Source organism: Paenarthrobacter histidinolovorans (genome assembly GCF_014647595.1).
Classification (GTDB): domain Bacteria; phylum Actinomycetota; class Actinomycetes; order Actinomycetales; family Micrococcaceae; genus Arthrobacter; species Arthrobacter histidinolovorans.
Genome location: NZ_BMPM01000005.1, coordinates 169,781 through 281,376 on the forward strand (window position 1 = coordinate 169,781; position 111,596 = coordinate 281,376).

A 111,596-nucleotide genomic window follows, 5' to 3' on the forward strand; every position below is an offset into this window, starting at 1 on the left:
GGGCGGTTGGCGTGGCCGTGTAGATTGGGGCGCAATTGAAAGTGACGAAGAATCCGAGCGCCTGCCTATTCCCGCGACTGAGCACATGTTTCACGTGAAACGTGATCGAAGCGTCATCCGATTTGGCGTCTTCTTCCAATGCGAGCAATCAAGCTGCCGACTGTAGTTGGGGTGGTCACGTCGCCCAGCAGATCAGCGGCGTTCGCGACAACCATGCCAAGCGTCGGAGGCTGCGCAGCGCGTAATTCAAGTGCTGCCTATGATCTCCCCCGCGGCCCCTTACGGCACTATGTGGCAGCGGGACCGGTATCGCGTAGCGGTGTGAACGGTGGAAACTGTTCGGCGGGTCCGTACGTGGGCAATGACGTCTGGGGCGGAGTCCCGGGCTTACAGTCGCGGAATCCGGACGGTCTGACGGGGAGCCGCTGTGAGAGGTGGCCTTAGAGTGAGCCGTGAGAGGCCGAGTGGCACCCTAGGTAGCGTAGTGAGAGCCCGTGTGGCACCCTGGGCGGCGTCGTGAGGGGCCGAGTGGCACCCTAGGTAGCTTAGTGAGAGCCCGTGTGGCACCCCCCAGGGGGCGTACTAGTCAGTGTGGCACAGGCGGTGCCGGGAAAGCCCCCTTGGCGCCCAAGCGATGCCGTGAGAGGCCGTGTGCCACCCTAGGGAGGCGTCGTGAGAGGCCCGTGTGACGCCCAGAGCGGCAGCAGGACATCTAGGCAGGGTTGTCGGCAACGACCGCGCGGCGGCTTCGAGATCTTTCAAGGTCGCCAACCCACGATTGAGGTCGAAACTCGTCTGTTGCTTACCCCAGGAGGTGCTGCCGTGCATCTACTTTGGTCGTTGCTGCCTATCGGTGTTGGTGATGCTTAGGAGTAAAGCTGAACGCGACCCCCAACTCAAGCTGTTCTCTCTCGATTGCATGTGTACAGCCGTATCGACATATGTTCCGTTTCACGTGAAACATCGCTGGTTGAACAGCAGGAATAAGGTGGCTCGGCACTCAACTGTTTCACGTGAAACAGCCGTAGCCTTCGACAATCCTGGTCTTGGCATCGGCGTATCCGATTTCCTCACAATCGGCCTCCCATCCCCTGGAGCCTCGACGCGGCCCAAAAAGTGTATTCAGACACCGGAAAGCACTGAAACTGAGCCTACTGAGGGAGGCCCATGACCGCTGCAACTGCCCTATTTTCCGAACCGCTGTGTTGTCGGCTTCGTATCACGCGTTCCGAGACGTACAGGCAACGTGAGTTGGCCAATTTCTGAGCCAAGTCGGGAGCTAGTTGCATTCCTGTGCTCGATTGATGGCTTCATCCCCCCCCTTGATCAGAACAGGACGTTTCAGGGCAAAGTCACTGCTTGGGGCTGAATCGGCTGGTAGGAGCATCGGTACTCCTCGTGTCTTGGGAGTTCAGCTCAGTGCGCACTCTTGCACCACAATTCAGAATCTTCATAGAGCAGGCTTGGGTTTTAGGCCGCCCACCCTAAGCATGCCGAGGGGGCGATCAAAGAAGCAGACCGGGACGTGGAGGAGGGTGGGGTGGGAAGGACCCCGGACATCGAAGCAGACCGGGACGTGGAAGAGGGTCGGATGTGGAGGACGACCGGGCCACTTCGCCCTACCCCAGATAGGGAAGAGCGGAAATCCATCATCCTGGGCAACAGAATGCTTCCACATGACGTCACGTAGCTAATGAGCCTGATAGAGGCTGATTTACGGAAATAACAGAAAAGCCGACGGTCCTGCTCCCTAAGGAACAGAACCGCCGGCTTCAACTATCCGATTAAGGCAGAAACCTTAGGACAGGACGTCCGCAAATTCCTTTTCGAAGAACTGCTTCGGCTTAGCACCGATGACCGTGCTCTTCACTTCTCCCCCGCTGAACAGGTATACAGCCGGGATGGACGTGATGCCGTACTCGGCTGCGATTGCCGGGTTGTCGTCGACGTTGAGTTTCACGACGTCAACCTTCTCGCTGTACTCGACGGAGATCTCGTCGAGGATGGGGCCGAGCTTGCGGCAAGGGCCGCACCACTCTGCCCAGAAGTCCACGATGACCGGCTTCTCGGAAGCCAGGACATCCGTGCTGAAGCTTGCGTCAGTTACGTCTTTTGCGTTGCTCATAACTTTTCCCTTCGTATGGTTGCTTGGATGCAGCTTAGGAGTTCAGGTCTGAGATGTAGTGCTCAACATCGAGGGCGGCGACACAACCGGAACCCGAAGCCGTAATGGCCTGGCGGTAGGTCGGATCGATGACGTCGCCCGCGGCGAACACACCCTTGACGTTGGTCCGTGAACTACGTCCCTCAACGGCGATGGTTCCCTCGGGAGTCAGATCGACTTTGCCCTTGACCAGGTCCGTGCGGGGATCGTTGCCGATAGCCACGAAAACACCCGTGACTGCGAGTTCGGACTCGGTCCCGTCCACCAGGTTCTTCAGCTTCAGGCCAGTGACCTTGTCCTCACCGAGGACGTCTTCGACAGCCGTGTTCCAGACGAACTTGATCTTCTCGTGGGCCTGCGCGCGGTCGCCCATGATCTTGGAAGCCTTCAGGGTGTCGCGGCGGTGCACCACGGTGACCGACTTCGCAAACTTGGTGAGGAACAGTGCTTCCTCCATGGCGGAGTCGCCACCACCGATCACGGCGATGTCCTGATCCTTGAAGAAGAAACCGTCGCAGGTTGCACACCAGCTAACACCGTGGCCGGAGAGGCGTTTTTCGTTGGCCAGTCCGAGCTCACGGTACGCCGAACCGGTGGACAGGATGATGGCCTTCGCCTGGAAGGTCTCTCCCGAGCCGATGGTTACGGTCTTGATGTCGCCGTCGAGGTTCAGTTCGGTGACATCCTCGAACTGGATTTCGGTACCGAAACGCGCCGCCTGCTTCTCGAAGTTCTCCATGAGGTCCGGGCCCATGATTCCTTCGGGAAAGCCGGGGTAGTTTTCCACGTCCGTGGTGTTCATCAGTTCGCCACCCGCGGTGACGGAACCGGCAATAAGAAGAGGTTTCATGTTGGCGCGGGCCGTGTAAACAGCGGCTGTGTAGCCGGCAGGGCCTGAACCTACGATGATGACGTCACGCACCTGCGATGCGGTATTTTCTCCAATGCTCACGTGCGTGAACCTCTTTCTTAGTCGATGCTGCGGCTTTCGGGGGCAGTCATCTGACTCAACCCCTGTTGGATTCCAAATATTCCGTTGGAGTTGGCGACCCCAAAAAGCCATCAACATTCAGGGTACCGTCTGTACGCCTGCCGAATCGAAGCGGTGACGCCGGCGCGGGTAGCAGTAAGGGCCGCTCTGACGAATCAGAACGGCCCCTACGGTCAATTGCCCAAGTGTGGTTACTGGACGGAGACTTCAGCGAGCCGGAGGCCAAAGTTGTACTGGGTCTTGGGTGCGGCCAGCTTGGGCAGCGCCTTGATGACAACAATGACGTACTGGGCCTTCGTGGGGCTGGCCAGTGGAATGGTCAGTTCCGGGGAGGTGAAGCTGTTGGTACCTACGAGCTTGGCGCCGTCCATGGCGGGTCGATCGTTGGTGAAGACACTGATGCTTCCACCGGATCCGCCCAGCTGGTTGAGGACTACGGACTTGATATCGGCCGGTTCCTTCAGTTTGATCATGAGCGGAACTTCTTCCGACAGGCCACCCCAGTTGGCAGAAGCGAATTCCATGTCAGACCAGTAGCTGGCCGCGTTGCCATCGAAAGCTTTGCCGAGGTCCTTATCAAACGTCGCTGCGAACGGGAAGTTGCCCAGGCGGGTGATCTCCTCGATGGCCGGTGGAACCGCCGGTGGAGCAGTCTCCGTGGGCGGGGGCTCCTCGCTGGTGGACTCAGAAGGCTGCGGCGTGGATGTGCTCTGCGTGGCAGCAGGTTTGCCGCTGGGCAGGAGACTTCCCAAATTGGTGACGGCCAGGACAAGACCCACGATCAAGACGGCGGCCAGGAGGCCTCCAACGAGCCAACGAAGTGAACGTGGCTCCTTTTCGGGAGCCTCTTCCTCGTAAACGTCGTCTCCGTCCGAGTAATCCTCCGTAACAGCTGACGACGCCGGGAAGCTGCTTGCCGCCCGGTCGTAACCTGATTCGCCGCTCCGGTTGGAAGTCGCAGCGGACGCGCCACCAGCTGCGGCGCCACTCTCGGTGTAGCCGTAGTCTTCCTCTGACCAGAGGGAAACCTTGGGCTCGCGCGCCGGTTCGCGGCTGGGAGCGGCCTGAGAGGAAACGGCCTCGGACGACACTGCCTGCGTGGGTGTTTCAGTAGCGGGAGCAGATGTGGCAGCGGGCGACGCATCGGCAGCACCGGCGTCGTTGTTCTTTGTACCGGCGTTCTTCAGCGCGGAAGCGGCGGCAACACCAGCTGCTCCCGCTCCAGCGGCAGCAGCTGCCAGCTTGCCGGCGATGCCGCTCCTGGAGGACGAGGGATTGGACGCCGGCATGGGCGGCACGTGCGGCGCGCTGCGGCCGGGTGAGGCGGGTTCGGGCTCTTCATCCGACTCGGGAGTGATGGCGTAGCCGTTTTCGTCGTACTGGATGTACTCAGCCTCGTGCTCGTCATCCTCGTAAAGGCCGTCGTAGGTTTCGGGCTCATAGGTGCGTGCCTGGCCGAAGATCTCACTGCCGAGCGTCTCCGTAAAGAACGGCTCGATGTACGGCGGGTTGGTGGCCACTACCAAGTCCAGCAGGTCCGGAGCGGAGCTGTGGTTGGTGATCAGGTACGTGGTGTTGTCGCTGATGCCGAGGTCCAGGATCTGGACGTGCCCGGGGCGCTCCCCCGTGGCTACTTCGCGGGCGCTCTGGGCGACCTGCTCGGCGTTTCCGGGGCCCGCAACAAGGATGCTCACAGGACGGTTGAGGACCTGGTCCACGCCGTCGAGCACCTGATCTTGGTCATGCGAGGTCAACACATTGGCCGTGACCTTGTAGCGGCCGCCAAGTACTGATCCGACGTCGATCGGGTGGGACACGTGTTCCTCCTAGGCTGTCCGGGAGCTGCGGGTCCTGCAAACGGATGGCCCGGCGAGCCAGTTCAACCGCTTTTGCAACTACCTATATTCGTTTCTAGCCTAGCGGATTGAGGCCCGCCGCCCATGTTGGCGGCACCGGCTCACTTCCTGCGGTTTCGCGGAACGGGGAAGTAAGGATTCTGTCCGGCGTCGCCCTGGTAGGTCCGCCTGCCCGGAAGCGGGACCGATGGACGGAACCTGCCGCCCTGGGCAGTACTGGGTTCGTCTTCCTCTGGCAGATAGCTCTTGGGAGCATCCGGTTCGTTCCTGGCCGGTTCAGGAGAACGCTGCGGTGCCACAGCCGGTCCCGCGCGGAACGACGCGGCGTCGAACTCGCCGGAGATGCGCGGGATCAAGCCGGTATCGTCCGAAACCGTGGCGCGTGCCGCCGTCGTGGGTTCGGTGACGCCGTCGGACACTGGCGCCGCACCGCCGCGGCCCAGCCGGCTCATCAGCGGACGCAGGAGGTCGCGAAGTTCGGTGACATGGAAGACGCGAAGCAGGACAAGGTAGGCGAGCAGCATGACGGGCCCGACGACGACCACGGTCACCAAGGCTGCCGGGCGGCTGCTCCACGCGAATCCGTCGGCCCGGTAGGAGCCAAGCAGCCATAGGGCCGCAGCGCCGGCCAAGGCGGATCCCAGTCCGGCGTAGCCCATGCGGATGTACGAATTGGCGATGCGCGGACCGTCGAGGTGACCCAGCAAGCGGCGCAGGAAGGCAACACTGATCACGACGGACAGGATGTTGCCCAACGTGTAGAGGATGGCGATCGCGTAGATGATCTGGCCGACGGGAAGGAACTGGATGAAGAAGGCACCCACAACGTAAATCACGGCCAGCCACAACTGGACGTACAGCGGGGTGCGAGCGTCCTCATTGGCGTAGAACACGCGGGACATCATGAAGTTTGCACTGAGGAACGGAGTGCTGAGCGCCAGGATGGTGAGCGTTTGGGCCAGCATGACGCCGTCCTGCGGTTCACCTCCGGAGAAAAACATCCCGAGCGGACCAGCCAACGCGAACAACGCCAGGGCGCCGAAGACCGTAGCAACGGCCATGGTGCGAAGACCGTGCGACAGTGCGTCGCGAAGGTCATCCTTGTTTCCGTCCTGAGACGCGCGTGTCATGCGGTTAAAGAGGACAGTGGCCAGGGACAAGGCGATGATCGAGTGCGGCAACAGATACAGCTGGCTCGCAACTTCCAGGACGGCGTTACCGGGCAGGACGGCGGCCGCGGCTGTGTCCCCGGCGTTGTTCAGGCGGAGGCGCTCAGCGCCGGGAATCGTTGCAATCCTCATGATGTACAGGAACGCCAACTGGCCGACGGCGGCGGTCGCCAGGGTCCAGACGCTCAGCTTGGCGGCCTGGCCCAGTCCAACGCCGCGCCATCCGAACCGTGGACGCAGACCCAGGCGCAGCCGGAACACGGGAATGAGCAGGATGGCCGTTTGCGCCACCACGCCGAACGTGGAGAAGCCGGCAAGCAGAAACGTTTGGGTGGGTCCCCAGTTGTCCAGCGTGTGCGGGTTGGTGATGTTGGCGCCGAGAATCCAGATGAACAACCCCAAGCCGGCAATGGCCACGATGTTGTTAAGGATGGGCGCCCACATCGCGGGTCCGAACGCGCCGTGGGCATTCAGCACCTGGGTCAGCAGGGCGTAGAGCCCGTAGAAGAAGATCTGGGGCAGGCACCAGAGGGCAAAAGTGACAGCCAGGGCTTTTTGTTGTTCGGAGTAGCCCTGGGTAGTGAGGTCGATGACGAGCGGTGCCGCCAGGGTCACCAGTGCCGTGAGTGCCAGAAGCACCAGCACAGCCAACGTCAGGAGCCTGCTGAGGTAGTCCGCCCCCCGGTCAGGAGCCTTGCTGGCCTTGATGATCTGTGGAACCAGGACGGCGTTGAACACGCCGCCGGCCACCAGGAGGAAGATCAGGTTGGGCAGGTTGTTCGCGTTAATGAACGTGTCATTGACCGTGGAACCCAGGCCGAGTGCGGCACCGAGCATCCAGGTTTTGGCGAAGCCAAGGAACCGGGAAACGAGCGTCCCTGCGGCCATGATGGCGCTGGAACGTGCTTCTCCGGATTGAACGGACTGGGTTGTTTTGGCTTCAGACATCGCCTTTATCGTCCCATGTACCCGGGTCAGAGGTGTTCCGGCAGCACTTCCCGTGCCAGATCAGCGATGCGTCGTTCGTTCGGGAAGGACAGCTTGCGGGCCAATTCCTGGATGGGAACCCATGCTGCATCCACGGCTTCCTGGTCCGGATCATTCTCGATGGTCAGCTCGCCACCAGTGGCCCGGAGCAGGAAGTGATGCACTGTTTTGTGGACGCGGTGGCCGCTTACAGTGAACCAGTAGTCGATGCTGCCAAGCGGTGCCAGGATGTCGCCTTCGATGCCGGTTTCCTCAGCGATCTCGCGGACAGCAGCTTCCTCGTTGTTCTCCCGGCCTTCGGGGTGGCCCTTCGGCAGGCACCACTCGAGCCGGCCACCCCTGTTAAGGCGGGCGATGATCGCAACCCGGAGTTCGCCGTCGGACGTATCAACCACAACGCCGCCGGCCGAAACTTCCTCAACCGTGGGCAGCGAGGCCTGCACCGGGTGCTGCGGAGCAGGCGCGACGTGGGCACCGATTGCCGAAGGCAACGGTGCGTTTGTCCTCCTGCCGGGAGCGCTCGGTATCGGGTTGGCCATGTGGTCCACTCTAACGACTCTTGCCCCGGAGTGATGACCGGGACATGGCCACAAGATGGACTGCAGGAGACGCCTGCCGGACGCATGCCTGATTTCGCATGGAACAGTGGCCCAATGCAGCGCAAAAATCTGCCAAGCTTAAGGAACTATGGCGCACGTATTGGACAGCTCTTCTGTTAACTTCACCATCGATCCGGTGGTGCTCGACCTCGGGCAGCGCTTTGTCGATGCCGGATTCGAGCTGTCCTTGGTGGGTGGCCCCGTGCGTGATCTCTTTCTGGGCCGGACCTCCCCGGACCTCGACTTCACCACCGACGCCACTCCGGACCAGACCATCACCGTCATCAAGAAGTGGGCGGACAACTTCTGGGAAATCGGACGCGCCTTCGGCACCATCGGGATGCGGAAGAGCGGCTTCCAAATTGAAATCACCACCTACCGGGCCGAGGCGTACGACCCCGATTCCCGCAAGCCGGTAGTCGCGTTCGGCAACTCCCTGACCGACGACCTGCTGCGCCGCGACTTCACCATCAACGCCATGGCACTGCGCCTGCCGAGCCTGGAGTTGGTAGACCCATTCGGCGGCGTACGCGATCTCCACGCCTCTGAGCTCGCCACGCCCGGTGCGCCTGAGGCGTCCTTCTCGGACGATCCCCTGCGCATGATGCGCGCCGCCCGGTTCGCATCCCAGCTCGGCGTGTCGGTTCACGACGACGTCCGGCTCGCCATGACGCAGATGGCCGACCGCATCAAGATCATTTCCGCGGAGCGTGTGCGGGAAGAATTGGTCAAGCTTATTAACGGCGCACACCCACGCGTTGGGATCGACCTTTTGGTGGACACAGGACTCGCCGAGTTCGTGCTCCCCGAAGTCTCCGCCCTCCGCCTGGAATCCGACGAACACCACCGGCACAAGGATGTGTACCAGCACTCCCTGCAGGTCCTGGAACAGGCTGCTGCGTTGGAAACCGGTCCTGACGGTCCGGTGCCCGGCCCCGACTTCGTGCTGAGGTTCGCTGCGTTGATGCACGACGTCGGGAAGCCGGCGACGCGCCGATTCGAACCGGGCGGCGCGGTGAGCTTCCGCCACCACGACGTCGTGGGTGCCAAACTGACAGCCAAGCGGATGAAGGCCCTCCGGTTCGACAACGAGTCGATCAAAGCTGTTTCGCGCCTGGTTGAACTGCACATGCGCTTCTACGGCTATGGTGACGCAGGCTGGAGCGACTCCGCGGTCCGCCGTTACGTGACCGACGCCGGGCCCCTGCTGGAACGCCTGCACCGGCTCACCCGTTCAGATGTCACCACGCGTAACCAGCGCAAGGCCGACCGTTTGTCCTTCGCTTACGATGACCTTGAGCACCGCATCACGGCGTTGTTGGAGCAGGAATCGCTGGCCGCCGTCCGGCCCGACCTGGATGGAGCGCAGATCATGGCACTGCTGGGATTGAAGCCCGGACCTGTCGTGGGACGCGCCTACAAGTTCCTCCTCGAAGAGCGGATGGAACACGGTCCGCTCTCGCCGGAGGAAGCTGAGCGCAAGCTCCTGGCATGGTGGGAAGAACAACCCGAGTCCGTCGTCGTCGAGCCTTTGACCGAAACTGAGGAGCCCTCATGAACGCTGTGACTTCCCCGCGTCCGCAACTCTGGATCCTTCGCCACGGCGAAACCGAATGGTCAAAGAGCGGCCAGTACACAGGCCTGACGGACCTCCCCCTCACTGTTGAGGGCGAGCAGCAGGCCGTGGAGGCGCGCAAGGTGCTGGAAGGCATCGACTTTGACCTGGTGCTGACCTCGCCGCTGCGACGTGCCCGGCGGACGGCGGAACTCGCCGGCTACCCGGACGCCGTACACGAGCCACTCGCCGTGGAATGGAACTATGGCGACTATGAGGGCATCAGCTCCGACCTCATCCGCAAGGACAACCCGGATTACCTCATCTGGACGGACGGAGTGCCCAACGGTGAAACGCTGGACGAGGTAGCTGCCCGGGCCGACAAGATCATTGGCAGGGTCCTGGAATCGGGCATGGACAATGTGCTGGTGGTTGCCCACGGACACTTCTCGCGGATTCTCACGGCGCGGTGGCTGGAAATGGACGCACGGGAAGGCCGTCACTTCATTCTCGGAACCGCGAAGGTTTGCACCCTCGGATGGGACAAGCGAACGCCGGCAATTGTCCGTTGGGGCCTCTAAGACATTAATTTAGAAAAACTTTTGGCAAATTAGCCAATTGTGCTGGTCAAACTCCATGTTCATGGGGTAGCTTATATCTTGTTCCCAGAGCGACCCGCCGGGAACCAGGCGCGCATTCACCGGTTAGTCATCCGGGACAATGCCACAGCAGGCTGTAACGGCCGGAAAAGGAGGTTGGGAAAATGATTACTTTGACTAGCGGACGGAAGTTGACCGTCACTGCTACCCCGGCCTCTGCTGATGATCGACGCCATTTTTAACTCTCTGACCCACTCCTGATACACCGGACCGGCCCACTGCCGGCGGTGTTCTTGACGGCCATCCTCCCTTGGTTGGCTGAGTAGTCAGTTGTAGGCGCGGACCCACGCAGCATGCCGCGGGTGCGCAGTTTCCCCATAGTTCGGAACCAGCTTCTTGTTGGGTCGACTGCCGGAAGCACGCGCAATTGTGCACGACGATTCGGGTTTTTCCTGATTCGGTCCGCTAACTCCCTTTATTAAACTCGGCTATTTGTGCCCTTTAAGCCTCTGCTTTCTCATGAATTCAATTGGCTCTAATTGTTGTGCCCAAATTCCGGCGATCATTCCAGGAAAGGAGGTGAACCATGCCAAAGCGCCCCGAAGAGATGCGCTTCTACAAGAGCAGCGATGCTCCCAAGGACCGCACACTGTTTAACGGCCAGCTGCTCGACCAGCGCCGTGAAGACGTTTACGTTGTCCTGCACCAGATGGGACTCATCCGTTGATTCCCCTGAGCCGGCCACGAAGGAGTTCAGATGCCAGACATTCATGCTGAACCTCAAGGAGCCCACGCGGCTACGCGTGGGCTCCTCCCCTTTTAACTGGGTCGGCCTCGGCCATGACTGTAAGCTCGATTCATGCAGGAGACGAAGCCGCACCGGCAACAAAAACGTGCCCGCTTTGTTGTTCCCAGCCGCAGTGACTCCCTGCTTCGAAACTTCACCGAGCTCGTGGGCGGACCGCTGGGCAAACATTCGTCTCCCGGAGAGATCTCGCCGCGCCCGTTCACCGTTGAACGGGTACTCATCGTTCTGACGGTGATCGCCGCTCTTGTGGCCGTGCTGGCAAAGGACTACTGCCGGGTCAACGGTTGGGAAACGCCGGGCCAGTTCTACTCCACCTGCTACTCGGACTTCCCCGAGCTGTTCAAAAACCGCGGCCTGGGCGATGGCGTGTTTCCGTTCTTCACCCAAGGCAGCCTGTTTGAATATCCAGTGCTCATGGGGATCATTGCCGGAGTAACAGCGCTCATGGTTCCCGGTCAGGGTGTGGGAAGCGAACGGATCCTGGGGTACTTCGACGTCAATGCCACACTGATTGTGGCAGTGTGGCTGGTCACGGTCATTCTGACCGCCCGGATCAACAAGCGTCGCCCCTGGGATGCCGCCATGGTGGCCGTAGCCCCCGGGATCATCCTTGCAGGCTTCATCAACTGGGACATGTGGGCCGTTGGTTTGCTGGCCCTGGGCATGTACTTTTTCTCGCGGGATAAGTTGATCCTCGCCGGTGTGTTCATCGGCCTTGGCACCGCCACCAAGCTCTATCCAGTCCTGATTCTGGGTGCCATCCTGCTCCTCTCCTTGCGGAGCGGAAAACTGCGTGCATTCCTGGTGACCGCAGGAGCCACCCTTGCGTCCTGGCTCGCCGTGAACCTGCCTCTGGCGGCACTGAACCCTTCCGGATGGCGCTACTTCTTCGAGTTCACGCAATCCCGTCCCGCCGGGTACAGCTCGCCCTGGTTCGCTTACAACCTGGTGGCGGACCGGCTCCAATGGGTGCAGATGAACGCCGCAACCATCAATACGCTGGCCCTCTACCTCTTCATAGCGGCATGTGCGCTGATCGGAGTCCTGGCTCTGTGTGCGCCGCAGCGTCCACGCATCGCCCAACTGGCCTTCCTGATTGTGGCTGCCTTCATCCTCACCAACAAGGTCTACTCCCCGCAATTTGTCATCTGGCTTGTCCCGCTCCTTGCCCTGGCGCGGCCCCGCTGGCGCGACTTCCTCATCTGGCAGGCCGCAGAGGGCCTCCACTGGGCTGCCATCTGGATGTATCTCGGACAGGCCACCAGCGGCGGGTCCGTCCAGCACAACCTGGACATGTCCTACTACGTCCTGGCGGTGGGTCTGCACATGGTGGTCACGGCATATCTGATGGCCCGGATCGTCATGGATATCTGGGATCCCGCACAGGATCCCCTGCGGATGGCCGGCGAAGATGATCCCCATGGCGGGCCCTTCGACGGAGCGCGGGACTGGCTGCGCATCGACCTTTTCCGGCCGTCGCGTTCTGTGTTCCCTTGGGTGCCCAAACATGACACGAAGTCCACGGGAGCCCCAGCAGTCCAGCAATCGGAGGTAAACAGCGATGGTTGACGTCGCCGTCGTCGGGGCCGGTCCGAATGGATTGGCCGCAGCCGTCGTCATGGCCCGCGCCGGACTGGACGTGACGTTGTACGAAGCCGCCGACGATATCGGCGGCGGTTCGCGCACTAAAGAGCTGATCGAGCCCGGATACCTCTATGACGTATGCTCCGCGGTGCATCCGATGGCCTTGGCCTCGCCGTTCTTCCGCGATTTCGAGCTCTCTCAGCGCGTTGACCTGCGGCTGCCTGAGGTTCAGCACGGTACACCGCTGGATCAGGGTGGAGCGGCCTTGGCGTACCAGTCTCTGGAACGGACGGTCCTTGAGCTTGGCGTCGACGGGCCCGCCTACGGTCGTCTCCTGGCGCCATTGCTGGCGCGGGTGGACGGGGTGGTGGACTTTACCGCCAACCAGCTGTTGCGGGTCCCCAAGGATCCTCTGGCCGCGGTGAGGTTCGGTCTAGCCACCCTGGACCAGGGCACGCCGCTGTGGGGTCGTCGCTTCCGTGAAGAGGCCGCCCCTGCGCTGTTGACCGGAGTGATGTCCCATGCTCTGGGATCTCAGCCGTCACTCAGTTCGACCGGGGCCGGCCTACTGCTCAGCATCCTGGCGCATGCAGGCGGGTGGGTGATTCCTGCTGGTGGTTCGTTGTCCATTGCCAGGGCCATGGCAGATGACCTGACATCCCATGGCGGGACCATCCGCGTGGGTGAGCGCGTGGATTCCCTGGATCAGGTACGGCCCGCGAAGGCCATCCTTCTGGACGTTGCGCCGCCTACGTTGGCGCGCTTGGGTGGATCTGAGGTGCCCGAGCGGTATCGACACGCCTTGGAAGCATTCCGCTTTGGGAATGCTGCCTGCAAAGTGGATTTCATCCTGTCAGCTCCCGTGCCATGGCTGTCCTCCGGATTGGCCAAAGCCGGAACAGTGCATGTGGGAGGTTCGCGGAAAGCCATGGCTGAGTCCGAAAACCTCGTGGATATGGGGAGGCATCCCGCCGAGCCCTATGTCCTTGTCTCCCAGCCATCCGTTGTGGACGCGTCCCGGGCCCCCGAAGGACGCCACATCCTGTGGACCTACTGCCACGTCCCCAGGAATTCCACAGTGGACATGGCCGAAGCCGTGACCGCCCGCATAGAGCGGTACGCGCCCGGATTCCGTGACGTGGTGGTGGCATCGAAAACCACGACGGCGGCGGAACTGTCCGCGTACAACGAAAACTATGTGGGTGGGGACTTCAGCGCTGGCCTCCTCGACCTTCGAGGCCTGGTGCAACGGCCCGTGGTGTCTCCCGTGCCGTGGAGGACCCCCATGCCGGGGGTGTACCTGTGTTCCTCTTCCACTCCGCCGGGACCCGGAGTTACAGGAATGTCCGGGTACCATGCAGCGAAATATGCCCTCAAGGACATATTCAGACTGCAGGTACCCGGACTGGGCCTGGGGCTTTAGCCGGGTTAGTTGGCGGCCGTGAAACGGGCGCGGCGGTGTGCCGGGCTTTCGATCTCGTCCAGCATGGCCACGGCGTAGTCCTGGGTGGAGATGGTGTTGCCGGCGGGGGAATCCTTGGCCACGGTGTATTCGCCCGTACGCTCGCCCGGCTGGATGACGGGGGCGGGTGCCAGGACGGTCCAGTCGAGGGATTCGGGGGACTGCTTCACGGTTTCGAGGGCCTTGGCCGCGGTGGTGGCCTCGGCCTTGTAGGCTTCGGGGAAATCCGGGGAGTCGAGGAGGCGGACGCCGTCGACTTCCAGGGTGCCGGCGCCGCCCACGATCATCAAGCGGGTGCCTTCGGCATTGCTGTAAGCAGTAGCCATGGCGTCGAGCCATTCTGCATGATCGCCGCCGGTGCGGCTGGGGCCGGTCGCCAACACAACGACGTCGTGATCCTTTGCAATGGACGCGAACGTCTGGCCGTCGGCCTGGTCTGCTGCCCGGGCGGAAGCGCCGGGAACCTCTGAGCCCTTGCGGGAGATAGCGGTGACCTCGTGGCCACGGGTGATGGATTCGTTGACGATCTGGCTGCCGACCATGCCCGTTGCGCCGTAGACTGCGATTTTCATAGCTCTCCTTGAGGTTGGTATCCTTGCAATAAGACAAAGGTATCTATTGGATACCGATAGCTTCAAAGGAACTCAGTTACCTCATGGATACTAAAGATCTCCCCGCGAACATCCTGGATCCCAATTGCCCGTCCCGCGTGATCTTTCAACGCATCGGAGACAAATGGGCCTCACTGGTGATTCAGGTTCTCGGCGACGGTCCCGTGCGTTTCTCGGAACTGCGCAAGATGGTGAACGTGGTGACGCCCAAGGTCCTGACCCAAACGTTGCGTACCTTGGAGCGCGATGGTCTCATCACCAGGACGGTCTACGCCCAGGTGCCGCCCCGCGTCGACTACCAGCTCACGCCCATGGGTGAGTCCCTGCTGCAGCCGTTGTCCCTCCTGCGTGAATGGGCCGAGAGTCACGTCCCAACCATCATGGAAGCCCGCGACGCTTATGACGATGCCCAGGACCAGGCCCTCCTCGGCTCCACCACCCAGGGGCTGCTCCAATGACGCCCCGTTGAACGTTGCCTGTCACCTAGCTGGTTTGGGCGGACGGAACTGATGCGCGGCTGATTCGTCCGTCCCGCATGGCCGCGACTGCGTCGGTAAGAGGCAGGAACTCGGTGTCGTGCGTGACCATGACCGTTGCTGTCCGGAACTCGTCCGTGACGCGGCGCAGAAGCCGGACGATTGATTCGCTCCGTTCGTGATCCAGCGCCGCCGTGGGTTCATCCACCAGCAGCACCGTGGGGCTCCCCATCAGGGCACGCGCAATATTCACCCGCTGACGCTGCCCTCCGGACAACTGGTGCGGCCTTTTATGCATCGCTGCAGACAGGCCCACCACATCCAGCAGATCCTCCGCCGTGCGGCGGGCCTCCTTCACGGCGTTGCCACGGAGATGCTCGCGGATCAGCAACTGCTCGACGGCGGTCAGCGCAGGCAGCAGGTTCGGTTGCTGGAAGATGATGCCCACCTTGTCGCGGCGGAGCTCTGTGCGCTCTGCCTCCTTGAGCGCGGATACGTCCTGCCCATCGATCACGACCAGCCCGGCTGTGGGGTTGATCAGCGTGGCTGCAACGGCCAGGAGCGAGGATTTTCCGGACCCGGACGGCCCGACCAGGGAGAGGAACTCACCTTGCTTGACCGCCATGTCCACGCCATCCAGGGCCTTGAGGGTGGAGCCGCCGTCGGGGTATTCAAGCGAAACATTGACGAGATTCAGTGCGGAATTCATGATGTATGCCTTTCGAAGAATGTTTTAGTTGCCGCCGAGAGCCAGCAAAGGATCCACGCTGGTGACCTTGCGGACGGCCAGCACGGCGCCGGCGAGGCCGAGGATGACGATCCCCGCCACCGGGAGCAATGTGGTGAGCGGGGTGACAAGGAAAGGTGCTGCCTGGGCGGCCAGGATTCCACCAGCCAGGCCAATTGCGCCCCCGACAGCTGCGCCTGCCAGCAATACGAGCGCTGCCTGCGCCAGGGCATCCCGCAGGACGTAGCCCGAGGACGCGCCCAAGGCCTTGAGCACGGCGATGTCCCGGGTGCGCTGCACGGTCCACACCGTCAGGAAGGCCACGATCACCAGGGCTGAGATGCCGTAGAGGAACGCCTGCATGAGGAGCAGCGAGCCGTTCTCGCTCTTGTATGAGGCCAAGGCCTGGAAGGATCCGGTGGGGTCGGAGCTGACCGTTCGGGCGGCCACATTAGCGGCGTCGACGTTGACGGAAGCGTCGTCGTCGTACGTCACGGTGAGGACAGTTGCCGTCCCTGGTGCCGCATGGGCGACTGCGCGCCAGGTATCGAGCGTGGTCCATACGACCCCGGTGTGTGAATACCACTGGTCCTCCACAATGTCTGAAACCGTCAGGTCGGTGCCGCCCAGACGAAGCCGGCTGCCTTCGGTCAGGCTCAGTTCCTTTGCCAGGGTCCGGCCCACGACTAGGGTCCCGTCCTCCATAGTGGAGGGAGCTTCCGAACCACCGAAGACGGCGACGTTCGCTGTGCCACTGGGGTTGCCGCCGTCGGCCAGGGATTGGGCCCGCGACTGGCTGATGCCCAGCGCCTGTGCGGATTTCACACCCTGCTGGTCGCGCCAGGTCTGAAGTTGGGCGTTGGAAACTTCCGATTCCGTGTAGGACGCTTTCGGCTCGCCGCCCGCGGGAGCGCCGAAGACGATCTGCTGCGCGGGCAGTGCCGCTATGGCTGACGTGGACTGGTTGCCCAACCCCGCCGTCAGCCCCGAAAGCATGACGAGCAGCAGCGTGATGAGCGCGACCACGCTGCCCATGAGGGCAAATCGGCCTTTGGCGAAACGGATGTCGCGGATGGCGAGAAACATCGGATTCCTTCTGTTTGGTGCGGGCTTGATCCTGTTGCCTCCAACTCTTCCGGCGATGGGCATAGCGGACATCGGGAGCCGGATGGATTGGTGGACGCCGGGAGGTTGAAACGGGAATCATCCGAAAGGTTGATTCGCATACCTTGGGCGGAATATCGGGCCGGACAGGCAAGGGCCGGGGATACGCTGGAAGGCATGCAGTCCCCCACCGGCGCCACCACGATCCTCCGGGTCCTGCGCGTGTGCCTCCATGTTGGTTTTGCCGTGCTGTTGCTTGTGGCAATCGTGCGGTTGCTGGGCGGCCTGGGCTCTGCCGGCGCGCCCTCACCCCTCGCAGTGACCGCCGGTTTAGGGCTTTCGGCTCTGCTGGCTGCGGTGTACCTCGCTGGAACAGTCCTGGAGAAACGGCACGCCAGCAACCCCTCCAGATTCAACCCAACGCCCTACGCACTCTGGTGGCTGGCCGCCGTCATGGTCCTGTGGCTGCTCCTGCTGCTGGTCAGCGGGGACTTTGCCTGGGTGGCTTTCCCCCTGTTCTTCCTGCAGCTCCACCTCCTTCCACGGCGCCTGGCGCTGCCTGCGATTGTGCTGAGCACCGCCCTGCTGGTGGGTGCTCTGTGGTTCCACAGCAGGGGGTCTGCCGATGGCGGCCTGCAGCTCGCCATGGTGCTGGGCCCCTTGTTCGGCGCGGCTTTCGCGGTAGTGACCGGCCTGGCGTACCGGGCGTTGTTCCTGGAGGCGGAGAACCAGCGGCTTGTCGCCGAAGAACTGCGCCGGACCCGCGACGCGCTGGCGCAAACCCAGCACGACGCCGGCATGCTGGCCGAACGCGAACGACTCGCCCGCGAAATCCACGACACCCTGGCCCAAGGCTTCTCCAGCATCGTCCTCATGGGGAGGTCCGCAGAGAAAGCCCTTGACGGCGGAAACACCGAGACAGCGAAGGAACAGTTAAGGATCGTCCAGGACACAGCCTCAGCCAACCTGGCGGAGGCACGCAGCTTCGTTCGGGGACTGCGGTCGCCCGACCTTGAACACTCAGGGTTGGTGGACACACTGCGCAGACTCTGTGAAAAGACCGAAACTGAGGCGGCGGCAAGGGGAACAGCGCTGCGTTGCCGCTTCGAACTGGTGGGCACGCCCGTTGAGCTTCCCAACACCTACCAGACCACCCTGCTCCGGGCCGCCCAGGCCTCCCTCGCGAACGTTTGGGCGCATGCGAAGGCGCGTGCCGCCGTCGTGACCTTGTCCTTCCCGGGTTCCGAGGTGACGCTGGACATTTTCGACGACGGTGTCGGTTTTGAACCAACGACGGCGGTCGGCACCGCGCGCGGTGACGGTACCGGCGTCGGGCTTCTGAGCTTGCGCGAACGCTTGGCGGCGCTGGACGGCAGGCTGGACCTCGAGTCGGCCCCGGGTGAGGGCACGGTGGTGGCCATCCGCGTGCCTTTGCCAACCGGAGAGGTGGCGTCGTGACGGGGATCCGGGTGCTGTTGGTGGACGACCATCCAGTGGTCAGGGCCGGGCTTCGGGCCATGCTGGGCGACTTTCCGGGGGTGAGCGTGGTGGCGGAGGCCGCTGACGGGGATGCCGCGCTGGCGGAGTTGAGCAAGCTCCACACGCTCGGCGAGCCGGTGGACCTGGTGCTCATGGACCTGCAAATGGGCAGTGGCATGGATGGTGTGACGGCCACGCAAAAGATCAAGGCCGGAGAGGCCGGGGCTCCGCCGCCACCCGTGCTGATTTTGACCACGTACGATACCGACGCGGACATCCTCGCGGCCGTGGAGGCCGGCGCCAGCGGCTACATGCTCAAGGACGCCCCACCGGAACAGATCCGGCAGGCGGTTCTTTCAGCTGCCGCCGGCCAGACCGCGTTGGCGCCTGAAGTGGCGGCCCGGCTGATGGGGAGGATCAGGAACCCATCGCCTGTTCTGAGCGGCAGGGAAGTCCAACTGTTGGAATTGCTTGCCACCGGGATGAGCAATCGGGCCATCGCCAAGCAGCTCTTCATTTCCGAGGCCACCGTGAAGACACATCTGGTCCACATCTATTCCAAGCTGGGTGTTGATAACCGGACGGCGGCCATCGCGACGGCAACGCAGCGCCGGATCATCCGCGGGCACTGACCCCCCATGTAGGTCGCAGATCAGGTCGTTCTGAGCGCTCAGAACGACCTGATCTGCGACCCAGTTGGGTAAGCAATTTTGGTGAAACGGTTGACCTTTGGCCTTCGAACAGTGACGATTAGTGCACGTTTCGCTATGAGTTAGATCACAAACTGTCACTCGTCGAAAGTTGGCTCACATGTCCGCACCCTCATTGGGTCTGTCCGGAGCTGCCCCCAACAGCTCCGTACGCACCAAAAAAGGTTCGCTAGCCAGGAAGGCCGCTTCCCTCGGCATCGCCTCGCTGCTCCTCACTGGAACCATCCCCGCCCTCACATTTGCCGCCGCCGATGCCGCTCCCGGGGACCCCGCAGCGATCAAAACCGTTACCCCGGAAGTGCCCGTCGACCCAGCTGGAGTACCCCTCGGGTCGGTGACCGGCTTTACCCAGTCCGGCAACGTCGTCGACCTCTCCGCCGCTAAGGGCGCCATCCGCGTCACCTTCCTGGACGACAGCAACTTCCGTCTCGAAGCCGACCCCAGCGGAAAGTTCACGGACCCCGCCAACACAGACCAAGGCGACCCGGCCAGGACAGCCAACATTGTGGTGGGCAAGGACAAGTTCCCCGGCACCACGCCAACCGTCACCGACGGCGACTGGCTGGTCCTGAAAACCGCGAAGATCAGCGTGGAGATCAACAAGGCCACCACCCAGCTCCGCGTTGTCAGGGCCGACGGCTCGCTGGTCCTGGAGGAATCCGCGCCCATCACCTTCGGCACCAACTCGGCCACGCAGCACCTCGCCCAGCGGGATGGCGAGCAATTCATTGGCGGCGGCATGCAGAATGGCCGCTCAGTCCACACCGGCGCCCTGATCAACATCGCCAAGAACTTCGATTGGGACGACGACGGCTACCCCAACGCCGTGCCGTACTACATGTCCTCCATGGGCTACGGAGTCCTGCGTGACACGTTTGCCCGCGGCTCCTACAACTTCGGCGCCGAGTCAACCACTACACACGAGGAAAAGCGCTTTGACGCCTACTACTTCGTGGGCGATTACAAGCAGTCCCTCGGCGCCTACACCACGCTGACCGGCAAGCCGATGATGCCTCCGGTCTACGCCCTGGAATACGGCGATGCTGACTGCTACAACCGCTCAAACCCGGGATATTCATCCTCCGGCTACGGTGATCCCGACGGCGCCAAGCAGCGGACTCCCGACGCCATCAAAACAGCGCGGAAGTTCGTGGAGAACGATATGCCCGCCGGCTGGATGCTGGTCAACGACGGCTACGGCTGCGAATACCAGCAACTTCCGGAAACCGTGAGCAACATCGAGGACGAAACCGACCTCAAAGTCGGCCTCTGGACCCAGCGCTCCCTGACCAACCAGGAATACGAAGTGGGTGAGGCCGGCGTCCGGCTTCGCAAGCTCGACGTCGCGTGGGTGGGTCAGGGCTACCGCCAAGCACTCACCGGTTGCGAAGCAGCGCACGGCGGCATTGAACAGTATTCCAACGCCCGCGGCACCTCGCTCATGGTGGAAGGTTGGGCCGGCTCCCAGCGCTGCGGCATGCAGTGGACGGGAGACCATTCAGGAAACCTCGACGCCGTCCGCTGGCAGGTCTCGGCCCTCACCGGCGCCGGCAACTCGGGTCTGGCGTTCACCACGGGCGACGTTGACGGCATCTTTGGCGGATCTGCGGAGTCCTACGTCCGTGACCTCCAGTGGAAGGCCTTCGCTCCGGCGCTGTACTCCATGTCCGGCTGGGCTGCGACGGACAAGCGTCCGTGGCTCTACGGCGACGAGGCCAAGGCCATCAACCGCCAATACCTGCAGCTCCGTCAGCAGCTCATGCCCTTCATCTACACACTGGCACAGGAGGCCTCCACAAGCGGTGTGTCCATGATGCGGTCCATGGCCCTCGAGTTCCCTGACCAGCAGTGGTCCTACGGTGCCGAGGCGAACAACCAGTTCATGCTCGGCTCCGACTTTCTGGTGGCACCGGTCTTTACCCAGACCGACGTCCGGAACGGTATCTTCCTCCCGGCCGGGCAGCAGTGGGTGGATTACTGGACCGGCAAGCTCTACCAGGGCGGCCAGATCCTCAACGGCTACAACGCGCCCCTGGATAAGCTGCCGGTCTTCGTCCGTGCCGGAGCGGTGATCCCCCAAGGCATCGTGGCACGCAATGCGTCCCTGGTCCCGGAGGATTCCATGATCACCCTGGACGTTTACGCCCAGGGCCAGGACACCTTCACGCTCTACGAGGACGACAAGGTCACCCGCGAATTCAAGGACGGCAAGTCCTCCAGCCAGCTCTTCTCCGTGGACGCTCCGGGCAAGGGCAACAGCAGCGTCAAGGTGTCCATCGGTGAACGGAAGGGTGAGTACACAGGGAAGGCCGCGGCCCGCCCATACGAACTGAAGGTCCACGCCGGCGCAGCGCCGAAGGACATCAAAATCGGTGGAACCAAGCTCACGCAACTCTCCACGCAGGCCGCGTATGCCGCAGCGACCACCGGCTGGTTCTTTGATGAAGCCAACAACGGAACCATCTGGGTCAAGACGGGTGCAATCGCCTCCAACCAGTCCGCCACGGTTCAGCTCCAGCAAGCCGGTCCCCTGGGCGGCAAGAGCCAGGAAGACACGGCCGCTGAGGTCCGCGTCACCACCGGCCAGCAGGTCTTCCAGGACCAGGAAACCACCGTCACCGCGGCCTTCGTCAACACCGGAACCAAGGCGAAGACCAACGTGGTCCTCACCCCGGTTCTCCCCGAAGGCTGGACGGTCGTCTCGTCCGCCGGTGCGATAACGGCCAAGGTTGAGGGCGGCGCGACAACCACAGCCACTTTCGTCATCAAACCCGGCTCCAGCGCGAAGGCTGGCCAGCAGACCGTGCGTGTATCGGCGTCGTACGCTGCTTCCGGCTCGACCCAATCGGTGACCGGCGGCAACCAGATCTACGTTGCCTACGGTTCCTTGGCCGCGGCGTACAACACCGTCTCGATCACCACCGTGGCGGGTAAGGCACTCGGAAACTTCGACGGCGGAGGAGCCACCTTCGCTGCCGAGCAGCTGGCTGCCGCTGCGGTTCCGGCAGGCGGCGTCCGGCCGGGCAGCACGGTGACGGTGGATGCCGGAAAGCCTACGCAGGTTGATTACACATGGCCGGCCGTGGGACCGGATGTCCCCAACTCTGTGGCATTGTCCGCGCAGACCATCGCCGTGAAAGGCAAGGGAACGCACCTGGCCGTCCTCGGCGCGGCCGCCGTGGGCAACGGCACAAGTCCTGCGTTGACCTTGACGTACGCCGACGGATCCACGGAGAAACAGTCCATCTTCTTCCCCAACTGGCTGCAGCCGTCCGTGTTGAACGGGGCATTGCTCGCGGTATCCGAACAAGGCCGCAACAACGCCAACGGACCTTCTCCGGAGTACACGCAATACAAGTATCAGGCGTTCTCCAACACTGTCCGGCTCAACCCCACCAAGGAACTGGCCTCGGTCACTCTGCCCACCGACACCCGGGTGAAGTTCTTCGACTGGAAGGTTACCTCGCAACCGCTGCCGGATGTCCCTCACGGATCGGTGTACGCCTCTGAAACGCCGTGGGTCCAGGCTTTGAACGGCTACGGCGTGATCGGCAAGAACGTGGCCAACAAGGACTCGGCGTCCTCCCCGGACGTGCCGTTGGCCATCAACTACACCGATCCCGCCACCGGCAAGCAGCCCGTCTTTACCAAGGGCCTGGGTGTCCATGCTGCTTCCAGGATCACGTACTACCTGGGCGGCAAGTGCACGTCATTCACCTCACAAGTGGGCCTTGAAAGCGGCTTCGGCGGGAACATCATCTTCAAGGTCAACGCCGACGGGGTGAACAAGTACCAGTCGCGCACGTACACGCCGGGATTCGCTCCGGAATCGGTGTCCGTTGACCTGACGGGTGTGGCGTACGTGGAGCTGGCGGTTGACCCGTCCGGTTCCATCAATGGCGCTCATGGTGTCTGGGGTGATGCCAGGTTCACGTGCGCTCCCTAGCTCGCGTGTCCTGACGGCCGTCGCTTGCCACTCCCATCGGGCGGTGGCAGGCGGCGGTTGTCCGTCTGCCGGCCGGGACAAGAAACTGTCAGGGGAACCGGGCATAATGTGGCAAATGGGGAAAACACGTACTTTGATTCTTGGTCTGGCCACGATCGTGCTGGCAGGCTCGCTGACCGCTTGCGACGACGGCCGTTCCGGCGCTGAGGAAGCCGCCAAGCAGCTCGCCTCCTCACTGTCGGCGCTCGACGTCGGTCAGCTCGCCGTTGAGGGCAAGGATGCCGCCGCGGCCAACGATCAACTGAAGGCAGTCTTCGAGGGACTCGACGCCAAACCGTCGGTGCAGTCCGGTGACGTCAAGCTCGACGGCGACACCGCCACTTTCCCTCTTAACTACAGCTGGAACATCGGCTCGGCCAAGTGGGAGTACAGCTCCGAGGCCACTTTGAAGAAGTCCGGTGACAAGTGGGCGGTTCAGTGGAGTCCGGCCCTGCTGGCACCACAGCTTTCCGACGACGAAACTCTTTCCGTCAAGACCGTTCCTGCCCAGCGCGGACAGATCCTGGGTGCCGGAGACGCCCCGATTGTGGAGGACCGGCCCGTCTTCCGGGTGGGCATCGACAAGACCAAGATTCCCGCGGAACAAGCGGACGCGTCAGCGCGGGCAATGGCTGCCCTGCTGGGCTTGGACGTTGAGGAGTACGCCAAGCAGGTTGCTGCGTCCGGACCGCAGGCGTTCGTGGAAGGCCTGGTTCTGCGGGCCTACACGCCCGATATCACCGAGGCCAAGATCAAAGCCATCCCTGGCGGTGCGAGCATCCTGGACTCGATGGCCCTTGCACCAACGCGGACATTTGCGCGTGCGCTGCTCGGAAGCGTTGGACAGGCCAGCGCGGAGCAGATTGAGAAGTCCAACGGCGCCTTGCGGGCCGGCGACACCACAGGTACCGGCGGCCTGCAGCAGAAGTACGACACGCTGCTGCGAGGCAAGGACGGCGTTGAGGTTATTGCCAGTACCGCAGCCAAGGCTGAAGGGGAGACACCCGGCACCAAGGTGTTCTTTTCCTCTCTCCCCGCACCCGGTACCACTCTCAAGACCACCCTTGACCTGAAACTGCAGCAATTGGCCGAGGAAACTCTTGCCGGTGTTGGTCCGGCGTCAGCCATTGTGGCTATACGGCCGTCCACGGGCGCTGTGCTTGCGGCGGCCTCCGGCCCGGGGAGCAACGGCTACAACACTGCAATGTTGGGGCAGTACGCACCAGGTTCCACGTTCAAGATGGTTGATTCCCTGGCGATGTTCAGGAACGGCGCCACTCCCGATTCCAAGGTCGATTGCCCACCCACTGTGACGGTGGACGGACGAACCTTCAAGAACGCGGAGGGCTACCCGGAGAGCTCCCTGGGTTCTGTCGCCCTGAGGGATGCGTTTGCCCACTCCTGCAACACTGCCTTCATCAATGCCCGCGACACCGTCAGCCAGGACCAGTTGGAATCCGCGGCCCAGGCGCTCGGGGTGGCTGTTGAAGCCCCCAAGCTTGGCGCGGACGCGTTCCTGGGTTCCGTGCCCGGAGCTGCTGAAGGTACGGAGCACGCCGCATCCATGATTGGCCAGGGAAAGGTGCTCTTCTCGCCCCTCTCCGCTGCAGTCATGGCAGCTTCTGTCGCCAACGGCGCTCCCGTTTCACCCCAGCTCGTGCTCAATGCCGACGCCGTGCCAGCCACCACCTCCACGGCCACGCCCACCGAAAGCAGTTCCGCCACGCCGTCGGCGGATTCCGCAACGGCCAGCGCGCTCCCTGCCTCGCCGGCATCCACCAAGCCGATCACCAAGGAGGAAGCTGCTTCCCTGGCCGACATGATGCGGGCAGTAGTAACCTCCGGCCATGCGGGGTTCCTTGCTTCGGTGCCGGGTGCTCCGGTTGGAGCGAAGACGGGAACGGCCGAATTCGGCAATGACAACCCACCCAAGACCCACGCGTGGATTGTTGCCACTCACGGGGACCTGGCAGTTGCAGTGTTTGTTGAAGATGGCGGACTTGGTGCGACCACCAGTGGGCCGTTGCTGAAGACGTTCCTGACCGCGGCGGGCTGATCCGGAGGAGAACCATGGAAGGCAGCACCCAGTGTGTGGTGGCCGGCGGAGGTCCGGCCGGGATTATGCTGGGGCTGCTCCTTGCCCGGGCCGGCGTGCAGGTCACCGTATTGGAAAAACACGCCGACTTCCTCCGGGATTTCAGGGGCGATACCGTCCATGCGTCCACCGTCCGGCTCATGGACGAGTTGGGTTTGGGAGAGGACTTCAGGGCCCTGCCGCAGAGCCGGTTGGGGAACTTCCGGTTGCCTGTTGCCGGGGGTGGTTCGGTGGTGCTGGCCGACTTCGGACTCCTCAAAGAGCCCTACAACTATGTGGCAATGGTTCCCCAGTGGGACCTCTTGAATTTCCTGGTGGCAGCGGCCGGGCAGGAACCCACCTTTACGCTGCGCATGAATACCGAGGTCACGGACCTGCTGAGGGACTCTTCGGGAGCGGTGACCGGTGTGGCATACCGTAGCCGGGATCCGCTGACCGGATCCCCGCTGGAGAGCGGCGAACTGCGGGCCACCCTCACTGTGGCGTGCGACGGCCGCGGTTCGGTTCTGCGGCAACGGGCCGGACTGGCTCCCCACGAATACCCGGTGCCGTTCGACACTTGGTGGTTCCGGCTCCCCCGCACTGCCGACGAGGACGAACCCGTGGCCTCCATAGCTCCACGTTTCGGCAACTCCGACGTCCTGTTGAGCCTGACCCGCAAGGATTACCACCAGATCGCCTATCTGGCCGCGAAGGGCCTGGATCCCCGGCTCAGGGCCGAAGGAGTGGAGGCCTTCCGGGCCAGGGTGGCGCGGCTGAGGCCGGATCTCGCTGATCGCGTAGACACCATTGGGTCCCTGGATGAGCTGCACCTGCTGGATGTGAAGCTCAACCGCTTGTCCCGCTGGCATCAGCCGGGCCTGCTGTTGATCGGAGACGCAGCGCATGCCATGTCCCCGGCCGGCGGCGTGGGAATCAACCTGGCAGTGCAGGACGCGGTGGCGGCGGCACGCATTATTGCGTCACCACTGCTGAGCGGAACGCTCGACGACGGCCACCTCGCCGCCGTCCAAAAACGGCGTTGGCTACCTACCGTGATTGTGCAGACCTTCCAGCGGCTGCTGCATCGCGTCATCTTTGCCCGAGTGATGGCCGGCAAGCAGCCCAAACCACCCAGGATCCTGGTCCTGATGGCCCGGCACGTGCGCGCTTTCCCCAAGCTTCCAGCCCGCATGATCGCCTTTGGGCCGCGCCCCGAGCGCGCGCCGGACTTTGCCCGGCGAAAGCCCTAGCGCTGCGTCGCCGCCCAAGGCAGGTGCCGCCGTCGGGCGTTAACAGCCCGGCGTGGGAGGATTGAAACGTGGCCCATATTGACGTTTCCGGCATCGACTACTTCCTCTCCGACGGCACCCAGCTGCTCAACGGCGTGACCTTCAAGGTCCCCGACGGCACCAAAACGGCACTGATCGGACCCAACGGAACAGGCAAGACCACACTGTTCAAGATCATCTCCGGAGACCTCACGCCGGACGAAGGCGCCGTGGGCCGCTCGGGCAATATGGGCATCATGCGGCAGTTCGTGGGCCAGGTCCGCGATGAATCCACCGTCCGCGATCTCCTGGTTTCCACCGCACAGGCCGGGCTCGCCGCTGCTGCCAAGGCCGTCGAGGAAGCCGAGCTCGCCATGATGGAGCACGACGACGAGCCCACCCAGATGAAGTACGCCCAGGCGATCGTGGACTGGGGCGATGCCGGCGGCTACGACGTGGAGACCGTCTGGGACGAAGTCTGCATGGCCGCGCTGGGGATTTCCTTCGACAAGGCGCAGTTCCGCCGTGCCTCCACCCTGTCCGGTGGCGAGCAGAAACGCCTGGTGCTGGAAGCGCTTTTCGCGGGGCCGGACGAGCTCCTGCTCCTCGACGAACCGGACAACTACCTTGACGTTCCCGGCAAGCGTTGGCTGGAGGGCAAGCTCAACGAGTCCAAGAAAACCGTTCTGTTCATCAGCCACGACCGCGAGCTGCTCAACAATGCTGCTGGCCGGATCGTCACCCTTGAGCCGGGCATCAACGGCGCCGGGGCTTGGATCCACGGCGGCGGCTTCGGCTCCTACGTAGAAGCGCGCGCAGACCGCAACGCCCGTTTCGAGGAACTCCGCAAGCGTTGGGACGAGGAGCACATCAAGCTCAAAGAACTCGTCAACATGTACAAGAACAAGGCGGCATTCCGCTCCGATATGGCCAACAGGTACCAGGCAGCGCAGACCCGACTGGCCAAGTTCCTGGAGGCCGGGCCGCCGGAGGCCCTGCCCATCGAGCAGAACGTGAAGATGCGGCTCAAGGGCGGCCGCACCGCCAAGCGAGCCGTCGTTGCCGACAAGCTGGAACTGACCGGACTCATGAAGCCGTTCTCCACGGAGATCTGGTTCGGGGACCGGGTGGGCGTCCTGGGGTCCAACGGCTCGGGCAAGAGCCACTTCCTGCGCCTTCTCGCCACCGGCGGTACCGACCCGGAGCGCGAGCACCTGCCGGTGTCCGACGTCGTCATCGCGGAAGTCCCGCACCAGGGAACTGTGAAACTGGGTGCACGCATCCGGCCCGGGTTCTTCGCCCAGACACATGTCCGTCCGGATCTTCTGGGCCGGACGTTGTTGGAAATCCTGCACCGCGGTGACGAACACCGCTCGGGCCTTCCGCGTGAAGCTGCAGCCGGGGCGTTGGATTCCTATGGCCTGGCGGGTCAGTCGGAGCAGAAGTACGAGTCCTTGTCGGGTGGCCAGCAGGCGCGTTTCCAGATCCTGCTGCTCCAGCTGTCCGGGGCGACGCTCCTGCTGCTGGATGAGCCCACGGACAACCTTGACCTGCACTCGGGTGAAGCCCTGGAGCGTGCCATCGACGCGTTCGAGGGCACCGTCCTGGCCGTCACGCACGACCGTTGGTTCGCCAAGTCTTTCGACCGATTCCTGATCTTCGGGTCCGACGGCAAGGTTTACGAATCCGAAGAGCCTGTGTGGGACGAAAAGCGGGTAGAGCGCGCCCGCTGAGGGATGTGAGCAAGCGCCTGTGCGCAAATGATCACTCAGCATGATTAAGTGATCACTCCCCTGCTACCGTGGAGGTATGGGAACCACTGAACGCCACCGGCTCATCGGCGATCTGTTGCGTGGGCAAGAAGAAGTAACCGTGGACGAACTGGTCTCAGTTACCGGAGCTTCCGGGGCAACCATCCGCCGCGACCTTGAGATCCTCGCAGCCAACGGCGTGCTCAAACGCGTGCACGGCGGCGCCCGCAGTCTGCTGGCCCGAGGAGAGAATCCAGGCTACGGGCAGCGCGAACTCGAAGACCACCAGGCCAAGGCCCGCATAGCCAAAGCCGTGGACGGACTCATCAGGGATCGCGAGCACGTGTGGCTGGACAGCGGCTCCACGGCGACGGAAATCGCCCGCAGACTCAGCACACGCCAGCTCACGGTGATGCCCATGTCCCTGCACAGCGTCCAAGCCCTCACGCAACCCACGGAAGGCCGGGCTCCTGAGCTCATCCTCCCCGGAGGTAGTCTCATCCCAGGCGAGCAGTCTTTCAGGGGACCCATGGCGGAAGCCAACATCCGCTCGCTGAGGTTCGATACCGCCGTCGTGACTCCCTGCGCGCTCAACCTCAAAGACGGACTCCTGGCCCATGACCTCGAGGACGCGGCCGTGAAGCGTGCCGGCTTGGAGTCGGCGGCACGCGTGATCGTCGCGGCAGCGGGAAACAAGTGGAATGCCGGCGCCAGGGCCCTGGTTGCAGCGATGGACAGCGTGGACGTTATCGTGACGGACCTGGAGCCATCCCCCGAAGACCTTGCCCAGCTCAACAAACTCTCCGTGGAAGTTGTGATTGCATGACCACCAACACCAGAAGCGCCACCAACGTCAGAGCTGCTGCAGTGGCGACGTTCCTGATCTTCGGCATGAACGGTTTGGTCTTTGCCAGTTGGGCGGCCCGCATCCCGGCAGTGACCGAAGCTCTCAGCCTCACGTCCGGCCAGATGGGCACGCTGTTGCTCTGCACCGCGGTTGGCTCCTTGCTGGCGTTGCCGTCCGCAGGTTGGGTAGTGGGCCGGATCGGTACGGCAAACACGGTTCGGCTGGCCGGAATTGTGGCAGGCGCCGCCGGTGCAGCCATTGCCTTCTCGCTGATGGCCGCGTCCGTACCTGCCACGGCGGTGGCCCTGTTCTTCTTTGGCATTGGCATTGGCCTCTGGGACGTCGCCCAGAACATCGAAGGCGCCGACGTCGAACACCGGCTCGAACGGACCATCATGCCGCAATTCCACGCGGCATTCAGCGGTGGCGCCTTCCTGGGCGCGCTGATCGGTGCGGGATTGTCCCAGCTGGGAGTTGGCCTGCCCGAGCACTTGCTCGTGATCGCCGCCATTGCCGTCACTCTGGCACTGACGGTCCCCAAGTACTTCCTGCCGCACGAAGCCGTGGAAATTCGCGACGGCGGCGGGTCGGCAGCCAAGGGCCCCTCGGCTTGGCGGGATGGCAGGACGCTGCTCATCGGCGTGGTGGTCCTGGGTGCCACCCTTACCGAGGGTGCGGGCAATGACTGGATCGCCAAGGCGGCGGTGGACGGGCTGGGTGCCTCGGAGTCCACTGGAGCCCTGCTGTTCGCCCTGTTTGTCCTGGCCATGACCGTCATGCGGTTCCTGGGCGGTAAGGCGATCGACAAATTTGGCCGGGTGGCCGTTCTTCGCGCGAGCATGGCCGCAGCCGCCTTGGGCCTGGCCCTGTTCGTTTTCGCGGGCAACGTGGTTTTGGCCGGAGTCGGCGCAGCCCTTTGGGGCATTGGGGCGGCGCTGGCCTTCCCCATGGGTATGTCTGCGGCCGCCGATGATCCCAAACACGCCGCTGCCCGGGTCTCCGTGGTTTCCACCATCGGCTACATTGCCTTCCTGGCAGGGCCGCCGCTGCTGGGCTACTTGGGCGACCAAACCGGGATCCACTTGGCACTGCTGGCCATCGGGGCGCCTATTCTGCTGGCTCTCCTGCTTGCCGGCGTCGCGAAGCCCTTGCCGCCCAAATAGTCCTGCCATCCGATAGAGCATTCTCCCTAATGCATATATCCCGGAAGCGCCACCACATCAGAAGTACCACTCCGGCGGCCAGGCAGGCTCCGCCCACCACATCGCTCAGCCAGTGCGCAGATAGATAGGTTCGGCTGATCATCATCGCGATGATGCCCAGAGCAGCCAGCGACGTCATCCACCAACGGCCGGCGAGGATAGCGAGCACCAGCAGGAACGTCGTCGTGGCGGAAACATGCCCGGAAGGGTATGAACCGGTGTCGGTGAGGACCTTGGCTCCGACGGGCCGTTCCCGTCCCACTAGCACCTTGGCCAGCTGGGTCAAGGCAAGAGCGGCTATTCCGGACGCCGCTACGAAAAGTGCTGTCACCGGTCGTTTCCAAGCCACCAGCGCGAGGGCCAGCACCCCCTGGGCCGACAGCATTCCCACATAGCCCACCCAGTTGAGGATCCCGTTGACGCCGTCCCACAAGGGTGAGTGCAACGTGAAGGAGAAAGCCTGCCACCAGGTGTCCACGCCATTGAAGGCAGGTTGGCCGTGTCCTGCCAGGATCATGGCTCCGGGAACCGCAAACACGCATAACAGCAATATTCCGGGGCTAACCAACTGCCAATCCGGCTGGTGCCGGGGAGTCACGACGCGAATCATCAACTCATCGTAGCCATGGCGGCCCTGCGGTACTGGCAGGCGATACTGTGAAGGGATGCGAGGCTTCGTGGGCAAAGGCCCCAAACGTGTTGTCAAACTCGACCACTTCCTGGTGCGGGCTGTTTCCCGGCAACCGCAGGGAGACCATGACGTCTTCTTCCGGCGGCTCTCTTCCGCAGCTACAAAAGGCAAGCTGTGGTTCGGCATCGCGGGGATCATGGCGACGGTTCCCGGGAAGCCCCGCAGAGCGGCCCTGCACGGCCTGCTCGCTTTGGGTGTTGCTTCCGGCGTTACCAACGTCATTTTCAAGCGTGCCTTGCCTCGCAGGCGGCCGCTTCCTGAACATCTGCCGTTGTTCCGTTTCGTGAATCCGCAACCCACAAGCTCTTCGATGCCGTCAGGCCACTCTGCGTCCGCTGTGGCCTTCGCCGTGGGTGCAGGAATTGTCTCGCCGGCGATCGGCGTTGCTTTGGCGCCCATCGCCGTGGGGGTGGCCTACTCACGCGTGCACACAGGTGCCCATTGGCCATCCGACGTCGTCTTTGGCTCTGCTTTGGGTGCCGGCGCGGCTTTCCTTACCCGGAAGTGGTGGCCGGCCCGGCCGGCGGAGCCGACTCCCCGCCGCACCCCCGCTGAGGTTCCCGCAATTCACGACGGCGAGGGGCTGAGTATCGCGGTCAACGTCCTGGGCGGATCCTACTCCCCCGAAACCGGCGAACTCCTGCGGCGTATATTTCCAAAGGCGTATATAAGGGAGATTTCCGAGGGCGAGGACGTCGCGGAAGAGATCAAGGCGGCAGCAACCCGGCCCGGCACCGTAGCGCTGGGCGTGTGGGGCGGCGACGGAACGGTGGGAGCGGCAGCTGCTGCCGCCGTCGAACATTCCCTGCCCCTGGCAGTTCTGCCGGGAGGGACGCTGAACCACTTTGCGCGCGACCTCGGCGCCCGCTCGATCGAGGACGTGCTGGACGCCCTGACCAACGGCCTCGCAGCATCCGTGGATCTGGGGCATGTAGTTGTCCAGCGCGGGCTGCCGGAGAAACCGGAGACCTCCGAACTGGCAATGCTGAACACGGCGAGTGTGGGCGTGTATCCCAACCTGGTCCGGCGGCGGGAGCGCCTCCAGCCGGCCATGGGCAAGCCGCTCGCCAGTGTGGTGGCATCCCTCCGGACCTTCGGCGTGAACTCCCCCACCACCCTCACTGTGAATGGACAGCGGCACAAGCTCTGGATTCTCTACATGGGCCGGGGAAGGTTTTACCCCAGCGACCATGCACCCATCCGGCGTCCGGTGCTTGATGATGGTGTGTTCGACCTCCGCATGATCACGGCGGACGAGCCGTTCGCACGGGCGCGATTGCTGTGGGCCGTTGTCACCGGCACGGTGTCAGCTTCCAAAGTCACCCACCTGAGCGAGGCCACGGAAATTACCATCGAAGCGATCGGGCAGCCGTTGGTGCTGGCCGTGGACGGTGAGCCAACGCCCGGAGTCCGCTCGGCTACCTTCGAGGTCAAGCCGCAGGCCCTTCGTGTGTATTCGTCGTTGCCGGTGGCTGAGTAAGCCGGACCGCTGAGGGTCATCCGGTAGGACTACCCTGACTGAACCCTGAATCATCCCTGAGACAGGCGATTTACGCGCCCTCCCTGAGTAGCGTGGTGAGTACATTCAAAACTCACCTGCACACCCATGTGCTCCGAGGAGGGAACGCTTCCATGATCGAAGCAAAAGGCCTGACGAAGGTTTACGGCCAAAAAACTGCCGTCGGCGGCGTCAGTTTCACTGTCCAGGCTGGACGGGTGACGGGCTTCCTGGGCCCCAACGGCGCCGGCAAGTCCACCACGATGCGCATGATCATGGGACTGGACTCTCCCACATCGGGCGATGTCACGGTCAATGGCCTGCACTATGCGCAGCACAAGGCTCCCCTGCACCAGGTGGGTGCCCTCCTGGATGCGAAGGCGGTCCACACCAGCCGCAGTGCTTACAACCACCTTTTGGCCATGGCGGCAACGCACAGCATTCCTACGGCCCGCGTTCACGAGGTCATCGAAATGACCGGACTCGGTGCGGTGGCCAAGAAGAAGGCAGGCGGGTTCTCGCTGGGTATGGGACAGCGCCTCGGCATTGCGGCGGCGCTCCTGGGCGATCCGCAAACCCTCATCCTCGATGAGCCGGTCAACGGCCTGGATCCCGAAGGCGTTCTCTGGGTGCGAAACCTGGTCAAGTACCTGGCCAGCCAGGGCAAGACCGTATTCCTTTCCTCGCACTTGATGAGCGAAATGGCGCAGACCGCTGACCACCTGATTGTGATCGGCCGGGGTCGGATCATCGCTGACGCTCCTGTGCAGGACATCATCGCCGGCGCACAGCAAGCCAAGACCCTGGTCCGGACATCAGCTGCCAGCCAGTTGTCGGCCCTGCTTGTCGGGGACGGCGTCCGGGTTGACCAGAGCCAAACCGAAACCCTCGAAGTTGTGGGCCTGCAGCCCCGTGAGATCGCCCAGGTGGCGCTGGATAACAACGTGCTCGTCTACGAATTGACACCGCAGGTTTCCTCGCTGGAGGACGCGTACTTCAATCTGACCAAGGACGAAGTGGAGTACCAATCGCATATGTCCGGTGAGCCTGTAGCCGCTGCGCAGGAAGGAAAGTAAGGACGATGAGCACCATGACTGAAAACCGCACCAATTCGCCGGCCCACGCTTCGGCCGGAGTCCGCGGCGTTACTTTTGGCGGAGTTGTTAAATCCGAGTGGATCAAGCTCCGTTCGTTGACGTCCACCGTGATCCTGCTTGCTGTGACCCTGATTGCCACAGTGGGTGTGGGTGCCCTTGCCGTTTTGATCCGCTTCACATTCCTGGACCAGATGATCAAGCAGGCCAAGGATGCAGGCCAGCCCGTGACCGGTGAGATGTTGACGAAATCCTTCCCTCCGGGATCCGGTTTTGACCTCTACAACCTCCCGAATGCCGGCATCCAGATCGGCACACTGGTCCTCGGCTCCCTCGCCGTCCTCTTCATTTCCTCCGAGTACGCCACCGGTATGATCCGTTCAACCATGAACGCCGTGCCCAAGCGGATCCCGGCTTTCGCGGCCAAGGCCTTGCTTCTGGTGGTCATCTCCTATGTCATCACCACCGTCGCTGCGGTCCTCACCTTCCTGATCGCCATGCCCGTCTTCCAGGGCCTGGATATCGATCTGACCTGGTCCACTGAGGGCGTGGTGTACAGCATCTTCACGGGTGGCCTGTATGTTGCCGGCGTAGCACTGATCGGCCTTTCGCTGGGAACCCTTCTTCGCAACTCGGCCGGTGGCGTGACCGTACTTGTCGCACTGTTCTTCGTATTGTCGATCGCGTCCGGCTTCCTTTCACTGGTACCGGGCGAATTCTGGAAGTATGTGCCGCAGTACATCCCCAGCGAGGCTGGTGGAAGGTTCCTTTCCATCGGGCACACTGACGGGGTTATCGACCCCTGGCAGGGTGGCCTGATCTTCCTGGGCTACGTTCTGGTCTTCCTCATCCCGGCCATGATCGTGATCAAGAAGCGCGACGTCTAGGCCAAAAGTGCCCTCTAGGCTCAATTCATGACTGAAGCTCCACAGACGAAGGACGCGTCGGCCGCTGTGGCCGACGCGTCCTTCGCCGAAATCGCCCAGCGCCGCAGGGGCAGGATCCGGCGCTATTTCTTTACACGTCCCCGCGCCATGGATGCGGTGGTGGTGCTCTGCTACGTGTTGTTGGCGTTGCCCACCATCATCGCCTCGATCGGCGAGGGTAAGTGGCTGGTGGTGGCGATACTCCTCCTGATCGCCCTGGCGTTGGTCTTCAGGCGGCAGTTCCCGCTCCAGGTGGTTCTCGCCGTGGCCTTGCTGGAAATCTCGGCGACCATCCTGAACCCGTGGGGTTCCAACGTCTCGGCCGGCCTTTGGTTCGCACTCTATGCGGTGGCTACCCTCCGGAAGCGTGGGGTCACGTTTGTGGTTTTTGTTGCCGCAAGCCTGCCTCTGAGCCTGCTTTACCTGTTCATGTGGACGAGTCCCGCCCAGATGGACACGTTGCAGGATGTCCCGGAGAATTTCCACCTCATCAACAACATCGCTACAGCGGTCACCATCATGTTGTCGAACCTGCTGGCAACGGGAATCGGCATCTCAGTCCGCCAGCGGCGGGAACACGAAGCGGAAATCGCTGCCTGGGCGGCCCGGACCACGCGGCTGGGCAAGGTCACCGAGCGCAACCGCATCGCGCGCGAAATGCACGACGTCGTCGCCCACTCTTTGACGGTCATGATCAGTCTTTCGGACGGTGCGGCAGTTGTGGTCAAGAAGGATCCGGAACGCGCCGGGGAGGTGCTCGGCGAACTCTCGCGCACCGGACGCACCGCGCTGGCGGACATGCGGCGTGTTTTGGGGGTCTTACGCGATGATTCAGGGCGGCCGGCCCCGCTCACACCGCTCGAGTCCGGGTACAACCTGGCCAAGCTCCTGGAGGGCTTCCGTACGGCCGGCCTGCCTTTGCACTACGCCCACACCGGGCCGGCCTTGCCGGCTGACCCGGCGTTCGAGCTCACCGTCTACAGGATCGTGCAGGAGTCCCTGACCAACGTGTTGCGCTACGGACGCTCGCTGGGCCGGGTGGATGTCCAGGTGGCCCGCGACGGCGATGTGGTCACCATTGACGTCCTCGACGACGGTCGCGGAACCCGGGATGGTGGCAGCGAGTCGATAGGCAGCCTGGGCACAGGACTGGGCATTGCCGGAATGAATGAACGTGCTGGAATCTATGCTGGAATCGTTACTGCCGGTCCAGGAAAAAGGGGTGGTTGGGCGGTCCACGCCGATCTCCACTGGAACGGTGACAAGGGGGAATCATGACCAATGACATCAAAGTGCTGCTGGTAGACGACCAGCCGCTGCTCAGGATGGGCTTCCGGCTCATTCTGGAAGGCGAGGACGACTTCCATGTAGTGGGCGAGGCATCAGATGGTGCTGACGCCGTCCGCCAAGTCGAAGCACTGCAACCCGATGTGGTGCTGATGGATGTCCGCATGCCCACCATGGACGGGATTGAGGCAACCCGGCGTATCTCGGATTCCGGTTCCGAGGCGCGGGTCATCATCCTCACCACCTTTGACCTGGATGAGTACGCCTTCACCGGTTTACAGGCCGGTGCCTCGGCATTCCTGCTCAAGGATGTTGCCCCGGCTGAGCTTGTCCACGCGGTCAGGCTGGTGGCGAGCGGAGATGCCGTCGTGGCCCCGCGGGTAACGCAGCGGCTCCTGGAAACATATGTTCGTGGGGGCGTGGTGCCGGGCCACGCGCCGGCATCGCACCGGGACCCATTGCTGGGCGAACTGACACCACGGGAAACCGAAATCCTCACGACCATTGCCGAGGGCCTGTCCAACGCGGAGATCGCCCACAAGTTCTTCCTTTCCGAGGCCACAGTGAAGACGCACGTTCGACGGATCCTGAGCAAGTTGCAGCTGCGTGATCGCGTACAGGTGGTTGTCTACGCCTATGAAACCGGCTTGGTGGTGCCGAGCAACCCTGACTACTGATCCGGAGGGCCCGGTACGAGCCCACCCAATTCGCAACATGTGCGTTATAGACATTCATAAATGTTTTTAATGACTATTTGAGCTGATTCTGTGTTACCTTCGTCACTACAAGCGCGCCTCCGGCTCCCCCGCGCAGGAAGTCCCAGGCGTCCCGATCGCATCTTTCACTTATCGGAGACGAGTCATGGAATCATCAACCCCTCTGAAACTGGACCACCCGGCTGACGCTCCTCCGGCACCTTTGGAAACAGGCCTTCGCCGTTCCATGGGTCCGCGTCACTTGATCATGATCGCCATGGGAGGAGTCATCGGCTCAGGCTTGTTCCTGAGCTCGGGCTACACCATCTCCCAGGCAGGCCCCTTGGGCGCAGTCATCGCCTACCTGGTTGGAGCCTTCGTGGTCTACCTCGTGATGGCCTGCCTTGGTGAGCTCGCCATTGCCTACCCGGTCTCGGGTGCCTTCCACATCTACGCTTCACGTTCTATTGGTCCGGCTACCGGATTCACCACCGCCTGGCTCTACTGGCTGTGCTGGGCTGTGGCGATAGGTTCGGAGTTCACGGCCTCGGGCCTGCTCATGCAACGGTGGTTCCCGGGAGTTGAGGTGTGGGTGTGGTGCCTGGTCTTCGCTGCCATGCTCTTTGGCTTCAATGCGCTCTCGTCCAAGTTCTTTGGCGAATCGGAATTCTGGTTCTCCATCATCAAAGTCGGAGCCATCATCGCACTGATCGTATTCGGCGGAGCGGCACTGTTCGGATTCCATCCACTCTCGGACAAAGACCACCACCCGTTCCTGTTCGAGAACTTCAATACCTCAGCCGGCCTGTTTCCCAACGGCTTCTCCGGCGTCCTGGTGACAGCCTTGGCCGTCTTCTACGCATTCTCGGGTTCGGAACTGATCGGCGTGGCGGCAGGCGAAACCAAGGATCCGGCACGGAACATCCCCAAGGCCATGCGCAGCACAGTCATCCGCCTCCTCATCTTCTTCGTGGGAGCAATCGCCGTTATCGCCGCAACCGTTCCCTATGACCAGGTGGGACTGGATGAGAGCCCGTTCGTCACTGTTTTCTCGTCCGTAGGCATTCCCTTCGCAGCGGACATCATGAACTTCGTCATCATCACGGCCCTCCTGTCCGCCGGAAACAGCGGTCTGTTCTCCTGTGCCCGCATGCTCTACTCCCTTGCAGACGAAGGGCACGCTCCCAAGGCGCTCAAGCGCCTCACCCGCCGGGGCATCCCACTCCTTGCCCTGTCCGTCAGCATGGTGGGAGGGCTGGCGTCCCTGATCAGCAGTGTGGCTGCTCCGGAGACCGTGTACCTGGCCCTGGTTTCCGTAGCCGGCTTCGCCGTCGTCGGGGTATGGATGTCCATCACCGCCTCGCACTTCTTCCATCGCCGGGCCTTTGTCCGCAACGGGGGACGGGTAGCTGACCTTTCCTACAAGGCGCCGTTCTTCCCCGTGGTTCCGATCCTGGCCTTCGGACTGTGCCTGCTCTCACTGGTGGGCATTGCGTCCGATCCCGCGCAGGTTGCTGCCCTCTACTTCGGTATCCCGTTCGTGGCTGCCTGCTACCTCTATTTCCACTTCCGCTACGGCCGGACCATCAAGGTAAAACAGTCAGTCTGACCCAGGTTGCCAAGTCAGGCGGCAGGGCAATATTGCCCCGCCGCCTGACTGTCTTGAAAGAGGGAGCAGGCTTGAAAGAGGGAGCAGGATGGCCCAAACAACCCAGTCCAAGGAACCGGCCGGGAAGTTTTCCAGTTGGTTGGAAGTTGACGGCGATGCCTTTGATGGCAATGTCCGATCCATGATGCAGCTCTTGGAAGGACGGGCCTTGCTGTGTGCCGTGATCAAATCCGACGCCTACGGCCACGGGGCTGACATATTGCTGCCGTTCCTGGTTCGTCAGAACGTTCCCTACATAGGGGTGGGCTCGAATAACGAAGCAGAGTTGGCACGGAGTCATGGTTTTGATGGAAAACTGCTCCGCGTTCGAGCAGCGGCCCCGCAGGAAGTCAGGGCGGGCATGGGCTTCTTCATCGAAGAGCTCGTCTCTGATCCGCAGAGCGCCTTCGCCATGAGCAGGATTGCCGAGGAAACGGGCCGGAAATTACGGGTGCACCTGGACATTAACTCGTCGGGTATCAGCCGCCATAGCCTTGACGTGTCTTCTTCCCGTGGCAAGGCCTGCGCAGTTGGGATACTGAGCCAGCCTTGGCTTGAACCCGCCGGCATCATGACGCACTTTCCCTGCGACGACGTGAACAACATAGATAAAGGATTACGGCGTTTCAGGGCAGAGTCCCAAGCTATCCTCCAAGCCGCGGAGGTGCCCCGCAGCGCGGTGCTCCTGCATGCCGCGAACTCATTTTCAACCCTGAATGTCAGGGCGTTGTGGCTGGACATGGTTCGGACAGGTGCCGTTCTCTACGGTGACACGGAACCCGGCCAGCCCGGATTCAGCCGCTGCCTGACCTTCAAGGCGCGCATCGGCTCGGTGAATACCTATCCTGCGGGAAGCAAGGTGGGCTATGGGCTGACCCATACCCTGGCAACCGAGTCCCGGTTGGCAACGGTCACTGTGGGCTATGGCGATGGGTATCGACGCGCGCTCGGCCGTCGAAGCGCCGACCATCGCTGCGATGTCCTGCTCCGCGGCCAACGCGTGCCCATCGTCGACGTGATTTCCATGAACTCCATGGTGGTTGATGTGACATCGCTTCCGGAGGTCCTGCCCGGGGACGAAGTGGTCCTGTTCGGGCGCCAGGATCGCTCCGAAATCACTCCGGAAGAGCTTGAAGCAGCCAACGCAGGGATTCTCGCAGATTTGTACACGGTGTGGGCCAAGGATGCCAGGATCCTCAGGGAGTCTGCCAACGTGTGAGAATGGCGTGAGCGCTTGGTGGAAGGAGCCGGTTCGTGGATGTGTCACCAGAGGCTTCGTCGTTGGCGCAGGGCCTCCGATTGATCCGGCTGGTTACGGACCGCGAAAAACAAGGCCGCCAGCTTCTGGGAGTCTCCCAATTGGCTGCTGAACTGGACATGGAACAAAGCCGGGTTTCGCGTTTGGCCCAGGAACTCTGCGACCTGGAACTGCTGGAACGCGTCGATCGTGGCCCTTTCCGCACGGGTCCACGATTCTTCACCTTGGCGGCTTCGCTGAACGCCGGTTGGGTCCAGCAATCGAGGGCGGAGCTGGAAGAGTTGGTGTCATCCTTCGGTTTGCGGGCCAGGCTATCGGTCCGCGACGGAGTCCGTGTGCTCCTGTTGCGTTCGTCCTCCAACAACTCCGTGCTGGGTGGATTCGCCAAGCCAGGCATGGTGACTCCCGTTTGGTGCACTGGCGCGGGCAGGGCTTTGTTGTGGGACCATTCCCCCAAGGACCTTGAATCGCTGCTCCGTGAGGTCAATTTCATTGGTGTTGGCGGCCCTGCTGCTGCGCATTCAGCAGCGGAGGTGGCCACCCTCATGGACCAGAACAAGCCGCAGGGGTATGTCCTGGCAGCGGAAGAATTTGAGCACGGCGTCTGGGAACTTGCGGTGCCGGTCAGGGCAGCCGAAGGGCGCATTGTGGCGGCGCTGAGTGTCCTGGGTGGTCGTGCCGATCTTGAAAAAGCGGCACCCGGCATCGCAGCGGTTCTTCGGTCCGCTTCGAACCGGCTCGGCGAGGCGGCAACGGTTCAGGAATGACCCGTCAGCCCTGATTGTCCCCCAACCGTGGACTCGAGCCAATCCCGCCACCCAGCGAGAGCTGTGGCGAATGCATCGCGCTGGGGTTCCAGGCGTGATTTCGGGCCGACAATCTGCAACGCAGTGGCGACTTCTCCCTTGAAATCCCGGACGGGGGCGGACAGGGAGTAGAGACCCGGTTCGGCTTCCTCATCGACGATCGAGTAGCCGCGTTCCCTGGCCCTGGCCAGGCGCTCCAGGAAGTCGTCAACGGACACGGGCGTATTGGGCCCGTGCTTCACGAATTCGACTCCATCAAAGATCTTCCGGACCTCTGAGTCCGGCGCGTCCCACAAGAGTGCTTGGCCGGCGTCGCTGCAGTAGGCGGGGTAGGGGCGCCCAAGCCAGGAGCCCACCAGATTGGCGCTTTCGGGTACCTGCTCGCCAATGGTGACCGTGCTGTTGCCGCTCAATACGCCCAGGAAGCAGGCTTCGTTGGTTTCGGACGCCAAGCCTTCCAATGCGGTCAAGCCATCAGTCTTCAGCCGCTGCTCGGTGACCAACTGTGCGTCCGTCAGTATGGACCAGTCCAGGCAATACTCGCGCTGTTCTGTCCTTGTGAGGAACCCTTCCAGCTGTGCACCTTTGAGGCTGCGCGAGACCTGGCTGCGGTCCTTGTCCAGGCGGGCTGCAATGTCAGCCACCGTACCGCCGTCGAATCCTTCCGCGTGACGCGCCCCAACGGTGAGTAGGGCCATCATGCCGCGGCCCATGCTGGAGGTCTTAGACATGGATTGATTCTAATCAGCCACGGGGGCCGGACAGACAACGCGTCAGTGAATGGCGAAGACCCGCGCCGGGAAACCGCTGCCTTCCAGAGGCTTTGCCCACGTGGCGATCAGCATGGCACCGGACTCCGGGAGCTGGTCCAGGTTTGCCAGTAGTTCGATCTGCCAGCGGTCCTCGGCCAGGACGTAGGTTTCCAGGCTGAAATCCTGCCGGGAGGTGGCCACGCCGGGATCCGTATCAGTCTGCTCGTGGCCCACCGCAGTAACAGAGCGCTCTTCGAGCAGATACCGGAGCACCTCCTGGGACCATCCGGGCGTATGGCTGATGCCGTCGCCATCCCTGTTGGCCATGGCCGTTGCATCCGGCCAGTGCTTGCTCCAGCCGGTCCGCAGGGCAACGAACGACCCGGCGGGGATGGCGCCGTTGCGGGCCTCCCAGTGGCGGACATCTTCCATGGTGGGGGTTGCGTCCGCATTGGTCCTGACGTGGTGGGTGATGTCCAGGACAACAAGCGGAAGAATCATGTCCTCCACAGGTAGCTGGTCCAGCGTCCGGCCGCCCCGGACAAAGTGCGACGGCGGATCCACGTGCGTGCCCCATTGGCCAACTATCGAATACCTGTGGGCGGTGAATCCGTCGCCCTTTTCCATATCGAAAATAGCTTCCCGTGCCTCATCGGGAAAAGCCGAAAAGTGCGGTTGGCCGGGGTGGAAGGCGTGGGTGAGGTCGGTAAAAGTCCTGTTGCGGAGAAGTGGTGCCACTTCGTCCCAAAGGGGGAGGCTCATGATGCCACCCGCATTTCTCCGGCGGAGGCCAGGGCGCTGGTGGAGACGCTGAGGGGCCCTGAGACTTCGATGACAGGGACCTCCCACGGGTGGATGTCCACAATCCCTTGGACGAGCCGTTGCACGGTGGAATCGTCCAGGGAGTCGTCAAAGTAGGTGGTGAAGACAAAAGTCGGTGAAATGGTCCGCTGGCCCACGCTGCCCAGGGTGGGATTGGCGCCCTCGGCTACCGTGAACCCTTCAAATCCGGCAGAGGATTCGAAGACATGGTGGTAGTTGCCGAACCCGCCCAGCTCCGGAGTTGATGTCAGTGCGTCCAGCAACGAGGCGATACCGGCGTCGGACTCAAGGGCCTGGAGCTGACCGTCGGCGAGTTGGGTCATTGTCTCCACTGAAATGGGCCAGTGGATGCGAAGTTTCCGCACCGGTTTCAGTTCGATGTTCATTGCAGTGGACCTTCCGTCAGTTGCTGTTGCATGCCATCGTGCCATGACGTGACGAGCATTACAAGCATATGGAAATGCTTATTCTGCACACAGTTGCTTGATCACTTACTCTCTCGATCACAGTCCCGCCACAGATAACCCATGTACAGGGCACAGCCTCTGCAGCTTTGATGGAGGCATGACATCTCCGCACCAGCCGCACCCGAACCACGACAGGGGACTGGAGTTCGACCTCTCCACCCTCCTGAGCCGGCGGCGGACCCTGGGTGTCCTTTTCGGGACGGGCGCCGCCGCTGCCCTCGCCGCCTGCACGCCGGGCACGGAAGGCGGCGGCGCGACGCCGTCGGGCACCTCCAGCGCTACCGTCACCCCATCGCAAGGCACGACGGCGGCCGCCCCGCCATCGCCGCAGGCCACCAGTACCGTGACCCGCGCCTTGGCCGAATGCGGAGCGGAAATCCCGGAGGAAACCCTTGGGCCCTACCCGGGCGACGGCTCCAATGGGCCGAACGTGCTGGAGGTTTCGGGGGTGGTGCGCCGGGACATCAGATCCAGTTTCGGAGCGTCCGGTACGAAGGCAGCAGGAGTGCCGCTCACCGTCACCTTGACGCTGTTGGACAATGCCAGGGGATGCTCTCCACTGGCGGGCGCCGCTGTGTACGTTTGGCATTGCGACCAAAACGGCAAGTATTCGCTCTACGATTCCGGCCTGGAAGATGAGAACTACCTGCGGGGCGTCCAGGAGTCAGATGAAAATGGCCAACTGACGTTCAGCACGATCTTTCCGGGCGCTTACATGGGCCGCTGGCCGCATATTCACTTTGAGGTATTTGAGTCCATGAGCAACACCACCAGGGCGGGACAGGTGCTGGCCGTCTCGCAGATCGCTATGACGGAGAGCGCCTGCAAGACCGTGTACGGGTCTGCCGGCTACGAAGAGAGTGCCCGCAGTTTCCCGAAAACCACCCTGACCTCTGACAACGTCTTTGGTGACGATGGAGGCATATACCAATTGGCGACTATTTCAGGATCGGTGGCCGGGGGCTACACGGCAGCCCTGAACGTCACCATCTGACCCGTGACCACCCGGTACCCGGGACGATGCGGGACGGAAAGTTGGCCGAATCGATCCGGCTAGACTCGGGAGCATGCCTTCAAACGCTTCCGCAGCAGTTGACCATATCCAGGATCTCGGCGCGTATGTCTCGGCGTCGCCGTCGAGTTTCCACGCAGTGCACGAGGCCGCCCGCCGCCTTGACGAGGCCGGTTTCACTGGATTGGATGAGCGGCAGCCGTGGGACGGTGGAGCGGGAAAGTTCTATGTCCTTCGTGACGGCGCGTTGATCGCCTGGGTAACCCCCATCAATGCCGGGCCCACCACCGGTTTCAACATCCTGGGTGCCCACACAGATTCACCATCCTTCAAATTGAAGCCGAAACCCACCACCGGCAAGTTCGGCTGGCTCCAGGCGGGAGTGGAAGTCTACGGTGGCCCGCTCCTCAACTCGTGGCTGGATCGCGAACTGCAGCTCGCCGGCCGGCTGGTCATGCGCGACGGCACCGAGCACCTGACCTCAACAGGACCGCTGCTGCGTTTTCCCCAGTTGGCCATCCACCTTGACCGGGGCGTCAATGACAACGGCCTGCACCTGTCAAAGCAGCAGCACATGAACCCGATCTTTGGCCAGGGCGATCCCGTGGGCGAGGACCTTCTGGGACTGCTGGCTGCCAGCGTCGCGGGCGCCTCGGTGGATGCCTCAGAAATCGGCGGATACGACGTCGTCGTGGCGGACACGCAGGCTCCTGCGGTTTTCGGGGCCAAGGGCGAGTTCTTCGCCTCCGGCCGCATGGACAACCTTTCCTCCACGCACGCGGGGTTGGTGGCCTTGATTGCCCATGCTTCCTCGTCGCCGGACGACGGCCCGATCGCCGTTCTGGCGGCGTTCGATCACGAGGAGATCGGCTCCAACTCGCGCTCGGGCGCCTGCGGTCCCATCCTTGAGGACATGCTGGTGCGCATCTCTGATGGATTGGGAGCCTCGGTGACCCAGCGGCGGCAGGCCGTGGCGGCGTCGTTCTGTGTTTCCGCGGACGCCGGCCACGCTGTCCACCCGAACTATGCCGAGAAGCATGACCCGGCGAACAAGCCGGTTCTCAACGGTGGTCCCCTCCTGAAGATCAATGCCAACCAGCGCTACGCCACCGACGCCGCGGGAGCTGCGCTGTGGGCAAGGTTGTGCGCCGAAGCGAACGTGCCCTACCAGGAGTACGTCTCCAACAACGACCTTCCCTGCGGATCGACCATCGGCCCGCTGACTGCGACGCGCCTGGGGATCCGCACCGTGGACGTCGGCATCCCCTTGCTGTCCATGCACTCTGCGCGTGAGCTGTGCGGTGTGCAGGATCCGCATCATCTTGCGTCGGTCACGGAGCTGTTCTTCCGGACGTCGGTCTAGCCGAAAGCCTCAAACACTCGTTTCGCGCATATTTCAAATGTTTTCATAAGGAAACTTACGTTGCCTGTGACTATACATTTTGTGCAGCCTCCCTTTTTCGAAGCTGCCAAAATGTCCAAGTGCACAGCAAACCGTCCTTTGGTGCTGGCTAGTGTGGGAAAGTCATGTGGCCCGTGGCACACCACTCATGGCCCAACTCAAACCCAAAGGACGGCGCCGATCCATGCACGCTGACCAACAGCTTTCAAAATCCCTGAAGCCCCGCCACCTCTCCATGATCGCCATTGCCGGCGTCATCGGAGCAGGACTGTTTGTTGGCTCCGGCGCTGCTATCCAGCAGGCTGGACCTGGCATTCTGGTGGCCTATCTGGCCGCCGGCCTGGTTGTCATCCTCGTCATGCGCATGCTTGGTGAAATGGCGGCCGCCAACCCGGAGACGGGCTCGTTTTCCACATACGCAGACAAGGCCCTTGGCCGCTGGGCCGGGTTCAGTATTGGCTGGCTCTATGCCTGGTTCTGGATCATCGTCCTCGGCATCGAGGCAACGGCGGGTGCCGCCATCATGCACCGCTGGGTTCCCGGCGTCGATCAGTGGATCTGGGCGCTGGTGCTCATGGTTCTCCTGACGCTGACGAACCTCGGATCCGTCAAGTCCTATGGCGAGTTCGAGTTCTGGTTCGCTTCCATCAAGGTTGCGGCCATCGTGATCTTCCTGCTTGCGGGAATCGCAGCGATTCTCGGGCTCATGCCAGGTGTATCTGCGCCAGGGGTCGCCAACCTCCTGGACCAGGGTGGCTTCATGCCCAACGGTCCGGGCGCAGTGCTGGCGGGCATCCTTGTGGTGGTCTTCTCCTTCTTCGGTGCTGAAATCGCCACCATCGCGGCCGGTGAATCCGAGAACCCGGTAGACGCCGTCAAGAAGGCCGTGAAGTCCACCGTGTGGCGCATCCTGATCTTCTACATCGGCTCCATCGCCATTGTGGTGACGCTCCTGCCCTGGAACGACGCATCCGTAGCCAAGAGCCCGTACGTCGCCGTCATCGAGCTCTATGGCATCCCGGGCGCCGGCACCATCATGGACATCGTGGTACTCACCTCGGTGCTGTCTTGCCTGAATTCAGGGCTCTACACCGCCAGCCGCATGCTGTTCTCGCTCTCCCGCCGCGGTGATGCTCCCAAGTCCTGGATGAAGATTTCCAAGCGCGGGGTTCCCGCGGCCGCAGTCCTTGCCTCCACCGTGGTTGGTTTCATCACGGTCGGCTTGAACTACATTGCGCCGGACACGGTGTTCCTGTTCCTGGTCAACACTTCGGGTGCGATCGCCCTGTTCGTGTGGCTTGTCATTGCGACCTCGCAGCTTATCCTCCGCAGGCGCATGGGCACAGCAGCCAAGGAACTTGAGCTCAAAATGTGGTTCTTCCCGTACCTCACATGGATTGCCATTGGCAGCATCGTGGCGCTCATTATCGGCATGGTCATCCTCGAGTCCACGCGCGAGTCGCTGTTCCTGTCGCTCGGCCTGGCCGCTGTTGTGGTGGGCATCGGAGTGTTCCGCTACCGCAAAAACGGTGGCAGTCCGCACCAGGACGCCGATACAGCCGAGCCGTCTGCGGTAGGTTCCGGACCGGCGTCGTAAGGTTCTTTCTGATGCGGGGCAGTTGCCGTCGGTGTTCGACGGCGGCTGCCCCGTTTCGTTTTTGGTCCGGCATGATGAGCGGCTGCTTTGGCTACAGCGCAGCTTGAGCTACTGGGCCAGGCCGATCACCAGGTTGATGGTGACGGCAAGAATTACCGTGCCAAACAGGTACGAGAGCAAGCTGTGCTTCAACGCTTCCGCCCGGATCCGATGATTGCCAAGGTTGGTGTCGGACACCTGGTAGGTCATGCCCAGGCTCGTGGCCAGGTAGGCAAAGTCGGTGTACTGGGGCGGGCGGTCCTGGTTGAAGCTGATTCCGCCTACCTCACCTCCCGCATCCTCCTCGGGGCTGTAATAGAGCTCCGCGTAGCGAAGAGTGAAGAGCGTCTGCACCAGCATCCAGGATAACGCGACGCAAACGAGGGCCAGCGCCCCCGAAGACAGGCGCGATCCGTTGTCCTCCGTATGGGAGTTGACGATCACCGCCACCGCTGCGGCAATGCTGGCAAGGTTCGCGATGAGGATCAGGAGATCGGTGACTCCGCGTGAAGGGTCCTCTGACGTTGCGTGCTGCCGTGTTTGGCCGGGATCCATCCGGGCGATCACCAGCCAGACCCACGCAACATAGACCAGTGCCGCCGTCGCCCAGCCCACGGCAGGGGCGTCCACCCAGCTCCCCGCAAGCCCCGTTGCGGTGAACGTGGCCGCGCCCGCCACCAGCATCGCGACGAAGCGCAACCTGCTGCGCCGGACCCTGATGCTTTTCACTTTCCCGCCGCTGGTCATTGTTGTTCCCTCGAGCTTGGCTCCTGGGAGACCTTCTTTGCCTGGAGGATGCCGTCCCTCACCCCGGCGCGGACCACGAAGTACAGGGCATAGAGGGCTATGGCGGAAAAAACAACGGTCAGGACCAGGGTGTTCAACGGTGTGGCATCCATGGCGCCACTCTAACGGGACGTCCTCAAGGTGCCAGGAATCCACGAATCGGCCATGTTCGTGTTATTGTCTTTGTCGCTGTCAAGGAGAAAAACGAAAGTGCCTTCTCCTGATCACCTTGCGCGGGTGGCGGAATGGCAGACGCGCTAGCTTGAGGTGCTAGTCCTCGAAAGGGGGTGGGGGTTCAAGTCCCCCTCCGCGCACAGAGAGCCCCTGGAAGATTCATGATCTTCCAGGGGTTTTGTCGTTGGGTCAGGCGCCCGGCCGCGGCGCGAACATGACGACGCCGACCCCCACGATGCAGATCGCCGTACCAATGATGTCCCACCGGTCAGGTCGGAAGCCGTCCACCAGCATTCCCCATGCCAGGGAGCCGGCGATGAACACGCCACCGTAAGCTGCCAGAACCCGCCCGAAATGCGCGTCCGGCTGGAAGGCGGCGAAGAAGCCGTAGATTCCCAGTGCCACGACGCCCAGGCCGGCCCACCACCACGGCTTGCTTTCACGGACGGCCTGCCAGATCAGCCAGGCTCCGCCTATCTCGGCTGCGGCCGCCAGGACGAACAGGACGGTGGACTTCAGGATGGTCATGGCTTACTGCCCGATCTCGTCAACAACTGACCTGATTCGCTCCGCTCTGTAGCTTCTGCCGACCCTCACGTTAAAATCAATGGCGGCATCGAAATGCTCCATAGCCTCCGGACGATGCCCGGTGTAGGCCAGGATTTGTGCGACTTCCAGTTGCGCGGCTGCGATCTGTTCAAGAGTTCCACAAGCCTGAATCCGAGCCAGACATTGTCGGCTGCGTTCGGCTACGTCGTCATGAGACGAACCATCGTCAGCCGTAGCTGCTACGAGAAGGAGTTCTGTTATGGCTGCCCCTGCAAGGTCACCCTGGCTTTCGCAGTAGGCCAAATCGTCGACCAGGTATGGTACTGCTTCTGACGACCTGCCCGCCCTGACAAGGGCCACCCCCAAGTCATAATCGACTTCCGAGGCATGTCTTTTATCACCAAGCTCAGTGTAGATAGCCCGCGACTCTAAATGCTGCTCGACCGCCCTTTCGAAGTCTTCATCTTCACACAAGACAATTCCCAGTACGTTACGCGTCACTGCCTCACCCCATTTATCCCCCGAGTCTTTGCAATGAGCAAGGTCTGACTCAAGGTAGCTCAGGGCTTCGGGTAATTCCCCAAGCTCTCGAAGAATATTTCCGATGTTGTATTGGTTTGCTTGCACCATTGGCACGTTTCCCGCTTCCAGTGCAATCCGGCGTGCTTCTCGGTAGTGACGCAGAGCCTCTTTGTGCTCGTATTTAGATTTTGAAACATGCCCCAAGGTAGTGTTTGCAACGGAGAGCAACTCCCTTGAAGAAATCCGGAGTGCCAGATTCAGCGCATTCTCGATGTGACCAGTGGCCTCAATCGTATTCTTGTTATCCAAGGCGAGGTCAGCCAACAACAGTTGCGAGGCACCCGTCGCAAGTGCGTAGCTCATCAGTTCATCGGCGTTGGGCCGCAGCTGTGCCCTGCGGGCCTCATCGGCAGCCGTGTAGCTGGCTACCAGGACGTCGCGAAGCCGAGGTGCCTGCATCCGAAGCCGACAGTATGGGCCTAGAAGCAGCCCAAGCATGGCAACTTGGTGTGGCGGATTCAATTGAGGATAGTCAACGACTGCCGCAGTAAATCCGTCCCAAATGCGGTCCAGGGCGTCAATGGTACTTCGCGTATGCCCGGTGGTGGGATGTTCCCCTTGAGGAGGTTGAAGTTGCAGTAAATTCTCTATGGCCGTATCGAGCAATAGGGAACAGCATCTCATTGTTTGCTGAACGCGTTCCTCGTCAGTTATAGATGAAGATCCCACTCCTTGGGCAAATAGTTCAATGAGCGGGTGAAAGCGAAATAGCCCGGGAACTCCTGAGTTCTCAATCAGATACCGGTCGGATAGTTCGCGGAGAGAAGCTGCGGCATGGTGATTTTTGACCTTCGCTGCCGCTGCTGCCAGGTCAGCATCAAACTTCTTTCCAGGAACCTGCACCAGAGAGGCCATCAGCCTTTGTGTTGTGCGTGTCAGGCTATCGAACGCAAGGTTAAACACAGCATTGACTTGCTTTCTCCCGTAGCGGAGCTCATTCAGGCGTCGTTCGGGCGACGTTAGTTGATCGACAACCGTTCGAAGCCCTGAGGGTCCTGACCGTCGTGCCATCCGTGCGGCTATCCTGAGAGCCAGTGGCATATTGCCGCAAAGTGCCGCGACTCCAGCGGCAGAGTCCGTGTCCGATGACCCACTGACTCTTAGTAGAAACTCCATGCTTTCGTCAGGTTCGAACGAATTGAGATGGATGGCATAAGCGTCGTCTTGGGCGAAGATTTCTCTTCGGCTTGTGACGATCGTCAAAGAGTCAGCCTTCAACGGCAAGACCGATTCCAACAGGTGCTCGTCCTCAACGTTGTCCAGTACGAGCAGGATGCCCTTGAGATCCAGCCCCCACTGTTGTTCCTCTTGGGCCAGGCCTGGCTCGGTGGTGGGCCTCGTGCCGGCGAACGCGGTCCGTACAGCAGCGGCCACGGCGAGTGCGTCTGTAAAGGTGCCATCTCCGAGATTGAGAAACACATGGCCGCGCGGAAACCTGGAACCAAACCTCGCTGCGAGTTCTGTCGCGAGCGTGGTCTTCCCCATGCCACCGAGCCCGGATATGACAATCGTTCTGGACCTGTGCGGATCGGAGGAATCCACCCAGCTGATGGCCTCCGAGATGATGTTGTCGCGTCCAACGAAGTCCTGAAGTCTCGGAGGAATCTGCCTCGGGACTTCCGTCAGCGGTGCTGCAGTTACCAGCCCCAGTATCCGTTCCGTCACCCAGCGATGGATTTCCGGGTGCTTTTGAAGCCACAGCACGAGGTCGTCAGCGTCCAACACCCGTACGGATTTCCAGCATCCATTAGCGTTTTTTCTTTGAGCCCAATCGTCCTTGCCGCCCCATCGACGTAAGGTCACGGCAACATAGGAAGTTGATTTGTCGGCATGGTGCAAACGTGCCGCGTAGTCTTTCTCCGCCTTGTCTGCAGGGCGGGATTGCTTGCTGACTTCCCACTGTGTAATTCCTTGGGGTACGAAGGAGTTTCCAGCCGAAGAGTTGCTTGTTCCATCCCAGCCCTGAATCTGAAGGCCGGATCCGCTCCTGAAGCCTGTTGTCACCGTGCCCGGACACGCGTTGACGAGCTGACCGACGAGGTTTGATATCAATTGAGCTGCGTCGGCATGATCAGCGTATGAAGCCAGGCGGTCGGCATCGACAAGGCTGAACCCTTGCATCACCGGGAGGCTGCTTCGCGTTGCAAGGCTTCAGTCCGTGTGGAGCTCGGACTCATGCCCACCATCATGCGGATGCCGTCCAAAATTGCCCCCCGTGGATCAGATTGCCCTGGATGGGGCACTGGTGGTGAGATTACCGCACGGCAGGCGGGGTCACTGCAGCCGAAGCTGGTTATCCACATACGCCAACTGGCCTGTTCCGGGCCGGGATCCGCCCGAATAGCTTTGAGTGCAGGAGATGCACTAAGATGTTGAAGTCTGTGTTACGCCCTCCTTCCGAGTCTTCGGCGGGGGAGCGGTGCACAGCATCGCAAATGAACCTCCTGTTACGGAAATACCGTAACCGCTTAGCCCAAAGGAGGTGGGTTCACATATGCGTCCTTACGAATTGATGGTAATCATCGACCCCGAGGTCGAAGAGCGTACCGTAGAGTCGTCGCTTCAGAAGTTCCTTAATGTCATCACCACCGATGGTGGAACCATCGAGAAGGTTGACATCTGGGGCCGTCGCCGCCTGGCATACGACATCAAGAAGAAGTCCGAAGGTATCTACGCCGTGGTGAACTTCACCGCTGCACCGGCTACCGCCAAGGAACTTGATCGCCAGCTGTCCCTCAACGAGACGATCATGCGCACCAAGATCATCCGCCCCGAAGACCAGAAGGTCGTTGCTGAGTAATCAGCCCCTTCAAAATCTTTACACCGCAGGAACGAACAAGGAGGCAGTAGATGGCAGGCGAAACCACTATTACGGTCATTGGTAACCTCACCAATGACCCGGAGCTGCGGTTCACCCCGTCTGGCTCAGCAGTAGCGAACTTCACCATCGCTTCTACTCCCCGGACCTTTGACCGCCAGTCCAATGAATGGAAGGACGGGGAAACCCTGTTCCTCCGGGCATCGGTATGGCGCGAAGCAGCCGAGAACGTAGCCGAGTCCCTCACCAAGGGCATGCGCGTGATCGTTTCCGGCCGCTTGAAGAGCCGTTCCTACGAAACCAAAGAAGGCGAAAAGCGCACCGTAATCGAGCTTGAGGTCGACGAAATCGGCCCCAGCCTGCGTTACGCAAACGCCAAGGTCAACCGTACCCAGCGCTCCGGCGGTGGACAGGGTGGCTTCGGCGGAGGTAACTCCGGTGGCTTTGGAGGTGGCGCTCCTGGTGGAAACCAGGGCGGCGGCAACTCCGGCGGAAGCTGGGGCGGCAACCAGCCCGCACAACAGCAGGATGACCCCTGGGCTACGCCCGGTGTCAGCAACGCTGGCGGCTGGGGCAACGGCCCGGATTCCGAACCTCCCTTCTAAACACCAAATAAAAGTCCGACGCCGGACACTCGCCGGGACTGCCGAAAGGCACCTTGGCGATCACCGCCGTCGAACACCACCATCCCGTGGATCAATATCCACGGGCTCCATAGAAAAGGAGCTCCACGATGGCTAAGGCTGAACTCCGTAAGCCCAAACCAAAGTCCAACCCCTTGAAGGCCGCTGACATCACCGTCATCGACTACAAGGACGTAGCACTGCTGCGCAAGTTCATCTCCGACCGCGGAAAGATCCGCGCTCGTCGCGTTACTGGCGTTACCGTTCAGGAACAGCGCAAGATCGCCCAGGCAATCAAGAACGCCCGCGAAGTTGCTCTGCTGCCTTACTCCGGCGCTGGCCGCGGCTAAGGGAAGGGATTAACTAACATGGCAAAGCTCATTCTGACCCACGAAGTAACCGGTCTCGGTGCTGCTGGCGACGTTGTCGAGGTCAAGGACGGTTACGCACGTAACTTCCTGCTGCCCCGCGGTTTCGCCCTGACCTGGTCGAAGGGTGGCGAGAAGCAGGTTGAGTCCATCAAGGCTGCCCGCGCTGCTCGTGCCCACGCTTCCGTTGAAGCTGCACAGGCACAGGCCCAGGCTCTGTCCTCCAAGAAGGTCAAGCTCGAGGTGAAGGCCGGCGAGTCCGGTCGTCTCTTCGGCACCGTCAAGCCGGCCGACGTCGCTGCTGCTGTTGAGGCCGCTGGCCTCGGCGCCATCGACAAGCGCAACGTTGAACTGCCGAACCACATCAAGTCTGTCGGTTCGTACACGGCCAACGTTCGCCTGCACGAGGATGTTTCCGCTGTTATCGACCTCGAGGTCGTTGCCAGCAAGTAGTCTCTGACTGCATCCAAAGACCCCCGCCACCGGATTCCGGTGACGGGGGTCTTTTCCATGCGCCCTGAGTGCAGTTAAGGCCAATGTGGGGACGGCGGATTGTCATCAAGTGTCAACCCTGCGCGGTAGCTATGGCGTGTGGTGCTCCGTCATTACGTGCTTGTACCCAGCCCGGATCATCTCTGCCAGGATGTCCCGGTCCACGTCATCCAGCTTGTTGAGGTACAGGCAGGCGGTGCTGGTCTTGTGCTTGCCGAGTCCGGGAAGCAGCCGTTCGGCAACTGGCCCTTCCGTAACCCCGTACAGCACCAGGTTCGCTTTTCGCGGCGAAAATCCGACGGCGGGAGCATCGCCTTCGCGGCCGGTCCGGTACTTGTAGTGGTAGCTGCCGAACCCGACGATCGTGGGACCCCACATGACAGGTTCCTGGCCCGTGGCTTCACGCATCATGTCCAGCAACTCCAGGCCGTCTGCACGGCGGGTGGGGTGCTCGACGGAGGCCAGGAATTCTTCAACGGGCACAACCGTGGGCTGGGTCTTGTTCTCTGCCATGACCGTAGTTTTGCAGACGTGGGGCATGGCCGCCAGCACCCCGGTGATAGCCTTCCCGGGTGACTTCAGAAGCTTTGCGCGCCCGCCCGTTCCATCAGGTTGATGTCTTCTCCGACCAGCCATACCGGGGAAACCCACTCGCCGTCGTGGTGGATGCAGAGGGTCTCAGCACGCAGGCAATGCAGCACTTCGCCAACTGGACCAACCTCTCAGAGACCACGTTCCTCCTCCCCCCAACGGATCCTGCCGCGGACTACAGGGTACGGATTTTTACCGGCAGCGAGGAATTCCCGTTCGCTGGCCACCCCACACTCGGATCCGCGCACGCCTGGCTGCAGTCCGGGGGAGTGCCCAAGGCCGACGGCGTTGTGGTTCAGGAATGCGGGGCCGGCCTGGTTCGGGTGAAGCACGACGCCGGACGGTTGGCTTTCGCTGCTCCGCCGCTAACGCGCTTTGGCCCGGTAAGTGACACCGTGCATGCCCAAGTCGCTGCAGGCCTGCGTCTTCCCGAGGCTTCGCTCCTTGATGTGTCGTGGTTGGTCAACGGCCCTGAATGGATTGGTGTGCTCCTGGAATCAGCCGAACAGGTGCTGGCCCTTGAACCTGATTACGCCGCAATGGGGAAGCTCAAAGTAGGCGTGATCGGCCCGCATGAGGCTGGCGCAGCCATCGATTTCGAAGTCCGCACGTTCGTTCCGGGTGATGCCATGGTGGAAGACCCCGTTACGGGCAGTTTTAACGCGGGTGCGGCTCAGTGGCTGATCGAATCCGGGCGCGCACCGGAGGAGTTTGTTGCGGCCCAGGGAACGGTACTTGGCAGGGCCGGGCGAATCCATGTCTCAGCCAAGGATGGCGTGATCTGGATCGGTGGAGAATCGACAACCTGCATCCAAGGCAGTGTTCTGCTCTGACGTCACGCCTTTTTGGGCTTTGACAGTACTGACAGCAGCACGATGCCCGCGCTGAACAGGGCCTGGACTACCACCACGGTCAACGGAGTGTAGCCGAGGTACAGTCCCACCATCACCGGAACCATGGCCAGAATGGTCACGTCCAGCCCGCGCATCAGGGAACCCAGCTGGGCGCGTGGAACCGGGCCGAAGGGAGTGTCCACCGGGGGTGCCGACCAGTCCGGCGCGGCCTTGGTGGCGGAACGGAGCGTTCCCGCGCCCATCCCGATTCCTGCCAGGGCACCCACCGCAATCAGGGCAGGATCGGAAGCGCCCAAAAGAACCAGGAGCCCACTGAGAGCGGCCATCCACACGGCCATGGCCAGGCACGGCATGAGGGCACGGCTGCTGCGGACAAGCGCCGGGTGGAGCGGCAGCAACGCTTCGAGCTCGGGAACAAGTGCTGCTTTGCGGGCCACCCCGCCCATGCCGGAAGCCGTCGCGCAGCCGGCGATAACAATGATGCCCAGCTGCGCGAATTCAGGAAGGCCACCTTCCACCAGCAGCATGGCGACGCAGGCCGCCAGCCACAGCACAGAAGGCATCAGGGGCGGATTCAGCCTAAGAAATGCCACAATATCTGCCCGGATCAGCGCCCGAAGTGGGCCGCCCGCGGGGCGGGCGAAGAAGCCCGCTGCCCTGCCGCCGTCGACCGTTTTCCGTCCGCCGCCCAACGCGCGAAGTACTTCGTTGGAATCCATCATGAACAGGGAGGCGCCGGCGTGCCCGGCCACCGCCCCGCCGCGGATCAGCTCCTCGCTGCGCACCTCACCCGTGCGTGGACCCTCAAGGACCAGAAGCACGACGGCGGTAACGAACGCCAACGCTGCCGGCCAGGGTGAGGACGAGGCCGTGGGAAGGACCGCGCAGGCCAGGAGCGCCGTCATGGGCACTACCCGGCCTATCCTCGGTCCGAGCAGACCAAGCTGTTGGAAGGCCGCCAACGTCACCGCGATGACCCCGGCGGCGCCAAAGGTGACCGATGCAAGAAGGTGTTCGGGGGCAGTGCGGTCGACAGCGGTGACCATGCTGAACGGCAGGTACAGCAGGGTGAGGCCGGTACCGGTGAGCGCCGCTTTGCGGAGAAAAGGCGGCAAAACCATGGGGCGACGATCGATGGGCAGGGTCAACCACCAAATGCTCTCGGGTCCACCCACCGTGACCGGCCCCAGCTTCCGGGCAAGGTTGGAAACCACCAGCAGGAACGCGTACGTCACCGAGGTCCACAGCACGGGTTCTGGAAGGATAAGCCACTGCGCTCCGATGATGCCAGTGCCGGCCGAGCTGCGGTCTGCGATCTCGTTGCGCAGGGCCAGCACGAACGAGGCCGCGATGGTGAGTGAAACAGCAATGCCAAGTCCCCAGCTGTACGCGTCCACGAAGCGTTCACTCAACGAAACGCGGCTGCGCTTGTGGCGCCGCGTGGTGCTGCGGGTGAAACGGACGATCTCCGCGGCGAGGTGACGGTCCGGCGTCGAATCATCAAGTGTCAGCATCTCAGGAGCCGGCAATGATCGACGCCCCCTGGACGGGTTCGAGTTCGCGGACTTCATGGTCGATGACCAGGCAGGAGGTGGCGGTGGCGAGCAACAGCTCCGGATCGTGGGTCACCAGCACCACGGCACCGCCGTTCCGGGCGTGCTCAGCGATTCGCACCCCGAGCGCCACCCGCATGATCGGATCGAGGCGTTGTTCCGGCTCGTCAAGGATCAGGAGCGAGGACGGACGGATCAGGCCTGCTGCGAGGAGGAGCCTGCGTCGTTGCCCGGAAGAGAGGGCATCCGGGATCGCATCGGCTCTTCCAAGGAGGCCGAAGAAGTCCAACTCTTTCTCAACCCGTCCTTCAGGGTCGGCTACGGAATGGCCGCGGGCAACGAGAAGCAAATGCTCCCTGACCGTGAGCGAGGGGAAGAAAAGGTCGTCGTCGAAAACGGCTGATACCTGCCGCCGGAACGGTACGGCGTCGGGATCGACAAGGAGGCCGTGGACCTTCACGTCTCCGTCCAGGGGAGCCTGGCGCCCCGCGATGGTCCTGGCCACTGTTGATTTCCCGGCACCGTTCACGCCCACGATTCCGAGGATTTCACCGGCAGCCACCGTAGCGGAAACTTCTCCGCATACTGGAGCTCCGGCATATCCCACAAGCAAGCCTTCGGCTTCCAGCACTGACCCCATGGTGCAACCCTACCCGTGGAACCGGCACCAGCTCCCGGTAGCGTAGGGCATGGCCCGCTGAACCCGGGCGAGACGGACGAATGAGGGAGAGTCGGCCTGCCGGCGGAGTTGGAGACATGATGAGGGACTTCGAAACCCTGATTGCGGAGGCCATGGAAGCTGACGTGGACGGCTGGGGGTTCGGATGGCTGGACAACCGAGCCACGGAAGAGCGCCCGCCCTGGGGGTTCGCCGCGTTGCAAGCAGAACGTCTTGCCCACGTCCGGAGCGCCCTGGACCTGGACACCGGTGGCGGGGAAGTGTTGTCCGAAGCCGGTCGCTTCCCCGAAAGGATGGCGGCCACCGAGGCGTGGCCGCCCAACGCCGCCCGCGCCCGGGCTTTGTTGGGGCCGCGGGGCGTGCAGATCGTGGAGACAACCGCCGGCGATGCTCTGCCTTTCCGCGACGGTACGTTCGAACTGGTTACTGCCCGGCACCCCGTCAGCCCGGACTGGAATGAGATCCACCGGGTGCTGGTCCCCGGCGGCCACTATTTCGCCCAGCACGTCGGCCCGGCGTCGGCCTTTGAACTCATCGAGTATTTCCTGGGACCCCTGCCCGACCAGCGGAAGGGCCGCGACCCGCAGGCCGAAGTTGCGGCCGCGGAAGCCGCCGGGCTTTCCGTGACGGACCTCAGGACGGCCCGGTGCCGCATGGAGTTCTTCGACGTGGGTGCGGTGGTGTGGATCCTGCGCAAATGCGTGTGGTGGATTCCCGGTTTCACGCCGGAACGGTATCTCGACCAGCTCAGGGAACTGGATGGCCGGATGAGATCCGGACATCCCTTTGTTGCGCACTCCACCCGGCACCTGATCGAAGCGCAGCGGAAAGCGGGAGCAACACAGTCTGAGGACAGCTAGAGGAGTGAGCGGGCTTCCAGATCTTCCATGGCCCAACTAAGGATTCTGAGGTCGAAGGGATCGCGTTCCAGGATCCCAAACAGGTAGGCGTCAAAGTCCCAGAGCATGGCATTCCCGCCATTCGCCCAGTACCAGGCCCATAAATCGTCAAGGGTGATCTCATGCTCAAGGACGAGTGTTCGAGCTGTCTGGCGTGAGTCCATGGGTTTTCCCCGCCGCTGCCGCAGCACCACACCGCATCCAGCTGATCGACAAAGGTTCACTTCTGGGAACCCGTTTTCATGGTTTCACGTTCGCCGTATATCCGAAACCCCCACGGGTTGCGAATACTATGGGAACCTCCGAGGGATACAGCCGCCTGAATAAGGGACCTCGCAATGAATCAGGAGTACATCGTGGATTCTGCCCGGACCTTTGAGTCGATCGTTATCATTTTCAATCCCAACAGCACGGGGGATGCGCCAGAGCTCGCGGAGCAATTGCAGCGGAAGCTGAAGGAACTCCTCAGCTACGAACCTGAGATTGTCCTCCAGCCCACCGAACACGCCGGCCACGCCGTGGATCTGGCACGGGAAGCTGCAGCCAAGGGCGGGGACGTCCTTGTGGTCTCGGTGAGCGGCGACGGCGGCTACAACGAGGTTGTCAATGGCGTCATGCAGGCCGGGAACCCCAAGGCCGTCTGTGCTGTCCGGGCAGCAGGGAACGCCAATGACCACAGCCGGATCATGGCCACCAAGCCTTTGGAAGAGGCCATTGCGGAGGGTCATGTCCACAACATCGACCTTCTCCGCATCCACACCGGCCAAAAAGAGAATGAGCCGCCGGAGTACGCCCATTCGTACATTGGATTCGGCCTGACGCCCGTTGTCGCCACCGAATTGGAAAAGGGCAGCAAAGGGGCTTTGAAGGAGATGGTCACGGTGATCCAGACCTTCTCCAAGTTCGAGCCGTTCGGCATACGGATGGCGGATGGAAAGCGTCGGAAGTTCGACAGCCTGGTCTTCGCGAACATCCACGAGATGGCTAAATACGCCACGCTGAGTGAAGCCGACGGGCACCCTTCGGACGGCAAATTCGAAGTGATCACTTTCCCGCACATGCCCAAGTGGCGTGTGCTCCTGACTGCCCTGAAGGCAACCACGCAGGGCCTGGGGGACCAGCCGAGCGTGAGCAGCTATGAATTCACCACTCTCAAGCCGCTGCCGTACCAGATGGACGGCGAAGTAAAGAGCGTGGAGGCCGATGTCAAGGTCACAGTGGAGTGCGCTCCCCGCGCCCTGGCGACACTCGGATAGGGACCATTCAACCCGCAGGTGAGCAGGCGGCGGTGACAAAGTCGTAGATCCGGCCGCGCAGGTCATTTGAGGCGGCAACTTTGATCAATCCTTGCCGGTCTCCCAGCGTGATCCTGAGCGGCAGGAGCGTGCCCACCTTGTCCTCGGCGACAGCATGGGGGTCGCAGCGTGCCGGGCGGATGGTCAACTGCAGTTCCTGCTTGACCGTTCCCACGGTGACGTTCGTGGGCCACGGGTCGCTGGGGGATTGGGCCAGCAACGTGGTCTCGTCGATCGATTCGATGGTGAGCCTTTCCGGACCGCCCACTTGCGCGGTTGGGGTGATGATGAGGCGCACGACGGCGGTGCGGCCGTCCGCTGCCACCTTCAGTTCGGGATCCAGCACCATGGTGGCGACGGCGGCGGCTTCAGTTGCGATGCAGAGTTCGCTTGCGTTCCTGGTCAGTACGCCGAAGGGATCAGCGGCTTCAGTAGCCTCTTCCTTGGCTTCCTGGCCGGGTTCGGAGTACTCAAGGGTTGCTCTGGTCTGCGGGGTGGAGGCGTCCTCTGTTGCCGCGCAGGTAGCCGCCGGGAGTGCCGTGGGTACAGCTTTGGGCTGTCCCGGCGGCAGTTCGAGGCCGCTCCCGGGCCGCTGCCAGAGAATGTCCTCTTCATAGAGGGGGGAACGAAGCCGGGTGGAGGTCACCGTCAGGGGCTTATCGGTGGTGTTGGTGAACTGGAGCTGGATGGCCTGCTTGCCGTACTGGTCCCGGGATTGGTTGACCTCCACGGCAATGGGTCCGGCGCTGGTGCCCGTCGATGGCTGCGGGGAAGAGGCGCCGGAGTCGCAGGCGGACAGGGCAGGCAGCATCGCCGCAAGAGCCAGAAACCCGCCGAGGACACGCCCTCTTCGGCACACCATGCGATCAGTGTAGGCGCCGTCGGGAGCGCGGGTACGATGTCGCTGACGCACATCCATCAACTCCACCCGGGGAGTTGCCACGAAAGGCGGTACCCATGTCATTCCAGGCTTACCTCGACGCAATTGAGGACAAGACCGGCCTCACGCCACGGCAATTGGTGGAGATCGCGGAAACCAAGGGCTTCAATGACCCCTCGGTGAAGGCGGGCACTATCCTTGAATGGCTCAAGGCGGACTACGACCTCGGCCGTGGCCACGGCATGGCCTTGGTGCACGTCATCAAGAAGGGGCCGCAGATCGACAGCAAGCATGTGGGTTCGCAGGGTACCCACCGCGACGAGTCGGACATGCTGTGGTTGGACGGTAAGGCCAGCAAGCCGGCTTCCTCATAACGGGAGGCTCTGGCCAGCAAACCATAAGCATGCTTAGCTTAACGTCCCCGACAAAGCCGCGCCTGCGCTGAAAGGATCCACATGTCCACCGTGACCCAGGTGTTCAAAGCCCCTGCCGCAGACGTCTGGAAGGTCATCCAGGAGGGCTGGCTGTACTCCGGCTGGGTGGTGGGAGCCTCCAGGATCCGGTCTGTCGATGATCAATGGCCTGCCGTTGGGTCGGAACTACACCATTCCGTGGGATCCTGGCCGTTCCTGATCGATGACAGCAGCCGTGTCACCGCCGTCGAACCGGAACGGAAGCTGGAACTCCGGGCGAGGGGGTGGCCCTTGGGCGAAGCAAAGGTGCTCATCACGTTGGAGGACCTCGGCGATTCCCAATGCAGGGTTGCTATCGCTGAGGACGCTGTGCGGGGCCCCGGCAAGGTGGTGCCGAAGAAACTGCGCGATCCCGTCATTGCTGTCCGCAACCGCGAAACCCTCAAGCGCTTGGAACTGATGGCCCTGGGCGGGGCGGGCAGGTCCTAGGAGCGCACTACCCAGTCAAAAGCCTCCGCCTTGGACCGTGCGCCTTGGGCTGACTTGGAGCGGTTGGGCTCATCAAGTTCTGCCAGCAATTTCTCCGACAACACCACGAGTTCGCCAAAGACCCCGGGAGTCAGCCACTCCGGGCGGGTCGCGAACAGGATGTCTTCGCTGGAGGTGTTGCCGCTGGCCCCCGGGGCGAAGGGGCAGCCACCGAGACCACCCAGGGCGCCGTCCACCATGGCAGCTCCTGCCTGGATGGCCGCGAGGGTATTCGCCACCCCCAAACCCCAGGTGTCGTGACCGTGATAGACAATCCGGCGTGCAGGGGATTCGTCCCGAACACGCGCCACAAGGCTGGCAACCTGGGCGGGAACCGCCTGCCCCAAGGTGTCGCAGATGACGATGTCTGCGGTGCCCTCGGCGCGGGGGTCATTAGCGATCGAGAGGATGCGTTCCTCGGGAATGTAGCCCTCGAACGGGCAGGTAAAAGACGTTGCAATGCACAGCTGGATCTGCCCGTTCACGGCACGGGCGTATTCGACGGCCTCGGGCAGGGCCGCCAGGCTCTGATCCGTGGTGCGGCCGATGTTCGCCTGGTTGTGGGAATCGGAGGCAGACAGGCAGTACTGGAAGTTCCGCGCCCCCGCAGCCGATGCCTTGGCCACGTGGCCAGGGGTGGCAACCCAAATCCAGCACTTCTCCAGCTCCTCCGGCGTGAGCGCCTGGACGACTTCCAGGGTGTTCGCCATGGTAGGAACCAGGTCGGCCCGGGCCATGGAGCCGAGTTCGATGGCGGGTACACCCAGACGCAGCAGCTCCCGGACCGTTTCGATCTTCTGGTCAGCCGTCAGGAGCTTGCCCGTGAGCTGCAAGCCGTCGCGCAGAGTTACGTCCCGAAGGACGGCTTGGCCCAGTGTTCCGGCCAGTGGGTTCCCGGTGAGGCTCATGGCCGGGCTGCTTCCTCGCGGCCGGAGGCGGCATCGATTTCGCCGGCGTTCATGCCCAGGAGGCCTCCCAGGATCTCCTGGGTGTTTTCCCCGAGGTCCGGCCCGAGGTTGCGGATGGGCAGGGATTGACCGCCGATGACGGGAACAACACCGGGGAACCCAACCCCGGGGATGTTCTCCTCGCCCGTCGAGACATCGAATTTCTGAATCATGTTCCGTGCTGCGTACTGGCTGTCGTTACTGATGTCCGCCGCTGTGTAGATGGGTCCGGCGGGAACACCGGCCGCTTCCAGCACTGCCAGGGCTTCGGCGGCCGGCAGCGTGGCCGTCCATTCGCCGATCGCCTGATCGAGCTCCTCCCGTTGGGCCCAGCGCCCGGCATTGCTCTGCAAATCCGCGCGTTCGGCCAGATCCGGGCGTGCGATGGTCTGCATGTACCGCTGGAAAATCGAATCGCCATTCCCGGCCACCACGATGCTCGCGCCGTCCCCGCACACGTACGCATTGGAGGGTGCGATGCCTTCCATTCGTCCACCAACGCGCTGACGGTCCACGCCGTACGCCTGGTAATCCGGAATCAGTGACTCCATCATGGAAAACATCGCCTCGTGCAGGGCAACGTCAATGACGCGTTCGGTGAGAGGAACAGCGGCACCCGGGTCCCGGCGTCGTGCTTCACGTTGGAACAGGCTCATAACGGAGCCGAAGGCGGCGTACAGTCCCGCGATCGAGTCTCCGATGGAGACCCCGACGCGTACAGGTGCCCGGTCCGGGTCGCCCACCAGATTGCGGAACCCTCCGTACGCTTCCGCGACGGCGGCAAAACCGGGCCGGCCGGACAGCGGGCCTGTCTGCCCGAAGGCGGAAATGCGGGTGACGATGAGGTCGGGGTTGGCCTCGTTCAGGACTTCCGGGCCGAGTCCCCACTTCTCCAGCGTGCCGGGACGGAAATTCTCCAGCAGGATGTCGCACTTGCCTACGAGCTCCAGGACCGCGCGCTTGCCCGCCTCCGTGCGCAGGTCGAGTACCACCGACTTCTTGTTCCGGTTCAGCGTCCGGTAAAGCATGGAGGTGGTGCCCTTATGCAGGCGCCAGTTGCGCAACTCGTCGCCCGTTCCGGGACGTTCCACCTTGATGACTTCAGCGCCGAAGTCGGCAAGCAACCGGCCCGCCGTGGGAGCTGCGATGTAGTTGCCGAGCTCCAGGACCCGCACGCCGTCCAGCGGGGCAATTCTTTGCTCTGTCATGGTCTTCTTCCATCCGGCAATGCCTCTTTTGCAAACCTAGACTAGGCCCATGAGATACGCCATCCGGCCTGCGGTTGAACGGGATGTTCCCGGCATTGTGACTGTGGAGAGCGCGGCCGGGCGGCTGCCGGCTTCCGGGGCAGTGGATTTCTCCGAACGTATCAGAGCCGCTGTGGCAGATCCCGGGCGCCTGGTTCTGGTGGCCGAAGGGTTGGGCGGCCCGGCCGTGGGCGATGGTTGCGGTGTGGTTGGCTGGGCGAAAACGCACTATTACGACGTCGGTGACGGTCCAGCGCCGGCGGGGCACTACCTGGGCGGCATCACCGTGGCCGCCGATTACCGCCGACGGGGAGTCGCGACTGCCATGACCACATCCCGGCTTGAGTGGATCTGGGAGCGCGCGGACGCGGCGTGGTACGTGGTGAACGCGCGCAATTCGACTTCTTTGGCTCTTCATCAACAGTGGGGGTTTCGAGAGGTCGCCCGCGGTGCCGCTTTTCATACTGTGACGTTCGACGGCGGCGAGGGAGTCCTGCTCACGGCGGCACGACCGCCGTCCTGACCCCATCCAACGGCTCTCCGATTTAGCATGGGTCCAGGGATGCGCCGACTGGGGGAGTGTGTGATGGGGCCGTTGGATTCGATTCAAGCCAGTGCAGGGAAAGCCGAAACAGCTCAGGTGCCACCACGTCCGAAGATTCCTCGTCGGCGTACTTCACGGCTGCGGAAACTTGAGCTGGCCATCCTGGTGGTGTTGGTCCTGGCGGTGGCCCTTTCCGCGACTCCTTGGCCGTCAGCCTTGCTCATCCGCAGTGTTTTTGAACGGGGAGCCCAGGCCACCATCGACGAGATGACGCCCTACGTTCCCGATACGCCATTCCAAACCCAGGCAGGCGTTGTCTACAAGCCAGGCTCCACGTTCGACGTTTTCAGCCCGGAAGGCACGGAAGCTCCCCTTCCTACGGTTGTGTGGATTCATGGAGGCGCCTGGATTTCCGGAGCGCAGCGCGACGTCAATCCCTACCTGAAGATCCTGGCCGCCAAGGGCTACACCACCATCGGCATGAGCTATCCGATTGCGCCGGAAGCCACGTACCCGACCGCTGTGCGGGACATCAATGAGGCCTTGGCCTATATCAAGGCGCATGCTGCCGAGCTCAATGTGGACAGCAGCCGCATCGTGCTCGCGGGCGATTCCGCCGGTGCCCAGCTCGCCAGCCAGATGACCACGCTCACCGTGAACCCCGAGTACGCCAATCTGATGGGAATCCAGCCGGCGCTTCAGAAATCGGAGCTTGCCGCCACGATTCTGCATTGCGGTGTCTACGACCTCCGGGCCATGGCAGACCTCAGTGGCATCGTAGCGTGGGGTTTCAAGACCTCCCTGTGGGCCTACACGGGTACCAAGGACTGGTCAGCCACGTATGCCGGGGCCACCATGTCCACCATTGATTTTGTTACTCCCGGCTTCCCGCCCACATTTATCAGCGGCGGTAACGGCGACGGGCTCACTTGGTTGCAGTCGGTGCCCTACAGCAACCGACTGAAGGCCGCCGGGGTGCCCGTGACCGAGCTGTTCTGGCCCGCCAACCATGAGCCCGAGCTGCCGCACGAATACCAATTCCACCTGAATTTCAGCGAGGCCCAGGAGGCGCGGGACAAGACGTTCGATTTCCTGGCACGGTACACCGCTGGGAAGCCGTAGCCTCGAGTGGCAGGCCCGGACCCATCTGAGGGCCGCAAAGGATGTTCCAGGTCCGGGGGCCAACTATGCCGTCGGGCTGGCCCATTTCCTGCGTGGGCAGAGGTGTCCATGTGGATAACGGCCGTCAGTCTTGGGAGAACGCCAAGAAGAGCTCCCGGGAATACTTCCGCACGCACCCCTGTTCTTAGATTTAGATGCAAATGCATGTAAGCTGGATGAACGAGCAACAGGAGAATGCCATGGAAACCCGCCGCATCACCGTACTTTCCGCCGGACTCGGCGTACCGTCGTCGAGCCGCTTGCTGGCGGACCAGCTGGCAGCCTCTGCCGAGCGGCAGCTGCGCGGAGCCGGTTATGAGGTGAAGATCGACATCGTCGAGCTGCGCGACCTCGCAGTGGACATTGCCAACAACTTCGTCACCGGCTATGCCGCGCCGCGACTCGCAGAGGTGATTGCCGGCGTCGAGGATTCCGACGCCATCATCGCCGTCAGCCCGGTCTTCAGCGCATCCTACAGCGGACTGTTCAAGTCGTTCATCGACGTCCTCGACCCCAAGTCCCTGGACGGCAAAGCGGTACTGCTGGGCGCAACCGGCGGCACCGACCGCCACCAGATGGTCCTCGACTACGCGATGCGACCCCTGTTCACCTACCTGCGCACCCGGATTGCCGCTACCGGCGTCTTCGCCGGACCGCAGGACTGGGGGAACACCGACGACGGCGGCTCGCCCCTTTCGTCGCGGGTGGACCGGGCCGCCGGTGAACTCGTGCAACTGCTCAGTGGCCCCCAGCCGCACCGCAAGAACGACGCATTGGAATCACTGCCGTTCGAACAACTGCTCGCAGGGATCTCGGCCGGCAGGTAACTCGAACTTAAAGCCAGGTCCGCTCGTTGGGGCAAGCATGAAATGTCCTGTGGATTCCATTGACCTGGTGATGAGTGAACGAAGCGGCGTGGAGATTGACTACTGCCCGCAATGCAGGGGCGTGTGGCTGGATCGCGGCGAGCTGGACAAGATCATCGACCGTGTGGCTGCAGAGACTGGACCGGCCTTGTCCCGGCAGGCACCCGCGCCGGCCCAACCGCCGATCGCACCGCCACCCCTCTACAACCCCTTTGAATCACGTCCGCAGGAACCGCGGTACGAGGATCGGGACCGGCGCGATGGCCGTGGCGACTACGATCGGCGGGACTATGACCGGCGGGATGGTCGTGACCAGTACGGCCGCAAGCGGAAGAAGAAGGAAGGGTTCCTGGGGGACTTGTTCGACTTCTGAGTTACCTCAGTCGTCAAGGAGCTCGATGAACTCGCGGGCCTGCTTGATGTTGATGTCCGAGTGGCGGGTCAAAGCCAGCGCGGCGCCCTCCACGTCGCCGCTCTTTGCCAAGGTCCGGATCCGTCCGTAGATTTCGTCGTTCAGCATGTTGCTGCTCACTTCACGGGTCACTTCGCCCTTGCTGACGATCGCCCGGTAGCGGTAGGGGAAGCGCTCGGGCTCATCGTCATCGTCCGCGAGCAGGTCCTTGGCGGGGGCTTCCGGCGTGAATGGCTGGGGGTGCGCCGCCAGGGCGCCGACGGCGTTACGCGAGGCCCGCAGGCCCTCTCCGGTTGCCTGCAGGTAAAGCTTGATGGCCGCCATGCCCTGGCCCTGCGCGATGAGCGAGTACAGCTGGCGGTGTTGCTCCTGGTTGAGTTTGGCCGCGGATTCCTTTGCCAGCTCGATCGGGTCCTTGGGTGCGTTCGCTGCAGCGGAGTCTGCCTTGGTTTCAGCCGAGCGCTTGGTGAAGGAGTGAATGAGCAGGAGCACTCCCGCAACCACCGCAATGAGGATCAGGAGCGGAATGAGGATGGAATCCATGGCGTTGTCAGAGCCGATCTACGTAGTTCTTGGCGGTAAGCAAATCTGAGTGGGTGGCTTGGCGAAGAACTTTGATGGCCTCGATCTTTTTCCCGCTCCGGACCAGGTTCTGCAATTCGAAGGCGAGCTGGGGGTTGAGCTGGCCGTTGGGGAGGACTGCAGGCTGGTGGCCCTGCTGACCCGCCGCTTGTGAGCGCGCGGCCTGAGCCTGGACTGCGCTGCGACTCTGCTCTGTCTGCTGGCTGTGCTGGGCTTCGTTTTGGCTGGGCTTGGTGGTGGCCTCAATCCGGGCCCGAAGAGCCAACGCTTCCTGGACTTGGGAAGCCTGGTGCGCGGCGGAGCGGGCCGCCAGCTCCCGCTGGTATCTCTCAGCGTCCGACACTCCGGTGTCCCTTGGCTTGAAGGCCGCGGTCAAGGCCCACAGCAGGCCCAAGAGGACAAGAAGCGGAAGGGCAATCGTCAACACGTCACCAAAGTTCATCCCCATGCTTAGAGCTTATGCCAGAACTGCGTTATCCACAGCACATTCCACGATGGGCATAGGCTTCTGAGAGAGCAGTGTCAAATTAAGGGTGCAAATGTAAGACGCATCACATTTGAGGCATGTTTATTGGACTTTTACCCGCTCGTGTGGGTACCCGGGCGTCCGGGGCTGTGGATGATTTGCCGCCAAATCTTTCTTTAGTCCACAGCTTGTGAAGTGCGTTTCCGCAGGTCAGAGCCTTCATTCCGTCAAAAGAAATTCTCTATCCACAGAGTAGTGCACAGTCTGTGCACAACGTGGGGATGGTATTCCACAGCTTTTCCACAGGGGTCATCCGGAGCCTGCTGTAACGTGTCTGAAGTGTCCAATTTGGGCACTGATTTCCCCGCACTGAGTTCCCTGGGACGCAAAAAGTCACTTCTTGTGGCGATCCCGCGGAAGTGGTTGTGGATAACTTGTGGAAAGCTATTTTGTCCGACCTGCCTGACATCCTCAGAGCAACCCGGGCGGACGGCGTAGCCACACACTGCGCATTACAGACCGCCAGGGAGCACATCTCTGCAGCGGTACACATTTGGAGGACGGCTTTGTCAGTTACGCACTTGGACTCAATCGAGGGCACACGCGCTTCGGACTCCAGCCGGAAGCCTCCCCAGGACATACCTGCTGAACAATCCGTACTCGGCGGCATGATGCTGTCCAAGGACGCCATCGCCGACGTCGTCGAGATCGTCCGTGGGCATGACTTCTACCGCCCGGCCCATGAGACCATCTACGAATCCATCATCGACCTCTACGGTCGGGGTGAACCGGCTGACGCCGTGACCGTCTCCGATGAGTTGACCAAGCGTGGCGAGATCAACCGGATCGGCGGCCCCGCCTATCTCCACGAACTCATCCAGACGGTTCCTACTGCAGCCAACGCCGGATACTACGCCGAGATCGTGGCCGAGCGTGCGGTGCTCCGCCGCCTGGTTAATGCCGGTACCAAGATCGTCCAGATGGGCTACGGCCAGGACGGCGAAGTGGAAGACCTCGTCAACCAGGCACAAGCCGAGGTGTACGCCGTTGCTGAAAAGCGCACGGCCGAGGACTACGTGGCGTTGAAGGACGTCATGGAGTCCACCGTGGACGAGATCGAAGCCTCCGGCCACCGCGGTGAAGGCATGACAGGTGTTCCCACCGGTTTCTATGAGCTCGACGAACTGACGCACGGCCTGCACCCGGGCCAGATGATCGTTATCGCAGCCCGACCCGCTGTTGGTAAGTCCACCTTTGCGTTGGACTTCGCCCGTTCGGCTGCGATCAAGAACAACCTGGCCACGGTCATGTTCTCCTTGGAAATGGGCCGGAACGAGATCGCCATGCGTCTTCTGTCCGCAGAAGCCACCATCGGCCTTCAGGATCTCCGCAAGGGCACCATCAAGGACGAGCAATGGTCCAAGATCGCCACCACCATGGGCCGCATGAACGATGCTCCGCTGTTCATCGATGACAGCCCCAACATGTCGCTCATGGAGATCCGGGCGAAATGCCGCCGCCTGAAGCAGCAGCACGACCTCAAACTCGTGATCCTTGACTACCTCCAGCTCATGAGCTCGGGCAAGAAGGTAGAGTCCCGGCAACAGGAAGTCTCCGAGTTCTCGCGTGCCCTTAAGCTGCTCGCCAAGGAGCTGCAGGTACCTGTCATTGCGCTGTCACAGCTGAACCGTGGTTCCGAGCAGCGTCAAGACAAGCGGCCGATGGTTTCCGACCTCCGTGAATCCGGTTCCATTGAGCAGGACGCCGACATGGTCATCCTGCTTCACCGTGAAGACGTCTACGACAAGGAATCACCGCGTGCCGGCGAAGCGGACATCCTGATCGCCAAGCACCGTAACGGCCCCACCAAGGACATCGTTGTTGCCTTCCAGGGCCACTATTCCCGCTTCGCCAACATGGCAGGCGATACCGGCGGTGGCGGCGGCTTCTAAGCTTCGCGTGGTCCCGCTCCGGGCAGTGTCACGGGGCAAGTAGTGTTGATTCGGTCCGCGTCCGCGGGTTCATCACTGACTTATTGGGGGAACATATGAAGAAGAATTTGCTGCTCGGACTTGGTGCGTCAGCACTCGTTGCACTGACTCTCACAGCGTGCGGCGGCACTACGGCCGCCCCGCAGGATTCGACGGCACCCGCGTCCGGCGGGACTGCCTCCAGCGCTCCGTCACCTGCCAAGATGTACACCAACGAGGAACTCGTAGGCTTGGTGGGCCAGATCAAGGCCTCTGACGGCAGCAGTCCCGCCGTGCTTTCGGGCGAGGAGCTGGTGGGTCAATACGACTCGTTGGTGAACGGCTTCGGCAAGGCCACCATCGCGCCGGAAAACTGCAAGGATCTGCGCACGCTTGGCGTTCCGCAGACAATTGCCGGCTCCACCACGGCAGGTACTGCCAGGGCCAAGGTGGGCGATTTCATCAGCAGCGTGGCGCTGACGTCCGGCGTCGAAGCGGCAGAGCTGCAAAAAAGTGTGGACGCCACCAAATCCCAAGCCGAGGCGTGCCGGAAAATGACGTTCTCCGCGGAGGGAGAGGCAATCACCACTTCCACCGAGAAGATTGAGGGCGTTGGCGGCGTACCGGGCACGGTGGCGTTGAAGACTGTCATGGTGATGCCTGATGGGAAATCAGGAGCGATCTACACCGCGCATGCTGTCAAGGACGGTGTCCTGATCTCGGCCACGGCGTCAGGTACCGAAGCTGCGGCTGGTGGGCCGGAAGCCACAGGTGCGCTCATGGACCAGGCTGCAGCGCTCATCAAGTAATCCGAGGTCAGGGGCCGTACGTGCGGTACATCCGCACGTACGGCCTTCATCGGCTTGAGGCTGCTCTGGGCAGGCTCAGTACTCGCCCTTGATCACGAAGTAGGACCCGCGGATGGTGCCGGCCAGTTTGGATTTCTGGCGGGCAAACTTGAACTTTGATTCCAGTTCTTCAGGAACGTCCATGCCGTCGGAAAGTTTGAAGCCAACAGCCCTCTTTCCCTCGCCGGTGCTGTACATGACGTTGATGGACAGTCCGGATTCGTAGAAAACGTAGGCCATCTGCAGGTCCTCCACCTGGAAGGACGTGGCTTCCAATGGACGTGACTTGATCACAATGTCGCGTTCTTCCTTGAGGATCCGGCTGACCCTGTCCACCACGTCGGGGAGCTCGTCGGCGGGGCTGACCGTGAACTCGTGATCGTACTTGTTCTTGTAGTAGCGGGCTTCGTTGGCCCTCAGGCCTGCAGCGGCTTCTGCGACGGGTGAGGACTCGAGCCCCACGCTGGAAACATTCTTGAAGTCAACGATGTAGGGCATCAGCTCTCCTGGTCCGTCCTGTTTGGACCAATGCTACTGATCTCCGCTGGAACCTCCTTCCAAGCACCCCCTAGCAGCCCTCGAAGTCGCTCAGCACCTTCACTTTCGCGGCAGACCCGGAGGAGGGATCGAACGCGTAGCCGATCCACTCTTTGGCCAACCGGCGGGCAAGTTCCACACCCACAACACGCTGGCCCATGGTGAGGACCTGGCAGTCGTTGGACAGGATCGAGCGCTCCACGGAGAACGAATCATGGGCAGCGGTCGCCCTGATGCCCGGCACCTTGTTGGCCGCGATGGCCACACCGATTCCCGTCCCGCAGAACAGGATGGCCCGGTCAGCCTTGCCGTCGCGGATCATCTCTCCGGCAGCGATCCCAACGTAGGGGTAGGGGCGGGTAAAGTCTTCATCCGCACGGTTCACTCCGATGTCGATCACTTCAGTGATCCGGGAGTCGGCCTGAAGATCGGCCATGATCCGCTCTTTGTAATCAACGCCGGCTTCGTCGGCGCCCACAATAATGCGCATGGATTCTCCTAGTTGGTGACGGCAGCTACGGGAACTGCGGTGAAATGGGGTCCGACGGCGGCAAACACCATGGCGAGCGACGTCGCCCCGGGGTCAGGGGTACCAAGGCTTTTCTCGGCCAGTGGCCTGGCACGGCCCTTGAGCGGCCGAAGGTCCGCAGTTGCTGCTGCGGCGTGGCGGGCGTCGTCGGCGGCAGCTGACCATGCGTCCCCAACAGAGGCGCCGGAAGCGATGCGTTCTTCCAGCGACGCAGCGAACGGCAGCAACGCGTCCATCATGGTTTTGTCTCCGATTTCTGCTTTTCCAAGCCCCGCGATGCGGTCCGCGAAGGCGCGAACAGACGCAGCGAGGACAACCGGCGTCGGGGTTTCTGCGTCACCCAACCGCTCACCAAAGGCGCGCAGCCCGGCACCCCACAGGACGCCCGACGTGCCGCCGGCCTTGTCGGCCCAGGCATCGCCGGCAGCGGCCAGCAGTGAACCGGCTCCCGCGCCACGCTCAAACGCAGCTGCTGCGGCCTCGTTGGCGGCCGCGGATCCGCGGACCATGCCGCGCCCGTGGTCGCCGTCGCCTGCTATCGCGTCCATGTCGCCCAGCATCGACTCGGAGGCCCGCAGCAGGGATGATGTTGTGTCCAGGGCGTTCAGGCACTGTGCGGCGTAAGCCCGGGACTCGTCTGTGGAGGAGTAGTTGGCGGCCTCGGTCACGAGATCCTCATCGGCGACCTCGGAAATGCCGGCATCGAAGCCAACCGAACCACGGCGGTACGCCGGAGTCAGGGCCGGAGCGGTCCAGTACTGCTCCAGCTCGTCGTCCAGCCAGGTGAGCGTCAAGGATACGCCGGCCATGTCCAGGCTGGTGACCAGCTCACCTACCTCGGGCATGACCAGCGTGTAACCGGCGTCGCGCAGCAGGGGAGCCACGGTGCGCCAGAGGACAAAGAGTTCTTCGTGCTTGGTGGACCCCAGTCCATTGAGAATCACAGCGAGTCGCTGGGAAGCACCCGCCGGAGTTTCGGCCAGGACCCGGCGCACCAGCTCCTGGCCAAGTTCGACGGCGGACGGCAGCTCGGTGTCGAAGAGTCCCGGCTCGCCGTGGATGCCGAGACCCAGGCCCATTTGTCCCTCGGGAAGACTGAACAAAGGCTGCTCCGCGCCGGGGAAGGTGCACCCGCTGAAGGCGGTGCCAATGGTTCGAGTAAGCCCATTCGCCTTGCGCCCCAAACGAACCACGGAGTCAAGGTCCAGTCCGGCTTCGGCAGCGGCACCCATCACTTTGAAGACCACAAAATCTCCGGCGATGCCGCGGCGCTTCTCGATTTCCCCGGGCGAAGCACTGGCAATGTCATCGGTGACAATGACGTTCTCTGCCCGGATGCCTTCAGCTGCAAGTCGCTCGCTGGCCATGCCGAAGTTCATGACATCGCCGGCATAGTTGCCGTACGTGAAGACGACGCCTGCTCCGGAGTTGGCGGCCTTGGCCACGGAGTAGGCCTGCTGGGCAGAAGGTGAGGTGAAGATATTGCCCACCACGGCACCGTCAGCGAAGCCCGGCCCGATGATGCCGGCGAAGGCCGGGTAGTGCCCCGAGCCGCCGCCGGTGATGACGGCGACCTTCGGCGTTGCCGGGCGGTTGCGGCGCACTGCGCCGCCTTCCACCGGGCGGACGAGGTCCGGGTGGGCGTCACAGAAACCGGCGAGGGCTTCGTCAGCGAAGTCGGCGGGATCGTTGAAGATTCTGGTCATGGTGGGTCCTGGTTCTGGATTTTCAGACGGCGGGGGACTTAGTGGATGTGGCTGCCGCCGTTGATGTCGATGGTGGTGCCGGTGAGGTACGCGGAGTCCTCGGAGGACAGGAACGTGATGACGGCGGCGACTTCCTCCGTGGTGGCGTTGCGGCCCAAGGGGATACCGGCGTTGATGGCTGCTTCCTGCTCTTCGGTGCTGCCCACGCGGATGTTGGTGTCCACGGCGCCGGGGGTGATGGCGTTGACGGTCACGCCGGTGTCGCCGATTTCGCGGGCCAGTGCCTTGGTGAAACCGAGGATGGCGGCCTTGGCTGCGGAGTAGGGAACCTTGCCGAACACTCCGCCGCCGCGCTGCGCGGAGACCGAGGACATGTTGACGATGCGGCCCCAGCCGTTGGCGATCATGTCGGGGAGGAACGCCTTGGTGACCAGGTAGGTGCCGGTTGCGTTGACGTCCATGACCTTGTGCCACAGCTCGAGCGTGGTTTCCAGGAAGGGGACGGGGGAGGTGATGCCGGCGATGTTGGCCAGGGCGCCGACGGGAGGGAGGTTCCCGGCGGCAACTTCGGTGGCGACTGCTGCCTGCGCTGCGGTGACGGAGGCTTCGTTGGCAACGTCGATTTCGTAGCCGAACGCGGGAACGTTGAATTCGTTGGCGATCTCGGCGGCAACCTTGGCGGACTTCTCGCCGTCGAGGTCCAGGATGACGATGCCCCAGCCCTGGTTGGCGTAGCGGCGGGCGGTGGTGAGGCCGATGCCGCGGTCGGAGGTAGCTCCGGTGAGGACGGCGGTGCGCTGGATGGTGGTCATGGGTACTCCTTGAATGGTGGTTGTTAGATGAGGTCTGAGATGTAGCTGGCCGCTTTGGCTGCGGCGGCGGGGCGTTCGTCGTGCGTGACGTCCCGGGTTTCGAGTTCCAGGGAGAAGTGGCCGGCGTAGCCCGAGTCCCGGAGTGCTGTGAGTCCGGCCGCGAAGTCGGCCTTGCCGTTGCCGATGCTGAGGTTGATGTTCCCCGGCTCGTTGTCGGTGGCGGGAACAGCATCCCGCAGGTGGACGTGTCTTATCCGGGAAGAGAAACGGGAAACAAAATCCACGGGATCGCCGCCGGAGGCGACGATGTGGCTGAAGTCCATGACAATTCCGACGTCGGACCCGTCCAGGTGGTCGGCGAGCAACTGTGCGCGTTCGGTGTTCCAGCACAGCCGGTAGTAGTGCAGGGATTCGGTCCACAGCTCCACGCCGAACTCAGCCGCGCGCTTGGAAGCATGGAACAGTTGTGCTGCTACGGAGTCGATGTCGCTCTCGAGCGTGTTGACGGGTTCGTGGTCGATCGCCCCGCATGGCAGGACGAGCGCCCTCGCGCCGGTCTTCGCCGCAAGGGCGAGCAGCATCTCAAGGTGCCGTTCGCGCGCAACCAGAGTGCCGGCGTCGAGCGTTGCGTTCAGGTCCCCGACATCGCCGTTGACCGAGCGGACGCGCAGTCCCGACTTATTGACGACGGCGGCAACCGCCTCCACTGCCTCGGCGTCCAGTACGTAAGGCACATGGTCGCAGACGCCCGGGAGGGCGCCGAGGTCGATTTCCTCGAAGCCGAGGCCGCGCATGGTGTGCAGGGCTGTGGCCAGGTCCTGGTGGCGGAAGCTGATCGACGAACAGCCGAGTCGTTGATGAAACATCGTTGTTTGATCCTCAAGTTGAGCCCCTCCACGGAGAGGGGCCTTAGTGATGGAGACCACGTTAGCTAAGTTAACTGTCAACAGTCAACCTCCTAAGTTGACTGTTGACATTGCTGGTGGTGTCGGTCACAGTTGACGTATTATGTTGACTGTCGACAGTGGGGTTGCCGAAGACGCACCGCACTTTTGAAAGGGAAAGACACACATGAGCAATGAAGCTCTGACCATGCGTGGTCCGGTTCATGGAACCAAGGAAGCAAAGCGCGTCGCCGTCGGTTCAGGCGTTGGCGCAGTCATCGAAACCTACGACTTCATCGGTTTCGGCACCGCCGCAGCCCTGTACTTCGGTACGGCGTTCTTCCCGGGCGCTGACCCGGTAACCGGCACCCTGGCCTCCTTCGCGACCCTCGGCGTCGGCTTCGCTGCCCGTCCACTGGGTGGCATCATCGGCGGCCACCTCGGCGATAAGCTCGGCCGCAAGCCGGTGCTGGTGGCCTCCCTCATCCTCATGGGCCTGGCGACGTTCGCGATCGGCCTCCTGCCCACCTACCAGCAGGTTGGCCTCCTGGCCCCCGCCCTGTTGGTCCTCGTCCGCGTCATCCAGGGCCTGGCCTTCGGTGCTGAATGGGGCGGCGCCATCCTGATGAGCTACGAGCACGCACCTTGGCGGAAGAAGGGCCAATTCACCGGAATCGTGCAAGCCGGCTTCCCCGTGGGCCTGCTCCTAGCCAACCTCGTCTTCCTCAGCAGCGTAGGACTCGGCAGCGAATGGGCCTGGCGTGTACCGTTCCTGGCCAGCATCGTTCTGGTTGCCGTCGGCCTCATCATCCGTTCAAAGGTGCCCGAATCCCCTGTGTTCGAGGACGTCAAAGCCAAGGGCGCAATCGTGAAGTCCCCCATCGTTGAGGTCATCAAGACCGATTGGCGCAACATCGTCCGCGGCATCGGCCTGCGCATCGCTGAAACTGCCGGATACGCCGTCTCAGTGACCTACATGATTTCCTACCTGCACACCAACAAGCTGGCGGACAAGACCGAAACCCTGGTGGCGCTCTGTGTCGCCGCAGGAATCGGTATCTTCGCCACCTATTTCTGGGGCAAGCTGACTGACCGCGTGGGTCGCCGCCCTGTTTACGTGTGGTCCACGGCTTTCGCGGTGGTATTCGGCATCCCCATGTTCATGCTGGTCAATACGGGCCTGTTCTTCCTGATCATTGCAACGATCGTTGTTGCCTACGCTGTCTGCCAGAACTCCCTGGCCGGTGCCCAGGGTGCCTGGTTCCCGGAATTGTTCCAGGCCAAGACCCGCTCGTCCGGCGCATCGTTGTCGTACCAGATCTCCGCCATGGTCTCGGGCTTCACTCCGTTCATCACCACCCTGCTCTTCGTCAGCATGGGTTGGATGGGACCGGCGCTTCTCTTCAGCATCTACGGCGCCATCGGTCTCTGGGCTGCGCTGATCACCAAGGAAACCTGGGGCAAGCGCGAGCGTCAGCTCGCCGAAGAAGCCGCCAGCAAAACTCCCCAAACCATAAACGCCTAAAGCACCACTCGACGTCGGGCGCGTACTCCCCATCGGTGCGCGCCCGGCTCCGGAAGGAAACCAGTGACTCTCTCATCAGTCGAGGCGGCTACAGCCGCAGCTCCCACGCCGGAGCGCATAGAGCGCATCCGCGCCGCCGCATTCCGTATCCGCCACCACGCCCTCACCATGGGCGAGGTCCAAGGCCAGGGCTACGTCGGCCAGGCGCTCGGCGCGGCAGACATGTTCGCGGCTGTCTACGCAGACCAGCTCAACTACCGCGCCGGGGACCCCCACTGGGAGGGCCGCGACAGGTTCCTCCTCTCCACCGGCCACTACGCAATCGGGCACTACGCGGCGTTGGCAGAGGCCGGAATCGTGCCGGTGGCCGAACTCGAAACCTATGGTTCCGACGATTCCCGCCTGCCGATGTCCGGGATGTCCACCTACACACCGGGCATGGAAATCTCGGGCGGTTCGCTGGGACACGGACTGACGATCGCGGTCGGCATGGCGCTGGGCCTGCGGGCGCAGAACTCAAGCAACCGGGTCATCAACTTCCTCTCCGACGGCGAACTCGACGAAGGCTCCACCTGGGAAGCCGCAATGGGCGCGCACCACCACCAGTTGGGCAACCTGATCGCCATGGTGGACATCAACGCACTCCAGGCCGATGGTGCCACCAACACGGTGCTCCGCACCGAACCCGTCACCGAAAAGTGGGAATCGTTCGGTTGGTACACCCAGCGCGTGGACGGGAACGACGTCGGTGCGCTGCTGGCCGCGTTCGACAACATCGCCGCGGTCGCGGCGCCGGTCGGGCGGCCGTCGGTGATTCTCTGCGACACCAAGGTTGGCCGCGGCGTTCCGCTGCTGGAAACCCGCGAGAAGGCGCACTTCATGCGCATCGAAGAAAACGAATGGCAGATCTGCCGCGATCAATTGACGGCAGGATATGAAGGGGCGGCTTCAGCATGAGCACCACCACAACGGCAAAGCCGAAGCTCAAGACCTCGGCGATGATCGCGTCCTTCGCAGATCCCGGCCAGAAAACCATGTCAGCTCCGTTCGGGCACGCGTTGGTTGCCGCGGCGGAGGCCAATCCCAGGATTGTGGGCCTGACTGCGGATCTGGGCAAGTACACGGACATGCACATTTTCGCCAAGGCCTTCCCTGATCGGTTCTTCCAGATGGGCATGGCCGAGCAGCTACTTTTCGGCGCTGCTGCGGGCATGGCCGAGACCGGGCTGGTCCCGTTCGCTTCCACCTACTCGGTGTTCGCGGCCCGGCGTGCCTACGACTTCCTGTGCCTGGACATCGCTGAGCCCAACCTGAACGTCAACATTGTGGGTGGGCTGCCAGGCCTGACCACAGGCTATGGCCCCAGCCACCAGGCCACCGAAGACATGGCGATCTTCCGCGGCATGCCCAATCTGACCATCGTGGACCCGTGCGACTCCGTTGACATTGACCAGGCAGTTCCCCAGCTCGCGGCCTCGGACGGACCCACCTACTTGCGCTTGCTGCGCGGCAACGTGCCCACCGTCCTGGACGAGTACGACTATAAGTTTGAGCTCGGTAAGGCCAAGGTACTGCGCGGCGGCAATGACGTTGTGTTCGTTTCCTCCGGCCTGATGACGATGCGTGCCCTGCAGGCTGCGGATGCGTTGGCGAAGCACAACGTTGACGTGGCCGTGGTGCACACGCCCACCATCAAGCCCTTCGACTCCGCAACAGTCCTGAAAGAACTGGATACCGACCGCCTGGCCGTCACGCTGGAGAACCACACCGTTGTTGGCGGTCTGTTCGAAACTGTTGCGTCCGCCGTCGTGACTGCCGGGCTGGGCAAGCGCGTGGTTCCCATCGCGCTTCCGGACCAATTCCTTGACGCCGGTGCGCTGCCCACTCTGCATGAACGCTACGGTCTGTCCGTGGACCGGATTGTGGCCAAGGTCCTGTCGGAACTCGGCTGAGTTTCTTGTTTTCCGGGGGAAGTGCGGGACGGACATTACTGCCCGTCCCGCACTTCTGCCCGTAGTATCGACAGTTAACACCTGACTGTCAGCAGTTGCGCATAGAACCGAGGACACACCATGGCCGCCACAGCCTCCCTGTTGGGACTGGAGAAGAAGAGCCTCCGCGAACAGGCGCTCGCAGCCCTGCGGACCGCGATCACCAGTGGCGAGCTGGAGCCCGGGCGGCACCTTGTGGAAACTGAGCTGTCCGAGATGCTGCAGATCAGCCGCGGCACGCTCCGCGAAGCCCTGAGGCAACTGGAACAGGAAGGGCTCATTTCCGCCGGACCACGCGGCCGGATGTCCGTCAGGCACCTTGATGTCAAGGAAATCCGTGACATCTTCGCTGTTCGGGGCGTGCTGGAATCCTTGGCGGCCCGGACCCTCAGCGACATGGCCGACAAGGAAGCTGTGCTCGCAGAGCTGCGTGCCGCCGTCGACAATATGGACAAAGCGGCCAAATTCTCACTCGAAGAGCAGATCGAATCCGACCTCGAGTTTCACCGCACCCTTTGCCGCCTGTCGGGCAACGAGACCCTGCTGCACCAGTGGGAATCACTGGAGGGCTCCATCCGGATGTCCATCATGTTCGCCGGCCTGGAACGCGCCACCCGCAACATGAGCGTTGGACGGCACAACGACATTGTGGCTGCCATCGAGACCGGAAACGCCGCCAAGGCGCGGGAAACGATCATTGAGCACATGAATGGTGCGGCGGAGAACCTGGTGGGTTAAAACTCGCTTTTTTGTCTGGGCTCCGGCCGCCGTCGAATAGGGCTGGCGCTTCCCAACGACGGGCATCTGGTGGCTGCTCTCGGGTGGTCTGAGCCTACGGACAGTGTTGAGTCTCCGTCATCGGACCTGCCCCGGGCATAGCATTGTGAACCATGGCACTGAGACTGGTTCAAGTGAATTTCAAGGCTGGGGACGACTCAGCCCTCGGGCAGTTTTGGGCGGATGCCCTCGGCTGGGGTGTTTCCAGCGAGGGACCCGGGATCACCAATGTAGAACCCTTTGAATTCACTTGGCCGGATCCAACGGCAGTCTGCGTGGATGTGGTCAGCGTTCCCGACCCTGAGACGGTGAAGTACCGCATTCACCTGGACCTTGCCACCACGTCCGCTGATCATCAAAGGGAGCTCGTCCAGCGGCTCAAGGAGCTTGGCGCTTCGCCCGCGGACATCGGCCAGGGAGAGGTGCCGTGGGTGGTGATGGCTGATCCCGAGGGCAACCTGTTCTGCGTACTCGAACCTCGTCCGATCTATCAGGACACCGGCCCCATCGCCACCGTGGTGGTCAACTGTGAAGATCCCCGGGCCATGGCCGACTTCTGGAGTCGGGCAATGGACTGGACCTTGCATGAGGTGACTGAGGAGCATGCGAGGTTGCGCTCGTCCAAGGGGGTAGGTCCCTACCTTGAGCTGCTTCGCACCCCCGATCCGGACACCCTGCAAAACCGCATCCATCTCGATCTCATGCCATACCCCGGCGACGATCAAGCCGCCGAGGTTGCCCGGCTACACAGCCTTGGTGCCCACGATGCCGACCTCGGCCAAGGCGACGTGTCGTGGAAATGCCTCACGGATCCGGAAGGAAACGACTTCTGTGTGTTGAGGCCCGGGTGAACAGCCCAAGTCCCGGAGCGCGCTAGTTCTGCGCCTTCAACAAATGGTCCGGCAGCCGGTTTCCGGGGGCGCGGCCCCGGATTTCGAGGAGTTCCCGGGCGTGCGCATGCAGCTTCTTGTCTTCGCCTGAAACGGGAACCCACTCCGGGATGGGCACAGCAGTTCCGGTTTCGTCACGGGCCACCATCACCGTGAGGCAGTACGTGGTGAGGTTCATCTCCCGGGTCTTGGGATCGCCGGAGCGTACGTGGACCGCGATGTGCATGCCCTTGGCTCCGGTGTAGACGAGCCGGGCTTCGACTTCCACTACATGGCCGATCAGCAGCGGCCGGTAAAAACGGACGCCACCGGAGAACACGGCCACAGTGTCCTTGCCGCAGTAACGGGACGCACAAACGTACGCGGCCTCATCGATCCACTTCATCACGATGCCGCCGTGGACTTTTCCGCCCCAGTTCACATCCGTGGGGGACGCCATGAACCGCAGCGTGACGCGCTCGGCGGTTCCGGCGTCGGTGTATTCCTGGGCGTTCATCGCGTTGACGATCTGCTCACGGACTTCGATGCGCGCCAGCGCGTGGTCCCGCTGCTCGACCTGGGCGGGCGTTGAGGGTTCGAACTGGGGAACGGGGATCGGCTTGCCATCGGGTCCAACAGCCACGAAGATCACCATGCACTGACTGTGCATGGTTTCCGGCCCACCCTTGGGATCCCGGGAACTGACCACGGTATGGATGTGCATGGAGGACCGGCCGGTGTAAACGATCGTGGACGTCACTTCCACCATGTCCCCGCTGTTTACCGGGTCAGTGAAGTGGATGTTACCCACGTAAGCGGTGACGCAGTAGGACTTGGCCCAACCCACCGCCGCCGCATAGGCCGCTTTGTCCACCCATTCAAGGACTGTCCCGGCATCAACGGATCCGCTGTGGCCTACGTCGGTGGGGGCCGCAAGGAAGCGGAGGGTCACGGAGTTTCGGGCGTCGTCGCTCATGCTCGAAGTTTACTGTCGGCATGTTTCTGTTACGTGACTAAGACTGCGCCCGCTGGATGCCCAGGGTGGCAATGAGATCCTCATGAATTTCGAACCAGACCCGGTGGAAAGAGTCGCGATCGGTACCAGTCAGCCAGGAGGAGTCCCGGGCGGACTCCTTAAGCGCCCGCAGCAGCCGGTCCGAGTAGCCCTCAAACCGGGGCAGGGTCCGGGCGAGCCGTGCTTCCAGCGGGCGCCACGCCGCCAACGCGCCGATCAAGACGTCCGTGGCTTCGGGATTCTTGGGAACCCCAAGCTGAAGACTGCCGCACGCGCTGACGACTCCGTCGTTGAACTCCCCGAAGTCGTCGTGCACTTCCAGCACAAGGGATCGCGCCCGGTACTGGTCCAGTTCCTGGGCGAGCAAGCGCTCATTCTCTGCCCGCCCTGCACTGGAGAGCAACCAGCCGCTGGCTCCAGCGAAGGTGCTGCGCGTGACAAGACCGGTCCTGCCGGCGTCAATGAGCGTGGACTCCACAAGGCCAGGGTCCTGGGAGAAGCGTGCGGCTACGGCGTCGGTGTCGGCGAAGCCCAACAACCGCACGGCGTGCAAAGTGAGGAGAGTCATTGCGTGCCTGCCAAGGTGACCGTCCCGGCCGCCCCGTCAACAGTCACAATTTCGCCGTCGGGCACCAGTTCCAATGCATCATGCACACCCAGAACGGCCGGAATGCCGTACTCCCTGGCAACGATCGCCGCGTGCGACAACATTCCACCGGTTTCGGTGACAACTGCCGAAGCCATACCGAAAAGGGGTGTCCACGCGGGGTCCGTGGTCCGGCAAACAAGTACGTCTCCGGAGCGAAAGAGCCTGAATTCGTCGGGCCCTGCAACGAGCCGCGCTACACCCCTGTAACTTCCGGCGCTCGCCGCGGTTCCTACCAAAACCATCGCCATTGTCAGCTACCGGCTGCTGTTTGCGGGCGGTCGGACAGACGATCCAGCCGCTGCTGCGCGGCCTGCGCCGAGCGGAGCCCAAGACTTTCGGCAATCTGCTGCCAGGTCAGTCCTTCCGCCCGGGCGAGGAACAAAAGTGCAGTTTCGACGGCGTCCATCTCACCTCGGGCGGCGGGTACCAGTGTGAGGGCCGCACGCAGATCCGCAGAATCCGCTGTTGGATTGCCCTCTTGGCTCCGGGAACGCCATAGCACGTGCTGGATCAGGTCCATGGCGGTTGGCGGCTGTTTTTCGTGGAGCCATGGACGTTGGGGCAGCGCGGCGGCGCCCCGTTCCAGGAGTCGCCGGGTCGCGTGGGTCTGCAGTTCTGCGTCTTCCCAGTCCCGGGGTGGGGTGGCAGCGTTCATGAGACTGAGCATCGCTTATCAACAACTTGTTGTCAACATTCTGTTGATACCCAATCGATTTGCTCTCTAAATGAGAATCAATATCATTTAACTCATGTCTCATCACCCAAACCCCACTCTCTCTGCCGTACGCGGCCGTAAACGCCACCTGCCCACGGGCGCGGTCGCCGTCGTCGGGCTTTCCGCCCTATTGCTCACCGGCTGCGCAACGCCCGGCGGCTCCGCCGGTAGCGCAGCCGAGGTGTCGCCGTCGTCCACCGCGAAACCCAGCCCCAAAGAGGCCGGCGCCCCGACCCCGCGCCTGGTGTACACCTATGACGGAGGCATAGGAGTTCTTGACGCTTCCTCGTTGGACGAGGTGGGGAGCGCTGATCTGGGCGGCTTCAACCGGCTCAATCCCGCAGGCGACGGCCGGCATGTGTTCGTGTCCACCGGTGACGCCTTCCGACTCTTCGACGCCGGCGCCTGGACTGAACCGCACGGTGACCACAGCCATCATTACGTTGGCGAACCGGCGCTGACCGAGCTTGCCTTCGCTGCCGACAAGGCCGGGCATGTGGTGCTGCACGCGGGCAGGACGGTGCTGTTCAATGACGGGTCAGGCAAGGTGGAGAGCTTCAAGACCTCTGCGCTGGGGGCTGCTGTGGAAGACGGAAAGCTGCCTGCCACCGACGTTTACACAACGCCTGAAGCGCACCATGGGGTGGCCGTCGAGCTTGAGGACGGCAAACTGCTGGTGACCCTCGGCGATGAGGAAAGCCGGTCCGGAATTGCTGTGCTCTCCGCCGGCAAAGGGCAGGACCGCAAGGAAATAGTCCGCAACGAGGACTGCCCGGGAGTGCACGGTGAGGCCGTCGCTGCGGGTGAAGCCGTGGTGGTGGGATGCGAGAACGGCATGTTGATCTACAAGGACGGGGCCATCACCAAGGTGGCGAGCCCCGACGCGTACGGCCGTTTGGGCAACCAGGCGGGATCGGAAAAGTCCCCGGTGATCCTTGGCGACTACAAGGTGGACAAGGCCGCCAAGCCGGAGCGGCCAACCCGGATTTCCTTGGTCAACACGGAGACCGCCGCCATGCAGCTCGTGGACATAGGCACCAGCTACTCGTTCCGCTCACTGGGCCGCGGCCCGGCGGGGGAAGCCCTGGTCCTCGGTACGGACGGCGGCCTGCGCGTGATCGACCCCCTTTCCGGTGCCGTCACGTCAACCATTCCAGTGGTTGCCTCATGGGAGGAGTCGGCCACCTGGCAGGACCCGCGGCCCACCCTTTTTGTCCAGGGCTCGACGGCGTACGTCACCGAACCTGCGACGCAGTCACTTCACGCCGTGGACCTGAAAGCGGGCAAGGTGACGAAGTCGGTAAAGCTTGGGCAGACCCCGAACGAGCTCACCGGCGTTACGGGCTAGTTCACCCCGCGCCTCCCGTGCCTTAAAGGTGGACGATCCCTCACATTCCATCCCTTAACCGCCGAGGCTCTCTCGCTTTCCTGAAGAAAATGAGAGAGCCTCGGCGTGAAAGTGTCGTTAGGTGAGGGAGCGTCCGAGGGGGCGTCGATCAGGCCAGGACGCGGAGCTTGGAACCGGAGCGGCCGAACAGCGCGGCGTCGGCCGAGATCCTCCCGGCGCCCGCCAGTGCGAGGGCCAAGGCGGCGCCTGCGAAGAGCAGCACCAGTTCGTACCCACCATTGCCAACAAATATGCCGGCCGGAGCATGGACCAGGAAGAGTGCGCCCAGCATGTCGATGGCCAGGAGTGCTGCGAAGACGCGGGTCAGGAGGCCGAGGATGAGTGCGACGCCGCCCACCAGCTCCAGGGTCGCCACGATCGGAGCCACTACGGAAGCGCCGGGCACGCCCATCTGGGTGAAGGATGCCTGGGTGCCGGCGATGGTGAATTCGTTGAACTTCTGCCAACCGTGCGCGGCGAAGAGAAATCCTGCAATGACGCGCAGGATGGTCAGGGCTGTGGTGGTCAAGCTGGACTTGTTCATGCTTCAACCCTTGCAGGACATTGGTTGAAGTGTCAACTAATCCCAGTGTTCTTTGACGTGGCTCCCAGCTAACTACGAGGCTTCGCCTGAAGCCAAGGCTGCAGGAGCCGGGTGGTGATCGGCAGGAAAATGTACGTCATCAGGGGCGTCAGGATGACGATGTTCAGCAAGACGGCGAAAACCAGCGGCCAATTCTGTGTCACCGGGTGCAGCAGGAAATTCGCCAGCAGGCTGAGCGGGAAGAACGGAAGGAAGATGCTGATGGCCTGCTTCCAACGCGGTGGCACCACTGTTTCGGGCACCACGACCGAGACGTCGCCAGGCCGCGAGAACCAACCCTCAATCCCCGTATGACGCTCCACCCGGGTGGTCTCCATCATGTCCCTGGCGCTGTCGATCCACCAGCGCCTCTCCTCCGAGTCTTCCCACGCCTGCAGGGATTCGGCGTCGGCGAAGCGATAGAGCATGTGCCACTCGGTGGAGTCCACGCCATTGCGCACCCACCCCGATCCCAAGTAGCCCTGCCACTCGCGGGCAAGTTCCTGCCCGGCGTGTGCCCACGCGTTGGCTTGGCGGGTGTAGCCCGGAAGGATGGTGCGGGCCACGGAAACGGTGACGGGATGCTCATATGACACGGCCCAAATGTACCCGTACCCCAACAGACTAGGCTTGTTTAGTGCCCCAAACCACAATTGCCCCCGCCCGCTCGAACGCGCGCGAAATCCTGCGTCTGGCCGTCCCCGCGTTCGGAGCGCTGATTGCCGAGCCTTTGTTCCTCCTGGCCGACTCCGCGATCGTGGGGCATCTGGGTGTGGACCAGCTGGCCGGCGTCGGGCTGGCGTCCACCATCCTGCACACTGCGGTGGGACTCATGGTCTTCCTGGCATATTCGACGACGCCGGCAGTCGCCCGCGCGATCGGCGACGGCAAGCTGGGGAAGGCTCTGGCCGCAGGGCGCGACGGCGTGTGGCTGGCCCTGCTGCTAGGGCTGGTACTCGCTGTGGTGGGCTTCGTAGCGGCCGAGCCCTTGGTCGGTTTCATGGGTGCATCGGGCGATGTGCAGGGATTCGCCGTGGACTACCTCCGGTGGTCCATGCCCGGACTTGCGGCGATGCTCCTGATTTTCGCGGGCACCGGTGTGCTCCGCGGTTTACAGGACACCCGGACGCCCCTTGTGGTGGCAACGGCCGGATTCGCGGTCAACATAGCCCTCAACGTGTTCCTCGTCTACGGGTTGAACATGTCCGTGACGGGTTCGGCGATCGGTACCAGCATTGCGCAGTGGGCCATGGCCGCGGTCTACCTGGTGATGGTGAGCCGGAATGCGCGGCAGCATGGTGTGTCCCTGCGGCCCGACTGGCGCGGCATCCGGGCAATGACCAAGGTGGGCTCGTGGCTCATGCTCCGCACACTGAGCCTCCGCTTGGCCATCCTCGCCACCGTCCTGGTGGTGACGGCCCAGGGCGCCGTCAATCTGGCGGCGCATCAGCTGGCCATGACAATTTTCTCCTTCCTTGCCTTCGCCCTGGACGCTTTGGCGATCGCAGCCCAGGCATTGATCGGCAAGGAACTGGGCGCCCGGAACGCTGCCAGGGCCCGTGAATTGACCCGCACTATGATCCGCTGGGGCCTGGGGTTCGGCGTGATTACCGGTGTGCTGCTGGCCGTGGCTGCTCCCTGGGTGGGATACATCTTCACGTCCGACTCCGGCGTTCGGTCGGCGCTGACGGTTGCGCTTTGGGTGCTCGCGCTGGGTCAGCCCGTGGCGGGCTACGTTTTCGTTCTGGACGGTGTCCTCATCGGTGCCGGCGACGCGCGCTATCTGGCGATTGCCGGCGTCGTGAACCTGGCGGTCTACTTGCCGCTGCTGGTGGCGGTCCACCAGCTAAAGCCCGACGGCGAGGCGGGGCTGCTATGGCTGTGGGCGGCGTTTGCTCTGGGTTACATGCTGGCCCGCGCGGTGACGTTGGGGCTGCGTGCGCGGACGGATCGGTGGATGGTGTTGGGTTCGCACTAAACTGGACGGGTGACTCTTCCATCGACTCCTGCCCAGACTCCTGCTGCCCCGCCGGCCGGACTGTGGAAACCCATCCTTCTCCGCGCAACGGTTGCTGTGGTGTTCGGTTTGGTGACCATCTTCTGGAGCTCGCCGTCGGTGCACGTCCTTGCGTGGGCCGTGGGGCTGTATTTGCTGGGAACGGCGGCGGCCGTGTGGATGTCCCGCGCGCTGCCGGTGGCCGTAGCGGCAGTGGTGGCCCTGGGCGGTATCGCGGCCTTGGTAACGCAGTCAGACGAAGGCGTCGCTCTTTCTGCCATGTTGGCTCTGCTGGTTCTTGGACTTCTTGAGTTCATGATGGGCCTGAAGAAGCGTGATTCCCTGGCCCGCGACTGGCTCATCTCGGGGATCATCTCAGTGGGCACCTCGATTGCCCTGCCATTCTTCACTTCGCTGGGTGCGCACGCCCTCCTGGGTGTTGCCGGGGGTGGCGCAATCCTCTCCGGGGTCCTGTGGATGCTTTCCGGATTGTCGCTGCGGCATGATGCCCGCACGGGTGCACACGCCTCTGCTCCCGGCGCTTCGCCGGAGGCCGTAAACTAGTAGTTGGACGTTCTACTCGTTGTAGAACTTTTGCAGACCGGCGGGCACGTACCGCCATCATTGGAGGAATGACCGTGGCAGACCAGACACCAGGAGAACCGCGCAAGATGCGGACCTCGGTCAAGGGACCCCTCATGTTCTCCGCCTTCTTCGCCGTGCTGGCCTTCGTGGCCGTGCTGATCTTCGCTTCCGGCGGCAGCGCGCGTGTTCCGCGGTTCGACCTCGCATTCACCGGCGCAGGCATCGCGTTCATTGTGAGCCTCGTTGTGGCGGCCATGCTGTCCATGAGCTACAAGGAGAACGCCGACCACTTGGGCAAGGGCTCCGGGGTCAACCTCAGTTCCAAGCGTCCGCACGGCGGATCGCCGGACTCCTCCGGCGGAACTGAAACGCCCGACGCCGGCCACTAACCTTCCAGCGCTTCCCCACTTTGCTCGGGGGAGCGCTTTTTGGTGGGCCTCGCTGGGCTTGCGGTGGCGGTCCAGCGAAGCGGCAGTGATGCGTTCACCAGAAGAAACGCGAGAACACACCAGCCGCCCATGAGCAGGCCGCCGTCCGGTGCCGAAGCAATGTAGTCGACCCCGTTGGGCCTCAAGGTCTCAGGCGTGGGTTTCAGGTACCCGGAAGCAATAAGGGCCAGGCCAGCCGCAGCCAGGAGTACGTAGATTCGACCGTTGCCCGCCCACCAGCGGTTGATCGGGGGAATGAGGCGTACGGGCAGACCCACCATGACTGCGAGGGAAATGGTCGCTGCCGGCACTAGAAGGCCGCCCAGTACAAGGCCGATTATTACTCCGATGCCGTCGTAGTCCACCATGGTTGCCACCTGCAACATGATCCACGATGGGGCCAGGAAAGCGAAGGCCAGGGCGAGTTGGCCGAACCTGGTCATTCCTGCGCTTCCGTAGCGTTCACGTGGCAAGTCGCGCAGTGTGGGGACGTGGCGATCAGCAGAGTGGTTGGTCACTGGGCCATTCTTCCGGTGCGTGGTCGTTTTCGGAACCGGAGCGGGAACGAGGCGTTAACAACGAGGAAGTTGACGATCAAGCAGCCGCCCATGAGCATTCCGCCGTGACACGTGACAACGTCGAAGTGGTAACCATCGATGTCGCCTATGTGGCGTTCGGGCGTGTTGAACCCGGAAATTATGAGAGCCACGCCCGCGACCGCCAGAAGAATGTACATGGGGGCATTCCCCAGCCACCAGCGGCTTAACCGCTCGTTGAGGCGCAGAGGCAGTCCGACGGCCACTGCAACACCCATCAGAAAGGGTGGTCCTATCAGCAGGAAGAGGAGAGTCCCCAGGAACTCATACCCTGGACTTGCCGCCATCACACACACGAACCACATTGCGGCCATGAAGGGGTATGCGATCGCCAGTTGGGCAATCGGAGCCATGTCCGGTTTGTCGGGGGGCCTGACCCAGGTGGTATTCGGAATCGGCGTCCGTCCAGCCGGAAAGTTGTAGGCGCCTGTATTCGTTTGTTCCCCCATGCCGCAATTATGCCCGGGTTATTCGCTCCCGGCGGCCTTCCGTGCACGGTATGCCGCCACGTGGGCCCGATTGGCGCAGTTGCCCGTGTCGCAGTAGAGCTTGGAGCGGTTGCGGCTGAGGTCGAGCACCACGGCATCACAATCCTCTGCGGCGCACACGCGCATCCGATCCATTTCCCTGCTGCGGATCACGTCGATGATGGCCATCGCGGCCTCGGTGCCCATCCGGTCGACCAAGGGTGCTTCCGGCGTTGTGGCGTGGAGGTGCCAGTCCCAGTGATCGTGCTTGACCAGCTGCGGGAGGGCTTTTGCGTCTGCGAGCAGTTTGTTGACGGTCTTGGCTGCGGTGTCTTCGTCGGAGGTCCAGAGTGCTGCGAGTTCGCCGCGCAGGCGCTTGATGCTGGTCAATTCCGCGGCGGAGTTGGTGCGCGACCCTGTGAACTCCTCCGCTTTCAGGAACGAGTTGAGGTCCTCCAGTGTTGCCAGCAGATCTTCCCCATTGGCTGCAGTGTTGATCAGGTTGACCACGCTACGAAGGGCAACCTCGGTGTCAGGCGCAAAAAGCACTTTGACTCCTTACATAGTTCGGGAGTACTGTCATGACCATAAGCCCACTTTACTCCTGACAGGAGGCTGCTGTGTCAGCTCCAACGACGAAGGCTGATGCAAAGAGTTTCCTGGCATCGGGACTCGGCATTGCTCTTTTTTCTTCAGCCGTATTCGGAACCTCCGGCTCTTTCGCCAAGTCCATGCTGGAGACCGGCTGGTCGCCCGGCGCCGCTGTAACCGTGCGTCTCACAGGTGCCGCGCTGATCCTGGCGATTCCCGCCGTCGTGGTCCTTCGCGGCCGCTGGCACCAGCTGAAGGACAACTGGCTCACCATCCTGCTGTTCGGCCTGATCGGCGTCGCCGGCTGCCAGCTCTTCTACTTCAACGCCGTGGCCCGGCTGTCCGTGGGCGTCGCGCTGCTGCTTGAATATCTGGCCCCTGTGATGATTGTGCTGTGGCTCTGGATTTCCAGCCGACGCAAACCGCGGGCGCTCACCGCTGCCGGCGCGTTGCTTTCCCTGGGCGGCTTGGTGTTGGTTCTTGATCTGACCGGCGCGGTCAAGGTGGACTTCGTTGGCGTCCTGTGGGGCATGGCGGCTGCGGTGTGCCTGGTGATCTACTTCTTCATCACGGCCAAGGAAAATGACACCCTACCTCCGCTGGTGCTTGCCTCGGGCGGCCTGCTGGTGGGCGCACTGGTGATGTGGTTGGTGGGTCTGTTGGGGCTGCTTCCCATGACGTTCAGTACCGCCGACACAACGCTGGGCCCGTGGACCTTGCCCTGGTGGGTCTCCGCCGTCGGCTTGATCATCCTGGCAACGGTCCTCGCGTACGTTTCCGGAATTATGGCGGCCCGCAGCTTGGGATCGAAGGTGGCCTCGTTCGTGTCCTTGACGGAGGTGCTGTTCGCGGTGATCTGGGCTTGGCTGTTGTTGGGCGAACTCCCCGGTCCCATCCAACTGCTGGGTGGTCTCCTGATTGTGGGCGGCGTGGTCCTGGTTCGCGTGGACGAACTGCGGGGAGACCGCCGGGCTGCTGCTGCAGGCGCCCGGGCTTTGGATCACCCTAACGACGTCGAACCTGTCCCTTCGGGGCCTGTCGCCGGAGCTTCCCGGGACTAACGCCCGGGTCCGCGGTCTTGTCTGCCTGCTCGCCGTAGAACGTCGGGGGCGGCTGATCCGGGTGGGGCTGCGGATGACGTCGGGTACTGGTGTGAACGCAAAAATGCCCGGACGCTTGTGCGTCCGGGCATTTTCCCAACTGTCTTAGTTGGAGGCCTGCTGCTGCTGCTCAGCGTTCTTCTGAGCGCGATCGCCGGCTTCGCGAAGAGCGTCGGCAACCTTCTTCAGGTTCGAAGCGTGCTGGCTGTCCCACTCGCCGCGGAACTTGTCAGCGTCCGGGCCCTTCCAGTCGGTGCCATCAAGTGCGCCCTTGAGCTGTGAACGCTGCTGCTCGATGTGCTCGGCACCTGCCTTCAGCTTGTTACCGAGCTGACGAAGCTGATCAACATCTGCACCCCAAATAGCCATGAGATTCTCCTTCATTTGTTCGGACCCGAGCTCTTCGGCATCCCCAGCGGCCTCCGGCTCATCCGGAAGATCCAATAGCTAAAACCTATCCCGGGAATCGCAAACCCGTCGATGGGCACCCCTCCCCATGCAGCACTGCCCATGGTTAGCATGGGGTTATGTGCCGGAATATCAGGACTTTGCATAACTTCGAACCGCATGCCACAAGCGAGGAAGTGGAGGCCGCGGCCCTCCAATACGTGCGTAAGATCAGCGGATCCACCAAGCCTTCGAAGGCCAACGAAGAAGCCTTTGCCGAGGCTGTCCACGAAATCGCACACATTACGCAACATCTTCTGGACTCCTTGGTGAGCCATGGGCCGGCCAAGAACCGGGACGAGGAAGCGGCCAAGGCAAAGGCCCGGGCTGCGGTCCGGTTCGGAACCGCTTAGCCCGGGCCTTCTTCCTGGCTACTTGCCGAACGAGCGCAGCCTCAGCGAGTTGGCCACCACCAGAACCGAGCTGGCCGCCATCGCTGCTCCCGCGATCATCGGATTCAGCAGCCCAAGTGCGGCCACCGGGATGCCGATCGCGTTGTAGAAGAACGCCCAGAACAGGTTGGTCTTGATGGTGGAAAGTGTCTTCCGGGACAGTTCGATCGCCTGCACGAGCTGACCCAGGTCGCTGCCCATGACCGTCAGATCCGAGGCCTCGATCGCCACATCCGTACCGGAACCCATCGCGATCCCCAGGTCGGATTGCGCCAGAGCAGCGGCGTCGTTAACGCCGTCCCCAGCCATCGCGACTGTTGCCCCCGAAGCCTGAAGCTTGCGAACCGCCTCCACTTTCCCCTCCGGCAACACCCCGGCGAACACATCCTCCGGTGGGATCCCGACGGCGGCAGCCACTTGGGCAGCCACGGCAGCATTGTCTCCGGTCAACAGGATGGGGCGGATGCCCAGACCCTTCAGCTTCTGGATCGCTGCCGCCGAGCCGGGTTTGATGGTGTCGCTCAGGCTCACAATTCCGGCCGGTGCCCCATCAACGGCGACCCAGATGGCGGTAGCACCCCCGTTCTCCTGGGCGGCCAGGATTTCCCGATGACCCGCTTCGAGAGAGATGCCGTTCTCCTCCAGCCAACCCGAGCGGCCCACGACCACGGCCTTCGAACTGCCGTCCAGCACCACGCGTCCTTGCACTCCGCCGCCGGGAGCAGAACTGAAACCTTCAACGGCAGGCAGAGTGCCGGCGTCGGGCATTGCGTCTTTTGCCGCGGCGGCAATGGCGTGGGCGATCGGGTGCTCCGACGCCGACTCGACGGCACCGGCCAGCGTGAGTACTGAGGCGGGGGAGTGCCCGTTCAAGGCGACGGTGTGGTCCACGGCCAGCTTGCCGCTGGTAACGGTGCCGGTCTTGTCCAGCAGGATCGTGTCCACGTGCCGCGTGTCCTCGAGAACTTGCGGACCCTTGATGAGGATGCCCAGCTGGGCGCCACGGCCCGTTCCGGTGAGCAGGCCAACCGGAGTCGCCAGGCCCAGGGCGCAGGGGCAAGCGATCACCAGAACAGCAACGGCGGCGGTGAAGGCGCCATTCAGATCACCTGAGATGAACAGCCAGAGCAGGAACGTTGCCAGGGCGATGACCAGCACAATCGGGACGAAGACCGAACTGATCCTGTCCGCGAGCCGTGCAATCGGTGCTTTGCCCGTTTGGGCCTGGCTGACCAGCCGGCCCATCTGGGCGAGCGTGGTGTCGGAGCCAACTCGTGTGGCCCGGACCAACAGTCGGCCGGAGGTGTTGATCGTAGCCCCGGTCACCGCGCTGCCCGTGCCGACTTCAACCGGAACCGATTCGCCAGTCACCAGGGAGGCGTCGACAGCTGATGCTCCGTCGACCACCAGGCCATCGGTCGCGATTTTCTCACCGGGGCGAACGACGAACACATCATCCACCAGGAGCTGGTCCGCTGGGATCTTCCGCTCGACGCCCCCTTCGAGGATGGTTGCGTCCTTGGCACCCAGGTTCAGCAGGGCCTTGAGGGCATTGCCTGCTTTGGCCTTCGCGTTCGCTTCCAGGTAACGGCCCAGTAGCAGGAACGTGGTGACCACGGCCGCGACCTCGAAGTACAGCCCACCGCCGGACATGCTTTCCATGCCGGGATGTTCGGTCATCCGGGGGTCGGCAAACAACTGCCACGCGGAGTACACGTATGCCGCGATCACACCAATGGAAACCAAGGTGTCCATGGTGGACGCGAGGTGCCGGGCATTGATGGCAGCAGCCCGGTGGAATGGCCAGGCCGCCCAGCTCACCACAGGGAGTGCCAGGGCGCCCACAACCCAGCCCCAGTTGGCGAACTGCAGCGCCGGAATCATGGAGATTGCGAACACAGGAACGGTCAGGATGGCAGCCAGGATCAGGCGCGGCCGGAGTGTCGATGCCGACGGGCCGTGGTCCATATGGTTTTCGTGCCCGGAGTGCTCGTCGTGCATGGGCTCAGCGTCGTGATGATGCTCATGCCCGGGACTGTTTGCCGTGTCACTGGCGGCCGGGCGGGTATGCGGCGCGGGTGCCTGGCGCAGGGTGGCTTTGTACCCCGTGGCATTGACCGTGTCCACGATCTGCTGGTCCGTCACGGTGGCGGGGACGGTGACATGGGCTGATTCGAGAGGCAGGTTGACGCTCGCCTCGACGCCTTCGAGTTTGCCCAGTTTCCGTTCCACCCGATTGACGCAAGAGGCGCAGGTCATGCCCTCAATGTCCAACTCGATCACCCGTTGTGCGGGTTGGTTGAAGCTCTCCTGGTTACTCAAGCGAACCCCCTAGGCTTCGTTGGCTACCACCAGGTAGCCGGCTTCTGCCACGGCCTCGCCAATTTCCGACGGCGAGAGCTCCTGGCTGGATGTGATGGTGACGGTGGACAGGCCGCCGGGGTTGAGGTCCACTGCGACATTCTGGACGCCGCTGAGAGCTTCAAGTTCTTCGCTCACGCTGGAAACACAGTGGCCGCAGGTCATGCCGGAAACGTTCACGTTGGTCTGGATGGTCTGGATGGTCTGGCTCATGGAGTGCTCCTTGGTGTTGAGTTGGATGGTGTGGTGAGTGGAGGCGGGGTTACCGCAGCAGGCGCCCGATGGCATCGGTGGCCTCCTTGACTTTGGCGTCGATTTGTTCGGCGCGGGCCTGGGGGTCGGGCTCGGAGGCGGCTCCAACGACGCAGTGGCCGATGTGCTCCTCGACGAGGCCCAGGCTCACGGCGTGGAGGGCCTTGGTGGCGGCCGCGACCTGCGTGAGGATGTCGATGCAGTACTTGTCGTCCTCCACCATGCGCGCAATCCCGCGGACTTGGCCTTCGATTCGTTTCAACCTCTTGAGGTACGCGTCCTTATTGCTGGTGTAGCCATGGGTCGCGGAGGGTTCCAGGTCCACCTCGATGACTGGCGCATCCGGGTGGCTCAGCTTCAGGTCTGGTGAATTCATGTCATCAACTTATACCCCGTGGGGGTATGCGTCAAGTACCCCCAGGGGGTATGTTTTTGGCAGGATAGGATTTCGGGTAACGGCAATCAGTAAAGGCAAGGTGACTCAATGGCTACCGATGATCGGGCCGGAAGTTTTGGGATGAAGCTCGACCCCGCCGACTTCTTCCGCGCAAAGCTTCAGTGCGAGATCGACGTGATGGAGGTGGCGGAGGCCGACCCGGAGTCACTGGTCATTGTGGACACCCGCCGCAGGAGTTCTTGGGACCATGGACATATTCCTCAGGCCGTACATATCCCTACGGCTTCGATCCCATCCCAGGCCCACGGCCTTGTCCCCGCTGGTTCGCAGGTGGTGGTGTACTCCTGGGGTCCAGGCTGCAACGGCAGCACTTTCGCTGCGCTCGCGTTCGCGGAGCTCGGCTACTCCGTGAAGGAAATGATCGGGGGCATCGAGTATTGGATAAGGAACGGGCTGCCCGTTGAGACAGCCGCGGGCGTCGCCAAGAGCACGCCGGATGCGCTGGTGACAGCCCACACGATCTGATGAAACGGGACATGATGGCGGTTTTCGTACTGATTCACGGTGGTGGTTCCACGGCGTGGGACTGGCACTTGGTTGCCCCACTTCTTCAAGAAGCCGGTCATGAAGTAGTGGCAGTGGACCTGCCCATTGAAGACGTTGATGCCCGGCTTGAGGACTACGCCCGCGCCGTGACGGCAGCCGTTGGCGGGGACCGTAACACCATCGTGGTGGGGCACTCGCTGGGTGGTTTCACGGCACCCTTGGTTTGCCAGGAACTCCACTCCACGGGCCTGGTTTATCTCTCGGCAATGATCCCGACGCCGGGGGAGACCTTCGGCGAGTGGTGGACCAACACAGGGCACGACCACGAGACTATTCCCGACGAGCCATACTTCAATCTTGTCCCCGCAGAGTTGGTGCAGCAGGCCACCGACAGGGAGCGCGACCAGCAAGGCGCCTGGATGTCAGGTCCCTGGCCGGGCAACCATCCGGACGTTCCAACCCTGGGGATTCTGTGCCGTGACGACCTGTTCTTCCCGGCGTCGTTCATGAGGCGCCACATCCGTGACCGGCTGGGCACCGAGCCGGTTGAGATCCCTGGTGGTCACTACGCCACGCTGAGCCATCCGGACGCTGTTGCTGCCGCCCTTATCGACTTCGCCGAGCAGAACGGCCTTTAAGATCATGCAGCTGCGCGTGCTCCTGCCAGCCGTAGCGGCACCACATAGGCTAGGAGCATGCTGACCCTGGTCCTAGGACTTCTTTTCGCGGGACTTTTCCTTGCCTCATTCCAGTCGGACCGGCGACGGCTCAGGAATGGTGTGCTGCTGCTGGTCGCAGCGTGGTTCCTGCTGCAGGCCCTCCTGGACTTCCTGATCGACCTGAATCCGTGGTTCGAGTGGTTGAATCTGCTGGTCTTGGTGGTGCCGGTGGTGAGTATTTTCGTGTTCGCCGGGTTCTTGATCGCGAACGGCGTCACGATGGTCCGCCGGGAGGGCCCAAGCATCACCAGCTTTTTGCCGATGGCGGTTGGAATGGCCGTCTTCCTGGCACCGGTGGTCGCCTTCCTCTTCGTGTTGAGCGGGCAGCCGGTGCTCGCCGGCATCGCGGCTTTGGCGTTCTTTCTCTGCGCATACCTTGGCTGTGCGTTCGTTGTCTTCCTGGGCTATGCGGTGGTCTATTCCAAGATGCGCTTCAGCCCGAACCCAGCTGCCGTCATCGTCCTGGGGTCCGGGCTGATTGACGGCAAGGTCCCGCCGTTGCTCGCGGCCCGTTTGAACAAGGCTTTGGAAATTTACGACGCCGTCACTCCCGTCAGGCCCGTCCTGGTACCTTCGGGGGGCCAAGGCCCTGATGAGCCGCGACCTGAGTCGTCGGCCATGAAGGATTACCTGGTGGCCAAGGGCGCTACTCCGTGCGATGTGCTGGAGGAGGACAAGGCCACCACCACCCGGGAGAATCTGGCCTATTCGGTCGCCCTGCTTGCTGAAAAGGGAATTCAGGGGCCGCTGCTGGTGTGCACCAACAACTACCACGTACTCCGCGCCGCCCTCCTGTCCCGTCGGCAGAAGATCAACGCGGAGGTGGTGGGCGCTCCGACTGCCAGGTACTTTGTGCCCAGCGCTTTCCTTCGGGAGTTCGTGGCCGTGATGAGGGACAACCGCCTGACCAACGCAGTTCTCTGCCTGCCGATGTTCGGGATTGCCCTGCTCATCACGGTGGCCCTCATGAATTCGCCGGTGGTCTAAGCCCACCCGGTAGGGTCGAGTGCATGTTCAAACTCGTTGCTCCGGATGCCGCCTTCCACCAGTCGTTCCTGGAGTCCCATCGTGAATGGAACGGCGCCCATCAGGACGGCGCAGGCGTCTTCATGGCGGACGATGTCACCTCCACCGAAGGATTCTCGGCCTGGGTCCAGCAGCTGACCGAGGCAGAGGATGTCCAGGAGGACCAAGGCATTGTTCCCTGCACCTACCTGTGGGTCACGGAGGGCCCGCGGTATCTGGGGGCCATTGCCTTCCGTCACTACCTCACCCCGGCCCTGCTGAATTCAGGCGGCCACATCGGATACGGCATCCGGCCCTCGGAGCGTGGCCGCGGCGCAGCGTCCTGGGCGCTGCAGGAACTTTGCGAACGATTGGCGAAGCAGGGAGAGCCTGGCCGTGTATTGCTGACGTGCGATGACTCGAACGTAGCTTCAGCCAGGACCATCGAGCGCAGCGGCGGGGTGCTCGAAGATACTCGGACGGACTCTGAGGGACGCCGCTTTCGTCGCTACTGGATCGATGTCTCGCCGCCCAAGAGCTAACGCGGAATTCCGTTCATGTTCCCGTCACCAAGCGTTGTTAGCGTTCTGCGCACCACACGGCTTAGCAGGAGGACCGCATGACGGACGCAAACCCACTCTCCACATCGCTGGACAACTGGTGGGTCAGGGACAACCTGCGCGAAACCATCGACCACCTGGTGGAGCTGGGTTACACCATCAGTGGAGGCCAAGGGGAAGACCCCGAGCTCATCGATCCCGGCGGATCGGCCGTGGAAACCTGGAGCGATGAATACCCCTACCCGGAGCGGATGACCCGCGACGAGTACGAGATCGAGAAGTACCATCTGCAGATCGAGCTGCTGAAGTTCCAGTACTGGGGCCAGGATCTGGGGCTCAAGCATGTGATCGTGTTCGAAGGCAGGGACGCGGCGGGCAAGGGGGGCACCATCAAGCGCTTCACCGAGCACCTGGATCCCCGCTCGGCACGGACCGTTGCGCTCGCCAAGCCCTCGGACCGTGAACAGGGCCAGTGGTATTTCCAGCGCTACATCCAGCACCTTCCCACCGCCGGGGAGATCGTGATGTTCGACCGTTCCTGGTACAACCGGGCCAACGTGGAACGCGTCATGGGGTTCTGCACCGACGAGGAATACGACACCTTCATGGGCCAGGCGCCGGTGTTCGAGAAGATGCTGGTGGACGCCGGAATCCACGTGACCAAGTTCTGGTTCTCCGTGACCCGGCAGGAGCAGCGGACCCGTTTTGCGATCCGCCAGATCGACCCCGTGCGGCGCTGGAAACTCTCACCCATGGACCTCGCATCCCTGGGACGGTGGGATGAATACACCGACGCCAAAGAGCGGACGTTCCTCCACACGGACTCCGACCACGCACCGTGGATCACCATCAAATCCAACGACAAGAAGCGTGCCAGGATCAACGCCATGCGCTTCTTCCTCAACCAATTCGACTACGAGGACAAAGACACTTCGGTGGTCTACCCGGCCGATGAACTGATCGTCCGCCGCGGCCGCGACGCCGTCGGCGACTAACGCGGACGCCTGAAACCAGCAGACCTCGACGTCGGCACTCACCGTAAGTGCCGACGTCGCGCGCTTTTCTTGAAACTTCCGTTACATTCTTCTGACTGCCGGACATTAACCGGGTATGAGCGTGAAGACAGACCAAGGAGATCGCGTGGGGGCAGTCAGGGAGAAGCTTTTCCTGGCAGCGCACGCGGCCTGCCATGACAAGGTTTACCGTTACTTCCGGCGTCGCTCGGAAGGTGCCTCGACAGCCGAGGACCTGACGGCCGAGGTTTTTCGCATCGCCTGGGAAAAGTGCTGTCAGGACCAGGAATTGTCCGTGCTCATGGTCTTTGGCATAGCCCGGAACGTCCTCCGGAACCACAACCGATCAAACGCCCGGTCCACCAACCTTGCACAGCAGCTGGAGAGGCAGCGGATCCATCCGTTGGGAATGGGTGAGGACGCGGTGGGCGAGGCGATGGAACGGCTCAGACCACTCGAGCGGGAGGTTCTCCTCCTGACGTACTGGGACGGATTCACCTCCGCTGAAGTTTCGGAGCTGCTGCACATCTCGGCCTCAGCGGTGCGGATGCGTCTACACAGGGCTCGCAAAGAACTCAGCCATCTGCTGGGAACGGATTACGTGGCGAAGGATGTCAGCAATGAGCAATGAGAAAAAATCCGCCGTGGAACGCCTCGCCGCGGCCGACCCCGCCCTGGCGGTCACGCAAGAAGACCTGGCTCGAAGCCGCGGGAAGAGCCTCGCTGTCATGCAGACTGACGCGGTGCAGCTGGCCGTCGGTGGATCTGTTGAACAATTCCACCGCCAGCCACCCGTCCGCCGGTTCCGGGTCATTGGGGGTGTTGGCTTGGTGGCAGCGGCTGCCGCGGTCGTCGCGGGTGTCTTCGCGTCCTCGTTGAATCCACAGCAGCTGCAGCAGCCGGTGCCGGGAGCCACGCAGTCTGCTGCGGTACCGGAGTCAGATTCGTCCGGGCCTTCACAACCGCCCGAAATCGTTGGCGCCAAAGCGGCGACGGGGGCTGCGGAAATTGTGGTCGGAGGCAACGGAAACAAGGCTGCCGTGTCCACGGATGAAGGCGTCAACCTCATCATGGATGCCCTCATCACTGGAACCCTCGGCCTGAACAGCGGAGGGTGCTTCGCCGGGATCCACCCGGACGGAACGTCGGGCGGACTCGTCTTCCCCTTCGGGACCAAGGTCACTGCGACAGGGGTCATTCTGCCCGATGGAACGCCGGTCAATCTTGGCGACAACTATGCATTCGGAGGCGGAGGCTCGCCCGGTCACGTGGACCTCGGAGAATGCTCCCCAGTCGGTACCCCATTCCTGGTCCAGAGCTGGGACGGCCTCGTCTCAAAGTAACCCGCGGAACTTTCGACGTCGGCACTCACGGGGGTGCCGACGTCGGGCCTTCTACTCCGCCGCCTCGTCCTCGACCACCGGGTCCTTCAACAGGAGTGCCGTGCCCTGGAACGGGCGCAGTTCCAGGAAGAAGCTGCCAAGATCGTCCACCTGGCCCACGTCGTCGCCGCTGAACAAATCATGCACCGCCGCGCCCGGCACCAGGTGCGAGGACTGGATGCTGCCCGCGATGTCCTGGTCGGAGAAGTTCAGGACGGTTACTTGCACAGCTCCGTCGGCGAGCTGGTTGACCATCACCAGAAGTCCGCGGTTGGAAACGTCCGGGACGTCCAGGAGGGTGCTGGTGGCGATCCCGGACTCTTCCCGCACTGTGAGGATCTTCTGGAGACGCCGCGCATAGGACGCCGGATCCTTGAGCTGCTCGGGCAGCGGACCGTAAAGGCTGCGCGCCCTGGCCATGCCCGCCAACGAGGTCTTCGCGTCCGGGCTGGTCCCCATGAGGTCGTGGGCTCCGCGGTTGATCCAGCGGGTGTCGCCCTGGGACGTCAATTCCCGGACGGTCTCGCGGTCCAGGGCCGTAATGCCCGTGAGGTCCCAGCCGGACAGTGCGAAGACACCTGGCTGCAATGCGTTGTACATGGACAGCAGGACGTGGGCGTCCAGTACCTGGGCTTCCTGTTCCGCCGTGATGGCGTCCGGGTCCTTGATGCCCAGGGTGGCCATGATGAAGCTGACGGTGGTGCAGGCGATGCCGTTGGTGGTGAAGACAGCGTTGTAGGGGCCGTTCTCGCCTGTGAGGCGCTCCCGCAGGGTGTCCTGGACCTTCTCGGCCACCTCCGCGCCTGTCAGTTCTTCCCCGCCGAGCTCGAAAATGTCGTCCCTGTGGCCGGCCGCGAAATGCAGCAGTTCATAGGTCAGTTCGTCGTGGTTCTGGAGTGCGTGGACCAATGAGGCCTGGTCCACGCCGATCTCCATGGCGAGCTTCAAAGTCAGGCGCAGAAACTCGGTATCGCCGGTCACCAGGGCGTAGTGGTAGGCGGGCCTGGTGACGAAGTCGTAGGAAAGGTCCGGGCCGGATTCGGATTGGGCCTTGATGTCGTCGATGGTGAGGTTGAGTTCCTGGAAGGAGAAGCCACCCACCTTGCGGATCATGGAGCCAATCAGCTGGTTGGCCGCCTCGGACAACGGGTGGCCCTCGGACCAGCCGGGTTCCTCCTCGGCGCTTTTCTCAACACCCAGGAAGCCGTTGGCGTCCAGGCGCAGGGCGCCGGTGCCAAGGTCCAGCAGTGAATGAAGGGCATCGCCCACCACCAGGCGCATGCCGGCGAACGTGGGGTCCAGCCAGTTGATGGACGGCTGCCCGGCCTTGAAGTAATGGAGGTAGACCCAGCGGCGTTTCTTGCCGGTGGTGTCGATGATCGCCTTGGTGGCGCTCCAGTTGGTTTCCTTCACGCCGGGCTCGTAGAAGATGACCCTTTGGAGCCGGCCGATGATATATCCGGCTTGCTGGAGGGCCTTCTCCGTCTCGGGGCTGATGTTGACGGAGTCCTCGTTCTCGGGGACGTCCGGCAGCAGGTGCCAGTCCTCTTCCGGGATGTCCACCATGTGATAGATGCCGGGGTAGTCCCGGAAGTTCATTTCAGCGAGCCGGAAATCAGCGCCCTTGCCGGTGTGCCCCGGAACAATGTCATCGATGATCGTGCCGCCGTGGTTGACTGCGACCTCGCACATTTGCCGGAACTCTTCCTCGGTGCCGAACGCGGGGTCGATCGCCATGCTGATGCGGTCAAAGTGCCCGTCGACACTGGGTGTCTGTGACCATCCGCGGATGCCGCCCGCCAGCTTGACCGGTCCCGTGTGCAGCCCCCGGATGCCGATCTGGCTGAACGCATCCCACAGCTCGGGATCGCCCAGCGCTGACAGGAACGACTGGCCGTCCTTGGTGATGAAGGACAGAGGATAAGCCGTGAACCAGACCGGCGCACGCTCCACAGCGGAGCGCGGATTAGGCCGGGCGTAGGAGTTCTGCCACATGCTGGCCTGGCCCGAAAGTTGCCGGGCCATGGTGTTGGCGTCGCCGAGCATCGATTGGTTGCGCAGCCAATCGACGTACGTGGAGTTCAGTCCGTCGAACTCGAGGGATGGTCGGGCGGCGAAAAACTGACGACGGCGGGCAATGGGCCTCAGCGCTTTGGGCCGCGCAGGGTAAAACTGCTCGTCAAACGTGATCTCCGGTGACTCGGTTGCGGTCTCCCCGGTTTCCTGCGGCTCTTCCTGCGATTCAGATGGATCAGCGCTGACTTCTGCCGCGCTCTCGTTGACTACAGGCTCCCGCACAGCATTCTCCTTTACGTGGTCGCCGCGTTGCGTCGACCGTCCGAGGGGTCATTCAAGAGGTCACGTACCCGGGCATGCCCGGCGTAATCATGCTAAGCATCCTTGGCAGCTGTTTGTCGACCTCGGGGAGAAGTGAGTCGTGTGCGCTGCTCTAAACCCCGAAGCCCGACTACGCTGAAACTCCCGGCCCCGGAGCAAAGGCGAAGTGGACACCATGAAAACAGTCGTCATCGGAGGCAGCGGCCACATCGGCTCCTTCCTCGTCCCCAGGCTGGTGCGTGCAGGGCATGAAGTGGTCAACATAAGCCGCGGAACCAGCACGCCCTACACGGATTCACCCGAATGGCAGCAGGTCCGCCAGGTTACCGCAGACCGTGGGCAGGAGGATCGGGAGGGCGCTTTCGGTGACCGGGTCGCGGAACTTGGTGCCGACGTCGTGGTTGACCTTGTCTGCTTCACGCTCGACTCGGCCACCGCGTTGGTGAACCGGCTCCGCGGTGAGGTGGGACATCTCCTGCACTGTGGATCCATTTGGCGGTATGGCGCCAGCATGAAGTTGCCGATGGCAGAGGGCTCGGATTCGGCAGATGAACCAACGGATGAGTATGGCATCCAGAAGCGCGACATTGCCCGTATGTTGAAGGATGAGACGGCGTCCGGCGGGCTGGTCACGACGTCGCTGCATCCCGGCCACATTGTGGGTCCGGGGTGGCATCCGGTGGGGCCGCTTGGAAACTTTGATCCCACAGTGTGGAAGAAGATCTCCGCCGGGCAGACAGTGCACATGCCCGGCAGCGGTACGGAAATGATGCATCATGTCCATGCCGATGACCTGGCCCAGGCCTTTGAAAAAGCCATCGGCCGGCGTGATGCGGCGGCCGGCGAAGACTTCAACATCGTCGCTCCCACTGCCCTGAGCGTTCGTGGCTACGCCAGGATCGCGGCGTCCTGGTTCGGCCAGGAACCGCATTTTGAGACGGTTGGATGGGACGGGTTCCGCCGGACCACCACACCGGAGCACGCTGACACCAGCTGGGCCCACCTGTCCCGCAACCACTGCCTCACTATCCAAAAGGCCAAATCCCTCCTGGGCTACACGCCACGCTATGAGCCGGAACAGGCAGTGCACGAATCTGTGCGGTGGCTTATTGAGCACGGGCAACTTGAGGTCGGCAGCCCCGCCTGAGCTTGAAAGGTGTCTGTACATCCCCGGCGCCAAGCCCGAAGCTTGAAGCAAGCAAAAGGGGGGAGCTATCCGTGTACAAGGCACCGGGCAGGGACGTAACCGACAGCCGGCTGGACCACGCCTTCTTCATCCTGGGTGGGGCGGCGGCGGTGTGGCTGGCGTTCCTGCTGGTGGGGGAGAGCTTCCATCTGGGCTGGGGCCAGGTGTGGTTCTACTTCTTCTTCTGGGCGTTTCTTGCCTACTTGCTCCTGCCGCGCCTGCACCGCATCCTGACCACGATCTACGTTCCGGGTTACTTCATCGGCCGTGCGCGGACCAGCGACGGCCTCCTGGGCGATCCTGTGAACGTCGCGTTGCTCGGGGACGAGCCGCAAATCCATGCCATCATGCGCGCTGCCGGCTGGACGCAGGCAGACGACGTCACCTTCGGCAGCAGCCGCCGCATCATCAGCTCCACCATCTTCCGGCAAAGCTACTCCGAGGCGCCGGTCAGCCCGCTCTATCTGTTTGACCGGCAACAGGATTTCGCGTACCAGCAGGAAGTGGACAACAACCCCGGCAAACGCCACCATGTCCGGTTCTGGCGTTGCCCCGAAGGCTGGCTCCTGCCGGGCGGACACAAGGTGGACTGGCTTGCCGCCGGAACGTACGACCGCAGCGTCGGTTTCTCGCTCTTCACCCTCCAGATCACGCACAAGATCGAGCAGAACACCGACGTTGAGCGTGACCACATCGTCCGGACGGTTTCCGACGCCGAGCCCGCGGTGTCCGTTCACGTCATCAAGGACTTCTCCACCGGGTATCACTCGCGGAACGGCGGCGGCGATTCAATCTCTACTGACGGCGACCTGCCCATTATCGACGCGCGGCACGTGAAAGTCCCGGCCGCCCAGCCGTCCCGTCCTACCGACAGCCGTGACAGGCGGCCCGCCCCCACCATGATGGGCGCGGCGTTGGTGGTGGCCAGGTCCATTGCGGCCTTCATCCTCGCCATGACACTTCTGACGTCGTCCGAGGTCTTCACGGACCTCACCACCGACGGCGACCCCCTTGACCCGCAAACCACGACGGCGGTGGTCACCTTCGTTGCCATTGCGGTGCTGTTGTTCGGGTTGGGCGAGATTTTCCTTGCCTGGCGGATTTTCCTGGGCAGCAACGGAGCACGGGTGATCGCGATGGGCCTGAGTTCCATTTCGGTGGTTGTCCAAGCCATTGACTACTTCACCGGAAGCACCAACATCACCCTCGAAGCCGGACTTTCGGGCCTGGCCACCGACATCCTGGTACTCCTGGCTCTTTCCAGCCAACGGTCCAGGGTCTACGCCAAGCGGCAGCGGATTCCGGCGGTGCCGGCGTCGGTAGTTGGGCGGCGCGTTGCTTCCTGACCTGCTTTGAAGCCGGGCGGCTCGTGACACGCCGTTGTGTGCGGCGTGTCGGGGACGTTTCAAAGTCAAAGTGGGTGGTGGAGGTACAGCTTTCCAAGCTTCTTCAGCTTGGCTCAATAGACTGGCGGTGCTCGGGACCGCGCAAAACAGCTTTTGAGCCCCGGCAATTATCGAAAACCGAATTGGGGACCCTCGTTGTGACTGCTGTTTTTCCGAAAATTACCGTCGTTGTGCCAACCTACAATGAGCGCGAGAACCTGCCCGTTCTTGTAGCCCAGCTCCAGGCACTCAGTATTCCGAATCTGCACGTGCTGGTTGTTGATGACAATTCACCCGACGGGACCGGATCGGTGGCTGAACAACTGGCATCGGAGTCCAATGGAACGGTGTCGGTCCTGCATCGCAAGGAAAAGGATGGGCTTGGCCGGGCCTATGTGGCAGGAATGACCCAAGCCCTGGCCTCGGATTCCGACGTGGTGATCCAAATGGACGCAGACCTCTCCCACCCCGTCTCGGCCATTCCGACGATGCTTGAGCGGATCCGGACTTCCGGCGCTGAGCTCGTCATCGGTTCGCGCTACGTCGACGGCGGTTCCACCGCCGCTGAATGGCCGTGGCACCGCAAGGCGCTCTCGGCCTGGGCGAACTTTTATGTTGGAGCGATCCTGAGCTTGAAGGTCAAGGATGCAACCGCTGGGTTTAAGGCGTGGACTGCCAACGCCCTGAAGGAGATTGACCTTCCCTCTGTTCGAAGTGACGGTTACTCATTCCAGGTGGAGATGAACTACCGGGCAGCCCGGCACAGCCTTAAAATCATGGAGGTTCCCATCCGTTTCGAAGAGCGGGTGGAAGGCGCTTCCAAGATGGACCTACGCGAACAACTCGAATCCGCGCTCACCCCATGGAAGCTCCGCTTCCAGAAGGCGGAGGCGCCCGCACGGGTGACCGCCTCCTAAGGCGCCGTTCTGTTGGAACGCGGCTTAAAGCCCGACGGCGGCACCCAAGGGCGGTTTCTAAGGGTCGTTGCAACTCCCAAAATCAGGTGTTGCAACGACCACTAGAACCCAAGAAGTGAGTGCCGCCGTCGGGCTTCATCCCTGTGCGTGAGCGTTTGGCTCAAGCTGGAGGGGTGTGATTGAGCGTTACGCGGTAACCGCCAGGGCGTCGATCTCCACCAGCATGACCTCGTGCGGCAGGTCCACGAACACCGTGGTGCGGCTCGGCAGCTGGCCGCTGGGGACGTTCTCGCGGATGAACTCGCCGTAGACCTCGTTCATGGCGGCGAAGTCGTCGCGGGTGGTGAGGTAGACGCGGAACATGAGGACGTCTTCAACGGAGGATCCGCCGGCTTCCAGGATGGCCTTGACGTTTTCCAGGGTGCGGCGGGTCTGGACGCGGACGTCGCCCTCGCCGATGTACTGGTTGGTGGCGGGATCCATGGGACCCTGGCCGGACACCTGGAACATGCCGCCCTTCTTGATGCCCTGCGAGAATACGTGCGCCGGGGCGGGGGCGTTTTCGGTCAGTACTACAGTCTTTTCACTCATGCTGAGTTCCTTTCATGGCTGATCCAGCCGAGGTCGTTGGAGATGGCCTCGGTGCTGGCTTTGAGGTCGGGCAGCAGCTCAAGCAAGCCTTCATAGCTGAGCATCACTACCGGTACCGAACAAGAGGCTGCGGCAACAACGGCGCCGCTGGCGTCGCGGATGGGGGCCGCGATGCAGTGCACGAAGGCTTCGTGCTCGGCGTTGTCGTGGGCCCAGCCCTGTTCCTTGACCTGCTCCAGTTCGGCCAGCAAGGCCTCCGGCGAGGTCAGGGTGTTCTCGGTAACTTTGACGTAGTCCAGCCCCGCCGCGATCTTTTCCTGCCGGCTTCTCGGCATGTCGGCGAGGAGGACTTTGGACACAGCGGCCGAGTGCAGCGATGCAGTCAGGCCGATGCGCGAGTACATGCGGACGGGGTGGTGGGACTCGAATTTGTCGATGTACACCACCTCGTTTCCTTCGAAGGCGGCAAGGTGCACGGTGTGGCCGGTCTTGCCGTTGAGCTCCGCCAGGTGGGGGTGGGCCACTTTGCGGATGTCCCGCTGTTCCAGTGCCAGCGAGGACAGTTCGAACAGCTTGGAGCCGAGCATGAACCGTTGGTCCTCGTCCCGCACTACCAGCCGTTTTTCCTCGAGGGCGTGCAGGAGCCGCATCACGGTGGTCTTGTGCACGGATGCCTTGGACGAGAGCTCGTCCAGGGTTGCGGGTTTGGCGGCGAGTTCGCCGAGCAGGTCGATGGCCCGCAGGAGGCTTTGGCTCACAGTGTCACACTCCGGTTCCGGTGTTGAATTGTCCGTCTTCAACATGGATAGCAGCCCAGACGTCATCCGAAGAATCGAGGATGGCCGCGAGCTCCTCCGCGTCGGGCAGCGGGCCGCGGTCGCCGTGGACGGTCAGGGTGCACGCAGCAGCAACGTGGCCGCGGCGGAGGCTCTCCTTTTGGCCCAGTCCGAACAGCATGCCGCTGAGGTACCCGGCGGCGAACGAGTCACCGGCGCCAACAGGCTCGACGACGGCGACGGACAGTGCGGGCACCTCTTCCCGGCTGCCGCTCCGGTCCAAGGAGATGGCGCTGATGGCCTCGTTCTTGATGACCAGCACCTCCGGGTCCGGCATCAGGCGGCGGAGTTCGCTTTCGTCGGTGGTGCCGAAAGCGTGTTCGGCTTCGTCTTTCCCCACAAGCACGACGTCGGCCAGGTTCGCCAGGCGCTTCAGGACGGCGCGGTCCTGGCCTGCCCACAGGGCTTCGCGCCAGTTGACGTCGAAGCTGATGGTCCGGCCGTTCCGGGGTTCGGTGAGGATCGCTTCAAGCAGGGAAAGGCATTCCGGGGAGAGTGCGGCGGTGATCCCGCTCAGGTGGATGAGGGAGGCGTTTTCCAGCAGCGCGGAAACTGCGGGATTGGCGAGCGTCTCCCGTCCCATGGCCGAGGCAGCGGATCCTTGCCGGTAGTACAGAACTGAACTGCCGCCGTCGGGGTCTGAGTCCTGGGCGGGGACCTTCACGTAGAGGCCCGTGGGCCGCCCGGCGTCGACTTCCACGCCTGAGATGCCAACCCCATGATCTTGGAGGTCGTGGAGGATGCGGGTGCCGAAGCCGTCGTGGCCCACCCGGCTGATCCAGTGGGTGTCCAGGCCCATGGCGGCCAGGCCCATGGCGACGTTGGATTCAGCCCCGCCGATCCCGAAGTGAAGCTCGGTGGCGAGGTCCAAGGGGACGGCTTGGACGGGGGTGAGCATGGCCATGGTTTCGCCAATACATACAGCTGAAAGCACTCGTTCTCCCATGTTCACGCGCTTCGCAGCGGCCTTGACTCTCGATCCGCCACCATGTTAGACATATCACCAGCAGGTTTGCAACCAGCGTTGCAAAATACGCAACGCAAGAGAATCCACCCATAACGCAGCTTCAACGCCGCAGCACCGCGAAGGGAATCAACGCGTGGACACTTCCGAAGCCATCTCGGCAACCGCCGTGGCATCCTTGGCTGCGCGCCGGCTCGACTGGCGCCACAAGGCCATCCCCGCCGCCGACAACGGGACCACGCACGCCGCCTTCCTCGCGGCCAAGCACACCCTGGCCGATTTCCAGACCCCGCTGCTCACGCTCGACGCCGGTGCCCTCACGGCCAACGCCGACCGCCTGGCGAAGTGGTGCGCCGACAAGGGCGTGCTGCTCGCTCCCCATGGCAAGACCACCATGTCCCCCCAGCTCTGGACCGAGCAGCTCAAACGCGGGGCGTGGGGCATCACGCTGGCCAACTTCGCGCAGCTTCGAGTGGCCCGCGAATTCGGCGTCCGGAACCTGCAGCTCGCCAACAGCCTCACGGATCCCCACGCCATCACGTGGGTGGCGGAACAGGACTCCACCATCCTTTCCTGGGTTGACTCCGTGGACACGGTCGCGGTGATCGAACACACCCTGGCCGGCACCGGCTCAGTCCTGGACGTCCTGGTTGAACTCGGCGCACACGGCGGACGCACCGGTGCCCGCGGCGTGGACGCCGCCCTGGAGGTTGCCCGGGCCGTTGATGCCGCGGACCACCTCCGTCTGGTGGGCGTTGCCGGATATGAAGGCTCGCTCGCGCACACAGCGGACGACGCCGGGCTGGGCGCCGTGCGCCGGTACCTCGCCGATATGCGGCTGCTTCACGAAGAGCTGCTCGCCGCCGGTTTGTACGGTTCGGGCTCCGTCATCATCACCGCCGGGGGAAGCGCCTACTTCGACGACGTGGTCACTGTCCTCTCGCCGTGCATCAGCACCGGGGCTGAAACCGGTGGCCCCAAAGTGGACCTCATGATCCGCAGCGGCGCCTACATCATCCACGACGACGGTTTCTACCGGGGAATCTCGCCGTTCTCCCGCGCAGGCAACCAGCCCTTCAGCGCCGGAATGTACGGCTGGGCGCGGGTCGTGTCGCAACCGGAACCGGGCCTGGCACTCCTCGACGCCGGCAAGCGGGACCTCCCGTTCGACGAAGGACTGCCTGAGCCGCAGCTCATCGGACCCGTGCTTGGTGGTGCCATGGAACCGCTGCCCGGCGCCGCAATCACTTCGGTCAACGACCAACACAGCTTCATGACTTTCGACCCCGAAACTACCGCCGTCCGCCCCGGCGACGTCGTCCGCCTGGGCCTGTCCCACCCGTGCACCGCGTTCGACAAATGGACCATTATCCCGGTTCTCGCGGACTCCACACCGGGCACCCAGCAGACCGTCGTCGACCTCATCCACACCTTCTTCTAGGACCCATGCCATGAAGACCCTCATCAGCAACGCCACCCTGGTGGACGGAACCGGAGCGGACCGCCGCGCCGCGGACGTCCTGCTGGACGGTACGGTGATTGCCGCCGTCGTCGACGCCGGTAGCCTCACCCAAGCGGGAACCGGCGCCGAACGTGTCATCGACGCGTCCGGCCTGGTCCTGAGCCCCGGTTTCATCGACATGCACGCGCACTCGGACCTGCAGTTGTTGGTCAACCGGGACCACTACGCCAAGCTCAGCCAGGGTGTCACCACGGAACTGCTGGGCCAGGACGGGCTGTCCTATGCGCCCGTGGACGATGCCACCCTGGCCGGAGTCCGGGAGAAAATCGCCGGCTGGAACGACAACCCGGCCGGCTTCGACTGGGACTGGCGGACAGTGGGGGAGTACCTGGACCGGTTGGACGCGGAAAAGGACGGTGGCCGCATCGCCACCAACGCCGCGTACCTCGTCCCCCAAGGAACCGTCCGGGCCATGGTGATGGGCTTCGCCGAGGGAGACCCAACGCCGGAGCAACAGCAGCAGATGCAGGACGTCATCCGTACGGCGATGGAAGAAGGCGCCGTCGGCATGAGCTCTGGCCTGACGTACACGCCGGGCATGTACGCGCAGACCGAGGAACTGGCCGGACTTTGCCGGACAGTGGGCGAACTCGGCGGTTTCTACGCGCCGCACCACCGCTCCTACGGAAAAGGCGCCCTGGATGCCTACGCCGAGATGATCTCCCTCAGCCGCGATACCGGCTGCGCCCTCCACCTGTCCCACGCCACCATGAACTTCGCCGAAAACAAGGGCCGCGCGGGTGAACTCCTGGACTTGATCGATGACGCCCTGGACCAAGGCGTAGACATCACCCTGGACACCTACCCTTACCTCCCCGGTGCCACCACGCTTTCGGCGATCCTGCCCAGTTGGGCCTCGTCCGGCGGAACCGAGGCCACCCTTGCCCGGCTGGCCGACCCCGAAACACGGGCCAGAATCCGGGAAGCCGTGGAGATCTACGGCTCCGACGGCTGCCACGGCGTAGTGGCCGAGTGGGACACCCTGGAAATCAGCGGCGTACAGAACCCTGAGCTCGCAGGCGACGTGGGCAAGACCATCAAGGACATCGCGGCGGAAACCCATCAGGAGCCCTTCGATGTCTTCGCGCAGATTCTTACTGAAGACCGCCTCGGCACTGGAATCCTGCAGCACGTGGGCCACGAGGAAAACGTGCAGGCCATCATGAAGCACCGCACCCACACGGGTGGCAGCGACGGACTCCTGGTCGGCGCCAAGCCGCACCCCCGCGCCTGGGGCACATTCCCGCGCTACCTCGGGCACTACTCCCGGGACCTCGGCCTGCTCAGCCTCGAAGAAACAGTCCACCACCTCACAGGACGCCCCGCCGCCCGACTCAAGCTCCACAACAGGGGACTGATCCGCGAAAACTACGCGGCCGACGTCGTGCTCTTCGATCCGGCAACCATCCGCGATACCGCTACTTTCGAGAATCCCCGCCAAGCCGCCGACGGCATCCACTACGTGTTCGTCAACGGGACGGCAGCGATCGACGGCGGCAAACCCACCGGCGCACGCGCCGGCCGTGCCCTCCGCAGACACAGCGACGGCCTCACCCGAGAAGGACAACAATGACCCCTGAACAGTTCCTCCAGCAGCTCGAAACGGACCGCACGCTCGCTGTGGTCCGCGCACCCTCCATCACTGACGCGGCCGATCTTTGCCGTGCACTGGCGGACGGCGGGATCCGAAGTGTCGAACTGACCTTCACCACGCCGGATGCGCTCAAGCATGTCAAACGCGCGGCGGAGACGGCGGCGGACCATGGTGCCGCCGTCGGAATCGGCACCGTGATGACCGGAGACCAGGCCCGCGCTGCAATCGACGCCGGCGCGCAGTTCCTGGTGACTCCCGGTCTCAGGCCGGAAGTGGCCGCCGTCGCCGTGGCTGCGGGGATCCCGTTCAGCCTCGGCGCCATGACGCCAACCGAGGTAGCGCAGGCCCTGGACCTGGGCTCGGCGGCCGTCAAGATTTTCCCCGCCCGGCAGCTCGGCCCGGCGTATTTGAAGGACCTGCAGGGCCCGTACCCGGGCATCCGCTTGCTGCCTTCGGGAGGCATCGACGCCTCCAACGCCAAGAGCTACCTCGACGCCGGTGCTGCCGCAGTCTGCTGCGGCACCAGCGTTGTCCCGCCCGCAGCAGTTGCTGCCGGCGATTGGGCAGACATCGCGGCACGTGCCGCAGCCTTCACCAGCACCCTCAAGTAGGACTCACCCAGAAAGAAACGCCCATGAATGAATTCCTCGAATGGCTGCGGCACGACACCGCCGGCCTGCTCCTCCTGGCAGGCGCGGGCATCGCGTTGCTGCTGTTCCTGATCATCAAGGTCAAGCTCGAACCGTTCATCGCCCTGGTGGGAACCGGTGTGATCGTGGCCCTGGTCGGCGGCATCTCAGTGGAAGCCCTGGTGGGTTCGGCCACCAAGAGCAGCGACGCCCTCATTGAAAAGGGCTTCGCTGGCATCCTCGGCCATATCACCGTGATCATCGGCCTCGGTACCGTGCTGGGCGCCATCCTTGAGCGGTCCGGCGGCGCTGAAGTGCTGCTCGGCAGGCTCGTGAAGATCTTCGGTGAGAAAGGCACCCCGCTTGCCATGGGCATCACCGGCTTCGTGCTGGGTATCCCGGTGTTCTTCGATATCGGCATCTTCGTCCTGGCGCCGCTGGTCTATGTTGCTGCCATCCGCGGCGGCAAGTCCCTGGCACTCTACGCACTGCCGTTGCTGGCCGGTTTGTCCGTAACCCACGCCTTCCTGCCCCCGCACCCCGGCCCCGTCGCCGCAGCGGGCCTGTTCCACGTGGACCTTGGCTGGATCATCCTCATGGGCCTCATCTGTGGCATCCCCGCCTGGTTCGCTTCCGGCATCCTCTGGGGCACCTACATCGGCAAGCGCGTGATGGTGTCCGTTCCGGAAGACCGGATCGTGGCTGAAGCCGATACCGCCAAGGGCAACGAACCGTCCATCGGCCTGGTGCTGCTGGCCATCGGGTTGCCCATGATCCTCATCCTCGGCGGTACGTTCGGCAACATCTTTGCCCCGGCAGGGACCTTCCGGGACATTCTGCAGTTCTTCGGCAACCCGGCCATCGCACTTACCGTGGCCGTGCTGCTTGCCATGTGGCTGCTGGGCATCCGCCGCGGCATGACCTCCGCCGAACTCAGCGAAATCACGGGCTCGTCGCTGCGGCCCGTGGGCATGATCCTCCTCGTGGTCGGCGCGGGCGCGTTCTTCGGTGCCGTGTTGTCCGCCACGGGTGTTGGCAAGGCTGTTGCCGACTCGCTGGCCCAGGCCGGCCTGCCGATCATCCTGTCAGCGTTCGTGATCAGTGCCGGCATGCGCATCGCCCAAGGTTCAGCCACCGTGGCGATCGTGACCACGGGCGGCATCCTGGCACCGAGCCTGGCCACCGGGTACTCCCAGCCGCAGCTCGCGCTGATCGTGGTGGCCATTTCCTCAGGTTCCATCATCGCCAGCCACGTGAACGACGGCGGATTCTGGATCATCTCCAAGTACTTCAACATGTCAGTCAAGGACACCCTGAAGACCTGGACCGTGCTGGAAACCGTGCTGTCCATTGTGGGCTTCGGGATGGCGGCCCTGCTGTACACCTTTGTGAGGTGAGGTAGCGCCGGCACCCAAGCCGGGTGCCGGCGTCGCGCGCTTCTCGGTGGCTGTACCGCCACCACTCACTATGAAATCGAAACGGCCCCGACACGCCTTGCCCAAGGCGTGTCGGGGCCGGTCTTTGCGTCAAAGAGGGTGGTGGCCGCACAGGCCAAAGCGGCCGTTAAAAGCAAAGAGCTCCGGAGTGCGTTATTGGGGGATACGCACTCCGGAGCGGCCTTTGAGCAGGCGCTTTCGCTTTCCTGCACTCATCACTCTACGTGCCGTTGGACCCCAACGCCACCACC

Annotated in this window: 112 protein-coding genes and 1 tRNA gene; 66 read left to right on the top strand and 47 right to left on the bottom strand. The window is 62.8% G+C overall.

Annotated elements, in window-relative coordinates; all coding sequences use genetic code 11:
• Positions 1 to 1,798: 1,798 nt before the first annotated feature.
• From trxA to IEY62_RS13480, 5 genes are all read right to left on the bottom strand, one after another.
• The gene (gene trxA, locus IEY62_RS13460; RefSeq protein ID WP_014923339.1) at positions 1,799 to 2,125 is read right to left on the bottom strand and encodes a thioredoxin; all 327 of its coding nucleotides are present in this window, start codon (positions 2,123 to 2,125) and stop codon (positions 1,799 to 1,801) included.
• 34 nt (positions 2,126 to 2,159) lie between these two features.
• Positions 2,160 to 3,116 carry a thioredoxin-disulfide reductase gene (gene trxB / locus IEY62_RS13465; RefSeq protein ID WP_189018645.1) on the bottom strand — a complete coding sequence of 319 codons (957 nt, stop codon included), beginning with the start codon at positions 3,114 to 3,116 and terminating at the stop codon, positions 2,160 to 2,162.
• A gap of 230 nt (positions 3,117 to 3,346) precedes the next feature.
• On the bottom strand, positions 3,347 to 4,972 hold the full coding sequence (locus tag IEY62_RS13470; protein WP_189018647.1) for an ABC transporter substrate-binding protein: 1,626 nt from the start codon (positions 4,970 to 4,972) through the stop codon (positions 3,347 to 3,349).
• Between the two features lie 140 nt (positions 4,973 to 5,112).
• Positions 5,113 to 7,128: a murein biosynthesis integral membrane protein MurJ gene (gene murJ / locus IEY62_RS13475; protein ID WP_189018649.1), complete on the bottom strand. Its 2,016-nt coding sequence runs from the start codon at positions 7,126 to 7,128 to the stop codon at positions 5,113 to 5,115.
• Positions 7,129 to 7,154: 26 nt separating this feature from the next.
• Positions 7,155 to 7,658, bottom strand: coding sequence for an NUDIX hydrolase (locus tag IEY62_RS13480; RefSeq protein ID WP_189018981.1), 504 nt, complete (start codon positions 7,656 to 7,658; stop codon positions 7,155 to 7,157).
• 196 nt (positions 7,659 to 7,854) lie between these two features.
• Here IEY62_RS13480 and IEY62_RS13485 point away from each other — a divergent pair, with 196 nt between their 5' ends.
• The 5 genes from IEY62_RS13485 (at position 7,855) to IEY62_RS13505 (ending at position 13,735) form a co-directional block, all read left to right on the top strand.
• Positions 7,855 to 9,324, top strand: a complete 1,470-nt coding sequence (locus IEY62_RS13485) for a CCA tRNA nucleotidyltransferase (protein ID WP_189018651.1) — start codon at positions 7,855 to 7,857, stop codon at positions 9,322 to 9,324.
• Positions 9,321 to 9,902 (top strand): histidine phosphatase family protein, encoded by a 582-nt coding sequence (locus IEY62_RS13490; RefSeq protein ID WP_189018653.1) that lies wholly within the window; start codon positions 9,321 to 9,323, stop codon positions 9,900 to 9,902. Before IEY62_RS13485 ends, IEY62_RS13490 begins: the two co-directional genes overlap by 4 nt.
• A 604-nt stretch (positions 9,903 to 10,506) precedes the next feature.
• A complete protein-coding gene (locus tag IEY62_RS13495) occupies positions 10,507 to 10,647 on the top strand; it encodes a hypothetical protein (RefSeq protein WP_189018655.1) in 141 nt (46 codons plus the stop codon).
• A 132-nt stretch (positions 10,648 to 10,779) separates the two neighbouring features.
• Positions 10,780 to 12,297, top strand: a complete 1,518-nt coding sequence (locus IEY62_RS13500; protein WP_189018657.1) for a glycosyltransferase family 87 protein — start codon at positions 10,780 to 10,782, stop codon at positions 12,295 to 12,297.
• A complete protein-coding gene (locus IEY62_RS13505) occupies positions 12,290 to 13,735 on the top strand; it encodes a phytoene desaturase family protein (protein ID WP_189018659.1) in 1,446 nt (481 codons plus the stop codon). Before IEY62_RS13500 ends, IEY62_RS13505 begins: the two co-directional genes overlap by 8 nt.
• Before the next feature lie 5 nt (positions 13,736 to 13,740).
• Here IEY62_RS13505 and IEY62_RS13510 read toward each other — a convergent pair whose 3' ends face one another.
• Positions 13,741 to 14,346: an NAD(P)-dependent oxidoreductase gene (locus tag IEY62_RS13510; RefSeq protein ID WP_189018661.1), complete on the bottom strand. Its 606-nt coding sequence runs from the start codon at positions 14,344 to 14,346 to the stop codon at positions 13,741 to 13,743.
• An 83-nt stretch (positions 14,347 to 14,429) separates the two neighbouring features.
• On the opposite strand from IEY62_RS13510, the gene IEY62_RS13515 reads away from it, so the two are divergent.
• Positions 14,430 to 14,843 carry a winged helix-turn-helix transcriptional regulator gene (locus IEY62_RS13515; RefSeq protein ID WP_189018663.1) on the top strand — a complete coding sequence of 138 codons (414 nt, stop codon included), beginning with the start codon at positions 14,430 to 14,432 and terminating at the stop codon, positions 14,841 to 14,843.
• Between the two features lie 25 nt (positions 14,844 to 14,868).
• On the opposite strand, the gene IEY62_RS13520 is transcribed toward IEY62_RS13515, so the two are convergent.
• The gene (locus IEY62_RS13520; RefSeq protein ID WP_189018665.1) at positions 14,869 to 15,570 is read right to left on the bottom strand and encodes an ABC transporter ATP-binding protein; all 702 of its coding nucleotides are present in this window, start codon (positions 15,568 to 15,570) and stop codon (positions 14,869 to 14,871) included.
• A gap of 24 nt (positions 15,571 to 15,594) precedes the next feature.
• The gene (locus IEY62_RS13525; RefSeq protein WP_189018667.1) at positions 15,595 to 16,674 is read right to left on the bottom strand and encodes an ABC transporter permease; all 1,080 of its coding nucleotides are present in this window, start codon (positions 16,672 to 16,674) and stop codon (positions 15,595 to 15,597) included.
• A gap of 195 nt (positions 16,675 to 16,869) precedes the next feature.
• On the opposite strand from IEY62_RS13525, the gene IEY62_RS13530 reads away from it, so the two are divergent.
• The 8 genes from IEY62_RS13530 (at position 16,870) to IEY62_RS13565 (ending at position 29,972) form a co-directional block, all read left to right on the top strand.
• On the top strand, positions 16,870 to 18,150 hold the full coding sequence (locus IEY62_RS13530) for a sensor histidine kinase (RefSeq protein WP_189018670.1): 1,281 nt from the start codon (positions 16,870 to 16,872) through the stop codon (positions 18,148 to 18,150).
• Positions 18,147 to 18,803: a response regulator gene (locus IEY62_RS13535; protein ID WP_189018672.1), complete on the top strand. Its 657-nt coding sequence runs from the start codon at positions 18,147 to 18,149 to the stop codon at positions 18,801 to 18,803. The genes IEY62_RS13530 and IEY62_RS13535 overlap by 4 nt, the downstream gene beginning before the upstream one ends.
• Before the next feature lie 178 nt (positions 18,804 to 18,981).
• Complete coding sequence (locus IEY62_RS13540; protein ID WP_189018674.1) at positions 18,982 to 22,827, top strand: NPCBM/NEW2 domain-containing protein; 3,846 nt, start codon at positions 18,982 to 18,984, stop codon at positions 22,825 to 22,827.
• A 115-nt stretch (positions 22,828 to 22,942) separates the two neighbouring features.
• The gene (locus tag IEY62_RS13545; RefSeq protein WP_189018676.1) at positions 22,943 to 24,922 is read left to right on the top strand and encodes a penicillin-binding transpeptidase domain-containing protein; all 1,980 of its coding nucleotides are present in this window, start codon (positions 22,943 to 22,945) and stop codon (positions 24,920 to 24,922) included.
• Between the two features lie 14 nt (positions 24,923 to 24,936).
• Positions 24,937 to 26,193, top strand: a complete 1,257-nt coding sequence (locus IEY62_RS13550) for an FAD-dependent oxidoreductase (RefSeq protein WP_189018678.1) — start codon at positions 24,937 to 24,939, stop codon at positions 26,191 to 26,193.
• A gap of 68 nt (positions 26,194 to 26,261) precedes the next feature.
• The gene (locus IEY62_RS13555) at positions 26,262 to 27,944 is read left to right on the top strand and encodes an ABC-F family ATP-binding cassette domain-containing protein (protein ID WP_189018680.1); all 1,683 of its coding nucleotides are present in this window, start codon (positions 26,262 to 26,264) and stop codon (positions 27,942 to 27,944) included.
• A gap of 76 nt (positions 27,945 to 28,020) precedes the next feature.
• On the top strand, positions 28,021 to 28,788 hold the full coding sequence (locus IEY62_RS13560) for a DeoR/GlpR family DNA-binding transcription regulator (protein ID WP_189018682.1): 768 nt from the start codon (positions 28,021 to 28,023) through the stop codon (positions 28,786 to 28,788).
• Positions 28,785 to 29,972 carry an MFS transporter gene (locus IEY62_RS13565; protein ID WP_189018684.1) on the top strand — a complete coding sequence of 396 codons (1,188 nt, stop codon included), beginning with the start codon at positions 28,785 to 28,787 and terminating at the stop codon, positions 29,970 to 29,972. The genes IEY62_RS13560 and IEY62_RS13565 overlap by 4 nt, the downstream gene beginning before the upstream one ends.
• Here the strand turns inward: IEY62_RS13565 and IEY62_RS13570 are convergent.
• A complete protein-coding gene (locus IEY62_RS13570; RefSeq protein WP_229785285.1) occupies positions 29,917 to 30,621 on the bottom strand; it encodes a phosphatase PAP2 family protein in 705 nt (234 codons plus the stop codon). The genes IEY62_RS13565 and IEY62_RS13570 overlap by 56 nt on opposite strands.
• A 55-nt stretch (positions 30,622 to 30,676) precedes the next feature.
• On the opposite strand from IEY62_RS13570, the gene IEY62_RS13575 reads away from it, so the two are divergent.
• The 8 genes from IEY62_RS13575 (at position 30,677) to IEY62_RS13610 (ending at position 39,875) form a co-directional block, all read left to right on the top strand.
• On the top strand, positions 30,677 to 32,182 hold the full coding sequence (locus IEY62_RS13575) for a bifunctional phosphatase PAP2/diacylglycerol kinase family protein (RefSeq protein WP_189018688.1): 1,506 nt from the start codon (positions 30,677 to 30,679) through the stop codon (positions 32,180 to 32,182).
• A 152-nt stretch (positions 32,183 to 32,334) separates the two neighbouring features.
• On the top strand, positions 32,335 to 33,276 hold the full coding sequence (locus IEY62_RS13580; protein ID WP_189018690.1) for an ABC transporter ATP-binding protein: 942 nt from the start codon (positions 32,335 to 32,337) through the stop codon (positions 33,274 to 33,276).
• A gap of 5 nt (positions 33,277 to 33,281) precedes the next feature.
• A complete protein-coding gene (locus IEY62_RS13585; protein ID WP_189018692.1) occupies positions 33,282 to 34,181 on the top strand; it encodes an ABC transporter permease in 900 nt (299 codons plus the stop codon).
• A gap of 27 nt (positions 34,182 to 34,208) precedes the next feature.
• On the top strand, positions 34,209 to 35,498 hold the full coding sequence (locus tag IEY62_RS13590) for a sensor histidine kinase (protein WP_189018694.1): 1,290 nt from the start codon (positions 34,209 to 34,211) through the stop codon (positions 35,496 to 35,498).
• Entirely contained in the window at positions 35,495 to 36,184 is a 690-nt protein-coding gene (locus IEY62_RS13595; protein ID WP_189018696.1) for a response regulator, read from the top strand. The genes IEY62_RS13590 and IEY62_RS13595 overlap by 4 nt, the downstream gene beginning before the upstream one ends.
• Before the next feature lie 184 nt (positions 36,185 to 36,368).
• Entirely contained in the window at positions 36,369 to 37,811 is a 1,443-nt protein-coding gene (locus IEY62_RS13600; RefSeq protein WP_189018698.1) for an amino acid permease, read from the top strand.
• An 88-nt stretch (positions 37,812 to 37,899) separates the two neighbouring features.
• The gene (gene alr, locus IEY62_RS13605) at positions 37,900 to 39,069 is read left to right on the top strand and encodes an alanine racemase (protein WP_189018700.1); all 1,170 of its coding nucleotides are present in this window, start codon (positions 37,900 to 37,902) and stop codon (positions 39,067 to 39,069) included.
• A gap of 35 nt (positions 39,070 to 39,104) precedes the next feature.
• On the top strand, positions 39,105 to 39,875 hold the full coding sequence (locus tag IEY62_RS13610; RefSeq protein ID WP_189018702.1) for an IclR family transcriptional regulator: 771 nt from the start codon (positions 39,105 to 39,107) through the stop codon (positions 39,873 to 39,875).
• Here IEY62_RS13610 and IEY62_RS13615 read toward each other — a convergent pair.
• From IEY62_RS13615 to IEY62_RS13625, 3 genes are read right to left on the bottom strand one after another with little or no spacing between them, the layout of a single operon-like run.
• On the bottom strand, positions 39,866 to 40,645 hold the full coding sequence (locus IEY62_RS13615) for an IclR family transcriptional regulator (protein WP_189018704.1): 780 nt from the start codon (positions 40,643 to 40,645) through the stop codon (positions 39,866 to 39,868). The two genes, IEY62_RS13610 and IEY62_RS13615, sit on opposite strands and share 10 nt — an antisense overlap.
• Positions 40,646 to 40,687: 42 nt before the next feature.
• Positions 40,688 to 41,428 (bottom strand): cyclase family protein, encoded by a 741-nt coding sequence (locus IEY62_RS13620; RefSeq protein WP_189018706.1) that lies wholly within the window; start codon positions 41,426 to 41,428, stop codon positions 40,688 to 40,690.
• Positions 41,425 to 41,874, bottom strand: coding sequence for a hypothetical protein (locus IEY62_RS13625; RefSeq protein WP_189018708.1), 450 nt, complete (start codon positions 41,872 to 41,874; stop codon positions 41,425 to 41,427). The genes IEY62_RS13620 and IEY62_RS13625 overlap by 4 nt, the downstream gene beginning before the upstream one ends.
• 178 nt (positions 41,875 to 42,052) lie before the next feature.
• Between IEY62_RS13625 and IEY62_RS13630 the strand changes: the two genes are divergently transcribed.
• The 3 genes from IEY62_RS13630 to IEY62_RS13640 all read left to right on the top strand — a co-directional run bounded on the left by IEY62_RS13630 (position 42,053) and on the right by IEY62_RS13640 (position 45,966).
• Complete coding sequence (locus IEY62_RS13630; protein WP_189018710.1) at positions 42,053 to 42,949, top strand: dioxygenase family protein; 897 nt, start codon at positions 42,053 to 42,055, stop codon at positions 42,947 to 42,949.
• A gap of 73 nt (positions 42,950 to 43,022) precedes the next feature.
• Positions 43,023 to 44,330, top strand: a complete 1,308-nt coding sequence (locus tag IEY62_RS13635; RefSeq protein ID WP_189018712.1) for a M18 family aminopeptidase — start codon at positions 43,023 to 43,025, stop codon at positions 44,328 to 44,330.
• 223 nt (positions 44,331 to 44,553) lie between these two features.
• Positions 44,554 to 45,966 carry an amino acid permease gene (locus IEY62_RS13640; protein WP_189018714.1) on the top strand — a complete coding sequence of 471 codons (1,413 nt, stop codon included), beginning with the start codon at positions 44,554 to 44,556 and terminating at the stop codon, positions 45,964 to 45,966.
• 108 nt (positions 45,967 to 46,074) lie between these two features.
• Here the strand turns inward: IEY62_RS13640 and IEY62_RS13645 are convergent, their stop codons facing one another.
• On the bottom strand, positions 46,075 to 46,752 hold the full coding sequence (locus IEY62_RS13645; RefSeq protein WP_229785287.1) for a DUF1345 domain-containing protein: 678 nt from the start codon (positions 46,750 to 46,752) through the stop codon (positions 46,075 to 46,077).
• Positions 46,749 to 46,904: a hypothetical protein gene (locus IEY62_RS13650; protein WP_189018716.1), complete on the bottom strand. Its 156-nt coding sequence runs from the start codon at positions 46,902 to 46,904 to the stop codon at positions 46,749 to 46,751. The genes IEY62_RS13645 and IEY62_RS13650 overlap by 4 nt, the downstream gene beginning before the upstream one ends.
• Before the next feature lie 118 nt (positions 46,905 to 47,022).
• On the opposite strand from IEY62_RS13650, the gene IEY62_RS13655 reads away from it, so the two are divergent.
• Positions 47,023 to 47,105, top strand: a tRNA-Leu gene (locus IEY62_RS13655).
• A 49-nt stretch (positions 47,106 to 47,154) separates the two neighbouring features.
• Here the strand turns inward: IEY62_RS13655 and IEY62_RS13660 are convergent.
• Positions 47,155 to 47,493 carry a YnfA family protein gene (locus tag IEY62_RS13660; protein ID WP_189018718.1) on the bottom strand — a complete coding sequence of 113 codons (339 nt, stop codon included), beginning with the start codon at positions 47,491 to 47,493 and terminating at the stop codon, positions 47,155 to 47,157.
• A gap of 3 nt (positions 47,494 to 47,496) precedes the next feature.
• Entirely contained in the window at positions 47,497 to 50,217 is a 2,721-nt protein-coding gene (locus IEY62_RS13665) for a tetratricopeptide repeat protein (protein WP_189018720.1), read from the bottom strand.
• 373 nt (positions 50,218 to 50,590) lie between these two features.
• Between IEY62_RS13665 and rpsF the strand changes: the two genes are divergently transcribed.
• The 4 genes from rpsF to rplI all read left to right on the top strand — a co-directional run bounded on the left by rpsF (position 50,591) and on the right by rplI (position 52,358).
• The gene (gene rpsF / locus IEY62_RS13670; protein ID WP_011776755.1) at positions 50,591 to 50,896 is read left to right on the top strand and encodes a 30S ribosomal protein S6; all 306 of its coding nucleotides are present in this window, start codon (positions 50,591 to 50,593) and stop codon (positions 50,894 to 50,896) included.
• 50 nt (positions 50,897 to 50,946) lie between these two features.
• Positions 50,947 to 51,519: a single-stranded DNA-binding protein gene (locus IEY62_RS13675; RefSeq protein WP_018778530.1), complete on the top strand. Its 573-nt coding sequence runs from the start codon at positions 50,947 to 50,949 to the stop codon at positions 51,517 to 51,519.
• Positions 51,520 to 51,647: 128 nt separating this feature from the next.
• Entirely contained in the window at positions 51,648 to 51,887 is a 240-nt protein-coding gene (rpsR, locus tag IEY62_RS13680; protein ID WP_003800144.1) for a 30S ribosomal protein S18, read from the top strand.
• A gap of 18 nt (positions 51,888 to 51,905) precedes the next feature.
• On the top strand, positions 51,906 to 52,358 hold the full coding sequence (rplI, locus tag IEY62_RS13685) for a 50S ribosomal protein L9 (protein WP_024818808.1): 453 nt from the start codon (positions 51,906 to 51,908) through the stop codon (positions 52,356 to 52,358).
• Between the two features lie 129 nt (positions 52,359 to 52,487).
• Here rplI and IEY62_RS13690 read toward each other — a convergent pair whose 3' ends face one another.
• Positions 52,488 to 52,910: a DUF1801 domain-containing protein gene (locus tag IEY62_RS13690; protein ID WP_189018722.1), complete on the bottom strand. Its 423-nt coding sequence runs from the start codon at positions 52,908 to 52,910 to the stop codon at positions 52,488 to 52,490.
• A gap of 59 nt (positions 52,911 to 52,969) precedes the next feature.
• On the opposite strand from IEY62_RS13690, the gene IEY62_RS13695 reads away from it, so the two are divergent.
• Complete coding sequence (locus IEY62_RS13695; RefSeq protein WP_189018725.1) at positions 52,970 to 53,821, top strand: PhzF family phenazine biosynthesis protein; 852 nt, start codon at positions 52,970 to 52,972, stop codon at positions 53,819 to 53,821.
• A gap of 2 nt (positions 53,822 to 53,823) precedes the next feature.
• On the opposite strand, the gene IEY62_RS13700 is transcribed toward IEY62_RS13695, so the two are convergent.
• Both IEY62_RS13700 and IEY62_RS13705 read right to left on the bottom strand, forming a co-directional pair.
• Positions 53,824 to 55,356 (bottom strand): DUF6297 family protein, encoded by a 1,533-nt coding sequence (locus IEY62_RS13700; protein WP_189018727.1) that lies wholly within the window; start codon positions 55,354 to 55,356, stop codon positions 53,824 to 53,826.
• Between the two features lies 1 nt (position 55,357).
• Entirely contained in the window at positions 55,358 to 56,035 is a 678-nt protein-coding gene (locus tag IEY62_RS13705) for an ABC transporter ATP-binding protein (RefSeq protein ID WP_189018729.1), read from the bottom strand.
• Positions 56,036 to 56,154: 119 nt separating this feature from the next.
• Here IEY62_RS13705 and IEY62_RS13710 point away from each other — a divergent pair, with 119 nt between their 5' ends.
• Positions 56,155 to 56,934, top strand: a complete 780-nt coding sequence (locus tag IEY62_RS13710; protein WP_189018985.1) for a class I SAM-dependent methyltransferase — start codon at positions 56,155 to 56,157, stop codon at positions 56,932 to 56,934.
• Here IEY62_RS13710 and IEY62_RS13715 read toward each other — a convergent pair.
• Positions 56,931 to 57,137: a hypothetical protein gene (locus IEY62_RS13715; RefSeq protein WP_229785288.1), complete on the bottom strand. Its 207-nt coding sequence runs from the start codon at positions 57,135 to 57,137 to the stop codon at positions 56,931 to 56,933. The genes IEY62_RS13710 and IEY62_RS13715 overlap by 4 nt on opposite strands.
• A gap of 174 nt (positions 57,138 to 57,311) precedes the next feature.
• Between IEY62_RS13715 and IEY62_RS13720 the strand changes: the two genes are divergently transcribed.
• Positions 57,312 to 58,229, top strand: coding sequence for a diacylglycerol/lipid kinase family protein (locus IEY62_RS13720; RefSeq protein ID WP_229785289.1), 918 nt, complete (start codon positions 57,312 to 57,314; stop codon positions 58,227 to 58,229).
• Positions 58,230 to 58,236: 7 nt separating this feature from the next.
• Here the strand turns inward: IEY62_RS13720 and IEY62_RS13725 are convergent, their stop codons facing one another.
• The gene (locus tag IEY62_RS13725; protein WP_189018733.1) at positions 58,237 to 59,130 is read right to left on the bottom strand and encodes a hypothetical protein; all 894 of its coding nucleotides are present in this window, start codon (positions 59,128 to 59,130) and stop codon (positions 58,237 to 58,239) included.
• 95 nt (positions 59,131 to 59,225) lie between these two features.
• Here IEY62_RS13725 and IEY62_RS13730 point away from each other — a divergent pair, with 95 nt between their 5' ends.
• Together IEY62_RS13730 and IEY62_RS13735 are read left to right on the top strand one after the other, a co-directional pair.
• Positions 59,226 to 59,522, top strand: coding sequence for a DUF4287 domain-containing protein (locus IEY62_RS13730; RefSeq protein WP_189018735.1), 297 nt, complete (start codon positions 59,226 to 59,228; stop codon positions 59,520 to 59,522).
• Positions 59,523 to 59,603: 81 nt separating this feature from the next.
• Positions 59,604 to 60,050 (top strand): SRPBCC family protein, encoded by a 447-nt coding sequence (locus IEY62_RS13735; RefSeq protein ID WP_189018737.1) that lies wholly within the window; start codon positions 59,604 to 59,606, stop codon positions 60,048 to 60,050.
• Here the strand turns inward: IEY62_RS13735 and IEY62_RS13740 are convergent.
• Both IEY62_RS13740 and IEY62_RS13745 read right to left on the bottom strand, forming a co-directional pair.
• On the bottom strand, positions 60,047 to 60,997 hold the full coding sequence (locus tag IEY62_RS13740; RefSeq protein ID WP_189018739.1) for a beta/alpha barrel domain-containing protein: 951 nt from the start codon (positions 60,995 to 60,997) through the stop codon (positions 60,047 to 60,049). The genes IEY62_RS13735 and IEY62_RS13740 overlap by 4 nt on opposite strands.
• Positions 60,994 to 62,244: a CaiB/BaiF CoA transferase family protein gene (locus IEY62_RS13745; protein WP_189018741.1), complete on the bottom strand. Its 1,251-nt coding sequence runs from the start codon at positions 62,242 to 62,244 to the stop codon at positions 60,994 to 60,996. Before IEY62_RS13745 ends, IEY62_RS13740 begins: the two co-directional genes overlap by 4 nt.
• Before the next feature lie 49 nt (positions 62,245 to 62,293).
• On the opposite strand from IEY62_RS13745, the gene IEY62_RS13750 reads away from it, so the two are divergent.
• The 4 genes from IEY62_RS13750 to IEY62_RS13765 all read left to right on the top strand — a co-directional run bounded on the left by IEY62_RS13750 (position 62,294) and on the right by IEY62_RS13765 (position 65,227).
• A complete protein-coding gene (locus IEY62_RS13750; RefSeq protein ID WP_189018743.1) occupies positions 62,294 to 62,806 on the top strand; it encodes a GNAT family N-acetyltransferase in 513 nt (170 codons plus the stop codon).
• 117 nt (positions 62,807 to 62,923) lie between these two features.
• Positions 62,924 to 63,949, top strand: coding sequence for an alpha/beta hydrolase (locus tag IEY62_RS13755; RefSeq protein WP_229785290.1), 1,026 nt, complete (start codon positions 62,924 to 62,926; stop codon positions 63,947 to 63,949).
• Positions 63,950 to 64,188: 239 nt separating this feature from the next.
• Positions 64,189 to 64,815, top strand: a complete 627-nt coding sequence (locus IEY62_RS13760; RefSeq protein ID WP_189018989.1) for an FMN reductase — start codon at positions 64,189 to 64,191, stop codon at positions 64,813 to 64,815.
• A 49-nt stretch (positions 64,816 to 64,864) separates the two neighbouring features.
• On the top strand, positions 64,865 to 65,227 hold the full coding sequence (locus tag IEY62_RS13765) for a TFIIB-type zinc ribbon-containing protein (protein ID WP_229785291.1): 363 nt from the start codon (positions 64,865 to 64,867) through the stop codon (positions 65,225 to 65,227).
• 6 nt (positions 65,228 to 65,233) lie between these two features.
• Here the strand turns inward: IEY62_RS13765 and IEY62_RS13770 are convergent, their stop codons facing one another.
• Together IEY62_RS13770 and IEY62_RS13775 are read right to left on the bottom strand one after the other, a co-directional pair.
• Positions 65,234 to 65,809, bottom strand: coding sequence for a hypothetical protein (locus tag IEY62_RS13770; RefSeq protein ID WP_189018749.1), 576 nt, complete (start codon positions 65,807 to 65,809; stop codon positions 65,234 to 65,236).
• Positions 65,810 to 65,816: 7 nt separating this feature from the next.
• Positions 65,817 to 66,290, bottom strand: a complete 474-nt coding sequence (locus IEY62_RS13775) for a hypothetical protein (protein ID WP_189018992.1) — start codon at positions 66,288 to 66,290, stop codon at positions 65,817 to 65,819.
• Between the two features lie 590 nt (positions 66,291 to 66,880).
• Between IEY62_RS13775 and dnaB the strand changes: the two genes are divergently transcribed.
• Together dnaB and IEY62_RS13785 are read left to right on the top strand one after the other, a co-directional pair.
• Positions 66,881 to 68,266: a replicative DNA helicase gene (dnaB, locus tag IEY62_RS13780; protein ID WP_018779423.1), complete on the top strand. Its 1,386-nt coding sequence runs from the start codon at positions 66,881 to 66,883 to the stop codon at positions 68,264 to 68,266.
• Positions 68,267 to 68,361: 95 nt separating this feature from the next.
• Positions 68,362 to 69,093, top strand: coding sequence for a hypothetical protein (locus tag IEY62_RS13785; protein ID WP_189018751.1), 732 nt, complete (start codon positions 68,362 to 68,364; stop codon positions 69,091 to 69,093).
• Between the two features lie 75 nt (positions 69,094 to 69,168).
• Here the strand turns inward: IEY62_RS13785 and IEY62_RS13790 are convergent, their stop codons facing one another.
• The 5 genes from IEY62_RS13790 to IEY62_RS13810 form a co-directional block, all read right to left on the bottom strand.
• Complete coding sequence (locus tag IEY62_RS13790; protein WP_189018753.1) at positions 69,169 to 69,630, bottom strand: phage tail protein; 462 nt, start codon at positions 69,628 to 69,630, stop codon at positions 69,169 to 69,171.
• A gap of 70 nt (positions 69,631 to 69,700) precedes the next feature.
• On the bottom strand, positions 69,701 to 70,159 hold the full coding sequence (locus IEY62_RS13795; protein ID WP_189018755.1) for a ribose-5-phosphate isomerase: 459 nt from the start codon (positions 70,157 to 70,159) through the stop codon (positions 69,701 to 69,703).
• An 8-nt stretch (positions 70,160 to 70,167) separates the two neighbouring features.
• Positions 70,168 to 71,904, bottom strand: coding sequence for a dihydroxyacetone kinase family protein (locus tag IEY62_RS13800; RefSeq protein WP_189018758.1), 1,737 nt, complete (start codon positions 71,902 to 71,904; stop codon positions 70,168 to 70,170).
• 38 nt (positions 71,905 to 71,942) lie between these two features.
• Entirely contained in the window at positions 71,943 to 72,716 is a 774-nt protein-coding gene (locus IEY62_RS13805) for an SDR family NAD(P)-dependent oxidoreductase (RefSeq protein ID WP_189018760.1), read from the bottom strand.
• Positions 72,717 to 72,739: 23 nt separating this feature from the next.
• Positions 72,740 to 73,582 (bottom strand): sugar phosphate isomerase/epimerase family protein, encoded by an 843-nt coding sequence (locus IEY62_RS13810; protein WP_189018762.1) that lies wholly within the window; start codon positions 73,580 to 73,582, stop codon positions 72,740 to 72,742.
• A gap of 205 nt (positions 73,583 to 73,787) precedes the next feature.
• Here IEY62_RS13810 and IEY62_RS13815 point away from each other — a divergent pair, with 205 nt between their 5' ends.
• From IEY62_RS13815 to IEY62_RS13835, 5 genes are all read left to right on the top strand, one after another.
• The gene (locus IEY62_RS13815; protein WP_189018764.1) at positions 73,788 to 75,125 is read left to right on the top strand and encodes an MFS transporter; all 1,338 of its coding nucleotides are present in this window, start codon (positions 73,788 to 73,790) and stop codon (positions 75,123 to 75,125) included.
• Positions 75,126 to 75,188: 63 nt separating this feature from the next.
• Positions 75,189 to 76,082, top strand: a complete 894-nt coding sequence (locus IEY62_RS13820; protein ID WP_189018766.1) for a transketolase — start codon at positions 75,189 to 75,191, stop codon at positions 76,080 to 76,082.
• The gene (locus IEY62_RS13825; protein ID WP_189018768.1) at positions 76,079 to 77,077 is read left to right on the top strand and encodes a transketolase family protein; all 999 of its coding nucleotides are present in this window, start codon (positions 76,079 to 76,081) and stop codon (positions 77,075 to 77,077) included. Before IEY62_RS13820 ends, IEY62_RS13825 begins: the two co-directional genes overlap by 4 nt.
• A 120-nt stretch (positions 77,078 to 77,197) precedes the next feature.
• Positions 77,198 to 77,854 carry a GntR family transcriptional regulator gene (locus IEY62_RS13830; protein WP_189018771.1) on the top strand — a complete coding sequence of 219 codons (657 nt, stop codon included), beginning with the start codon at positions 77,198 to 77,200 and terminating at the stop codon, positions 77,852 to 77,854.
• 152 nt (positions 77,855 to 78,006) lie between these two features.
• Positions 78,007 to 78,744, top strand: coding sequence for a VOC family protein (locus tag IEY62_RS13835; protein ID WP_189018773.1), 738 nt, complete (start codon positions 78,007 to 78,009; stop codon positions 78,742 to 78,744).
• Positions 78,745 to 78,766: 22 nt separating this feature from the next.
• Here the strand turns inward: IEY62_RS13835 and IEY62_RS13840 are convergent, their stop codons facing one another.
• From IEY62_RS13840 to IEY62_RS13855, 4 genes are read right to left on the bottom strand one after another with little or no spacing between them, the layout of a single operon-like run.
• Positions 78,767 to 79,738: an acyl-CoA thioesterase gene (locus IEY62_RS13840; protein ID WP_189018775.1), complete on the bottom strand. Its 972-nt coding sequence runs from the start codon at positions 79,736 to 79,738 to the stop codon at positions 78,767 to 78,769.
• Positions 79,739 to 79,775: 37 nt separating this feature from the next.
• Positions 79,776 to 80,345 (bottom strand): hypothetical protein, encoded by a 570-nt coding sequence (locus IEY62_RS13845; protein WP_189018776.1) that lies wholly within the window; start codon positions 80,343 to 80,345, stop codon positions 79,776 to 79,778.
• The gene (locus IEY62_RS21810) at positions 80,342 to 80,674 is read right to left on the bottom strand and encodes a PEP-utilizing enzyme (RefSeq protein WP_189018777.1); all 333 of its coding nucleotides are present in this window, start codon (positions 80,672 to 80,674) and stop codon (positions 80,342 to 80,344) included. The genes IEY62_RS13845 and IEY62_RS21810 overlap by 4 nt, the downstream gene beginning before the upstream one ends.
• Before the next feature lie 2 nt (positions 80,675 to 80,676).
• Complete coding sequence (locus tag IEY62_RS13855) at positions 80,677 to 81,081, bottom strand: hypothetical protein (RefSeq protein ID WP_229785293.1); 405 nt, start codon at positions 81,079 to 81,081, stop codon at positions 80,677 to 80,679.
• A 94-nt stretch (positions 81,082 to 81,175) separates the two neighbouring features.
• Between IEY62_RS13855 and aztD the strand changes: the two genes are divergently transcribed.
• Positions 81,176 to 82,489, top strand: a complete 1,314-nt coding sequence (aztD, locus tag IEY62_RS13860; protein ID WP_229785294.1) for a zinc metallochaperone AztD — start codon at positions 81,176 to 81,178, stop codon at positions 82,487 to 82,489.
• 148 nt (positions 82,490 to 82,637) lie between these two features.
• Here the strand turns inward: aztD and IEY62_RS13865 are convergent, their stop codons facing one another.
• Both IEY62_RS13865 and IEY62_RS13870 read right to left on the bottom strand, forming a co-directional pair.
• Positions 82,638 to 83,072 carry a DoxX family protein gene (locus IEY62_RS13865; protein ID WP_189018781.1) on the bottom strand — a complete coding sequence of 145 codons (435 nt, stop codon included), beginning with the start codon at positions 83,070 to 83,072 and terminating at the stop codon, positions 82,638 to 82,640.
• Positions 83,073 to 83,140: 68 nt separating this feature from the next.
• Positions 83,141 to 83,707 carry an antibiotic biosynthesis monooxygenase gene (locus IEY62_RS13870; protein ID WP_189018783.1) on the bottom strand — a complete coding sequence of 189 codons (567 nt, stop codon included), beginning with the start codon at positions 83,705 to 83,707 and terminating at the stop codon, positions 83,141 to 83,143.
• Positions 83,708 to 83,748: 41 nt separating this feature from the next.
• Between IEY62_RS13870 and IEY62_RS13875 the strand changes: the two genes are divergently transcribed.
• From IEY62_RS13875 to IEY62_RS13885, 3 genes are all read left to right on the top strand, one after another.
• Complete coding sequence (locus IEY62_RS13875; RefSeq protein ID WP_189018785.1) at positions 83,749 to 85,089, top strand: MATE family efflux transporter; 1,341 nt, start codon at positions 83,749 to 83,751, stop codon at positions 85,087 to 85,089.
• Positions 85,090 to 85,098: 9 nt separating this feature from the next.
• Positions 85,099 to 85,671, top strand: coding sequence for a hypothetical protein (locus IEY62_RS13880; RefSeq protein ID WP_189018786.1), 573 nt, complete (start codon positions 85,099 to 85,101; stop codon positions 85,669 to 85,671).
• Positions 85,672 to 85,739: 68 nt separating this feature from the next.
• Positions 85,740 to 86,081, top strand: a complete 342-nt coding sequence (locus IEY62_RS13885) for a hypothetical protein (protein WP_189018788.1) — start codon at positions 85,740 to 85,742, stop codon at positions 86,079 to 86,081.
• On the opposite strand, the gene IEY62_RS13890 is transcribed toward IEY62_RS13885, so the two are convergent.
• The 3 genes from IEY62_RS13890 to IEY62_RS13900 all read right to left on the bottom strand — a co-directional run bounded on the left by IEY62_RS13890 (position 86,078) and on the right by IEY62_RS13900 (position 87,732).
• Entirely contained in the window at positions 86,078 to 86,638 is a 561-nt protein-coding gene (locus IEY62_RS13890) for a hypothetical protein (RefSeq protein ID WP_189018790.1), read from the bottom strand. The two genes, IEY62_RS13885 and IEY62_RS13890, sit on opposite strands and share 4 nt — an antisense overlap.
• Positions 86,635 to 87,069, bottom strand: coding sequence for a hypothetical protein (locus IEY62_RS13895; protein ID WP_229785295.1), 435 nt, complete (start codon positions 87,067 to 87,069; stop codon positions 86,635 to 86,637). Before IEY62_RS13895 ends, IEY62_RS13890 begins: the two co-directional genes overlap by 4 nt.
• Positions 87,070 to 87,183: 114 nt before the next feature.
• On the bottom strand, positions 87,184 to 87,732 hold the full coding sequence (locus IEY62_RS13900; protein WP_189018794.1) for a CGNR zinc finger domain-containing protein: 549 nt from the start codon (positions 87,730 to 87,732) through the stop codon (positions 87,184 to 87,186).
• Between the two features lie 71 nt (positions 87,733 to 87,803).
• On the opposite strand from IEY62_RS13900, the gene IEY62_RS13905 reads away from it, so the two are divergent.
• Entirely contained in the window at positions 87,804 to 88,835 is a 1,032-nt protein-coding gene (locus tag IEY62_RS13905) for an EamA family transporter (protein ID WP_189018796.1), read from the top strand.
• Positions 88,836 to 88,979: 144 nt separating this feature from the next.
• Here IEY62_RS13905 and IEY62_RS13910 read toward each other — a convergent pair whose 3' ends face one another.
• A complete protein-coding gene (locus tag IEY62_RS13910; RefSeq protein WP_018779397.1) occupies positions 88,980 to 89,243 on the bottom strand; it encodes a WXG100 family type VII secretion target in 264 nt (87 codons plus the stop codon).
• Between the two features lie 158 nt (positions 89,244 to 89,401).
• Between IEY62_RS13910 and IEY62_RS13915 the strand changes: the two genes are divergently transcribed.
• Positions 89,402 to 89,674, top strand: a complete 273-nt coding sequence (locus IEY62_RS13915; RefSeq protein ID WP_189018798.1) for a DUF2277 domain-containing protein — start codon at positions 89,402 to 89,404, stop codon at positions 89,672 to 89,674.
• 18 nt (positions 89,675 to 89,692) lie between these two features.
• On the opposite strand, the gene IEY62_RS13920 is transcribed toward IEY62_RS13915, so the two are convergent.
• Genes IEY62_RS13920 through IEY62_RS13930 form a run of 3 tightly spaced genes read right to left on the bottom strand, consistent with a single transcriptional unit; the run spans position 89,693 to position 92,702 of the window.
• Positions 89,693 to 92,035, bottom strand: coding sequence for a heavy metal translocating P-type ATPase (locus tag IEY62_RS13920; RefSeq protein ID WP_189018800.1), 2,343 nt, complete (start codon positions 92,033 to 92,035; stop codon positions 89,693 to 89,695).
• Between the two features lie 9 nt (positions 92,036 to 92,044).
• A complete protein-coding gene (locus tag IEY62_RS13925) occupies positions 92,045 to 92,287 on the bottom strand; it encodes a heavy-metal-associated domain-containing protein (protein WP_229785296.1) in 243 nt (80 codons plus the stop codon).
• A 49-nt stretch (positions 92,288 to 92,336) separates the two neighbouring features.
• On the bottom strand, positions 92,337 to 92,702 hold the full coding sequence (locus tag IEY62_RS13930) for a metal-sensitive transcriptional regulator (RefSeq protein ID WP_189018805.1): 366 nt from the start codon (positions 92,700 to 92,702) through the stop codon (positions 92,337 to 92,339).
• Positions 92,703 to 92,810: 108 nt separating this feature from the next.
• Between IEY62_RS13930 and IEY62_RS13935 the strand changes: the two genes are divergently transcribed.
• The 7 genes from IEY62_RS13935 (at position 92,811) to IEY62_RS13965 (ending at position 97,909) form a co-directional block, all read left to right on the top strand.
• A complete protein-coding gene (locus IEY62_RS13935; protein ID WP_229785297.1) occupies positions 92,811 to 93,248 on the top strand; it encodes a rhodanese-like domain-containing protein in 438 nt (145 codons plus the stop codon).
• A complete protein-coding gene (locus tag IEY62_RS13940; RefSeq protein WP_229785298.1) occupies positions 93,248 to 93,907 on the top strand; it encodes an alpha/beta fold hydrolase in 660 nt (219 codons plus the stop codon). Before IEY62_RS13935 ends, IEY62_RS13940 begins: the two co-directional genes overlap by 1 nt.
• Positions 93,908 to 93,964: 57 nt before the next feature.
• Positions 93,965 to 94,975 (top strand): YdcF family protein, encoded by a 1,011-nt coding sequence (locus IEY62_RS13945; protein WP_189018807.1) that lies wholly within the window; start codon positions 93,965 to 93,967, stop codon positions 94,973 to 94,975.
• 23 nt (positions 94,976 to 94,998) lie between these two features.
• Complete coding sequence (locus IEY62_RS13950) at positions 94,999 to 95,535, top strand: GNAT family N-acetyltransferase (RefSeq protein ID WP_189018809.1); 537 nt, start codon at positions 94,999 to 95,001, stop codon at positions 95,533 to 95,535.
• A gap of 77 nt (positions 95,536 to 95,612) precedes the next feature.
• Positions 95,613 to 96,548 carry a polyphosphate kinase 2 gene (ppk2, locus tag IEY62_RS13955; protein ID WP_189018811.1) on the top strand — a complete coding sequence of 312 codons (936 nt, stop codon included), beginning with the start codon at positions 95,613 to 95,615 and terminating at the stop codon, positions 96,546 to 96,548.
• Between the two features lie 145 nt (positions 96,549 to 96,693).
• On the top strand, positions 96,694 to 97,197 hold the full coding sequence (locus IEY62_RS13960; RefSeq protein WP_189018813.1) for an RNA polymerase sigma factor: 504 nt from the start codon (positions 96,694 to 96,696) through the stop codon (positions 97,195 to 97,197).
• Positions 97,187 to 97,909 (top strand): hypothetical protein, encoded by a 723-nt coding sequence (locus tag IEY62_RS13965; protein WP_189018815.1) that lies wholly within the window; start codon positions 97,187 to 97,189, stop codon positions 97,907 to 97,909. The genes IEY62_RS13960 and IEY62_RS13965 overlap by 11 nt, the downstream gene beginning before the upstream one ends.
• Positions 97,910 to 97,960: 51 nt before the next feature.
• On the opposite strand, the gene treS is transcribed toward IEY62_RS13965, so the two are convergent.
• On the bottom strand, positions 97,961 to 100,246 hold the full coding sequence (gene treS, locus IEY62_RS13970) for a maltose alpha-D-glucosyltransferase (RefSeq protein WP_189018817.1): 2,286 nt from the start codon (positions 100,244 to 100,246) through the stop codon (positions 97,961 to 97,963).
• Positions 100,247 to 100,460: 214 nt separating this feature from the next.
• Between treS and IEY62_RS13975 the strand changes: the two genes are divergently transcribed.
• From IEY62_RS13975 to IEY62_RS13985, 3 genes are all read left to right on the top strand, one after another.
• Positions 100,461 to 101,432, top strand: a complete 972-nt coding sequence (locus tag IEY62_RS13975; protein WP_189018819.1) for an NAD-dependent epimerase/dehydratase family protein — start codon at positions 100,461 to 100,463, stop codon at positions 101,430 to 101,432.
• A gap of 71 nt (positions 101,433 to 101,503) precedes the next feature.
• Positions 101,504 to 102,817, top strand: coding sequence for an LssY C-terminal domain-containing protein (locus IEY62_RS13980; RefSeq protein ID WP_189018821.1), 1,314 nt, complete (start codon positions 101,504 to 101,506; stop codon positions 102,815 to 102,817).
• 197 nt (positions 102,818 to 103,014) lie between these two features.
• On the top strand, positions 103,015 to 103,773 hold the full coding sequence (locus IEY62_RS13985; RefSeq protein ID WP_189018823.1) for a polyprenol monophosphomannose synthase: 759 nt from the start codon (positions 103,015 to 103,017) through the stop codon (positions 103,771 to 103,773).
• Between the two features lie 186 nt (positions 103,774 to 103,959).
• On the opposite strand, the gene IEY62_RS13990 is transcribed toward IEY62_RS13985, so the two are convergent.
• Genes IEY62_RS13990 through IEY62_RS14000 form a run of 3 tightly spaced genes read right to left on the bottom strand, consistent with a single transcriptional unit; the run spans position 103,960 to position 106,134 of the window.
• On the bottom strand, positions 103,960 to 104,364 hold the full coding sequence (locus IEY62_RS13990) for a RidA family protein (RefSeq protein WP_017197328.1): 405 nt from the start codon (positions 104,362 to 104,364) through the stop codon (positions 103,960 to 103,962).
• On the bottom strand, positions 104,361 to 105,122 hold the full coding sequence (locus IEY62_RS13995) for an IclR family transcriptional regulator (RefSeq protein WP_229785302.1): 762 nt from the start codon (positions 105,120 to 105,122) through the stop codon (positions 104,361 to 104,363). Before IEY62_RS13995 ends, IEY62_RS13990 begins: the two co-directional genes overlap by 4 nt.
• 4 nt (positions 105,123 to 105,126) lie before the next feature.
• Positions 105,127 to 106,134: a sugar kinase gene (locus IEY62_RS14000; RefSeq protein WP_189018828.1), complete on the bottom strand. Its 1,008-nt coding sequence runs from the start codon at positions 106,132 to 106,134 to the stop codon at positions 105,127 to 105,129.
• Between the two features lie 166 nt (positions 106,135 to 106,300).
• On the opposite strand from IEY62_RS14000, the gene IEY62_RS14005 reads away from it, so the two are divergent.
• From IEY62_RS14005 to IEY62_RS14020, 4 genes are read left to right on the top strand one after another with little or no spacing between them, the layout of a single operon-like run.
• Positions 106,301 to 107,605 carry an alanine racemase gene (locus tag IEY62_RS14005; RefSeq protein ID WP_189018830.1) on the top strand — a complete coding sequence of 435 codons (1,305 nt, stop codon included), beginning with the start codon at positions 106,301 to 106,303 and terminating at the stop codon, positions 107,603 to 107,605.
• A 10-nt stretch (positions 107,606 to 107,615) separates the two neighbouring features.
• Positions 107,616 to 109,259: an N-acyl-D-amino-acid deacylase family protein gene (locus IEY62_RS14010; protein WP_189018832.1), complete on the top strand. Its 1,644-nt coding sequence runs from the start codon at positions 107,616 to 107,618 to the stop codon at positions 109,257 to 109,259.
• On the top strand, positions 109,256 to 109,891 hold the full coding sequence (locus IEY62_RS14015; protein WP_189018834.1) for a bifunctional 4-hydroxy-2-oxoglutarate aldolase/2-dehydro-3-deoxy-phosphogluconate aldolase: 636 nt from the start codon (positions 109,256 to 109,258) through the stop codon (positions 109,889 to 109,891). Before IEY62_RS14010 ends, IEY62_RS14015 begins: the two co-directional genes overlap by 4 nt.
• A gap of 23 nt (positions 109,892 to 109,914) precedes the next feature.
• A complete protein-coding gene (locus IEY62_RS14020) occupies positions 109,915 to 111,306 on the top strand; it encodes a GntP family permease (protein ID WP_189018836.1) in 1,392 nt (463 codons plus the stop codon).
• The last annotated feature ends 290 nt before the right edge of the window (positions 111,307 to 111,596 follow it).

Excerpts from the sequence above, each read along its gene's own strand:
- trxA (WP_014923339.1), bottom strand. The coding sequence starts at position 2,125 with ATGAGCAACGCAAAAGACGTAACTGACGCAAGCTTCAGCACGGATGTC.
- murJ (WP_189018649.1), bottom strand. The coding sequence starts at position 7,128 with ATGTCTGAAGCCAAAACAACCCAGTCCGTTCAATCCGGAGAAGCACGT.
- IEY62_RS13485 (WP_189018651.1), top strand. The coding sequence starts at position 7,855 with ATGGCGCACGTATTGGACAGCTCTTCTGTTAACTTCACCATCGATCCG.
- IEY62_RS13490 (WP_189018653.1), top strand. The coding sequence starts at position 9,321 with ATGAACGCTGTGACTTCCCCGCGTCCGCAACTCTGGATCCTTCGCCAC.
- IEY62_RS13495 (WP_189018655.1), top strand. The coding sequence starts at position 10,507 with ATGCCAAAGCGCCCCGAAGAGATGCGCTTCTACAAGAGCAGCGATGCT.
- IEY62_RS13500 (WP_189018657.1), top strand. The coding sequence starts at position 10,780 with ATGCAGGAGACGAAGCCGCACCGGCAACAAAAACGTGCCCGCTTTGTT.
- IEY62_RS13505 (WP_189018659.1), top strand. The coding sequence starts at position 12,290 with ATGGTTGACGTCGCCGTCGTCGGGGCCGGTCCGAATGGATTGGCCGCA.
- IEY62_RS13510 (WP_189018661.1), bottom strand. The coding sequence starts at position 14,346 with ATGAAAATCGCAGTCTACGGCGCAACGGGCATGGTCGGCAGCCAGATC.
- IEY62_RS13515 (WP_189018663.1), top strand. The coding sequence starts at position 14,430 with ATGGATACTAAAGATCTCCCCGCGAACATCCTGGATCCCAATTGCCCG.
- IEY62_RS13520 (WP_189018665.1), bottom strand. The coding sequence starts at position 15,570 with ATGAATTCCGCACTGAATCTCGTCAATGTTTCGCTTGAATACCCCGAC.
- IEY62_RS13525 (WP_189018667.1), bottom strand. The coding sequence starts at position 16,674 with ATGTTTCTCGCCATCCGCGACATCCGTTTCGCCAAAGGCCGATTTGCC.
- IEY62_RS13530 (WP_189018670.1), top strand. The coding sequence starts at position 16,870 with ATGCAGTCCCCCACCGGCGCCACCACGATCCTCCGGGTCCTGCGCGTG.
- IEY62_RS13540 (WP_189018674.1), top strand. The coding sequence starts at position 18,982 with ATGTCCGCACCCTCATTGGGTCTGTCCGGAGCTGCCCCCAACAGCTCC.
- IEY62_RS13545 (WP_189018676.1), top strand. The coding sequence starts at position 22,943 with ATGGGGAAAACACGTACTTTGATTCTTGGTCTGGCCACGATCGTGCTG.
- IEY62_RS13550 (WP_189018678.1), top strand. The coding sequence starts at position 24,937 with ATGGAAGGCAGCACCCAGTGTGTGGTGGCCGGCGGAGGTCCGGCCGGG.
- IEY62_RS13560 (WP_189018682.1), top strand. The coding sequence starts at position 28,021 with ATGGGAACCACTGAACGCCACCGGCTCATCGGCGATCTGTTGCGTGGG.
- IEY62_RS13565 (WP_189018684.1), top strand. The coding sequence starts at position 28,785 with ATGACCACCAACACCAGAAGCGCCACCAACGTCAGAGCTGCTGCAGTG.
- IEY62_RS13570 (WP_229785285.1), bottom strand. The coding sequence starts at position 30,621 with ATGATTCGCGTCGTGACTCCCCGGCACCAGCCGGATTGGCAGTTGGTT.
- IEY62_RS13575 (WP_189018688.1), top strand. The coding sequence starts at position 30,677 with ATGCGAGGCTTCGTGGGCAAAGGCCCCAAACGTGTTGTCAAACTCGAC.
- IEY62_RS13580 (WP_189018690.1), top strand. The coding sequence starts at position 32,335 with ATGATCGAAGCAAAAGGCCTGACGAAGGTTTACGGCCAAAAAACTGCC.
- IEY62_RS13585 (WP_189018692.1), top strand. The coding sequence starts at position 33,282 with ATGAGCACCATGACTGAAAACCGCACCAATTCGCCGGCCCACGCTTCG.
- IEY62_RS13590 (WP_189018694.1), top strand. The coding sequence starts at position 34,209 with ATGACTGAAGCTCCACAGACGAAGGACGCGTCGGCCGCTGTGGCCGAC.
- IEY62_RS13595 (WP_189018696.1), top strand. The coding sequence starts at position 35,495 with ATGACCAATGACATCAAAGTGCTGCTGGTAGACGACCAGCCGCTGCTC.
- IEY62_RS13600 (WP_189018698.1), top strand. The coding sequence starts at position 36,369 with ATGGAATCATCAACCCCTCTGAAACTGGACCACCCGGCTGACGCTCCT.
- alr (WP_189018700.1), top strand. The coding sequence starts at position 37,900 with ATGGCCCAAACAACCCAGTCCAAGGAACCGGCCGGGAAGTTTTCCAGT.
- IEY62_RS13615 (WP_189018704.1), bottom strand. The coding sequence starts at position 40,645 with ATGTCTAAGACCTCCAGCATGGGCCGCGGCATGATGGCCCTACTCACC.
- IEY62_RS13620 (WP_189018706.1), bottom strand. The coding sequence starts at position 41,428 with ATGAGCCTCCCCCTTTGGGACGAAGTGGCACCACTTCTCCGCAACAGG.
- IEY62_RS13625 (WP_189018708.1), bottom strand. The coding sequence starts at position 41,874 with ATGAACATCGAACTGAAACCGGTGCGGAAACTTCGCATCCACTGGCCC.
- IEY62_RS13630 (WP_189018710.1), top strand. The coding sequence starts at position 42,053 with ATGACATCTCCGCACCAGCCGCACCCGAACCACGACAGGGGACTGGAG.
- IEY62_RS13635 (WP_189018712.1), top strand. The coding sequence starts at position 43,023 with ATGCCTTCAAACGCTTCCGCAGCAGTTGACCATATCCAGGATCTCGGC.
- IEY62_RS13640 (WP_189018714.1), top strand. The coding sequence starts at position 44,554 with ATGCACGCTGACCAACAGCTTTCAAAATCCCTGAAGCCCCGCCACCTC.
- IEY62_RS13645 (WP_229785287.1), bottom strand. The coding sequence starts at position 46,752 with ATGACCAGCGGCGGGAAAGTGAAAAGCATCAGGGTCCGGCGCAGCAGG.
- IEY62_RS13650 (WP_189018716.1), bottom strand. The coding sequence starts at position 46,904 with ATGGATGCCACACCGTTGAACACCCTGGTCCTGACCGTTGTTTTTTCC.
- IEY62_RS13660 (WP_189018718.1), bottom strand. The coding sequence starts at position 47,493 with ATGACCATCCTGAAGTCCACCGTCCTGTTCGTCCTGGCGGCCGCAGCC.
- IEY62_RS13665 (WP_189018720.1), bottom strand. The coding sequence starts at position 50,217 with ATGCAAGGGTTCAGCCTTGTCGATGCCGACCGCCTGGCTTCATACGCT.
- rpsF (WP_011776755.1), top strand. The coding sequence starts at position 50,591 with ATGCGTCCTTACGAATTGATGGTAATCATCGACCCCGAGGTCGAAGAG.
- IEY62_RS13675 (WP_018778530.1), top strand. The coding sequence starts at position 50,947 with ATGGCAGGCGAAACCACTATTACGGTCATTGGTAACCTCACCAATGAC.
- rpsR (WP_003800144.1), top strand. The coding sequence starts at position 51,648 with ATGGCTAAGGCTGAACTCCGTAAGCCCAAACCAAAGTCCAACCCCTTG.
- rplI (WP_024818808.1), top strand. The coding sequence starts at position 51,906 with ATGGCAAAGCTCATTCTGACCCACGAAGTAACCGGTCTCGGTGCTGCT.
- IEY62_RS13690 (WP_189018722.1), bottom strand. The coding sequence starts at position 52,910 with ATGGCAGAGAACAAGACCCAGCCCACGGTTGTGCCCGTTGAAGAATTC.
- IEY62_RS13700 (WP_189018727.1), bottom strand. The coding sequence starts at position 55,356 with ATGCTGACACTTGATGATTCGACGCCGGACCGTCACCTCGCCGCGGAG.
- IEY62_RS13705 (WP_189018729.1), bottom strand. The coding sequence starts at position 56,035 with ATGGGGTCAGTGCTGGAAGCCGAAGGCTTGCTTGTGGGATATGCCGGA.
- IEY62_RS13710 (WP_189018985.1), top strand. The coding sequence starts at position 56,155 with ATGAGGGACTTCGAAACCCTGATTGCGGAGGCCATGGAAGCTGACGTG.
- IEY62_RS13715 (WP_229785288.1), bottom strand. The coding sequence starts at position 57,137 with ATGGACTCACGCCAGACAGCTCGAACACTCGTCCTTGAGCATGAGATC.
- IEY62_RS13720 (WP_229785289.1), top strand. The coding sequence starts at position 57,312 with ATGAATCAGGAGTACATCGTGGATTCTGCCCGGACCTTTGAGTCGATC.
- IEY62_RS13725 (WP_189018733.1), bottom strand. The coding sequence starts at position 59,130 with ATGGTGTGCCGAAGAGGGCGTGTCCTCGGCGGGTTTCTGGCTCTTGCG.
- IEY62_RS13730 (WP_189018735.1), top strand. The coding sequence starts at position 59,226 with ATGTCATTCCAGGCTTACCTCGACGCAATTGAGGACAAGACCGGCCTC.
- IEY62_RS13735 (WP_189018737.1), top strand. The coding sequence starts at position 59,604 with ATGTCCACCGTGACCCAGGTGTTCAAAGCCCCTGCCGCAGACGTCTGG.
- IEY62_RS13740 (WP_189018739.1), bottom strand. The coding sequence starts at position 60,997 with ATGAGCCTCACCGGGAACCCACTGGCCGGAACACTGGGCCAAGCCGTC.
- IEY62_RS13745 (WP_189018741.1), bottom strand. The coding sequence starts at position 62,244 with ATGACAGAGCAAAGAATTGCCCCGCTGGACGGCGTGCGGGTCCTGGAG.
- IEY62_RS13750 (WP_189018743.1), top strand. The coding sequence starts at position 62,294 with ATGAGATACGCCATCCGGCCTGCGGTTGAACGGGATGTTCCCGGCATT.
- IEY62_RS13760 (WP_189018989.1), top strand. The coding sequence starts at position 64,189 with ATGGAAACCCGCCGCATCACCGTACTTTCCGCCGGACTCGGCGTACCG.
- IEY62_RS13770 (WP_189018749.1), bottom strand. The coding sequence starts at position 65,809 with ATGGATTCCATCCTCATTCCGCTCCTGATCCTCATTGCGGTGGTTGCG.
- IEY62_RS13775 (WP_189018992.1), bottom strand. The coding sequence starts at position 66,290 with ATGAACTTTGGTGACGTGTTGACGATTGCCCTTCCGCTTCTTGTCCTC.
- IEY62_RS13785 (WP_189018751.1), top strand. The coding sequence starts at position 68,362 with ATGAAGAAGAATTTGCTGCTCGGACTTGGTGCGTCAGCACTCGTTGCA.
- IEY62_RS13790 (WP_189018753.1), bottom strand. The coding sequence starts at position 69,630 with ATGCCCTACATCGTTGACTTCAAGAATGTTTCCAGCGTGGGGCTCGAG.
- IEY62_RS13795 (WP_189018755.1), bottom strand. The coding sequence starts at position 70,159 with ATGCGCATTATTGTGGGCGCCGACGAAGCCGGCGTTGATTACAAAGAG.
- IEY62_RS13800 (WP_189018758.1), bottom strand. The coding sequence starts at position 71,904 with ATGACCAGAATCTTCAACGATCCCGCCGACTTCGCTGACGAAGCCCTC.
- IEY62_RS13805 (WP_189018760.1), bottom strand. The coding sequence starts at position 72,716 with ATGACCACCATCCAGCGCACCGCCGTCCTCACCGGAGCTACCTCCGAC.
- IEY62_RS13810 (WP_189018762.1), bottom strand. The coding sequence starts at position 73,582 with ATGTTTCATCAACGACTCGGCTGTTCGTCGATCAGCTTCCGCCACCAG.
- IEY62_RS13815 (WP_189018764.1), top strand. The coding sequence starts at position 73,788 with ATGAGCAATGAAGCTCTGACCATGCGTGGTCCGGTTCATGGAACCAAG.
- IEY62_RS13825 (WP_189018768.1), top strand. The coding sequence starts at position 76,079 with ATGAGCACCACCACAACGGCAAAGCCGAAGCTCAAGACCTCGGCGATG.
- IEY62_RS13830 (WP_189018771.1), top strand. The coding sequence starts at position 77,198 with ATGGCCGCCACAGCCTCCCTGTTGGGACTGGAGAAGAAGAGCCTCCGC.
- IEY62_RS13835 (WP_189018773.1), top strand. The coding sequence starts at position 78,007 with ATGGCACTGAGACTGGTTCAAGTGAATTTCAAGGCTGGGGACGACTCA.
- IEY62_RS13840 (WP_189018775.1), bottom strand. The coding sequence starts at position 79,738 with ATGAGCGACGACGCCCGAAACTCCGTGACCCTCCGCTTCCTTGCGGCC.
- IEY62_RS13845 (WP_189018776.1), bottom strand. The coding sequence starts at position 80,345 with ATGACTCTCCTCACTTTGCACGCCGTGCGGTTGTTGGGCTTCGCCGAC.
- IEY62_RS21810 (WP_189018777.1), bottom strand. The coding sequence starts at position 80,674 with ATGGCGATGGTTTTGGTAGGAACCGCGGCGAGCGCCGGAAGTTACAGG.
- IEY62_RS13855 (WP_229785293.1), bottom strand. The coding sequence starts at position 81,081 with ATGAACGCTGCCACCCCACCCCGGGACTGGGAAGACGCAGAACTGCAG.
- aztD (WP_229785294.1), top strand. The coding sequence starts at position 81,176 with ATGTCTCATCACCCAAACCCCACTCTCTCTGCCGTACGCGGCCGTAAA.
- IEY62_RS13865 (WP_189018781.1), bottom strand. The coding sequence starts at position 83,072 with ATGAACAAGTCCAGCTTGACCACCACAGCCCTGACCATCCTGCGCGTC.
- IEY62_RS13885 (WP_189018788.1), top strand. The coding sequence starts at position 85,740 with ATGACCGTGGCAGACCAGACACCAGGAGAACCGCGCAAGATGCGGACC.
- IEY62_RS13895 (WP_229785295.1), bottom strand. The coding sequence starts at position 87,069 with ATGGCTCCGATTGCCCAACTGGCGATCGCATACCCCTTCATGGCCGCA.
- IEY62_RS13910 (WP_018779397.1), bottom strand. The coding sequence starts at position 89,243 with ATGGCTATTTGGGGTGCAGATGTTGATCAGCTTCGTCAGCTCGGTAAC.
- IEY62_RS13915 (WP_189018798.1), top strand. The coding sequence starts at position 89,402 with ATGTGCCGGAATATCAGGACTTTGCATAACTTCGAACCGCATGCCACA.
- IEY62_RS13925 (WP_229785296.1), bottom strand. The coding sequence starts at position 92,287 with ATGAGCCAGACCATCCAGACCATCCAGACCAACGTGAACGTTTCCGGC.
- IEY62_RS13930 (WP_189018805.1), bottom strand. The coding sequence starts at position 92,702 with ATGAATTCACCAGACCTGAAGCTGAGCCACCCGGATGCGCCAGTCATC.
- IEY62_RS13935 (WP_229785297.1), top strand. The coding sequence starts at position 92,811 with ATGGCTACCGATGATCGGGCCGGAAGTTTTGGGATGAAGCTCGACCCC.
- IEY62_RS13940 (WP_229785298.1), top strand. The coding sequence starts at position 93,248 with ATGAAACGGGACATGATGGCGGTTTTCGTACTGATTCACGGTGGTGGT.
- IEY62_RS13945 (WP_189018807.1), top strand. The coding sequence starts at position 93,965 with ATGCTGACCCTGGTCCTAGGACTTCTTTTCGCGGGACTTTTCCTTGCC.
- IEY62_RS13950 (WP_189018809.1), top strand. The coding sequence starts at position 94,999 with ATGTTCAAACTCGTTGCTCCGGATGCCGCCTTCCACCAGTCGTTCCTG.
- ppk2 (WP_189018811.1), top strand. The coding sequence starts at position 95,613 with ATGACGGACGCAAACCCACTCTCCACATCGCTGGACAACTGGTGGGTC.
- IEY62_RS13965 (WP_189018815.1), top strand. The coding sequence starts at position 97,187 with ATGAGCAATGAGAAAAAATCCGCCGTGGAACGCCTCGCCGCGGCCGAC.
- IEY62_RS13975 (WP_189018819.1), top strand. The coding sequence starts at position 100,461 with ATGAAAACAGTCGTCATCGGAGGCAGCGGCCACATCGGCTCCTTCCTC.
- IEY62_RS13990 (WP_017197328.1), bottom strand. The coding sequence starts at position 104,364 with ATGAGTGAAAAGACTGTAGTACTGACCGAAAACGCCCCCGCCCCGGCG.
- IEY62_RS14010 (WP_189018832.1), top strand. The coding sequence starts at position 107,616 with ATGAAGACCCTCATCAGCAACGCCACCCTGGTGGACGGAACCGGAGCG.
- IEY62_RS14015 (WP_189018834.1), top strand. The coding sequence starts at position 109,256 with ATGACCCCTGAACAGTTCCTCCAGCAGCTCGAAACGGACCGCACGCTC.
- IEY62_RS14020 (WP_189018836.1), top strand. The coding sequence starts at position 109,915 with ATGAATGAATTCCTCGAATGGCTGCGGCACGACACCGCCGGCCTGCTC.